The sequence below is a fragment of the Oceanisphaera litoralis genome, from assembly GCF_016907015.1.
Classification (GTDB): domain Bacteria; phylum Pseudomonadota; class Gammaproteobacteria; order Enterobacterales; family Aeromonadaceae; genus Oceanimonas; species Oceanimonas litoralis.
In genome coordinates this window covers 109,189-199,184 of sequence record NZ_JAFBBE010000003.1, presented here as the reverse complement: position 1 = coordinate 199,184, position 89,996 = coordinate 109,189, and the positions used below count along the sequence as shown (strand labels likewise).

At 58.5% G+C, this 89,996-nt stretch carries 71 protein-coding genes and 1 tRNA gene; 57 read left to right on the top strand and 15 right to left on the bottom strand.

The window, feature by feature from the left end:
- Window positions 1–279: 279 nt before the first annotated feature.
- A complete protein-coding gene (locus tag HNR62_RS03010; protein ID WP_204794605.1) occupies window positions 280–1,647 on the bottom strand; it encodes an SLC13 family permease in 1,368 nt (455 codons plus the stop codon).
- Between the two features lie 135 nt (window positions 1,648–1,782).
- Here HNR62_RS03010 and HNR62_RS03005 point away from each other — a divergent pair, with 135 nt between their 5' ends.
- The 19 genes from HNR62_RS03005 to HNR62_RS02915 all read left to right on the top strand — a co-directional run bounded on the left by HNR62_RS03005 (window position 1,783) and on the right by HNR62_RS02915 (window position 28,425).
- Window positions 1,783–4,539, top strand: a complete 2,757-nt coding sequence (locus HNR62_RS03005; RefSeq protein ID WP_204794604.1) for a response regulator — start codon at window positions 1,783–1,785, stop codon at window positions 4,537–4,539.
- Window positions 4,540–4,769: 230 nt separating this feature from the next.
- Complete coding sequence (locus tag HNR62_RS03000) at window positions 4,770–6,023, top strand: D-amino acid dehydrogenase (RefSeq protein WP_204794603.1); 1,254 nt, start codon at window positions 4,770–4,772, stop codon at window positions 6,021–6,023.
- 603 nt (window positions 6,024–6,626) lie between these two features.
- The gene (locus HNR62_RS02995) at window positions 6,627–7,493 is read left to right on the top strand and encodes an MSHA biogenesis protein MshI (RefSeq protein WP_239552544.1); all 867 of its coding nucleotides are present in this window, start codon (window positions 6,627–6,629) and stop codon (window positions 7,491–7,493) included.
- Window positions 7,490–8,098, top strand: a complete 609-nt coding sequence (locus tag HNR62_RS02990; RefSeq protein ID WP_204794602.1) for a fimbrial assembly protein — start codon at window positions 7,490–7,492, stop codon at window positions 8,096–8,098. Before HNR62_RS02995 ends, HNR62_RS02990 begins: the two co-directional genes overlap by 4 nt.
- Entirely contained in the window at window positions 8,095–8,745 is a 651-nt protein-coding gene (locus HNR62_RS02985) for an MSHA biogenesis protein MshJ (protein WP_204794601.1), read from the top strand. Before HNR62_RS02990 ends, HNR62_RS02985 begins: the two co-directional genes overlap by 4 nt.
- The gene (locus tag HNR62_RS02980; protein ID WP_204794600.1) at window positions 8,738–9,058 is read left to right on the top strand and encodes a hypothetical protein; all 321 of its coding nucleotides are present in this window, start codon (window positions 8,738–8,740) and stop codon (window positions 9,056–9,058) included. Before HNR62_RS02985 ends, HNR62_RS02980 begins: the two co-directional genes overlap by 8 nt.
- On the top strand, window positions 9,055–10,674 hold the full coding sequence (gene mshL, locus HNR62_RS02975) for a pilus (MSHA type) biogenesis protein MshL (RefSeq protein ID WP_204794599.1): 1,620 nt from the start codon (window positions 9,055–9,057) through the stop codon (window positions 10,672–10,674). Before HNR62_RS02980 ends, mshL begins: the two co-directional genes overlap by 4 nt.
- A 26-nt stretch (window positions 10,675–10,700) precedes the next feature.
- Window positions 10,701–11,423, top strand: a complete 723-nt coding sequence (locus HNR62_RS02970) for a tetratricopeptide repeat protein (RefSeq protein ID WP_204794598.1) — start codon at window positions 10,701–10,703, stop codon at window positions 11,421–11,423.
- Window positions 11,401–13,098 carry a GspE/PulE family protein gene (locus tag HNR62_RS02965; protein WP_204794597.1) on the top strand — a complete coding sequence of 566 codons (1,698 nt, stop codon included), beginning with the start codon at window positions 11,401–11,403 and terminating at the stop codon, window positions 13,096–13,098. The genes HNR62_RS02970 and HNR62_RS02965 overlap by 23 nt, the downstream gene beginning before the upstream one ends.
- Entirely contained in the window at window positions 13,098–14,318 is a 1,221-nt protein-coding gene (locus HNR62_RS02960) for a type II secretion system F family protein (RefSeq protein WP_204794596.1), read from the top strand. Before HNR62_RS02965 ends, HNR62_RS02960 begins: the two co-directional genes overlap by 1 nt.
- Window positions 14,319–14,492: 174 nt before the next feature.
- Window positions 14,493–15,029: a type II secretion system protein gene (locus HNR62_RS16280; RefSeq protein ID WP_204794595.1), complete on the top strand. Its 537-nt coding sequence runs from the start codon at window positions 14,493–14,495 to the stop codon at window positions 15,027–15,029.
- 45 nt (window positions 15,030–15,074) lie between these two features.
- A complete protein-coding gene (locus HNR62_RS02950; protein WP_204794594.1) occupies window positions 15,075–15,614 on the top strand; it encodes a prepilin-type N-terminal cleavage/methylation domain-containing protein in 540 nt (179 codons plus the stop codon).
- Complete coding sequence (locus tag HNR62_RS02945) at window positions 15,604–16,140, top strand: type IV pilus modification PilV family protein (protein WP_239552543.1); 537 nt, start codon at window positions 15,604–15,606, stop codon at window positions 16,138–16,140. Before HNR62_RS02950 ends, HNR62_RS02945 begins: the two co-directional genes overlap by 11 nt.
- The gene (locus HNR62_RS02940) at window positions 16,137–16,931 is read left to right on the top strand and encodes a PilW family protein (RefSeq protein ID WP_204794593.1); all 795 of its coding nucleotides are present in this window, start codon (window positions 16,137–16,139) and stop codon (window positions 16,929–16,931) included. Before HNR62_RS02945 ends, HNR62_RS02940 begins: the two co-directional genes overlap by 4 nt.
- Complete coding sequence (locus HNR62_RS02935; protein ID WP_239552542.1) at window positions 16,921–17,325, top strand: hypothetical protein; 405 nt, start codon at window positions 16,921–16,923, stop codon at window positions 17,323–17,325. Before HNR62_RS02940 ends, HNR62_RS02935 begins: the two co-directional genes overlap by 11 nt.
- Entirely contained in the window at window positions 17,322–19,463 is a 2,142-nt protein-coding gene (locus HNR62_RS02930; protein ID WP_204794592.1) for a hypothetical protein, read from the top strand. The genes HNR62_RS02935 and HNR62_RS02930 overlap by 4 nt, the downstream gene beginning before the upstream one ends.
- Window positions 19,464–19,710: 247 nt before the next feature.
- A complete protein-coding gene (locus HNR62_RS02925; protein ID WP_204794591.1) occupies window positions 19,711–23,895 on the top strand; it encodes a CHASE domain-containing protein in 4,185 nt (1,394 codons plus the stop codon).
- Window positions 23,896–23,953: 58 nt separating this feature from the next.
- The gene (locus HNR62_RS02920; RefSeq protein WP_204794590.1) at window positions 23,954–25,162 is read left to right on the top strand and encodes an EAL domain-containing response regulator; all 1,209 of its coding nucleotides are present in this window, start codon (window positions 23,954–23,956) and stop codon (window positions 25,160–25,162) included.
- 98 nt (window positions 25,163–25,260) lie between these two features.
- Window positions 25,261–28,425: an ATP-binding protein gene (locus tag HNR62_RS02915; protein WP_204794589.1), complete on the top strand. Its 3,165-nt coding sequence runs from the start codon at window positions 25,261–25,263 to the stop codon at window positions 28,423–28,425.
- A gap of 6 nt (window positions 28,426–28,431) precedes the next feature.
- Here HNR62_RS02915 and glpD read toward each other — a convergent pair whose 3' ends face one another.
- From glpD to mepA, 3 genes are all read right to left on the bottom strand, one after another.
- Entirely contained in the window at window positions 28,432–29,925 is a 1,494-nt protein-coding gene (gene glpD / locus HNR62_RS02910) for a glycerol-3-phosphate dehydrogenase (protein ID WP_204794588.1), read from the bottom strand.
- A 188-nt stretch (window positions 29,926–30,113) separates the two neighbouring features.
- Window positions 30,114–31,661 (bottom strand): glycerol kinase GlpK, encoded by a 1,548-nt coding sequence (gene glpK, locus HNR62_RS02905; protein ID WP_204794587.1) that lies wholly within the window; start codon window positions 31,659–31,661, stop codon window positions 30,114–30,116.
- 53 nt (window positions 31,662–31,714) lie between these two features.
- Window positions 31,715–32,485, bottom strand: coding sequence for a penicillin-insensitive murein endopeptidase (gene mepA, locus HNR62_RS02900; RefSeq protein ID WP_204794586.1), 771 nt, complete (start codon window positions 32,483–32,485; stop codon window positions 31,715–31,717).
- A gap of 95 nt (window positions 32,486–32,580) precedes the next feature.
- Here mepA and HNR62_RS02895 point away from each other — a divergent pair, with 95 nt between their 5' ends.
- Window positions 32,581–33,186 carry a hypothetical protein gene (locus HNR62_RS02895; RefSeq protein ID WP_204794585.1) on the top strand — a complete coding sequence of 202 codons (606 nt, stop codon included), beginning with the start codon at window positions 32,581–32,583 and terminating at the stop codon, window positions 33,184–33,186.
- Between the two features lie 233 nt (window positions 33,187–33,419).
- On the opposite strand, the gene HNR62_RS02890 is transcribed toward HNR62_RS02895, so the two are convergent.
- From HNR62_RS02890 to HNR62_RS02875, 4 genes are all read right to left on the bottom strand, one after another.
- Window positions 33,420–34,052 (bottom strand): MBL fold metallo-hydrolase, encoded by a 633-nt coding sequence (locus HNR62_RS02890; RefSeq protein WP_275587995.1) that lies wholly within the window; start codon window positions 34,050–34,052, stop codon window positions 33,420–33,422.
- A 27-nt stretch (window positions 34,053–34,079) separates the two neighbouring features.
- Window positions 34,080–35,189: a tRNA 2-selenouridine(34) synthase MnmH gene (gene mnmH / locus HNR62_RS02885; protein ID WP_420827135.1), complete on the bottom strand. Its 1,110-nt coding sequence runs from the start codon at window positions 35,187–35,189 to the stop codon at window positions 34,080–34,082.
- Entirely contained in the window at window positions 35,182–36,219 is a 1,038-nt protein-coding gene (gene selD / locus HNR62_RS02880) for a selenide, water dikinase SelD (RefSeq protein WP_204794584.1), read from the bottom strand. The genes mnmH and selD overlap by 8 nt, the downstream gene beginning before the upstream one ends.
- A gap of 282 nt (window positions 36,220–36,501) precedes the next feature.
- Window positions 36,502–37,695 (bottom strand): class I SAM-dependent methyltransferase, encoded by a 1,194-nt coding sequence (locus tag HNR62_RS02875; protein WP_204794583.1) that lies wholly within the window; start codon window positions 37,693–37,695, stop codon window positions 36,502–36,504.
- Between the two features lie 76 nt (window positions 37,696–37,771).
- Here HNR62_RS02875 and yccX point away from each other — a divergent pair, with 76 nt between their 5' ends.
- A complete protein-coding gene (gene yccX, locus HNR62_RS02870) occupies window positions 37,772–38,044 on the top strand; it encodes an acylphosphatase (RefSeq protein ID WP_204794582.1) in 273 nt (90 codons plus the stop codon).
- 411 nt (window positions 38,045–38,455) lie between these two features.
- Here the strand turns inward: yccX and HNR62_RS02865 are convergent, their stop codons facing one another.
- Window positions 38,456–39,976 (bottom strand): fumarate hydratase, encoded by a 1,521-nt coding sequence (locus tag HNR62_RS02865; RefSeq protein WP_204794581.1) that lies wholly within the window; start codon window positions 39,974–39,976, stop codon window positions 38,456–38,458.
- 127 nt (window positions 39,977–40,103) lie between these two features.
- Between HNR62_RS02865 and pabB the strand changes: the two genes are divergently transcribed.
- The 3 genes from pabB to HNR62_RS02850 all read left to right on the top strand — a co-directional run bounded on the left by pabB (window position 40,104) and on the right by HNR62_RS02850 (window position 43,668).
- Window positions 40,104–41,480: an aminodeoxychorismate synthase component I gene (gene pabB, locus HNR62_RS02860; RefSeq protein ID WP_204794580.1), complete on the top strand. Its 1,377-nt coding sequence runs from the start codon at window positions 40,104–40,106 to the stop codon at window positions 41,478–41,480.
- Window positions 41,477–42,040 (top strand): CoA pyrophosphatase, encoded by a 564-nt coding sequence (locus HNR62_RS02855; protein WP_204794579.1) that lies wholly within the window; start codon window positions 41,477–41,479, stop codon window positions 42,038–42,040. The genes pabB and HNR62_RS02855 overlap by 4 nt, the downstream gene beginning before the upstream one ends.
- Before the next feature lie 245 nt (window positions 42,041–42,285).
- Window positions 42,286–43,668 (top strand): L-serine ammonia-lyase, encoded by a 1,383-nt coding sequence (locus tag HNR62_RS02850; RefSeq protein WP_204794578.1) that lies wholly within the window; start codon window positions 42,286–42,288, stop codon window positions 43,666–43,668.
- A gap of 326 nt (window positions 43,669–43,994) precedes the next feature.
- On the opposite strand, the gene metG is transcribed toward HNR62_RS02850, so the two are convergent.
- The gene (metG, locus tag HNR62_RS02845) at window positions 43,995–46,031 is read right to left on the bottom strand and encodes a methionine--tRNA ligase (protein WP_204794577.1); all 2,037 of its coding nucleotides are present in this window, start codon (window positions 46,029–46,031) and stop codon (window positions 43,995–43,997) included.
- A 251-nt stretch (window positions 46,032–46,282) separates the two neighbouring features.
- Here metG and apbC point away from each other — a divergent pair, with 251 nt between their 5' ends.
- From apbC to HNR62_RS02810, 7 genes are all read left to right on the top strand, one after another.
- Window positions 46,283–47,356 (top strand): iron-sulfur cluster carrier protein ApbC, encoded by a 1,074-nt coding sequence (gene apbC / locus HNR62_RS02840; RefSeq protein ID WP_204794576.1) that lies wholly within the window; start codon window positions 46,283–46,285, stop codon window positions 47,354–47,356.
- Window positions 47,357–47,451: 95 nt separating this feature from the next.
- Complete coding sequence (gene dcd / locus HNR62_RS02835) at window positions 47,452–48,033, top strand: dCTP deaminase (RefSeq protein WP_204794575.1); 582 nt, start codon at window positions 47,452–47,454, stop codon at window positions 48,031–48,033.
- Window positions 48,034–48,186: 153 nt separating this feature from the next.
- The gene (locus HNR62_RS02830; protein ID WP_204794574.1) at window positions 48,187–50,133 is read left to right on the top strand and encodes an AsmA family protein; all 1,947 of its coding nucleotides are present in this window, start codon (window positions 48,187–48,189) and stop codon (window positions 50,131–50,133) included.
- 168 nt (window positions 50,134–50,301) lie between these two features.
- Complete coding sequence (locus HNR62_RS02825; protein WP_204794573.1) at window positions 50,302–51,186, top strand: LysR family transcriptional regulator; 885 nt, start codon at window positions 50,302–50,304, stop codon at window positions 51,184–51,186.
- Between the two features lie 377 nt (window positions 51,187–51,563).
- On the top strand, window positions 51,564–52,544 hold the full coding sequence (locus HNR62_RS02820) for a DUF1852 domain-containing protein (protein ID WP_204794572.1): 981 nt from the start codon (window positions 51,564–51,566) through the stop codon (window positions 52,542–52,544).
- Window positions 52,545–52,594: 50 nt separating this feature from the next.
- Entirely contained in the window at window positions 52,595–53,668 is a 1,074-nt protein-coding gene (locus HNR62_RS02815; RefSeq protein WP_204794571.1) for a methionine synthase, read from the top strand.
- A 154-nt stretch (window positions 53,669–53,822) separates the two neighbouring features.
- Window positions 53,823–54,311, top strand: coding sequence for a low molecular weight protein-tyrosine-phosphatase (locus HNR62_RS02810; RefSeq protein ID WP_204794570.1), 489 nt, complete (start codon window positions 53,823–53,825; stop codon window positions 54,309–54,311).
- Between the two features lie 271 nt (window positions 54,312–54,582).
- On the opposite strand, the gene rne is transcribed toward HNR62_RS02810, so the two are convergent.
- Entirely contained in the window at window positions 54,583–57,549 is a 2,967-nt protein-coding gene (rne, locus tag HNR62_RS02805; RefSeq protein ID WP_204794569.1) for a ribonuclease E, read from the bottom strand.
- Window positions 57,550–57,880: 331 nt separating this feature from the next.
- On the opposite strand from rne, the gene rluC reads away from it, so the two are divergent.
- Window positions 57,881–58,831, top strand: a complete 951-nt coding sequence (rluC, locus tag HNR62_RS02800; protein ID WP_204794568.1) for a 23S rRNA pseudouridine(955/2504/2580) synthase RluC — start codon at window positions 57,881–57,883, stop codon at window positions 58,829–58,831.
- Complete coding sequence (locus tag HNR62_RS02795; RefSeq protein ID WP_204794567.1) at window positions 58,828–59,469, top strand: HAD family hydrolase; 642 nt, start codon at window positions 58,828–58,830, stop codon at window positions 59,467–59,469. The genes rluC and HNR62_RS02795 overlap by 4 nt, the downstream gene beginning before the upstream one ends.
- A gap of 84 nt (window positions 59,470–59,553) precedes the next feature.
- On the opposite strand, the gene HNR62_RS02790 is transcribed toward HNR62_RS02795, so the two are convergent.
- Complete coding sequence (locus tag HNR62_RS02790) at window positions 59,554–60,132, bottom strand: Maf family protein (protein WP_204794566.1); 579 nt, start codon at window positions 60,130–60,132, stop codon at window positions 59,554–59,556.
- A 163-nt stretch (window positions 60,133–60,295) separates the two neighbouring features.
- On the opposite strand from HNR62_RS02790, the gene yceD reads away from it, so the two are divergent.
- The 15 genes from yceD to HNR62_RS02715 all read left to right on the top strand — a co-directional run bounded on the left by yceD (window position 60,296) and on the right by HNR62_RS02715 (window position 72,688).
- A complete protein-coding gene (gene yceD, locus HNR62_RS02785; protein WP_204794565.1) occupies window positions 60,296–60,817 on the top strand; it encodes a 23S rRNA accumulation protein YceD in 522 nt (173 codons plus the stop codon).
- Between the two features lie 21 nt (window positions 60,818–60,838).
- Window positions 60,839–61,009, top strand: a complete 171-nt coding sequence (gene rpmF / locus HNR62_RS02780) for a 50S ribosomal protein L32 (protein ID WP_204794564.1) — start codon at window positions 60,839–60,841, stop codon at window positions 61,007–61,009.
- A gap of 10 nt (window positions 61,010–61,019) precedes the next feature.
- Window positions 61,020–62,039 (top strand): phosphate acyltransferase PlsX, encoded by a 1,020-nt coding sequence (plsX, locus tag HNR62_RS02775; RefSeq protein ID WP_204794563.1) that lies wholly within the window; start codon window positions 61,020–61,022, stop codon window positions 62,037–62,039.
- A gap of 5 nt (window positions 62,040–62,044) precedes the next feature.
- Window positions 62,045–63,004, top strand: coding sequence for a beta-ketoacyl-ACP synthase III (locus HNR62_RS02770; RefSeq protein ID WP_204794562.1), 960 nt, complete (start codon window positions 62,045–62,047; stop codon window positions 63,002–63,004).
- A 50-nt stretch (window positions 63,005–63,054) separates the two neighbouring features.
- The gene (fabD, locus tag HNR62_RS02765) at window positions 63,055–63,990 is read left to right on the top strand and encodes an ACP S-malonyltransferase (protein ID WP_204794561.1); all 936 of its coding nucleotides are present in this window, start codon (window positions 63,055–63,057) and stop codon (window positions 63,988–63,990) included.
- 201 nt (window positions 63,991–64,191) lie between these two features.
- Window positions 64,192–64,926: a 3-oxoacyl-ACP reductase FabG gene (fabG, locus tag HNR62_RS02760; protein WP_204794560.1), complete on the top strand. Its 735-nt coding sequence runs from the start codon at window positions 64,192–64,194 to the stop codon at window positions 64,924–64,926.
- A 158-nt stretch (window positions 64,927–65,084) separates the two neighbouring features.
- On the top strand, window positions 65,085–65,321 hold the full coding sequence (acpP, locus tag HNR62_RS02755) for an acyl carrier protein (RefSeq protein ID WP_086963052.1): 237 nt from the start codon (window positions 65,085–65,087) through the stop codon (window positions 65,319–65,321).
- 72 nt (window positions 65,322–65,393) lie between these two features.
- Window positions 65,394–66,635: a beta-ketoacyl-ACP synthase II gene (gene fabF, locus HNR62_RS02750; protein WP_204794559.1), complete on the top strand. Its 1,242-nt coding sequence runs from the start codon at window positions 65,394–65,396 to the stop codon at window positions 66,633–66,635.
- A gap of 109 nt (window positions 66,636–66,744) precedes the next feature.
- Window positions 66,745–67,530: an aminodeoxychorismate lyase gene (gene pabC / locus HNR62_RS02745; RefSeq protein ID WP_239552541.1), complete on the top strand. Its 786-nt coding sequence runs from the start codon at window positions 66,745–66,747 to the stop codon at window positions 67,528–67,530.
- Complete coding sequence (mltG, locus tag HNR62_RS02740) at window positions 67,514–68,524, top strand: endolytic transglycosylase MltG (protein ID WP_204794558.1); 1,011 nt, start codon at window positions 67,514–67,516, stop codon at window positions 68,522–68,524. The genes pabC and mltG overlap by 17 nt, the downstream gene beginning before the upstream one ends.
- A 3-nt stretch (window positions 68,525–68,527) precedes the next feature.
- The gene (gene tmk / locus HNR62_RS02735; RefSeq protein WP_204794557.1) at window positions 68,528–69,151 is read left to right on the top strand and encodes a dTMP kinase; all 624 of its coding nucleotides are present in this window, start codon (window positions 68,528–68,530) and stop codon (window positions 69,149–69,151) included.
- Window positions 69,136–70,146 carry a DNA polymerase III subunit delta' gene (gene holB / locus HNR62_RS02730; protein WP_204794556.1) on the top strand — a complete coding sequence of 337 codons (1,011 nt, stop codon included), beginning with the start codon at window positions 69,136–69,138 and terminating at the stop codon, window positions 70,144–70,146. Before tmk ends, holB begins: the two co-directional genes overlap by 16 nt.
- A 67-nt stretch (window positions 70,147–70,213) precedes the next feature.
- Complete coding sequence (locus HNR62_RS02725; RefSeq protein WP_204794555.1) at window positions 70,214–71,002, top strand: TatD family hydrolase; 789 nt, start codon at window positions 70,214–70,216, stop codon at window positions 71,000–71,002.
- Between the two features lie 305 nt (window positions 71,003–71,307).
- On the top strand, window positions 71,308–71,721 hold the full coding sequence (locus HNR62_RS02720; RefSeq protein ID WP_204794554.1) for an NfeD family protein: 414 nt from the start codon (window positions 71,308–71,310) through the stop codon (window positions 71,719–71,721).
- Between the two features lie 13 nt (window positions 71,722–71,734).
- Window positions 71,735–72,688, top strand: a complete 954-nt coding sequence (locus tag HNR62_RS02715) for an SPFH domain-containing protein (protein WP_204794553.1) — start codon at window positions 71,735–71,737, stop codon at window positions 72,686–72,688.
- Window positions 72,689–72,808: 120 nt separating this feature from the next.
- Here HNR62_RS02715 and HNR62_RS02710 read toward each other — a convergent pair whose 3' ends face one another.
- Complete coding sequence (locus HNR62_RS02710; protein ID WP_204794552.1) at window positions 72,809–73,987, bottom strand: Bcr/CflA family multidrug efflux MFS transporter; 1,179 nt, start codon at window positions 73,985–73,987, stop codon at window positions 72,809–72,811.
- Between the two features lie 614 nt (window positions 73,988–74,601).
- Between HNR62_RS02710 and HNR62_RS02705 the strand changes: the two genes are divergently transcribed.
- Complete coding sequence (locus HNR62_RS02705; protein WP_204794551.1) at window positions 74,602–74,949, top strand: YebG family protein; 348 nt, start codon at window positions 74,602–74,604, stop codon at window positions 74,947–74,949.
- A 50-nt stretch (window positions 74,950–74,999) separates the two neighbouring features.
- Here the strand turns inward: HNR62_RS02705 and HNR62_RS02700 are convergent, their stop codons facing one another.
- Window positions 75,000–76,787 carry an ABC transporter ATP-binding protein gene (locus HNR62_RS02700; RefSeq protein ID WP_204794550.1) on the bottom strand — a complete coding sequence of 596 codons (1,788 nt, stop codon included), beginning with the start codon at window positions 76,785–76,787 and terminating at the stop codon, window positions 75,000–75,002.
- A 75-nt stretch (window positions 76,788–76,862) separates the two neighbouring features.
- Between HNR62_RS02700 and HNR62_RS02695 the strand changes: the two genes are divergently transcribed.
- From HNR62_RS02695 to HNR62_RS02660, 8 genes are all read left to right on the top strand, one after another.
- Complete coding sequence (locus HNR62_RS02695) at window positions 76,863–77,321, top strand: GAF domain-containing protein (protein ID WP_204794549.1); 459 nt, start codon at window positions 76,863–76,865, stop codon at window positions 77,319–77,321.
- A gap of 87 nt (window positions 77,322–77,408) precedes the next feature.
- Window positions 77,409–77,954 carry an RNA chaperone ProQ gene (proQ, locus tag HNR62_RS02690; protein ID WP_204794548.1) on the top strand — a complete coding sequence of 182 codons (546 nt, stop codon included), beginning with the start codon at window positions 77,409–77,411 and terminating at the stop codon, window positions 77,952–77,954.
- A gap of 10 nt (window positions 77,955–77,964) precedes the next feature.
- Window positions 77,965–79,971 (top strand): carboxy terminal-processing peptidase, encoded by a 2,007-nt coding sequence (prc, locus tag HNR62_RS02685; protein ID WP_204794547.1) that lies wholly within the window; start codon window positions 77,965–77,967, stop codon window positions 79,969–79,971.
- A gap of 81 nt (window positions 79,972–80,052) precedes the next feature.
- Window positions 80,053–82,659, top strand: coding sequence for an aminopeptidase N (gene pepN, locus HNR62_RS02680; protein ID WP_204794546.1), 2,607 nt, complete (start codon window positions 80,053–80,055; stop codon window positions 82,657–82,659).
- Complete coding sequence (locus tag HNR62_RS02675; protein ID WP_204794545.1) at window positions 82,659–82,880, top strand: DUF2835 family protein; 222 nt, start codon at window positions 82,659–82,661, stop codon at window positions 82,878–82,880. Before pepN ends, HNR62_RS02675 begins: the two co-directional genes overlap by 1 nt.
- A gap of 317 nt (window positions 82,881–83,197) precedes the next feature.
- Window positions 83,198–88,033 (top strand): NAD-glutamate dehydrogenase, encoded by a 4,836-nt coding sequence (locus tag HNR62_RS02670; RefSeq protein WP_204794544.1) that lies wholly within the window; start codon window positions 83,198–83,200, stop codon window positions 88,031–88,033.
- Between the two features lie 64 nt (window positions 88,034–88,097).
- Window positions 88,098–89,105, top strand: coding sequence for a quinone-dependent dihydroorotate dehydrogenase (gene pyrD / locus HNR62_RS02665; protein WP_204794543.1), 1,008 nt, complete (start codon window positions 88,098–88,100; stop codon window positions 89,103–89,105).
- Window positions 89,106–89,209: 104 nt separating this feature from the next.
- Entirely contained in the window at window positions 89,210–89,746 is a 537-nt protein-coding gene (locus HNR62_RS02660; RefSeq protein ID WP_204794542.1) for a cell division protein ZapC domain-containing protein, read from the top strand.
- Window positions 89,747–89,905: 159 nt separating this feature from the next.
- Here the strand turns inward: HNR62_RS02660 and HNR62_RS02655 are convergent.
- Window positions 89,906–89,982, bottom strand: a tRNA-Met gene (locus tag HNR62_RS02655).
- Between the last annotated feature and the right edge of the window lie 14 nt (window positions 89,983–89,996).

Sequence of the window (89,996 nt, the reverse complement as noted above, 5' to 3'; positions counted from 1 at the left end):
GCAACAACAAACGCCCCATTAACCACGGAACGGCTACGCCGTTCACACCTTATATCCCCGCCATGAATGACGGGGCTTTACGGTGTTTATGGTAAGGATAGATAAGCGGGGCGCAGAGTAGGGAGAGAGGGCAATAAAAGTCGTCGAGAGCTCCCTTTGGGTGCTGCCGGCAGCCATAAACAGGCAAGGAGGCGCCCGAAAAAAAAGCCGCTGACGTTCAGCGGCTTTTTGTATTTACGGTTTTTATATTTACGGTTTTTGTATTTACAACAATAAGGCTCAGGCGAAGACGAAGAAATACACCGCCAGCATGCCGATACAGACCAGATTGAGCACAAAGCCCGCCTTCATCATGTCTTTCTGGCGAATGTAACCGGAGCCGAACACGATGGCGTTGGGCGGGGTAGCCACCGGCAGCATAAAGGCGCAAGAGGCAGAGACCGCAATCACGGACGCCACCATCACCGGGGTCAGCCCCAGGCCTTCGGCTACCGCCACAAACACCGGGATCAACAGCGCCGCACTGGCGGTATTGGACGCCAGCTCGGTCAGAAATACCACGAAGGCGGTAATGACCAGCAGGATCACGAAGGGGTTGGCGTTACCCAGCATGTCGGCCAGATGGTGGGCGAGAAACTCGCTGGTGCCGGTGGCTTTGAGTACATGACTCAGGGTCAGACCCCCACCAAACAACAGCAATACCCCCCAGTCGGTATGCTTTTCAATGTGCTTCCATTCCGCTACCCGGGTAATGCCGATCAGGGCAATGGCCAGTAGCGCGACTATGGTATCGAAGGATGCCAGGCCGCCGAGCGCCCTGGACACGGGGCCGGAGAACACCCACAGAAACACGGTCAGGGCAAAGATGGCCAGGGTGGTCTTACGCTTGCCGGTCCAGCTGATATGCTCTTCGGCCAGTTCGATGCGCTCGCCCAGTTTGGGGCGAAACAACAGATAGAGCACCAGTATGGCCATCGGCAGCAGCAGCAGGGTAATGGGCAGACCCAGGGCCATCCATTCGCTGAAGCTCAGGCCCACTTCGGCGGCGGCAATGGCATTGGGCGGGCTGCCGACCAGGGTGGCGATGCCGCCGATACTGGCGCTGTAGGCCACGCCAAGCAGTACGAAGAGATAAGTACTGCGATGACGCTCGCCATCCAGACAGCTCAGCAGGCCCAGCGCCAGCGGCAACATCATGACGGTGGTGGCGGTGTTACTGATCCACATCGACAGAAAGGCGGCGGTCGCAAACAGCAGGAATACGGCGGCACCAAGCCGGCCCTTGGCCAACTGCAGGATGCGGCCGGCAATCAGCCGATCCAGCTGCTGGCTGTGCATGGCGGCGGCCAGTGCAAAGCCACCCAGAAACAGGAAAATGATGGAATTCGAGAAATTGCTCAGGGCCGCAGTGGTATTCAGCACGCCGAGCAGGGTCGCCAGCAGCGGCACCAGCAGCGCCGTGATGGTAATATGGACTGCTTCGGTCAGCCAGAGTACGGCAATAAAGACCAGCAGGCTCAGCCCCTTGGTGACGCCGGGGTCAAAAGGCAGTGTATTGAGCAAAAGCAGGAACAGGATCAGGTTGGCGCCGAGAATGCCCCATTTGGCCCTGGTGTTTACACTTTGTTGCGGAGTATCGCCAGTCATGTGTTTCTCTCGTTATTTTATTGTTTTTTTTGCGGTTGCCAGTATATCACCAGACGGTGGGCATAAAAGATGATGTCGATTGCAAAACGGCGCCTTGCCCAGGTTCCGCGCTGGGCAATACTGGTATACGGGCTCATGATGTTCTTGCTGCTGCTGGGCTATGGCGGTAACCGGTATCATCAGTATCGCTATTATCAGGCGCTGCAGCAGCAGGCCGCGCCGGTACTGAAGGCCCTGCACCAGCAGCAACACAGGCTGATGACCCATGCAGGCAGCGGCCCGGTACTGAGCGAGCAGGTCACCTCGCTGACGCTGGCGGTGTCCCGCTTTGTGCGGTTTATCAAACAACGCCCGGCTCCACTGGAGGGCGTCGACGAGGTGCTTGCCGAGCTGAACCGCTACCAGGAAACCCTGCAGGCCCTGCAGGATGCGGACAGGCGCGGGCGTTATGCGCTGAAGACTTTCGCCGAAGCCCTTCAGTTACTGCCGGCCCGGCCAGGGTACCAACAGTTATTGCAGTACAGCCGGCTCTATCTGACCGCCTCTAACCAGATGTTTCTGCATGCGCTTGACGACGAAGCCGAGCGTTTACAGCAAACGGCAACCGCCGAGTGGCAGGATGCCCTCTATTACCACCGGCTATACCGACACAGTCTGGGAGAGATGATACGGCTGCGCGAGGCGATTGCCGCGGATGATCTTTCTGCGCTGTTCGGGCAGATCACCGACTGGCGGCGCCAGGCCGGAGCCAGCCGGGAAAGTATGCAGGCGGTCGTGGCATTGCTGTTGCTGCTGTGTTTCAGTATTGGTCTGCTGTTGCTGGCGGTACGCAACCGGCAGTTGCGCGAGACGAGCCAGGCCTCGTTTGCGCTGGCCCGGGCCAAAACCGATTTTCTGGCCAACATGAGCCACGAAATTCGCACCCCCATGAACGCCATCATCGGATTTTCTTCCCTGTTGCAGCAGACACCACTGACGGGGCAACAGGCCGAATACCTGAAAAAAATCAGAAACTCGTCCGAAAATCTCTTGCTGTTGATCAACGACATTCTGGATTTGACCAAGGTAGAGGCGGGCAAGCTGGAGCTGGAAGATATCGAATTCGATCTCAACGAACTGCTTGAACGACTCTCCGGGCTCTTTGCCGACATGTCCGAGCAGAAGCAGCTGGAGGTCATCATCAATAAGGTCGCCGCGGTGCCCGACGGTTTGCATGGCGACCCATTGCGCCTGGGACAGGTGCTGGTCAACCTGGTCAATAATGCCGTCAAGTTTACCGAACGCGGCGAAGTGGTGCTGACGGTGTCGGTGTGCAACGAGTCAGAGCCCCGGCTGTGTTTCGAGGTCAGCGATACGGGCATCGGTATCATGCCCGATCAGCTCGACCGGCTGTTTCTGTCTTTTACCCAGGTCGATGCCAGCACCACCCGCAAGTACGGCGGCAGCGGTCTGGGTCTGAACATCAGCCGCCATCTGGTGCAGCAGATGGGCGGGACCATAGCGGTGACGAGTCAGCCGGGGCGGGGCTCCACCTTTACCGTCAAGCTGCCGTTGCGGCCGGCCACCCTGGCCCGGGCCGAGCCGGCGCCGACACACCTGGCGGGGCAAAAGGTACTGCTGGTTGACGATAACGTCCTGGTGCTGGAGCTGATGAGTCGGTTACTCGATGGGCTCGGTATGGTGGTGTACAGCGCCCAGGATGCGGGCACGGCCAGGGAACTGCTCCACAAGCGGGGCGCCGAGCTGAATCTGGCGTTCATCGATTGCTGCCTGGGGCAGGATAACGGCCTGGAGTTGGCCCGTTATCTGGTGCAGCAGCCCCATTTTGGTCATATCGGGGTGGTGATCATGAGCGCCTTCGGTCGGGAGCGGCCAGAAGCCCGGATGCAGACGCTGGGCATTCATCACTATCTGTCCAAGCCGATTACCGTCCATAGCCTGCGCCAGTGTCTGAAGCAGGTACTGGGTGATGATGACGATAGCGCCGGCCGAGCCAGGGTGGCAGGCTTGCAGGATCTGGCGTTTTATCGGGCTCGGCTGGCAGGCAAACAGATATTGCTGGCCGAAGACAACCGCATGAACCAGCAGCTGATGGTGGAGTTTCTGAAACAGGTCGAGGTGCCGGTGACCCTGGCCGACAACGGTCGCCAGGCCGTTGAGCTGATGGCCGGGCGCCGCTTTGACGCCATTCTGATGGACTTGCAGATGCCGATACTGGATGGGGTAGAGGCGACGCGCCAGATCCGCAAGCTCAGGGTGCATCACGATATTCCCATCGTCGCGCTCACCGCCAGCGCCATGCGCGGCGACCGGGAAGCCAGCCTGAAGGCGGGCATGAATGGCTATGTCACCAAGCCGGTCAACCGGCTCGATCTCTATCAGGCGCTGACGCAGGTATTGGAACATTCACCGGCGGCAGGTGCCGACGTTGAACACCCGGACGCCGTGGTCACGCAACCGATCACGACAGCCGCCTTGAGTGACGACGCCAGGCCCGCCATCGGTACCATCATCAATACCACCATCGATACCACCACCGATACCGCCATCGGTACCGTCATCGATACCGCCACCGAGACAGCCAGCGATACCGCCAGCGAGCACCTTGACCGGCAAAGAGCGGATTTCAGCGAGCAGCATCAGGATGATGTCTGGCTGTTGCAGGCCGCCCTGGCCGGCGAAGACTGGACAGAGGCGCTGGCGGTGGTCACGGATCTGGCTGAACAGGCCAGGGGCTGTGGGCTGGCACCCTTGGCGGAGCAGGCACTGACATTGCGGTTGCCGTTGCAACAGCGGCGACGACCGGAGCCGGCGCAGCTGGCGGCCCTGACCGACGCGATCGCCCGGTTGGCCAATGGCCAGGCGGGATCCGGAGAACGGGACTTTATCTAATTGAGATGTTTGTCACATTTCGCTATTTAGTAGTTAATTAATCTGGTTTTGTATTGTTAATTGAACTTATATGCTGGTGATGAAAGCGGGCTCAGATAAAGATCGAGCCCGTGCATTTACTGGCGGTAATCCGCTCAATCCCGCCGGATATGGCCCTGTGTTTTGCTCTGGATTTTATTATTTTTTTAGACGATATTGCCGCTACGCAAGCATCTTGGTAGGGGAGTGTCATGAAAGTATTAGTATTGGGTAGTGGTGTCGTCGGTGTGACCAGCGCCTGGTATCTGTCGCAACAGGGCCACGAGGTGGTGGTGGTCGAACGGCAGCCCGATGCGGCCGAAGAAACCAGCTTCGCCAATGCCGGCCAGCTTTCTTTCGGCATGAGCTCCCCCTGGGCCGCCCCCGGTATTCCCCAGAAAGCCGTCAAGTGGATGTTTCAGACCCATGCGCCGCTCAAGCTGCGCCCCAGTCTCAACCCGGCGCAGTGGCAGTTTATGCTGTCGATGCTGGCCAACTGCAATGAAAAATCCTACGGGGTCAACAAGTCGCGCATGGTACGGGTGTCCGAATACAGCCGTCAGTGCATCAACGCGCTGCAGGAGGAACTGAAGCTGCCATTCGAAGGCCGCAAGCAGGGTCTGCTGCAGGTGTTCCGCACCCAGAAGCAGATTGATGATGCCGGCAAGGACATCAAGGTGTTGCAGGAGTTCAAGGTGCCTCATGCCATGCTGAACGTGGACGAATGCATTGCCCGCGAGCCGGCCCTGGCGCGGGTGAAGCACAAACTGGTGGGCGGTCTGCACTTTCCCGACGATCAAACCGGTGACTGCAATCTCTTTACCAAATTGCTGGTGAAAAAGTGTCAGGAAAACGGCGTCGTGTTCAAATTCAATACCGAGATCAAGGCGTTGGTCAGTGAAGGCGACCAGATTCGCGGCGCGCAAACCTCTCACGGTCTGGAAACCGCCGATCAGGTGCTGGTGTGCATGGGCAGTTATTCTCCCTTCCTGCTCAATCCGCTGGGTATTCGTCTGCCGGTCTACCCGATCAAGGGCTATTCACTGACCCTGGACGTCAAGAACGACGCCGATGCACCCCAGTCGACCGTGATGGATGAAACCTACAAGGTGGCCATCACCCGTTTCGAACATCGTATTCGGGCCGCCGGCACCGCCGAACTGGCCGACTTCAATGCGGACCTGCCCGCGGCTCGTCGTGCCACCATCGCCGAGTCGGTGAAAAGCCTGTTCCCCGAAGGCGGCAAGGTAGAGGAAGCCGAGTTTTGGACCGGCTTCCGCCCCATGACCCCGGACGGCACCCCCATTATCGGCGGCACCCGTTACCAGAACCTGTGGCTGAATACCGGCCATGGCACCCTGGGCTGGACCATGGGCGCCGGCTCCGGCAAGCTGATTGCCGATCTCATCAGCGGCAGGCAGCCGGAAATCGACGACAGCGGCCTGGCCTTCAGCCGCTACGGCTAAGGCGCTTTATCGCCACACCGCCGCCGGGTTCGGCGGTCGGGCAACATCATAGCAAGGCGCCATACCGGCGCCTTTTGCGTCTTTATCCATGTTTTCTACCCTACTGCCAGCCCGATAACATGGCCAGCCTAGTCCTGCTTGGTAATGCCTTGGTAATGCTTTGGTAATGCTTTGGTAATACTTTGATAATACCTTGTCGGTACCGACGATTCCGCTGGTTAAGCAACACCCTATAACTGATATGGATTCTGGCGCTGGTTTGCCTTTATCGTCACCCTCGCGAAGGCGGGGGGCCAGTGCCTTTGCAGGCAACCAGCAGCCTGACCGTTCTGCGCCACACGTCCTGGATTCCCGCCTTCGCGGGAATGACGACAGAGCCACAGCTGTTATGCAGCATTACTTATCTACCTGACCCTGACGTTTCTCTGATTTTTCATGTCGGGTTTATTGCTGTTTAATTGTTGATTTCAATCCAGATAAATTTTTAAAGGGGGGCTATTAGAGCCCCTTTTCTGACGGTCTGGTCATTGCCTGATAGTGGCTTGTTTATAAATAATTTTTATCTGTTTATACTGGCGTTTTCATTCTTTTTGTATGGTAAAAATGGGCCTTATTTCCCGCTGGTTCAAACCCGCCAGAGCATCGTCGTCGGTGGGCGTTTATCTTACGCCTCACTGCCTGGTTGCCATTGATGAACGGCAGCCGCAACAGCCGGTACGGCGTGAAGTCGGTAATGGCGAGCCATTGATACAGGCGCTGCGTGCGCTGCTGAACGAGCAGCAATGGCAGGGGCGACGGCTGCATCTGGTGTTGAGCCGGTACTGGTACCAGCAGAGTCAGCTGGATAAACCTGCCATGCCCGACAACGAGCTGGCGCAGGCGCTGCCCTGGTGCATGAGAGAATTGGTGGATCAACCGGTAGACTCGCTGCTGTTTGATTATATCGCGCTGCCGCCGAGCCCGACGGGTCAGGCACGCATAGCGGTATACAGCAGCGAGCGGGAGCGGTTGGCCGAGCTGGTGCAGGCGGTGACGCCACAATGTGACATCGCCACCATAGGGGTGGATGAGCTGGCCATGGCCAACCTGCTGGAGCCCGGGGTGCGCGGCCTCTTGCTGCACAAGATGCCGGGACAGGAGTTGATCCTGACCTTCATTCATCAGCGGCAATGGCATTTTTCCCGTACCATTCGCGGCTTTCAGGCGCTGGATGATGAACAGATGCCGGTCGATCAGTTTGTATTCGACAACCTTCTGCTGGAGCTGCAGCGCAGCATCGACTATGCGGTCGGCCAGCTCAAACTGAACACGCCCAATCGCTGGTACCTGGCATTGCCTCAGCGCGTAACACCGGCCATTCAGGAAGCCATCAGTCAGGTATTCAATATTCAGTCCGAATCCTTAACCAGCAATACCCTGAGCCCCATCAGCCTGCCGGCGCTGGGAATATTGCGGGAGGAGCAAGGGTGAAACGGCGCATCGAGTTTTATCAGGCCGCCCTCAAGCCCTCGTCAGACCCGGCCTCCATCGGTTTGCTGTGGCGGATCGGTCTGGTCATTGTCTTGCTGTGGGGCATCATCTTCGCCTATGCGGGCGTCAGCCAGTATCGGTTGCAGCAACAGAACAATGCCCTGCAGGCGGCGGTATTGGCGGGTGACGCTGATCTGAACCAGCTGCGCCAGGGGCTGGCCGCACTCAACCGCCGGCAGGACGATGGCCGGCAGGAGCGGATCGAGCAGAACATTAATGCGCGGCAGCGGTTGCTGGGCGTCTTGCAGCAGGAAAACTTTGTGTCTTATGCCAGTACCCTGAACGACCTGGCGCGCATTCCCTGGCAGGGGCTGGCCTTGCAGGGCCTGACCCTGCAAGGCCAGCGCATGGTGCTGCGCGGCGAGGCCGCCAGTGCCAGTGCGGTGCCGGCCTGGATCCTGGGCTTTGAGCAGCGCGACAGCCTGCGCGGGCACGGCTTTGGCCAGCTCGAAATCAGTCGGCGGCCCGATGGCGGCCTGGGTTTCAGCCTCTATAGCGCTGAGGTAACGAGCGCCGAGATGACGAGCGCCGAGGTGACCCCATGAGCCGGTTGACCCAACAGCTGCAAGGCTGGCAGAAACGCTTTGCTGCCCTGTCCGTAAGGGAGCGCTGGCTGGTGCTGGGTGCCGGCTGGGCGCTGCTGGCCTGGCTGGGATTACTGCTTTATGAATCCACACTGCAGGCTGGCGTGATCCGTCTGCAACAGGAACAGCAAGGGCTGCACCGTCAGCTGGCCGAGCAGCAGCAACTGCGAGATGAGCTGACCCAGGGCATAGCCCGGCTGTCGAATAATGATCGTGAGCAACAGCTGGCACGGCTGAACCGCCGCCTGAGCCGACTCAACGAGAACCTCGAGCAGCGGATGTGTACCCTGGTGAGTCCGGAGCAGATGTCCGCTCTGCTGCTGACCATACTCGAGCAAAGCCAGGGGCTGGAATTAAGAGAACTGAGCAACCGGCCGCCTCAACGGCTGACTGGCCCAGACCATGGCGAGTCCTTGTATCGCCACGATCTGAGCCTGCATTTAACCGGCAGCTATATGGCGTTGCTCGATTATGTACAGCGGCTGGAGCAGCTATCCGGACGCATCTTCTGGCGAGGCCTGGAATTCGAGCTGGAGCACTATCCCGAGGCCAGCATACGGCTCGATTTCTTTACCATCAGCCAGGACAGGGAGCTGTTGCGTGGTTAACTCTTTTTTATTGTTGCTGCTGAGTGCCGCCGCCGGCCTGCAGGATCCGACCCGGCCGTTAACGCCGATGACGGTTGAAACGGCCAGGCCCCGGGCGCAACACCCGCAGCAGGCCCGGTTTCGGTTGCAGGCCATTTTTACCGGCGGCGGACGGCCCAGCGCCATTATCGACGGCCGCCGTTACCAGACCGGCGATGCGGTAGCCAACTATCGGCTGGTGCGCATCCAACCGGATCATATTCTGCTGGAAGGCCAGGGCGAGGCCCTGACCCTGACGCTGTTTCCTTCATTATCGACCCCGAGTAACCAATGAACTTCACGACACGACCTTTAGCGGTGACCTTGCTGGCTGCCTCCCTGGCCGCCTGCGTGCATGCACCGGACGGCTCCTTGCCCAAGGCCGCGCTGGATGAAGCCCTGACCATGCGCCCGGATGCGGTGCCGCTGGAAGTAGAGCAGGAACTGCTGAGCGGCCGGGCCACCGCCGTGGCCAGGACCGCGACGCCACGGCTGCGTCGTTTCAACATTGCCGCCAGTGAAGTAGAGGCCACCGATTTTTTCAATGCCCTGGCCAGCCAGCACGGCATCAGCATGGCGGTGCATCCCGAGGTGCGCGGCACCATCAGCCTGAATCTGCGTCAGGTCACCCTGGCCGATACCCTGACCGCCATTTCCCGACTGTACGGTTACGGCATAGAACAACAGGGCGGCGTCTATCAGGTGTATCCCAACGGGATACGCACCCGTACCTTCAGCGTCAACTACCTGATGTTGTCGCGCAATGGCCGGTCGCAAACCGCCATCAGCGGCAGCAGCCTCTCGAGCGACGAAAACGGGGGCAACGGCGCCGGTAACAGTTCCACCCGCATCAATACCGAGTCCAGCAACGATTTTTGGGCCGATCTGGAGTCGGCGCTGGACCGGCTGATCGGTAACGAAGAAGGCCGGGTGGTGGTCACCAACCCCCAGGCCGGTCTGGTGAGTGTGCGGGCCGCCCCCGACGAGCTGGCGCTGGTGGAGGACTTCCTGAACCGGGCCGAACGCCAGCTAAAACGGCAGGTAATACTGGAGGCCCGCATCATAGAGGTAGAGCTGAACGACGGCTTTGAGCAGGGGATCGACTGGCAGCATCTGAGTCGCGGTGCGGATACGGGTACCGTTCCAGGAAATAGCGGTAGTTATCTGAATCCTATTGCGAACCTGGTGAGCGCAGGTGGCTCTTTTCAGTCGTATGTCGACAATGTATTCACCTTTAGCGACGGCGATTTTACCTCCGTTATCACACTGCTGAAAACCCAGGGCGAGGTCAATACGCTCTCGAACCCCAGGGTGACCACCAGCAATAATCAGAAGGCGGTGATCAAGGTCGGCACCGACGAATACTTCGTTACCGATTTTTCGCTGACCACGACGACCAATAGTGCCACCAGTGAAACCACGCCCGATATTGAGCTGACCCCCTTCTTTTCCGGCATATCCCTGGATGTCACGCCGCAGATAGCGGAAGACAACAAGGTGCTGCTGCATATTCATCCCTCGGTGAGTGAAGTATCGGATGTGACCAAGATCATTCAGTTTGGCGATAATCAGGCGGTGGCTTTGCCACTGGCAAGCAGTACCATCAGGGAATCGGATACCATCGTCGAGGCTCGCTCCGGCGAGATGATTATCATCGGCGGCCTGATGCAGGAAAAACAGTCCAGCAGTGAATCCGGTTTGCCCATTCTGAGTGACATTCCGGTGATAGGGCAGTTGTTCAAGCGTCAGAAAATAGGTAACCAGAAAAGCGAGCTGGTGATCATGCTGCGTCCCGTGGTGGTTAATGAAAACACCTGGCAGACAGAACTGCAGCGTTCGCGCAATCTGCTGGAAAAATGGTATCCGCCGCAGCCCGAACCATTCACTTCATTGCAGAGTGGTATTCGCTGATGAAAGGCGCCCGGTATTGGTCTCGAATGCTGCTGATGTTGCTGCCTTTATCGTCGGCGGCCCAGGCACAGGCTTCCGATGAAGAAGGGTGGGCACAGGCGGAATGGCCCGATCACACGGCGGCGCTGCCGGCGACGGAAAGCACACTCAGCATCAGCGAAGTGACCCTGAGCCGGGCCGACTGGCTGGCCGACATCGGCCGGCAGGTCGATGCGGCGCTGGACGCCGGCGACTGGGCCCGGGCCGAGTTTCGGCTGGCCCGGGCGCTGACGGAATACCCCGACGCGCATGGAGCCCGGTTGCGGCTGGCGTCACTGCAGTTTGGCCGTGGCGCCCTGGAGCAGGCCCGGGCCCAGTTACAGCAGGGGCTGGAGCTGGACCCGGACCAGGCCGACCTGCGCCTGGCGCTGGCCCGCCTGCTGGCCGAGCAGCAGCGTTACAATGCGGCCTTGCAGGTGCTGGATGACAGCCGGCCACCGCTGCCGTTACATCTCGACTATTACAGCCTCAAGGCCGACATGGCCCGGCGCAGCGGCCAGTGCGAACAGGCGGCAGCGACCTATCGGCTCTTGCTGGCCCAAAGCCGGGTCGGCGCCTGGTGGCTGGGGCTGGGGTTGTGCCAGCGTCAGCTGGGCGAAGATTTTACCTCGGCCTTTCAACGGGCGCGGGCCAGTACCGATCTGGGCATGGCCTCGCAGCGTTTCGTAGAACAGCAACTGGAGCAATATGGCACAGCGCAAACTCACTAAACGGCTCGGCGAGTTGCTGATTGAGCATGAGGTCATTACCGCCCAGCAACTGGAGTCGGTATTACAGCAACAGCAGCGCGAAGGCGGCCGCATCGGTCACTTGATGGTGCAGATGGATATTCTGACCGAGCTGGAGTTGCTTGGCTTTGTGGCCAGGCAACTGGACCTGCCCTTGCTCGATTTGAACAAGGTCGAGATAGACCGTCAGGCGGTCAAGCTGCTGTCCGAAGTGTATGCGCGTCGTCACCGGGCGCTGGTGATCAGCGCCGACGATAGCCAGGCCACGGTGGTGTTGTCGGATCCGGCGGATCTGGACACTCAGGATGCCATCGGCAACCTGCTGGCACCGCGCGAGGTCAAGCTGGCGGTGGCGCCGCAGGGGCAGTTGCTGGGGCTTTACGATCAGCTTTACCGGCGTACCGACGACATCGCCAATCTGGCCGAGCAGTTGCAGGGTGAAAATACCCCCAGCCGACCGGCGTTGGAAGCGGCGGGACTGGACAACAGCGACGCCACCGTGGCCAAACTGCTGTATTCACTGTTTGAAGATGCCTTGCAGGTCGGGGCTTCCGACATTCATATCGAGCCCGACAAAAATCTTATCCGGCTGCGGATGCGGGTCGACGGCCTGCTGCAGGAAACCGAGCTCAAGGAAGTGAACATAGCCCCGGCGCTGGTCTCCCGGCTCAAGCTGATGGCCGGGCTCGACATCGCCGAACGGCGACTGCCACAAGACGGCCGCTTCGCGCTGACCATCAAAGACAGCCCGGTGGATGTACGCATGGCCACCATGCCGGTGCAATTCGGCGAGGCGGTGGTGTTGCGACTGCTGGCTCAGTCAGGCGGCATTCGCAACCTGGCACAAGCCGGCATGCCCCCGGCACTGCTGGCCGCCTTTCGGCGCAAACTGGCCAGTCCCAACGGCATCATTCTGGTGACCGGCCCCACCGGCAGCGGTAAAACCACTACCCTGTATGGCGCCCTGAGCGAACTCAATACGCCGGATCGCAAGATCATCACCGCCGAAGATCCGGTCGAATACCAGCTACCGCGGGTCAATCAGGTGCAGGTGAACCTCAAGGCCGGCCTGACCTTTGCCCGCATCTTGCGCACCAGCCTGCGCCAGGATCCGGATATCTTGCTGATTGGTGAAATGCGCGATCAGGAAACCGCCGAAATTGCCATGCGCGGTGCACTCACCGGCCACCTGGTGCTCTCTACCCTGCACACCAACGACGCGCCCAGCTCGGCGGTGCGACTGATGGACATGGGCGTACCCGGTTATCTGGTGGCCAGCACCCTCAAGGGCATCCTGGCCCAGCGGCTGGTGCGCCGTCTGTGCGAACACTGCAAGGTGGCGCATGTACCCGAGCAGAGTGAACGGCAGTTCTTGCAGTATCTTGAGCCCGGCTTCAGCGGCGGTCGTTTTTACCGGGGCGAGGGCTGTGCCGGTTGCAACCACAGCGGCCACAAGGGGCGGGTCGGGGTCTATGAATGGCTGGACATTACTCAGGACATGGCCGATACCCTGCGCGAACAGAATATCGAACGTTTCAATGAACTGGTGGCGGCCGCGCCGGACTACATCACCCTGGCCCGCTCGGCCCTGCAGTTGGCGCGAGCCGGTGAGGTGGCGCTGAGCGAAGTGCTGCGCCTGGCCGAGTGGATGGAATAATGGCCTTCTATCAGTATCGGGCCCGAAACCGTCAGGGGCAGCTTAACGAAGGTCGGCTGGAGGCCGCCTCGCCTCAGGCCGCCGCCGAGAGCCTGCTGAATGCCGGGCTGATCCCGATCGATATCAGGGAAACCCGCGCCGGCACCAAGGGCTGGATACAACTGCAGCAATTTCTGAAAGGGGGCGTTAAACCGGAAGTGCTGTTGATCCTGAGCCGCCAGTTTGCCTCCCTGACCCGGGCCGGCATTCCCATACTGCGTATCGTTGAAGGGCTGCGCGACACCAGCGACAACAAGGTGATGAGCGGGGCGCTGAACGAGGTGGCCGAGGCACTGAATCAGGGCCAGACCCTGGCCAATGCCCTGGCGGCGCATCCGCATCTGTTCAACAGCCTCTTTGTGTCGCTGGTGGAAGTGGGCGAAAGCACCGGCCAGCTGGAACAGGCCTTCTTGCAGCTGGCCCATTATTTTCAGCTGGAGCTGGATACCCGGCGCCGGGTCAAGGCCGCCATTCGTTACCCCGTTTTTGTCAGCATCACCATGCTGGCCGCCATGGTAGTGATGAACCTCTATGTGATCCCGGCCTTCAGCGGTATTTTTGCCAGCCTGGGCGCCGACCTGCCCTGGACCACCCGTTTCTTGATGAGCACCTCCAGCTTCTTTACCCAGTACATCGGTCACCTGGTGGTGGTCTCGGTGGTTGGCAGCGGTGTGATCTGGCGCTATGTCAATACCCCGAGCGGGCGCCTGCGCTGGCACTACTGGCAGCTGCGCATTCCCATCGTCGGGCCCTTGATAAAACGTATTTTACTTGCGCGTTTTTGCCGCAGTTTTGCTATGATGCTGACCGCCGGCGTGCCCATAGTACGGGTGCTGACCCTGGCGGGTAATGCCACGGCCAATGCGTATCTGACCCGAGCCATTCTGGGCATGGGTGAGCAACTGTCGTCCGGCAGCAGCCTGTCGGTGGTGGCCGAGCAAAGCGGGGTCTTTACGCCGCTGATATTACAGATGTTCCGCGTGGGGGAAGAAACCGGCCGGGTCGACGAAATGGTGATGGAGGCGGGCCGCTTCTACGAAGAGGAAGTGGACTACGACATCAGCAACCTGACCTCCAAGATCGAGCCGATATTAATCGTGGTGATTTCTGTCATGGTGCTGATCCTGGCGCTGGGCATCTTTACCCCCATGTGGGACATGATGAATGTGGTCAAGGGGTAAAGGTATTGGCTTGTATTGCTTGTACGCATTACTTGTACCCATACCAATGTCCTTTATTGGTACAAAAAGCATTGAAGGGTTTCAATCAGGTCAGTATGATTTGATGATTAAATCAATAAGTTATCCATGAATTGTTTTGTTATTAATGTTAAATAAATCGAAATAGAGGAAAGCATGAGAAAAACAGCGGGTTTTACCCTGATCGAACTGGTTATCGTTATCGTCATTCTGGGCATCCTGGGTGCCGTGGCTGCGCCGCGTTTTATCAACATGCAGGGCGATGCTTATGAAGCCAATGTTCATGCTCTGAACGGTTCAATTCGGTCAGCCATGACACTGGCCAATACCAAAGCCATTCTGGATGGTTATGACAAGCTGGGTACAACAGCCGCTCCACAAAAGGGTCAAGACGAACTCTCAAATGTTGACTTTGTGCAGGGTTTCCCTGCCGCGTCAGAGGACGGTATCATTGCCATGCTGCAGGATGCCGATTCTTTTAATGCCGCTACAGAGGGCACCAGCTCTTATATTATTGAAAAAGATGATGAGACACTGACCATTGCCCCCCGTGCCCGAGGCCTTGATGGTAACTGTACTGTGGTTTATACCGAAGCTGAAGCCGCAGTCATTGCTTCTGGCTCAGGTGAAACCGCAGTTACAGCCACTCCGTATCAGCCGGCAAAAACCGTAGTTGATGTCTCTGGTTGTTAATCTGTTAATTAGTAAAAGGCGGCTTGGGCCGCCTTTTTTAATACCATGATCCGATTCCGTGGCTTTACCCTCATCGAATTGATACTGGTGCTGGTGCTGAGCGGCATACTGGCGGCGGTGGCGTTGCCACGCCTGCAGCTGGGCAGCCGGTTCGAACAACGGTTGCAGGCGGACAACCTGGTCGGCCTGTTACGGCTGGCGCAGTTGCGAGCCATGAATGACCCGGAGGCCGTGCAATCAGGTGCCGATTTACGGCGTTGTTCCAGGGTCGTTATCACCAATACCGCTTTTTCCCTTACCCAACACTGCGAGTCTACGGCAACGCCGCTTGCCGATGATGTTCTTGATAAAGGGACGCATCAGGGACTCTTTATGGGGAGTCGTGACCTGAATATACAGGCCAACCGGTCCTTGCCATTGGTGCTGCAATTTGGCAAAGCGTCAACCGATACACGCTTTTTAAGTGAAGATAGCCGCCTGGGTCGCCCCTTTATCAATGATATCCCGCTTGCCGAATCCCTTGAAATAACGATTGGCGGCAAAGCCGTTCATATTGAACCCGAGGGCTATATTCATGCGCCCTAGCTATTTCCTCTATCATATTCGTCGTGATAGCGGTGTCAGCCTGCTGGAATATGTGCTGGGACTGGCGATACTGGCCATTGTGCTGGTCGGGGTCGGGCTCTTCTTTGCAAGTCAGCCCCGCCAGCTGGATCCGGTATTTCAGTTTCGGGCCGTGTCACTGGCCGAAGCCCTGAGCGAACAGCTCATGGCGGTGAAATTTGATGCCAATAATAATCCAGCGGCCCGGGAGCGGTGTGGTATTAATGGGGTGACAGTGTGTGCCAATAGTTCCCAGGCAAGCACTGGCAACATTAACGACTTTAATGTGGTCGATGATTTTCAGCTTTGGTGTGGTATTAATGCCATTGACGGTGAAACCCTGGCCGGTCAATTGAACTTGCCGCAACCCCGGCTTTACCGCCATTTCAGGATAGAAAGCTGCGTTGAACCGGATGCAAGCGAGCCTTTCAAAAAAGTGACCATCAAGGTCGGCATCGAGCAGGGCTCCACTCTTTCCTTTATTCTGCACAGGTACAATATCCGATGAAGGCGCGCGGCTTTACCTTGATAGAGCTGGTGATCGTGCTGGCGCTGATTGGCATCAGCGCCATCTTCGGCACCCGCTTCATCGCCGACATGGCCACAGCGTATGTGGGTACTGCCGAGCGCGGTCAGGCCCTGGCCGGCGCCCGCTTCGCCATGGAACGCATCAAACGCGAACTCAGCCTGGCCTACAGCCCCAGCGTCTATGTGAGTGCCAATGAGGACGGCATCGATAACCGCTGTGTCTCTTTCGTGCCGGTGCTGGCCTCGGGCCGCTACAACGGCCGGGTAACAGACCTTAACCCTGATGCGACCTTTATTATTCCGCTGATACAGCAAGGTAACGCCATTGAAAAGGTCAATCTGACGGTGCGTGCCGACAGCGGTGAGGCAGTGTGGCAGGATTACCCGGGGACACGGCCGATGAACGTCGTCGAGTTTGGTTATAAGAAGCCGGAGGAGGAGGTGAAGCTACCCGCGAGCCTGCCTTTTGCCGATGCTTTTAGATTCTCCGCGGGGGAAGTTAGTTTTGGCAGGGAAGGCCTGGGCAAGCGCTATGTACTGTTGCAGCGGCGTCAGGTGCGTTTTTGCCTGCAGCATGGTGCCCTGTGGCGTTATGAGAATACGGGGTCAGGGTGGTCACCTGCCGTATTAATGTTGAACAATGTCGTGTCTAATCGCGTTTTTTCGGATTACAATGAGTCTCTTCAGCTGCTGGTCATGTCGCTGTCGCTGCAAACCCGGGACGGTGAGCTGGTGCTGCCCAGCCAGATCCAGGTGATTTATGAACCCTGATATCACTTCCGATATTAATCTCGGCGTTCGATCAACCCAGCGCGGCAGCATGCTGCTGAGCGTGCTGTTTATCATGCTGGTGCTGGCGGCGCTGATGGCGGGCCTGGCGACCCTGTCGAGCCAGAGCAGCCGACAACTGGTGTATGAAGTGCAGGCGTTCAAGGCCCGCCTGGCTGCCGAGTCGGTACTGGAGCAGAAAGTGTTTGAATTGTTGGGTGATAGTAACTCCAGCGCTGCCGTTACCACAGAGGTGGCGGGCTGTGCAGGAATCGCCAGAGTCCCCGAGAGCAGTACGGATGCCGGCGTAACCCAGGTAAATGTGATCGCCACCGGCACCTGTAACACCGGCCAACTGACGGTGATCCGCAACATAGAAGTCGAGGTGATTGAATGAAGTATTTAAAGATTTTGTTGTTATTCCCCCTATGCTGGAGTGCAGCCTCGCAGGCGCAGACCATTGAAGAAATTTTTCCCTATACCGTACAAAGTCATGATGAAAATGGCTCCATTCATGTGGGGCCTGGCGCCATTATTAGCGGCGAGAGTAAAGAGGGAAAGGTTCATTTTAAAGAAGTAAGCAACACCAGTCAGGGAAAAAACAAGCCATCTTGTTATGGCCATTCACCTTGTGTAAAAGTTGATGATTTTTCGGCGACGACATCTGTTGATAGTTTTGAGTATTATGAGAAAAAAGAAAAAGTTGAAATTCATAATGATGCATACACAGTGAAAAATAATAAAGACTTCGATGGAGGGAAAGTTTATATAATTAATGGGGATTTCACGGTGGATCCACAAGGGAAGGCTGGTGGGGAAGGCGATGGCGCTTTGGTTTTTGTTAAAGGTGATGCAGATATAAAGGGTAGTTTCCATGGTTATCTTTATGCTACAGGTGACGTTACCATTCAAACTTCAAACGCTTTTGTCTGTGGCCGCATAAGTTCGAAATCATTAACAGTATGGGCTCATGCCGCAGTTGATAGTAATGGGGCCTGTACATATGACTTTGGCTGGGTCGATGAAAAACCTGAAGTCACCGTGTCAGCCGTTAGCAATATTGGCTATGTAAATGGTGAAGGTGGGTATGCTGCAAAAATAACCATCAAAAATTCCGGCACCGCTATCGAGCAAGATTTTAAACTAAACTATGGTGATGGTGAGCTTTCCTATAAGAAAGTTGGTGAGGCTGGCACATATATCCCACTAGTCAATGGTAGTAACCACCAGCTGCCACTGAATACTGAACTTTATATAAAATATAACATTCCTGCCTCATTGAACTTGACCTTGGATCCTCAGATAGAAGGACAAGCCGCTCAGCATCTTACTCTGAAGTTTGTGCCCTATATGGTGGAAGTCCAGTCTCATAATGATTGCCCACCAGTGTCAAATTCATTTGTGTATGCTACCCATGCAGGCTGCCCCGTGCTGGCCAAGGCAGGTGAAGAAAAATCGGTGCCATTAGACTTTATTTTTTATAGTGTTGACGGTAGCAACAATGAAAAAGGTGCGGTCCTCTCGGATTATACCCTTGTTATTCCCGATAACAGCATGGTGAACGTTAACAATCATGCCTTGTTCAGTTTAGAGGATGAAGTTTCCTTTAATGACGTAGCTCTGGTGCAAGTTTCAATAGCGAATCATTGTGCCGCGTACGCGCCCGATTGTGGCGACAAGGAAACACAAGGTAGTAGTGCAATCATCGGCCGCACCGTGCCGGCCTCGCTTCGTGTTAAAGAAACCATAGCCGGTGATATCTCGGGGGATGTAATGTATGCCGCACAGCCGGCATCGGTTGAATTTAATGCAACGCCCGGCTTTATTGTGGAGGGCCTGGATACCAAAGGTAATCCGCTGCCCAGCTACAGTGGCGAGTTTGCCGGTGGCCTCAAGGCCAATAGCGAGATCATACTCGATACCCGATGGGCGGATGTCGAATTGACGGATACCGATTTGAGCTTGACTTACTCGGAATTGGAGGCTGGGCAGCATAGGGTCGCACTGAATCCTGCCAGTCTCACCTTCATTAAAAACAAGCCGTTTGCCGAAACCAGCCTGAACTTGCCATTAGAGCTGGCCATCAAAGAACACGATAAAACACTGGGCGTGGATGAAAAAACGACCTTGGCGGATAAGGAAGACACACTGCGTTTCGGCTTTCTAACCCTGGAAGATCTTGAATTACCGGTTGGCCAGGAAGGAACAATGCCGACCCATCTGAATTATTATTCGACTGATATCAATACCGTAGCGGAAGACAGCGGGTTTCCTTATGTCTTGCAATCTTCAACCCCACTTAATGTGACGACGATGCCGTCGCCGCCACTGCGGCTGGAGGTGACAGAGCAGGCGATAGACGTCGCAGCTTATGAGAAGCAGTGGAGCGGTAAGGTTGAGCTGGAAGTACCACTGTGGCTACAGCCTCACGACGGCAGCCGACTGGTGCAACCGACAGCACAGCTGCAGTTCACCGAGGAGCTGCGCAAGCGCGGCAACGACCGGGTGTTCAACCGGCGGGAGGTGATCCGCTGATGGCGCCGAGCCGTCAACGCACGGCAGCCAAAGATCTCCGGAGTTGAATATGTGTACTGGGTATGCCCCGACCCGGAGAATGCAGACCGTCGCCGCCTGAGGTGACTTGGGTCCTGGGCCTGTTAATCGGTAGTCGGATCCATTATTCTAGCGGCCGTTTTTAATCGGCCTATCTTTGCTGCTATCAGTTTGCAGTTTGCAGTTTGTTGCCGTTTCTTGCCATTTGTTGTCCCGGAGTTTCCTGTTCATGCGTTTTCCCTTTTTGGCCGCCGCGCCCTCGTACGCGGTTGCTGTTGATAGTGACTGCAAGGGATGCGGTGTATGGCAAGGGATATGGTTTCAGGCGCTGCTTTATTTCACCCTGGCCCGGCTGACGGTCTGGCTGGGCGACTCCCTGATGTTTTCATTGTGGTTCTCGCATCCCCTGTGGCCGGCGGCGGGGGCGATGCTGGTCGGGCTCATGCTGTGGGGGCAACGCAGCTGGCCGGGCATTGTGCTGGGTGCCGGCGCCTCTTTTATGGTTCAGACGATAAAAGGCGGCGTATTTGCCCCCGAACTGGTGGCTCAGTCGTTGACGGTGGGCCTGGGGGTGTCTCTGCAAGCCTGGATCGGCTACCGGCTGATCCGGCCCTATTTTGATGCGCGAGCCGGTGTTGAGCGGGCATCGGGCCTGTTTGTTCTGCTGCTGCTGGCAGGCCCCCTGGCATCCCTTATCTCGGCCACCATCGCCATGGCGGGCTTTTATTATCTACAGGGTGAAGCCCTGGCGGTACTGCTGCCCCGCTGGTTCAGCTGGTGGGCCGGCGACAGCCTGGGGGTGCTGCTGGTATTGTCCCTGTCGATGGGCTTTTTACCGGCAACCCGGCAGTGCTGGCGCGCTCATCGCTGGCAGATTGTGTTGCCCCTGCTGGTGGCCAGCCTGCTGATGGTGAGCGGCTATTCCTGGCTGGCCCGCAGCAACCAGCTGTTGGCGCAGCAGGAAAAACAGCAGGATAGTCTCCAAGTGAATGCGGCACTGGGTCAATGGCTGTTCACCCAGACGCGGACGGTAGAGGCGGTGGTCGGCCTGTTCAATGCCAGTGAACAGGTGAGCCGGGAAGAGTTTGCCCGCTTTACCCGTATGCTGGTGCGTGACGGCAATGATATCGGCGGTCTGGGCTGGGCCCCCCGGGTGTCGGGGGCCGAACGCGTCGAAATGGAAAGCGAGATCAGGGAGAGTGGCCTGCATGACTTTACCATCCGCCAGGTCGATCCTCAGGGGCGGCTGACGGCGGCGGCACCGGCTGTAAACCACTATCCCGTCTTGTATTCGGAATTGCGTTCGGGGAGCCCGACACCGGCTCTGGGGCTGGATCTGGGTCATGATCCGGACACCCTGGCCGTGCTCCGCCAGGCAAGAGACACAGGGTTGCCGGTACTGGAAATCCGGCAGGCTGTATTCGGTGCCGATCGTGCCCGTAACGATGATTACCGCTTGTTCTTTCCCGTCTATCAAACCGGGTTTGTGTCCGGATCGGCCACCTCCGCCGAGCGCCGCGCTGCCCTGCGGGGGTTTGTCGTGGGCCTCATCTATCTGGATGACATTTATCAGCCGTTGCAGCAACAGGCGGCGCAACGGGGAATAGGCGTAGGCCTCACTCACCCGGATGGCAAGTATCTGTCGCTGAGCAACACGATGCCGGAACAGCATCCATCCTATGCCCGGCTGGACAGCCATGTGGGATCTCTGGTCGGCAATGCCCTGCAACTGACCAGCTGGGATCTGCAGCCCTGGACGGTAGCAGACTCGGTCGCCATGCAGATTTATCTGGGCGGCAGCGTGATTATCTCACTGCTGTTGTCGGTTTATGTGCTGTCGGCGGCGGGGCAGAATGTGCGTATCGGCCGCAAGGTGGCGGCGCGCACCCTGGAAATTGCCCGGTCAGAAGCCCGGTTGCGCGGCATTATCGACGGTATGCCCGTGTTTGTGGGAGAAATGACCCCGGACGGCATCCTGATTGAGCTCAACCGTTCTGCACTGGAAAGATTTGGTTTGCGGCGTGAGCAGGTGCTTGACCGGCGCTTCGAACTCACTCCCTGGTTTGCCCATTCGACGGCGCTGCAGGCCCGGCTGCGTGAGGATATCCGGCGGGCAGCCGCCGGTGAGCCGGTGCGTCATGACCTTGAGCTGGTGGCGGCCGATGGCAATGTGATGACCATGGATTTCAGCCTGATGCCGGTGCGGAATGAGCAGGGCCAGGTGGTCAAGCTGATCCCCTCTGCGGTGGATATCAGCGCCCGTCGGCAGACCGAGCTGGCGTTACTTCGCAGTGAACAGGCGCTGGGCGAGAGTAACCAGCAGCTGGAGCTGAGGGTGGTGGAGCGTACCCGTCGGCTGCAGGAGAGCGAACAGTTTATCCGGGGCGTGCTCGACGCCTTGCCTTCCCATATTGCCGTACTCGACCAAAAGGGGATGATACTGCAAACCAACCTGGGCTGGCGTCGCTTTGCAAAAGCCAATGGCGGTGTGGTTGAGGCGGTAAGAGAAGGGCAGAATTATCTGGAACAGTGTGATGATGAGCAGGAAGACGGATTCAATGTCGCTTGCCTTATTCGTGAAATCATAGCCGGGCAGCGTACAATGGCGGGTTTCGAGTACGACTGTCATGGCCCGGAGCAGCGGCGATGGTTTCATTGCCGTATCACCCGGCTGGCCGAGGGTGACAACATCCGGGTGGTGGTCAGCCACCATGATATTACCACCAGTAAAGAGGCCGAATTGTCGATTGCGCAACAGGCAGAAGAACTGGAAAAACGGGTTGAAAAACGGACGGCCGAACTCCAGATAGCCCGCAGTGAAGCGGAGCGGGCCAACCGGGCCAAGTCGAATTTTCTGGCCACCATGAGCCATGAAATGCGCACTCCCATGAACGGCGTGCTGGGTATGCTTGAGGTGCTGGAGCGGCAGAACACGCAGCGCTGCAATGGGGAACCGCTTGCCATCATCAGGACCTCGGCTCACACCTTGCTGCGGCTGATCGACGATATTCTGGATTTCTCGAAAATCGAGGCAGGTCGGCTGGAACTGGAGCGGCTGCCGCTGGCGCTTGGTCAACTGGTGCAGGAGGTCTGCACGGTATTGCAGCCCATGGCCGACGACAAGGGGGTGACGCTCAGCTGTCATCTTGCCCCGGATGTTCCGCCACATATCTATGGCGATCCGGTTCGTCTGCGTCAGATCCTCTATAACCTGCTGGGCAATGCCATCAAGTTCAGTGGCGGTCGTCCGCAACAGCCGGGGCGGGCGGCGCTTAGGGTCGAGCGGCATAGCGGGGAGCCGGGGTGCCTGACGTGGTCGGTGATCGATAACGGCATCGGCATTGCCCCCGAACTGCAGGCCGAGATATTTGCCCCTTTCGTCCAGGCCGAAAACTCGATTACCCGCCGCTTCGGCGGCACCGGCCTGGGCCTGGCCATCTGCCGGCATCTGGTTGATATGATGCAGGGTGACATCGGCGTACAGAGTCAGCCCGGCAGGGGGACCACCTTTACCCTGATGCTGCCGGTACAGCCAGCGCCGTCGCCGGAATCCACTGCCGCCGTGCCGATGACGAATGGGGCTCTTCAATCAGGGGGCGCCTCAATTCGGGGCGGGCATGGGTTGGCGCCGTCGTCAACTGAGTCGTCGAATGAACGGCGGGAGCAGGTGATCCTGGTGGCGGAAGATGACCCGACCAACCGGAAAGTGATCCGCCAGCAGCTGGCTCTGCTGGGCTATGAGGCGGTCGTGGCAGAAAATGGTGATCAGGCACTGCAGCAGTGGCGCAGGGGCGGTTTTGCGCTGCTGCTGACCGATCTGCATATGCCGGGAATGGACGGGTATCAGTTGGCGGCGGCGATCCGCCGGGAAGAGCAGGGGCCGCCCATGCCGATTCTGGCCTTGACCGCCGACCTGTTAGGCGTCAGGATGCAGAAACATTCGGACCTGAATGATTACCTGACCAAACCCATCAGCCTCGATGTGCTCGGCGCCATGTTGCAGCACTGGTTATCGGCGTCCGAGCCACCGGCTTCTCGGGAGGAGCCTGCCACGCCTGATACGGTGGAGCCGGTGCTGGATACCTCTGTCCTGCATGATCTGGTCGGTACCGAGCCGGAGCTGGTCCGGGAGCTGCTGACCACCTATAGAGACGGGCTGCAGGAGGCGGGGCGCGCCCTTTACCCTGCCTATCTGGAGGGCGATCTTTCTCGGGTCGCCGCGCTGGCGCATAGATTAAAATCCTCTTCGCGCATGGTCGGTGCCCTTGCCCTGGCGGAACTGTGCACCGAGCTGGAGGTTGCGTGCCGGCATCAGACATCGGGTGGAGCGGAACCGCTGCTCCGGCGGTTTGAGGCGCAGCAAAAAGAGGTTGAGGCTTATCTTTCCGAGGTACTGGCAGGAGCGGGGGAGTGATTGAAAAACAAGAAAAACGAGAAAAACGAGAAAAACATGGTACGAGGCAGCACCTGATATGAAGATCCTGGTGATCGATGATGACCCCTTTATTCTCAAGGTATTGACACGCCAGCTGGCACAGGCCAGCAGAAAGGAAGTGATTGCCTGTTCCTCTGCCGAGCAGGCCTTGAGCCTGCTGGAGCGGGCGGGTGCCACTATCGCGCTGGTGATACTGGATCTGCAAATGCCGCAGATGGATGGCATTGAATGCGTGCGTCATCTGGCTCGTCTCGGCTATCAGGGGGGAGTACTGCTGCTCAGTGGCGAAGATGAACGTATTCTGTCCACCGCTCAGTCTCTGGCCAGGGCTCATGGCCTGAACGTGCTCGATGCGGTCAGGAAGCCGATTTCCTTGGCACGACTCTGCCAGGTGCTGGAACAGGGCCAGGCGGCCCCCTTGTTGCCGAAACGAGGCCCTCTGGACTTGTGCGACCCGGCCGATCTGGCCAGGGGCATCGCCTCCGGTGAACTGATCAACCATTATCAGCCCAAGGTGGTTCTCGCCAACGGGGCGGTGGACGGGGTCGAGGCGCTGGTGCGCTGGCAGCATCCCCGGCATGGCATTATCTACCCGGATCAGTTTATCTCGGTGGCCGAGCAGCACGGGATGATCGAAGAGCTGAGCCGCTGCGTCATGCGCCAGGCGCTGACCGATGCCCGCCTGTGGCGGCAGCACGGCCTCCGCCTCAATATCGCCATCAACGTCACCATGAACAACATCAGCTCCCTGTTGTTCCCCGAGTTTGTCACCCAGATGGCGATGGAAACCGGAATGCCGCTGGATCATCTGATCCTGGAGGTGACCGAAAGCCAGTTGATGGCCGAGCCGCTGAAGGCGCTCGATAGCGTGACCCGGCTGCGACTGAAGCGGATTGGCCTGTCTATCGATGACTTTGGCACCGGGTATTCTTCCCTGGCCCAGTTGAGAGACATCCCCTTCAGTGAGCTCAAGATAGACCGCAGTTTTGTGCACCAGGCCAGCCGGGATCCGACCCGCAGGGCCATTTTCGACTCTACCCTGGCCATGGCCGAGCAGTTGGGAATGAACACGGTGGCGGAGGGCGTCGAAGATGCCGAAGACTGGGACTATCTGCAAAAGACAGGCAGATGCCAGCTGGCGCAGGGGTATTTTATTGCCCGGCCCATGCCGGCCGAACAGATGAACGACTGGATGCAGCAGTGGAGCCATCGCCTTGAAGGGCTGATTGCCCTGCGGGAAAAATAACCCTGATGGCAGATGAACGACTATCTGAACCACTAGCTGAACCACTATCTGAACCACTAGCTGAACCGCTATCGGTGTCTTGTGATCCCAGGGGGCCGGTGGCGCGTCTCACGCCGTCGCTGGGTACCGCCTTGCGCGTCATGATAATCGTGTTTGGCTATGGGGCGCTGGCCGAACTGGGCATGTGGCTGGCCACCCCGCCTGTGTATGCGGCGCCGGTCTGGCCTGCCGCCGGTCTGGCTCTGTTTGGCCTGCTGATCTGGGGGCGACACTACTGGCCGGCAGTCTGGCTGGGCGGATTTGCCGCAGACCTGCTGCACAAGTCCTTGCTGGCCGGCGAGGAGCCGACCCTGTCACTGGTGCTGATGACCGGCCTTACGGCGGCGGCGGCCACCCTGGGTGCCGTTCTGGGGGCCCGCTGGCTGGCCCCCCTGGTCGATGAGCGCCATCTGGCCGAGCAGGAAGCAGAGGTAGTGTGGCGGCTGGCACTGGCCGCCCCCGTGGCCTGCACCCTGTCGGCCACGGTGGGCATCTGGTCCATGTATCTGCTGAACGGCGTCTCGGCCGAGCTGCTGATGGGTAACTGGCTGGCCTGGTGGTCGGCCGATGTCCTGGGGGTGCTGATGGTGGCCCCTTTCCTGCTGCCGCTGTTGTCCTGTCACTATCGGGACACCTCGGCCGCCGTGCGCAGGATGCTGCTGTTGCCGCTGCTGGTGATCATATTGGCGGTGATTGGCCTGAAGCTGCTCGGGCGCATGGAGAAAGCGGAGCGCAGGGAACACATCAAGGTCTCCGGTGAAGTACTGTATAAGCACCTGGAGAGCTATGTGTTGCGGCAGCAGGAGGCGGTATATGAAGTGGCCGATATGCTTGCCACCGACCACGAGCTGGATCAGCGCGAGTTTACCCTGTTTACCCGGCGGCTGATGGACGGCGGCGTGGTCAAGGGACTGGCCTGGCTACCCAGGGTGACGGAGACGGATCGTGAGGTCTTCGAGTCGGTGATCCGCCGACGTGGCTGGCCCGAGTTCCGGCTGCTGGAGCGCAATACCCGGGGGGATCTGATACCGGCCCTGTCCCGGCCCGACTATTTTCCGTTAACCTTCCTCGTTTCCACTCCTGATTATGACGCTGTGTCCGGCGTCGATCTGGGCGCCGGTGCGGCCGATAGGGCGCACCTGGAACAGGTGGCGGCCAGCGGCCAGCCGGTTCTGAAATACTGGAACAAGCCGTTGCATGGCGACACGCAGGACACCTGGCGGCTGTTTGTGCCCGTGTACCAGCCCGCTTTTGTTGCCGATCAAGCCTCGCCAGAGGCGCGACGGCAGGCCTTGAACGGTTTTTCGGTGGGACTCATTCAGATTCAGGATCTGGTGCAGGAGATAGCGGACCGATCTCTGCGGACAGGGCTGCTCAGCCGGCTCACCCTGATTGAGCGGGGAGCCGAGCCGCGGGTGCTGCTGGATCAGCGTGAAGCCATGCATGCCGGCCAGGAACCCGACTGGCAATGGCATCCCGAGATATTTGCCGATGCACACTTTGTGCTGGAAACCTGGGCGCCCTTGCCCTGGCAGCCGGGCCAGTCGTCGATGATGAAGGTGTTTATCCTGGCCGTGGTGATTCTGCTGCTGCTGGCGACCTCCTTTACCACCAACGTCACAGGGCAAAGCATACGTACCCGGCGTCTGGTGTTGTCCCGAACCCGCGAGCTGGATACGGCACGTCGTGAGGCGGAGCAGGCCAATCAGGCAAAATCCGATTTTCTGGCCACCATGAGTCATGAACTCCGTACCCCCATGAACGGTATTCTGGGCATGAGCGAGCTGCTGCAGCGCCCGCAGGCGGAAGGTGACCGGCAGGAGACGGTACACATCATCAGGGACTCGGCACAGATGCTGCTGCACCTGATTGACGACATACTGGATTTTTCGAAGATAGAGGCGGGTCAGCTGGAACTGGAGCGGGTGCGGGTGAATATCCGTAGCCTGGTGGACGGTGTCTGCCGCACCCTGCAGCCGATGGCCGTCGACAAACAGGTGGAGGTTCGTTGTGTGATTGACGAAGGGGTGCCTGCCGAGTGCTGGGGCGATCCCACCCGTTTACGTCAGCTTGCTTACAACCTGCTGGGCAATGCCATTAAATTCAGTGCCGGCCGCCCCGGAGTGCGCGGCCGGGTACTGATCCGGGTTGAGTGGATGCAGGAGGCGCCACCGCGGTTGTTGTGGCAGGTGTCCGACAATGGTATTGGCATAGCGCCGGAACAGAAGGCGGCATTGTTTGAGCCCTTTGTTCAGCTGGAAAGCTCGACCACCCGCCGATTTGGCGGTACCGGCCTGGGGCTGGCCATCTGCCGGCGCTTGGTCGATATGATGGAGGGCGATATTGGGGTCGTCAGCACACCCGGAAAGGGGGCCCGCTTTACGGTGACCCTGCCGCTGGCGGAGGCGTTGCCCGGGCGGGCACCTGCATTGACCGATGCCAGCCCCTGGCAAGGGGCGCCACCGCTCCCGGAGGCCGCTAACGGGCAGCGCATTCTGGTGGCGGAAGACGATGCGGTTAACCGCAAGGTGATCCAGCGTCAGTTGACGCTGCTGGGTTATCGCCCTGTGTTGGCCGAGAATGGCAGTGAGGCATTGCAGCGCTGGCAGCAGGATGCATTTTCACTTCTGCTCACCGATCTGCATATGCCGGAAATGGACGGGTTTCAGCTGGCGCGGGCCATCCGGGAACAAGAGCGGGGGCCACCGATGCCCATTATCTTGTTGAGCGCCGATCTGTTGCGGGTGGCATCGCGTCTGGAGCCGGGGGTGAATGATTATCTGGCCAAGCCGGTAGCGCTGGATGTGCTGGCCGCCATGTTGCGAAAATGGTTGCCTGCCTCACCCCAGGTGTCGATTGCCGACCCCGTGACCGAGGGGCAGAGCCAGCCTGTGCTGGATATTTCGATATTGCACGCCCTGGTGGGTGGGGATGATGCCGCGGTCGGTGAGCTGCTGGCCGAGTACCGGGCGTCGCTGCAGCAATCGGCGCTGGCCATGACGGCCGCCTATCAGGCCGGGGATATGGCTCAACTGGGGGCCATGGCACACCGCCTCAAGTCCTCTTCCCTTAGTGTCGGGGCCCTGTCGCTGGCCGAGCTGTGTGCCGGCCTGCAAAGTGCCGGCAAGGAAGGAACCACGGCAGCCCTGTCGGCCCTGATCCGTGAGTTCGAGGCCGGGTGTTTATTGGTCGAGGAGCAGCTTGGCCAGCACATGCCGGTATAACAGACCCTAGGAACCGCGTGCCTGCAGGTACTGCTGCAGGCGGTCCCGCTCGTCATCCTGCAGTTCCAGCCCCAGCTTGGTGCGGCGCCACAGAATATCCTCCACCGTGGTGGCCCATTCGTATTCCACCAGGTAATCCACTTCCTTTTGATACAGATGGCCGCCGAACGCCTCACCCAGGCAGTCCAGTCGCTCGCACCCCTGCAAAAACCGGTGGCACAGGGTGCCGTAGCTGCGTACGAAGCGCTGTAACAGGGCATCGGGCAGCCAGGGATAATGCCACCGTAGCGCCTCGGCCAGCCGGGCCGGGGTGCTGAAGTTGCCGCCGGGCAGCACGGCGGTGTGGGTCCAGGGCGGGCCGGCTTCGGGAAAGAAGCGGCACAGGGTGCCGGTAGCGGCCTCGGCCAGCAGGCGGTAGGTGGTGAGCTTGCCGCCGAATACCGACAGCAGCGGGGGCTCGTTCTCGGGGGCGTTCAGCTCGAAGCGGTAATCGCGGGAGGCCGCCTGTGCATCACCGCCGGCGTCGTCTATCAGGGGGCGAACCCCGGAATAGCGCCACACCAGATCCGCCGGGCTTGTCTGGCGTTTGAAATAGCCATTGACCAGATGACACAGATACTTCACTTCGTCATCGTCGATGGCCACCTCGGCCGGATCGCCTTCGTAGTCCACGTCCGTGGTGCCAATCAGCGAGAATCGGCCCTGATAGGGGAGCACGAACACAATGCGTTGGTCTTCGTTTTGCAGGATATAGGCCTCGGGGCCATCGTGCAGCCGTGGCACCAGAATATGGCTGCCCTTGACCAGGCGCAGTTGCCTGGGGGCTGGCATTGTCATGGTGTCGGCAAACAGCGAACTGGCCCAGGGGCCGGCGGCGTTGACCAGCGCACGGCTGCGGTACTGTTTCCGCTCGCCGGTAACGGTGTTTTGCAGCGTCAGCTGCCAGAGGCCCCCTTTACGCCGGGCCCTGATGCAACGGGTACGGGTCTTGATCTCGGCGCCGCGATCAAAGGCGGCCATGGCGCACAGCACCACCAGCCGGGCATCGTCCACCCAGCCGTCGGAATATTCGAAGCCCCTGGTAATCTGGGGCTGCAGCGGGCTGTTTGCACCGAAGCGAATGGCGCAGGAGCCGGGCAGATGTTTGCGCCGGGCGAGGTGATCGTAGAGGAAGAGGCCGGCGCGGATCATCCAGGCCGGCCGCAGATGCGGGCGATGAGGCAGACGAAAACGCAGCGGCCACATGATGTGCGGGGCGCTTTTCAGCAATAACTCGCGCTCGGCCAGCGCCTTTTTGACCAGCGCAAATTCATAATGCTCCAGATAGCGCAGACCACCATGAATGAGCTTGCTGCTGTTGGACGAGGTGGCCGAGGCCAGGTCGCTCATTTCGCACAGCATCACCCGCAGGCCGCGACCCGCCGCGTCCATGGCGATGCCGGTACCGTTGACACCACCGCCGATCACCAGCACATCAAAAAGAGGGGAGTCCGTTGTCATGCGGTTCCTTATCGGTTGTTATACCAATCGGACTAAAGATGTGATCAATATCCGATAACAATGCCGTGTTTTAAGCACTGTCATACCGGTACTGAATCAAGTTCAGCATGACGGACCCGGTATCTTTCTGCAGAGAGATCCTGACGTTCGTCAGGATGACGGTCTGAAGATGATTAATCCGATTGGTATTATTCATGTTCTTCCCAGTCTCGTGAACGCATCACCGCCTTTTGCCAGCCATGGTAAAGGCGGGTCCGGGTGTCCTTGTGCATCCGGGGCCTGAATGTCCTGTCCACCGCGAGGGTGGCGGCCAGCTGTTCGGTATTCTGCCACAGGCCCACCGCCAGCCCGGCGAGAAAGGCCGCCCCCATGGCGGTGGTTTCGGTTTGCTGCGGGCGCACCACCCGGGTGTTGATCATGTCCGCCTGAAACTGCATCAAAAAGTCGTTGGCGACGGCGCCACCGTCGACCTTGAGCGCGGCAAGCACCAGCCCGGCGTCTTCCTGCATGGCGTCCAGCACCTCGCGGCTCTGGTAGGCAATGGCCTCCAGCGCCGCGCGTATGATGTGATTGCGGTTGCTGCCCCGGGTCAGGCCCACCAGGGTGCCACGGGCATAGGGGTCCCAATAGGGGGCGCCCAGCCCCACGAAGGCCGGCACCAGATAAACGCCATTGCTGTCTGCCACTTGGTCGGCGAAGTAGCCGGAGTCCTGCGCCTCGCGGATCAGGCCCAGCTCGTCGCGCAGCCACTGAATAATGGCACCGGCCATGAATACCGAGCCTTCCAGCGCATAGTTCACTTCCCCCCGGGCACCAACCGCCAGGGTGGTGAGCAGGCCGTGGCGAGAGCTGACTCTTTGGCGGCCTGTGTTCATCAGCAGAAAGCAGCCGGTGCCGTAGGTGTTCTTGGCCATGCCCTTGTTGAAGCACAGCTGGCCGAACAGCGCGGCCTGCTGGTCGCCGGCAATACCGGCAATGGGGATCTCGCCTGTGGCACCCAGCCGGGCCTGGCCGTAGATTTCACAAGAGGACTTCACCTCGGGCAGCATGGCGGCGGGAATGTCCAGTGCGTCCAGCAGATGTGGATCCCATTGCAGGCGGTTGATGTTGAACAGCATGGTACGGGAGGCGTTGGTGTAGTCGGTCACGTGCACCCGACCTTCGGTCAGCTTCCAGATCAGCCAGGTGTCTATGGTGCCGAACAGCAGTTCTCCGTTGTTGGCCTGCTCGCGGGCACCCGCGACGTTATCCAGAATCCACTTGATCTTGGTACCGGAAAAATAGGCATCCAGCACCAGGCCGGTATTTTCCTGCACATAGTCGGCGAGGCCTCGGGCTTTCAGCTGCTCGCAGAGCGCGGCGGTACGGCGGCACTGCCAGACGATGGCGTTATACACCGGCTTGCCGGTGGTTTTGTTCCACACCACAGTCGTTTCGCGCTGGTTGGTGATGCCGATGGCGGCAATCTGCTCCGGCTCTATGCCGGTTTTGGCCAGCACCTCGGTCAGGGTGGCGCGCTGGGTGGCCCAGATTTCCATGGGGTCGTGCTCGACCCAGCCGGCTTCTGGATAAATCTGGGCAAATTCCCGCCGGGCCAGGCCCTGAATCTGCGCGGCGTCATCGAAGATAATGGCACGAGACGAGGTGGTACCCTGATCCAGGGCCACCACATAGCGCTTGGTGTGTGGTTGTTTGGTGTGTGGTCGTTGGGTATGTGGCTGCTTGGTGTGAGACATGAGGCGCTCTCCTTATCGAATCATCATGGCCGCATGAGCCGCGCGCGGCGCCGTTATCGTACCCGGCCGATGCATTGTTTGGGCAGCCGGGGGCGAAAGGGCGTGCGGGGTCCGGCGGAGATGGCGCCGGCTTTATCGTTCAGCCAGCTGGCAAGCTCGCGGCCGCAGCCGGTGCCGGCGGGCACCTGTGCCTGGGGCTCACACAGCGTATCGCCTTTTGGGCAGTGCAGCCGCACATGAAAATGGCTGGAATGGCCAAACCAGGGCCGCAGTTTTCCCAGCCAGGGGGCGTCGCCATAGGCCTTGCACATGGCGTTCTTGATCAGGGGGTGCACGAAAACACGGCTGACGCTTTCATCCTGTGCCGCCAGGGCGATCAGCTGGCGCTGTGGGTCACGAAAGTGAGCATTCAGAATATAGTAGCGATGATCCACCATATCGATCGCCCTGATGCGTTGCAGCCGAGAGGGGCTGGGATCGTCGGGGGGCGGGCGCAGCCAGATATCCGCATCCAGGCCGGTCTGGTGGCTGCGATGGCCAGAGGAAAAGGGGCCCCCTCGTTCCATGGCGATATCGGCGATCAGCATCGGTGGCAAGCCGGCCTGGCGGGCACCGCGACCCAGGCGCTGCAGATAATCAATCAGCGACGGCTGGCCATAGAAGCGTTCGCGGGCGCGTCTGATCACATAAAAACCGGGTCCGGAGGCGGGCAAGGCCCGGGCGTCAAGCTGGCAACCGGCCGCATAACCGCCGATGGCCTGGGCCCATACCAGGGAAGGCAGCCATAACCATAATCCGAAGCCCAACCCGAACCATCTGCTCATGTCAGTGCTCTCCCGCCTGGCCACATGACACCATTATTTATGGTTGCGGTTTTTTTTGCTAGGGTTGTGCCCCTTTTGACCGATGGAATACCAAAATGACAATGCAGCGCCTGCCCCTGCCGCAGCTACTTGAACAACCGCTGGAGTTTGTGCTGATCCCGCCGGCCGGGCGTTTTTACCTGACTCATGCACTGGTCTTGCTGGCCAGCCTCACGGCGGTGGGCCTGTCGTTGTGGGATGCACAAACCGGATTTGGCCTGATCCACTGGGTCGGCGTGATATTCGGCGGCACCGTCTTGTTGCTGAGCCTGTGGCCGGCCAGCTGGAGCCGGCAGCGGTTGATCAACCTGGCGTTCGACCGTGAGCATCTGTATCTGGTGAACGGCGTCGACAAGCAGGCGGTGGCCTTGCCGCGCGAGCGGGTGCGGGCGGTCAACCAGGGCAAGCTGCCCGGCCATGACGGCGCCATCATCGCCTTCACCCTGGATCTGGTGCTGAACGAGCAGGAGCTGGCACACATTCACGAAATTCTGGGCACCCAGGCCGAAGACAGGTTCAAGCTCGATGAAGACGGTTATCGCTTCGGCTTCGTCGGCAACTGGCAAAACCGGCGCCAATTGCTGGCGGCGATCTCGGTGCTGGCGCCGGCGGTCGTGGTGCCTGAGCCGGCGGAAGAGGACGACGATGACTGGGACGATTGAGATGATTGAGGCGTAGGTTGGCGATGAGCGAAGCGAATCCCAACACGAAAGTGACGCCGGCGGTCGTGGTGCCTGAGCTGGCGGAAGAGGACGACGATGACTGGGACGATTGAGATGATTGAGGCGTAGGTTGGCGATGAGCGAAGCGAATCCCAACACGAAAGTGGCGGTGAAATGTTGGGATTCGCGGTGCTCATCCCAACCTACCGCTCTACCGTCTGTCTGCGATTACCTCAGCGTAAATAGGGGTTGTGCAACCGCTCATGGCCGAAGGTGCTTTCCGGGCCGTGGCCGGGCACGAAGGTGATATCGTCGCCCAGTGGCAGCAGGGTGTTGAGAATGGCATCGATCAGGGTGGCATGGTCGCCACGCGGAAAATCGCTGCGGCCCACGCCGCCGTTGAACAGCACGTCACCCACAAAAGCCAGCCGCTGGGCCTCATGTACAAACACCACATGGCCCGGGGTGTGGCCGGGGCAGTGAACCACATCCAGTGTTTCGTTGCCTACCGTTACGCTGTCGCCCTGCTTCAGCCAGCGATCGGGGGTAAAGGCGGGGACGGGATCGAAGCCGAACATCTGCACCTGTTGTGCCAGTCCCTCTATCCAGAAGGCATCGTCTACCCCCGGGCCTATTACCGGCACGCCCGTCTGGGGGCTCAGCTCGCCGGTGGCGCCCACATGATCCAGGTGACCGTGGGTCAGCAGTATGGACGCCAGCGTCAGGCCGCGCTCGGCGATGGCCGCCAGCAGCCGTTCGGTTTCGCCGCCCGGATCGATCAGGGCGGCCTGCTTGGTGTCGCTGCACCACACCAGGCTGCAGTTCTGGGCGAAGGGGGTCACCGGCAGGGTCACTCGGTTCAGCATTTCTTTATTCTTCCTTTAACATAATATTCAGGCTTGCGTAGTCTGTGCCTCGGGCCGGTTGGCCAGCCACTCGGCCAGCTCATCGGCCTCGCCGCGCTTGATGATACGATCTTCCTTATCGACCTGATGCCTTTGATAGATGGGATCGTAATAGCGGCCGAGAAGCTCGGCGATCCACTCCTGGTGGCCGTCGCTGCCAAAGCCCTGTTGCTGTTGATGGATGGCATCGGTCATCTGCTGCGACAGTCGACGCCAGTCCCGGTCGCCCAGCCGTTTGTACAGCCGCTTGAGGCTGTCTTGCAGATAGGCCTGCAGCCGTGCCAGGTCACCGTTGAAGTGGCCTTGCATCACATCCACGTAATCGTGCTGGATCTGGCGCACCCGCTGCTCGAAGGGCACTTCCAGCAACAGAATGGGGGTGCGCTGCATGCGCTGGTACAGGCTCTTCGGCAGCGGGCAGCGGCCAATCATGGCGCTTTCGTCTTCTACCAGCCAGCTCTGGATTCCGGCCCGACGCTGCTTGAGGCGGGCGATGGCCAGCCGGTTCTCGAAGTCGATGGGCGTGGGCTGGGGTTCGCCCCAGTGACCGAAGCTGGAGCCGCGATGGTGGGCATAGCCTTCCAGATCCAGCGCCAGCGGGGTACGGGCCAGCCAGTCGGTTTTGCCGCTGCCGGTCAGCCCCGACAGCACGAAGCCCGGTTGCTCGAAGCCGGTTTCAATCTCTTGCAGCAGATGACGACGCAGCGCCTTGTAACCGCCTTCTACCCGGGTAACCGGACGACCGGCATCTTGCAGCCACTGCTGTACCGTCTGGCTGCGCAGGCCGCCGCGAAAACAGTAGATAACGCCGGTCGGATGCTGCTCCAGCCAGTCGAGCCAGCCTTGCAGCCGTTGCTCGCGCAGCTCATCTGCCACCAGTTGGTGACCCAGCTCGATAGCCGCCGCCTGACCCTGCTGCTTGTAGCAGGTGCCGACCCGGGCCCGTTCTTCATCGCTCATCAGCGGCAGGTTGCAGGCCTGGGGGAAGGCCCCTTCGATAAACTCCACCGGGGCGCGCAGATCCAGCAGTGGGATATCATCGCCGAGCAGCCGGTCGTAATCGGCGGTCAGCTCGGTCACCTGGTGTGACTCACTCACCCGTCACCTCGATGCGATGCTCGCCCGCGGCGGTCAGCTCGCCGATGGAGGAGAGGTGAAGGTCGTGTTTGGCGGCCAGGGTCAGGAAGGCATCGACCGCGTCGGGGCGCACCGCTACCAGCAGGCCGCCGCTGGTCTGGGGATCGCACAGAATATGCTGCTGGCGCTGGCTGAGCGGGGCCAGCTTGTGGCCATAGGCGTCCAGGTTGCGCAGGGTGCCGCCGGGCACGGCACCGGCCTGCAGATAGTGATCAACGGCGGGCAGCAGCGGTATGTCGGCCATCTTGAGGGTGGCACTGACATCGGCGCCTTCGCACACTTCCAGCAGGTGACCCATGAGGCCGAAGCCGGTGACGTCGGTCATGGCGCTCACGCCCTCCAGGGTCGCGAAGTCCTGGCCCGGCTTGTTGAGCTGGCACATGATGTCGGCGGCCAGGGTGGCGTGTTCGTCGAGCAGCACGCCTTTCTTCTGGGCGGTGGACAGAATGCCGATGCCGAGCGGCTTGGTCAGAAACAGCCGATCACCGGCGGCGGCGGTGTCGTTGCGCTTGACCCGATCGAGTGCAATCTGGCCGGTCACCGCCAGCCCGAAGATGGGCTCGGGCGCATCTATGCTGTGACCGCCGGCCAGTGAAATACCGGCATCAAAGCAGGCCTGGCGGCCGCCGTCGATCACCTGCTGGGCGATTTCCGGCGCCAGCAGATTGACCGGCCAGCCGAGAATGGCGATGGCGGTGATGGGGGTGCCACCCATGGCGTAGATGTCGCTGATGGCGTTGGTGGCGGCGATGCGGCCGAAGGTAAAGGGGTCGTCCACGATCGGCATGAAAAAGTCGGTGGTGGAGATAATGCCCATGCCGTTGCCAATGTCGACCACGGCGGCGTCGTCCCGGCTGTCGTTACCGACGACCAGACGCGGGTCGTTAAAACGGGGCAGTTGACTGTGCAGTATGGTGTCGAGGACCTTGGGTGAGATTTTGCAGCCGCAGCCGGCGCCGTGGCTGTATTGGGTCAGGCGAATAGGTTCCACTTGGGCTTCCTTTGAGTCACTAACGGAAAGGCCCTATGTTACTCCTAATTACTGCAAGGTGCATCTGGAGCAACAGAACGAGGTGGGGATCGGGGAGAAGGGATGGGAAAATCAACCCCGGCATACTGCCTTCTGTAGGGTCGAATTCATTCGACCGCTTTATCCTCTGTGCCACACTCATTGGTCGAATGAATTCGACCCTACGACAATCGAACAAACAGCGTCTTTATGCGTAGGGTCGGACAAGGTTACCAAAACACGATTAGGTGCAAGATGAACGTCTTACCAGGCGCGAACCACCAGCCCTTTCAGGTAGTGGCCTTCCGGGTAGGCGGTGCCGATGGGGTGATCGGCGGCCTGATTCAGTCGTTCCAGGATCTGGGCATCGCGGCCTGCGTCCAGCGCTGCGTCGGCGACGATTTTCTGGAACAGATCCTGGGTCATCAGGCCGGAGCAGGAGAAGGTCAGCAGCACGCCGCCGGCATTGAGTAGCTGAAAGGCCAGCATGTTGATGTCTTTATAACCGCGGCAGGCACCGTTGAGCTGGGCCTTGCTTTCCGCGAACTTGGGCGGGTCCAGCACGATGACGTCGAAGCGCTGGCCCTGATCCCGGTATTCGCGCAGCAGCTTGAACACATCGGCCTGTTCGAAGCGGGCCCGGCTCAGATCCAGCTGGTTCAGTTCGACATTCTGCTTCGCCAGCGCCAGCGCGGACTCGGACATGTCCACGTTCACCACTTCATTGGCGCCGCCCTTGAGCGCATAAACGCCGAAGGTGCCGGTGTAGCTGAAGCAGTTGAGCACCCGCTTGTGTTCGCAATAACGGGCGGCAATGCGGCGGTTGTCGCGCTGATCCAGATAGAAGCCGGTCTTGTGACCCTGCTCCACGTCGACCAGGATGCGCACGCCGTCGTTTTCTTCGATCACCACCGGTTGCGTTGGCAGGGTGCCGGCCAGCAGCCCTTTGCGCTCTTTCAGGCCTTCTTTCTTGCGTACCGCCACGTCGGAACGCTCATAGATACAGGTATCCGGATACAGGGTGGTCAGCGCCTTGACGATGGCGGAGCGCCAGCGCTCGGCACCGGTGCTCAACAGCTGACAGACCACCACATCGGCGTACACGTCGATGGTGACGCCGGGCAGACCGTCGGACTCGGCGGCACAGAGGCGGTAGCCGGTCAGGCCCTGTTCGGCAATCATCGGCTGGCGGCCGGCCCTAGCCCGCTCCAGGCGACGCAGAAAGAAGGCCTCGTCGACCGCTTCGTCTTGATCGAAGGTCCATACCCGGGCGCGGATCTGGGACTGGGGCGAATAGAAACCCCGACCGAGCCACTGGCCTTTCTGGCTCAGGATCTCGACGGTATCACCGGCATTGGGCTGGCCCTGTACCTTGTCGACGGCACGGGAAAACACCCAGGGGTGACGGCGAAGAAGGGACTTTTCACGTCCGGCGATAAGGGTAATGGAGCTGGTCATAGGCTGGGCTGCTAACTGGAAAAGGGGCATAATTCTAGGGGGGGACGGAATAAAACACAAACGGGGAGCGAGCAAGATGACTGAAATCGCAAAAATAATCCGGGTCAGCGGCACCGTGCAGGGGGTGAGCTTTCGCTTTTATACCCAGTGCGAGGCGGAAAAACTGGGCGTGCGCGGCTATGCCCGCAATTTGCCGGACGGGCGGGTGGAAGTGTTTGCCGAAGGCGAGGCCGCCCGGGTACGACAGCTGGTGAACTGGCTGCGGCGCGGGCCCGATACGGCGGTGGTAGACGGCATCAGCGAAGAAGACGTGGCCCCGGTCGGGCATCACGGCTTCGAGACCGGGTGACATCCCGGTGCTCGCCGGCGTAATCGATACCGTCATTTCCGCAGATCCTCTTTTGTCATTCCCGCGAAGGCGGGAATCCAGCGCCCTGTGCGATGGACCTCCGCCTTCGCGGAGATGACGTGTCGTAAAAACGGCTCCGGATCTGATAGCCCTGCGTGGTTTGATCCGCCAGCTGAAGCGGCGGCTACAACAACCGCAGGCTTGTCCGTCTCGTAGGGTCCAATTTATTGGACCAGCAGGCCCGGGAGTCAAACCTTTGGTCGAATAAATTCGACCCTACAAAACTTGCGTAGGGTCCATTTCAATGGACCAGTCGTACTCACCTAAAAATAAGTCGACCCAACAAAAAACGATACAAAAAAGCCCGGCGTGGCCGGGCTTGGTCGTTCATTATCGGGACACTATCGAGAGTCAGACTTTCATTCTGGCATCCAGTTCTTCGATTCTGGCTTTCCAGATGGCGGGACCGGCGACGTGGGCATTGTTGCCCTCGCTGTCGACCGCCACCGTGACCGGCATGTCTTCCACGTCGAATTCGTAGATGGCTTCCATGCCCAGATCTTCAAACGCCACGACCCGGGCCTTCTTCACCGCCTTGGCCACAAGGTAGGCGGCGCCACCCACGGCCATCAGGTAAACGGCCTTGTGCTTCTGGATGGAGTCGACGGTGGCCGGGCCACGCTCGGCCTTGCCGACCATGCCCATCAGACCGGCCTGCTCCAGCATCATGTCGGTGAACTTGTCCATGCGGGTAGAGGTAGTGGGGCCGGCGGGGCCGACCGCTTCGTTGCCGATGGCATCAACCGGACCCACGTAATAGATGAAACGATCCTTGAAATCGACCGGCAGAGCTTCGCCGTTGTTGAGCATTTCCTGAATGCGCTTGTGGGCGGCGTCGCGGCCGGTGAGCAGCTTGCCGGACAGCAGCACGGTTTCGCCCATCTTCCATTCGGCAATGTCGGTGCGGGTCACGGTATCCAGGTTGACCCGGCGCACGTTTTCGCCCACTTCCCAGGTCACTTCCGGCCAGTCTTCAAGCCGGGGCGGGGTCAGCTCGGCGGGACCGGAGCCGTCCAGATGAAAATGCACGTGACGGGTGGCGGCACAGTTGGGGATCATCACCACCGGCTTGGAGGCCGCGTGGGTGGGGGCGGACTTGATCTTGATGTCTACCACTGTAGTGAGGCCACCCAGACCCTGGGCGCCGATGCCCAGTTTGTTGGCTTTTTCGAAGATTTCCAGACGCAGTTTTTCTTCGGTGGTTTCGGCGCCACGTTCGATCAGATCATGAATGTCGACCGGATCCATCAGCGATTCCTTGGCCAGCACAGCGGCCTTTTCGGCGGTGCCGCCGATGCCGATACCGAGCATGCCGGGCGGGCACCAGCCGGCGCCCATGGTGGGCAGGGTTTTCAGCACCCATTCGACGATGTCGTCGGACGGGTTGAGCATCACCATCTTGGACTTGTTCTCGGAGCCGCCGCCCTTGGCGGCAATGGCCACTTCGACCTCGTTACCGGCCACCATGTCGATGTGCACCACGGCAGGAGCGTTGTCCTTGGTGTTGATGCGGCGACCGGCGGGGTCGGCCACTATGCTGGCACGCAGGGGGTTATCGGGATGGCCGTAGCCGCGACGTACCCCTTCATCCACCATTTCCTGCACCGTCATGTCGGTATCCCACTGCACCTGCATGCCGATTTTGACGAAACAGGTGACGATGCCGGTATCCTGGCAGATGGGTCTGTGACCTTCGGCAGACATGCGCGAGTTGATCAGGATCTGGGCGATAGCGTCCTTGGCGGCCTGGCTCTGCTCTTTGTTGTAGGCTTTTTCCAGTGCCTGAACGAAGTCCAGCGGATGGTAGTAGGAGATGTATTGCAGCGCATCGGCAACGGAGTCGATAAAATCCTGCTTCTTGATAATGCTCATGGCTTCCTCTGAGTTGGCGGGCATAGCTCTGTATTGTTATCAGTGGCCCTATGATACGCTTGGCGGCCCCCGGCTGGCCAGCCTGAGCGCCGGATGAGATGCCAAAACTGTCGAGTGGATTACATTAATGGGACTGCCTTTACACATTCACAGCCAGCCGTTTGCCGGCTCGGTGCATGATTTCTTTTCTTCGATTGCCGAATTGCCCTGGGCCATGCTGCTTGAGTCTGCCGCACCAGGCGGCAGCGATAGCCGTTTTCACATCATCAGCGCCCAGCCGCGGGCCACCCTGGTGACCCGCGGTGACGAAACGGTGATCGAGTATAAGGGCGCACGTCAAACCTCAACCGAGTCGCCTTTTGTATTATTAAAAACATGGCAAGATGAGCTGATTGGCTCGGTAACCTTGCCCGATGCATATCAACATCTGCCCTTTGCCGGCGGGGCCCTGGGCCTGTTCTGTTACGATTTGGGCCGCCGGCTGGAGCGACTGCCGACGCTGGCCATCAAGGAGCTGGCCACCCCGGACATGGCGGTGGGTATTTTCGACTGGGCCTGGGTGATAGATCGGGAACAGGGCCAGGCCCATCTGCTGGTGCTGGGTGACGAGGGGGCACTGGCGTCTCGTCTGGCCTGGTGGCAGGCGCAGCAGGCGCTAACACCGGAACCCTTTCACCTCACCGGTACCTGGCAGGCCAACAAGACGGCGGCCGAGTATGCAGAAAGCTTTAACCGGGTACAGCAGTATCTGCAGGCCGGCGACTGTTATCAGATAAACCTGACCCTGCGCTTCGAGACCCGCTTCAATGGTGACGCCTGGCAGGCCTATCGTCATCTCAGTGAGCACAACCGGGCGCCCTTTTCCGCCTTTCTGCACCTGCCCGACAGCCGGGTGCTGAGCCTGTCGCCCGAGCGTTTTATCGCCCTGGACGGGCGGCGGGTCGAAACCAAACCCATCAAGGGTACCCGGCCCAGGGGCAGTACCGCCGCCGAAGACCGTCGCCTCGCTCGGGAGCTGAGTGAGGCGCCCAAGGACAGGGCCGAAAACCTGATGATAGTGGACCTGCTGCGCAACGACATCGGCCGGGTCTGTGTGCCGGGCACGGTCAAGGTGCCCTCGCTGTTTGCCATCGAGTCGTTCCCGGCGGTGCATCATCTGGTGTCGACCATCACCGGCGAGCTGGCGCCCGGTCTGGATGGCTGCGAGCTGCTGGCGGCCACCTTTCCCGGCGGCTCCATCACCGGCGCCCCCAAGGTGCGGGCCATGGAGATCATCGAAGAGCTGGAGCCACATCGGCGCCACGGCTATTGCGGCAGTATCGGTTATATCAGCGCCCACGGCCGCATGGACACCAGCATTACCATCCGCACCCTGCTGGCCGAGCAGAACCGGCTTTATTGCTGGGCCGGCGGCGGCGTGGTGGCCGACTCCCAGGCCGCGGCGGAATATCAGGAGCTGTTCGACAAGCTGGGCAAGATACTGCCGGTGCTGGAAGCATTATGACGTTGGACGAGCTGAAAACCCGCATCAACCTCTTGCCGCCGCAGGCAGATCCGCACCTGCCGGATCACGCCTATCCGGCGGCGGTGCTGGTGCCTTTGCTGAAGGCGGAGCAGGGGCTGGAGCTGGTATTGACCCGTCGCAGCCGCCATTTGCGCCAGCATCCGGGCCAGGTCAGCTTTCCCGGGGGGCGGGCGGACAGCACCGACGCCAGCCTGTGGCACACGGCGCTGCGCGAAAGCTGGGAAGAAATAGGGCTGGCGCCCGAGTTGTGTCGCCCACTGGCGCGACTGCGGGCCCAGCACACCATATCGGGTTTCGCGCTGACCCCCTTCGTCGGGGTGATCGAAGGGCAGCCCGAGTTCATTCTTAATCCGGCGGAGGTAGAAGAGTTGTTTCGGGTGCCGTTGGACTATGTGCTGGACTTGCGTCATCACCATCTGTTTACCCTGCGCCGCCAGGGCCGCTGGCACCGGGTGGTGTTCATTCGCTGGCATGGGGTCTGGATCTGGGGTATCACCGCAGCCGTTATTCATCAATTCGCCCGACAGATTGCCCGCTGACGGGCGATCCCCATCGCCCACACGGCGTCGGCATCCCCGCTGTTGTTAAAAAAAGTTGCTGTTAAAAAAGTTATTGTTAAAAAAGTTGCTGTTAAAAAAGTTGTTGGGTTGTTACTAAAATAAACTTACAATCATTCAATAATAGTTGAGTGAGCCTGTTGGCTCGGCTTAAACTCTAGTCCTGTTACGCCGGTTGCCTGTGTAGCCGTTGTATTCTGTCACCATCAGTGTTTTGGAGTCTTGCCATGATCAGCGTGTTCGATATGTTCAGTATTGGTATCGGTCCGTCCTCTTCCCATACCGTGGGGCCGATGCGGGCGGCCCATGACTTTGTAAAAGCCATGGCACAGCAGGGCATTCTGACCCGAACCAGCCGGGTAGAGGTAGAATTGTTCGGCTCTCTGGGCCAGACCGGCATCGGCCACGGTACCGGCAAGGCGGTGATCCTGGGTCTGGGCGGCTTCGATCCTGAAACGGTGGACGTGGACATGATCCCGGGCTTTCTGGAACGGGTCGAGTCCAGCCAGGAAATACTGCTCAACCAGAGTCAGACGGCGGCCTTTCCCCGCAGCGGAGCCATCGTGTTCCATCGCCGCAAGACGCTGCCGCTGCACAGCAACGGCATGACCTGCCGCGCGTTCGAGGGCGAGCAGTTGCTGCATGAGCAGTCCTACTATTCCATCGGCGGCGGCTTTATCGTCAAGGCGGAGGAGTTTGCCGACACCAAGGCCAGTGCTGTCGCCGAGTCGAGCTCCAAACCGGTGCCGTTTCCTTTTAAAAGCGGTGATCAATTACTGCAGTTATGCCGTGAAAACGGCATGTCGATCAGCGGCTTGATGATGGCCAACGAAAAGGTCAACCGCAGTGAAGAAGAGATTATTGCCGGCTTGCGCAAGCTGTGGCAGGTGATGAAGGATTGTGTCGCTCGCGGCTGCAAGACCGAGGGCATTTTGTCAGGTGGCCTGAAATTAAGGCGTCGTGCTCCTTCCTTGCTGCGCAAATTAAACAGCGAGTCTTCCTATAACAAGGATCCGCTGAGTGTCATGGAGTGGGTCGACTTGTTTGCCATGGCGGTGAACGAAGAAAACGCCGCCGGTGGCCGGGTAGTGACGGCCCCGACCAACGGTGCTGCGGGCATACTTCCGGCGGTGCTGCATTATTACGACAAGTTCGTGCAGCCGGTGGATGACGATGTGCTGGTTCAGTACTTTCTGACTGCCGCGGCCATTGGCATCCTGTACAAGGAAAATGCCTCCATCTCCGGTGCCGAAGTGGGTTGCCAGGGCGAGGTCGGTGTGGCCTGCTCCATGGCGGCGGCGGCATTGACCGCCGTCGTCGGCGGCACCATAGAACATGTAGAGAATGCGGCCGAAATCGGTATGGAGCACAACTTAGGGTTAACCTGTGATCCGGTCGGTGGTCTGGTTCAGGTGCCTTGTATCGAACGCAACGCCATGGGCGCGGTCAAGGCGATTAATGCCAGCCGCCTGGCGTTACGCGGCGACGGCGAGCATAAAGTCTCGCTGGACAAGGTGATCAAGACCATGCGCGAAACCGGCATGGACATGAAAAGCAAGTACAAGGAAACCGCCCGCGGCGGTCTGGCAGTCAACATCATCGAATGTTGATGCCGACCCTTGCCGTAAGGGGTGAGGGGTAAGGAGTGAAATGAAAAAACCCGCTTCGGCGGGTTTTTTGCATTTGGGCCGCAGTAGGTTGGTGATGAGCGAAGCGAATCCCGACAAAAGTGGTGCCGGTAATGTTGGAATTGTTGGAATTCGCGGTGCTCATTCCAACCTACGGTGTTCGGTGCAGTAGGTTGTGATGAGCGAAGCGAATGCCAACAAAAGTGGTGCCGGTAATGCTGGCATTGTTGGAATTCGCGGTGCTCATTCCATCATGTATACGGTGCTCATGAACCCCCGCCTTCGCGGGGGCGACGGTTGGGCGGGGGTTATTTAATCCGCATGCCGGGCTGGGCGCCGTCCTGGGGCTCGAGGATCCACAAATCCTGGCCACCGGGGCCGGCGGCCAGCACCATGCCTTCGCTCAGGCCGAAGCGCATCTTGCGCGGGGCCAGGTTGGCCACCATGACGGTGAGCTTGCCTTCCAGATCTTCCGGGTTGTAGGCGGACTTGATGCCGGCAAACACCTGGCGGGTTTCGCCACCCAGATCCAGCTCCAGGCGCAGCAGCTTCTCGGCCTTGGGCACGGCTTCGGCCTTCTTGATCAGCGCCACGCGCAGATCGACCTTGGCGAAGTCGTCGAAGCTGATGGTCTCGCCGATGGGGTCATCGGCCAGGGGGCCGGTAACCGGTTTGACCTGGGCCTGCTCGGCGGCAAGATCTTCCTTCGAGGCCTCGACCATGGCGGCGACCTTGTCGGCGTCGATGCGGCTGAACAGGGCCTTGAACTTGTTGATGCCGTGGTCCAGCAGCGGTTCGCTGACGGCGTTCCAGCTCAGTTCGCAGTCGAGGAAGGCCTCGGCACGCTCGGTCAGTTCGGGCATGACCGGCTTGAGGTAGGTCATCAAGACCCGGAACAGGTTAAGGCCCATGGAGCACACGGCCTGCAGTTCGGCGTCTTTGCCTTCCTGTTTGGCCAGCACCCAGGGGGCCTTGTCGTCCACATAGCGGTTGGCCTTGTCGGCCAATGCCATGATGTCGCGAATGGCGCGGCCGAATTCGCGCTGCTCATAACACTGGCCGATGCGCTCGGCGGCGGCGGCAAACTCGGCGTACAGCTCGGGCTCGGCGCAGTCGGCGGCAAGCCGGCCGTCGAAGCGCTTGGCAATGAAGCCGGCGTTGCGCGAGGCGAGATTGACCAGCTTGTTGACCACGTCGCTGTTCACCCGGGCCACGAAATCATCCAGGTTCAAGTCCAGATCGTCGATGCGGCTGGACAGCTTGGCGGCGTAGTAATAACGCAGGCACTCGGGATCCAGGTGCTTGAGGTAGGTGTCGGCCTTGATGAAGGTACCCTTGGACTTGGACATCTTGGCACCGTTCACCGTGACGTAGCCGTGCACGAAGATGTTGCTGGGCTTGCGGTAATCGCTGCCTTCCAGCACGGCGGGCCAGAACAGGCTGTGGAAGTAGACAATGTCCTTGCCGATAAAGTGGTACAGCTCGGTGCTGCTGTTTTTGTTCCAGTATTCGTCGAAGCTGAGATCGCCGCGTCGGTCGCAGTAGTTCTTGAACGAGCCCATGTAGCCGATGGGCGCATCCAGCCATACATAGAAATACTTGCCCGGGGCATCGGGAATTTCGAAGCCGAAGTAGGGCGCATCGCGGGTGATGTCCCACTGCTGCAAGCCGGACTCGAACCATTCACTCATCTTGTTGGCCATTTCTTCCTGCAGGGCGCCGGAGCGGGTCCAGGCCTTGAGCATGCCCTCGAACTGGGGCAGGTCGAAGAAGAAGTGCTCTGTGTCTTTCATCACCGGGGTGGCGCCGGACACCGCCGAACGCGGGTCAATCAGCTCCGCCGGGCTGTAGGTGGCGCCGCACACTTCGCAGTTGTCGCCGTACTGATCTTCCGCCTTGCAGCTGGGACAGGTGCCCTTGACGAAACGGTCCGGCAGAAACATGTTCTGCTCCGGATCATAGAGCTGGGAAATGGTGCGGTTTTCGATAAAGCCGTTGCTCTTGAGGCGACCGTAGATCAGCTCGGCAAATTCGCGATTTTCTTTACTGTGGGTCGAGTGATAGTTGTCGAAGCCGATGTTGAAGCGGTCGAAGTCGGCTTTATGCTCCTGCTGTACGGCGGCAATCATCTGCTCGGGATCCACACCCAGTTGCTGGGCCTTGAGCATGATGGGGGTGCCGTGTGCATCGTCGGCGCAGATAAAATGAACCTGATGGCCACGCATTCGCTGATAACGAACCCAGATATCGGCCTGAATGTGCTCCAGCATATGGCCAAGGTGAATTGAACCGTTGGCATAGGGCAGGGCGCAGGTGACAAGTATCTTACGAGGTTCGGTAGCCATAATTTCCATTCTGTTGAGTCGATTACACGGGACAGAGCATGTTACCCGAGTTTTTTTCGGTTATACACACCTTGGCGGCTTTTTCCGGGCCAAAGAGCCCGGCCCGGTAGGGTGCCCCTGGCTCGTTCCGGCATGGAGCGGCACAGATACGACATAAACCCGGCAAAGCCGCATATCGCCTCGGCCCGACGTTTCGCCGCTGCGGGCTTTTTGATAGAGTGCAGAACAGAGTCATCACCAGGCGACACAGAATGAATAATGAACAGATTAGTGCCCGATTGACCCGGTTTAAGCCCGCGCACTGGGCCAGGGATCCGGTGACTGCCGGTTTTGTCCGCAGTGTGACGCTGGAACAAGAGATACTGGTGATCTCGCTGTTGCTGCCCTTCGTCGACTACCGGCTGGAAGCCGAGCTGCAGACCCTGGACGCGGACTTGTGTCGGCTGAGTGGCGCCCGTGCGGTGCGCTGGCAAGTGACGCATGAGGTGGCCTCACTGGCGCAAGCCAACGATGCCCAGGCCGTGCCCGGAGTACGTAATATTATCGCGGTGTCGTCCGGCAAGGGCGGGGTGGGCAAGTCCACCACGGCGGTGAATCTGGCGCTGGCGCTGAGTCGGCTCGGTGCCCGGGTGGGCATACTGGATGCGGATGTGTATGGGCCTTCCATTCCCATGATGCTGGGTGTGACCGGCGCCCGGCCCGAAAGCGACGATGGCAAGACCATGGCGCCGGTGACGGCGCACGGCATCAAGGCCAACAGCATCGGCTTTCTGGTGGGGGCGGATGATGCCACCGTGTGGCGTGGACCCATGGCCAGCAAGGCGCTGGCGCAGATATTGCGAGAAACCCGCTGGGGCGACCTCGATTATCTGGTGGTGGATCTGCCGCCGGGCACCGGCGACATTCAGATCACCATGGCCCAGCAGGTGCCGACCACCGGTGCTCTGGTGGTGAGCACGCCGCAGAACGTGGCGCTGGCCGATGCCGTCAAGGGCATCAGCATGTTCCGGAAGGTCAATATTCCGGTACTGGGGGTGGTGGAGAACATGAGCTATCACCGGTGCAGCCAGTGTGAGCACAAGGAGTTTCTGTTTGGCGAAGGCGGCGGTCAGCGGGTATCAAACGAGCATCAGGTGCCCTTGCTCGGTCAGCTGCCGCTGGATGTGCGCATTTGCCGGCATATGGACAAGGGCACGCCAACGCTGATCGCCGAGCCCGATGGCGTGCTGGCCCAGGGTTATCTGAACATCGCCGCCCGGGTGGCGGCGGGGCTTTATTTTAGTGGCAATACCATTCCCACCCGCCTTTATACCCGGCAGGTTTAATCGCATCACTGCCACGCAGGCACGCCGTTTTTGCGGCCAGACGGCAAGGGCCGTCGCTGCCGTGGCGGGATTCAACATTGAGTTAAGGAGTTTTCATGCGTCTTTGTGACCGGGATATCAAGCGTTATCTGGCCGAGGGTCTTATCCAGATCAGTCCGGCTCCGGATCCCGATCGGATCAGCGGCGTCAGTGTCGATGTGCTGCTCGGCAACGAATTCAGGGTGTTTCAGGACCATACCGCGCCCTATATCGAACTGAGCGGGCCCAGGGCTCAGGTGTCCGAAGCCATCAACCGGGTGATGAGTGACGAGATTGTCATCCCCGATGGCGAGGCCTTCTTCCTGCATCCGGGTGAGCTGGCGCTGGCGGTAACACTTGAATCTGTCACCCTGCCCGATAACATTGTCGGCTGGCTGGACGGGCGCTCTTCGCTGGCCCGGCTCGGCCTCATGGTGCACGTGACGGCCCACCGCATCGATCCGGGCTGGTCCGGGCGCATCGTGCTGGAATTCTACAACAGCGGCAAACTGCCGCTGGCACTGCGCCCGAAGATGGTCATTGGCGCGCTGAATTTCGAAACCATGTCCGGACCGGCCGAGCGGCCCTACATGACTCGGGCCAGTGCCAAGTACAAGTCACAGCAAGGCGCGGATGCGAGCCGCATCAATCAGGACTGATACCGGCCCCCTCGGGGAGCGGTAAGCTGTAAGTAGTAGGTTGGCGATGAGCGTAGCGAATCCCGACATGCACGCCGCCTGCCGAAAGATACCGTCACTCTGGTACCAAATATTGCGAAATGGATTTAATTAAACAAAAACGAGATAACAATAATGAAAAAACTACTCTACGGCGTGGCGGCATTGCTGCTGTTAGTGCTGCTGGCGCTGGTGATTCTGACCCAGGTGGTGGATACCGACAGGGTTAAACGGGTACTGATAGAGCAGACCCGGGAAAAAACCGGCCGTACCCTGGTGATCAAGGGTGATCTGAGCTGGCGTTTCTTTCCCTCCATCGGCTTTACCCTCAACGATACCGCCCTGCTCAATCCGCCCGGTTTTGCCGCGGGCAACACCCTGTCCGTCGGTGAAATCAGCCTGGACGTGGCGCTGAAGCCACTGTTCGATAACCGGCTCGAAATCGGTGAAGCTGTGCTGGACAATGCGCGCCTGCACCTGATCACCCGTGCCGATGGAGTGACCAATATCGACGATCTGCGCACCCTGTCTGCCGCCACCGGCCCGGACAAGAACACGGATGCCACCGACGAGTCTGCCAATGCCGACGAACCGCGTCAGCCGATGAGCATCAGCCTGGCCGGTGTGCGGGTGGTGGATGCCGAGGTCGTGGTGCAGAACGAAATCAGCAATACCCTGAGGCGCCTCAACCGGGTTAATTTCACACTCGACGAGTTTGCTCCCGGCAAGGCAGTCCCCCTGAGCCTGTCCGGCAATCTGTTCAGTGACGAGGTGCAGGCCAATATCGATGCCACCGGTCAGCTGTGGCTGGCGCCGGCGTTCGACCGCTTGCGGCTGGATGCGTTGAAGCTGGATGTCGACGCCACCGGACGCGCCATTCCCGGCACCAAGCAACTGCGGCTGCAGGGTAACCTGGCCTATGATGTCGACCGCCAACTGGCCGAGTTCGGCGACATCAGCCTGAAACTGGGTGCCCTGGAGGCGACCGGCGAGCTGTCGTTACATCATGCCGCCATCCCGGATGTGCGCTTCAACCTGAGTACGGCGCTGCTGGATGTGGATGCGCTGCAGGCCGAATGGCGTACCTCGCCCGAGACGCCTGCCGATGAGCAGGCGGCGGCCAGTGCGGCAGCCCCTGTCAAGGCCAGTCTGCCTGCTGCCAGTGCGGCCAGCGAGCCGGACCTGTCTGCACTCAAGGGCATCAAGCTGGAAGGCCGGCTGGCCGCCGACAAGGTGCGGGTGCAGGGGATCGAGCTGGAACAGCTTACTATCAGAGTCAACATCGATCAGGGCAAGGTGAAACTCGACCAGGTGCAGGCTCGGCTCTATGAAGGCAAGATTGACGCCAATGGTGAGCTGGACGTCAATGCTCACCCGGCGCGTTTTCGGGTACAGAAGACGCTGACCGGGGTGAATGCCCGTGATCTCCTGGCCGCAGCGGCCGGTATCGACTACCTGGAAGGGCGGGCGGATCTGTCTTTTGATCTGACGGGTACCGGCCTGACCGCCGATGCCATCAAGCGCAGCATAAAGGGCAGCAGCGAACTGAAGGTGGCCGATGGCGCCCTGAACGGGGTGAATATTGCGGCGCTGATCCGCCGGGCACATGCCAGGGTGAAGGGACTGCCGCTGCCGGCGGAAGACGCGGTCGAGAAAACCGACTTCAGTGCCCTGACCGCCGATTTGTCCATCGCCAAGGGCACGGTGAGCACCGATAACCTGCACATGGCGTCGCCCCTGTTGCGCATCGACGGCGAGGGAGAAACCAACCTGCTCGACGAATCGCTGGATCTGTTGTTCAACACCGCCATCGTCGGCAGCCTCAAGGGCCAGGACGGTGAAGAACTGAGCGAGCTCAAGAACATCATACTGCCGGTGCGCATTGGCGGCAGCTACCAGCAGCCCAAATACAGCCTGGATCTGCAGCAGATATTCGATCTCTATCTGCGAGAAAAAGCCGACAAGGAAGCCGAACGGGTCAAGCGCAAGCTCAACGAAAAGCTGGGTGAGAAACTGGGCGACCAGCTCGGCGACAAACTAGGCGACAAACTACCGGGCCTGCTCGATAAACTGGGTCTGTAACTTCGGCCGCAGACCACCGTCGCTTCGGCCTGCGCTCACGCCCGGTGAGCCGGCAGGCAATATCCTAAACCGGTGTGGATTCTGGAGCCGGTTTTTTTTATCGGCACCCTTGCGAAGGCGGGGGTGCCGTGCCTTTGCAGGTGAAATACTAAAGACAGGAGTCAAGTCATGCTGGAGCGGTTTCACCTTGAAGTACTGGCTGCAATAAAAGAGCAGGGCACCTTGACCCAGGCTGCCGAATCGTTAAATTTATCCCAGTCTGCACTGAGTCACAGCATCAAAAAACTGGAAGGCCAGATCAAGACGCCGGTTTGGCAAAAAGAAGGGAGAAGCTTGCGCCTGACCACTGCAGGTGAGCAAATGTTAACGCTGGCCAACCGGGTGTTGCCGCAGTTTAAACACACAGAACATCTGTTGCGTCAGATCGCCACAGGCGAAATGGGTTCACTGCGCATCGGCATGGAATGCCATCCTTGCTATCAATGGCTGTTAAAAGTGATTGAACCTTATCTTGAAAAGTGGCCAAACGTTGACATTGACGTCAAGCAGGAATTTCAGTTCGGTGGTCTGGGTGCCCTGCACAGCTACGAGATAGATATCCTGGTCACGCCCGATCCCCTGTATAAACCCAAGCTGACCTTTATACCGGTATTCGACTATGAACACAGACTCGTCGTGTCATCCTCTCACCCCCTTGCCACGCAAAGCTCGATCCTGCCCGAGCAGCTCGGTGAAGAAGTGTTATTCAGCTATCCGGTAGAGCCTGAACGGCTGGATATTTACAGCCAGTTCTTGAACCCCGCAAAATGCACGGTCAAAAAACACAAGACGATAGAAACCACGGAAATCATGTTGCAGATGGTGGCCGCAGGCAGGGGCGTCTGTGCATTACCTGGCTGGTTGGTGGATGAGTTCGCCAAGACCATGGCCATTAAAAGCCTTCGGTTCGGTCAAGATGGCATTAAAAAACAGATATTTCTGGGCGTGCGAAAAGGCGAAGAGCGGATTAACTACCTGAATGATTTCATTGTTCAGGCTCAGAATGTCAGGTAGTTATTCGCTCTTGCTTTAAATTCATACCGTTTTCAATCATCCCCTAATTTCCGGCATTGTCCGGCTGATATCTCTCCACGATCTGCACACCTTACGAACGGAGCACAACAGCAACCGGCTCAGCGCCATGGCTGTTCGCCGGTATGCTGGCGTATTTGCAAGTGCCTCCAACCTTTAACTTGGCATACCGGGTGCGAGGCATAGCCTTGCCTCATAACAAAGCATGAGCATGGCTCATCTATTGATGAAGTAAAATCATTTTTGTTCATGAAAATGCCCCTGTATAACATACCCATGCTTAGCTCTAGATGTCTGGACTTCCAGAAGGGGCAGGGAACAGATTCAGGCTTTATCTCAACAAATGGATGAACAACATTATGAGTAACGACTTCAAATTTTCTGTAAACAGCATTGCTTTCGATGAAAATTATCAACCCGCAGACAGCACCCGTGCCACGACCAACTTTGCCAACCTGGCCAGGGGAGAGAGCCGTCAGAAAAACCTGCGTAATACCTTGACGATGATTAACAATCGTTTCAATGCCCTGGTAAATTGGGATAACCCCAGAGCAGACCGTTACTCCGTTGAGCTGGAAATCATCTCTGTTGATATGGATATCGACAATGAAGGCAAGGCGCATACCTTTCCTACGATTGAAGTGCTGAAAACCATTATTGTTGATCACAAGACCAAGCAACGCACAGAAGGCATTGTAGGCAATAACTTCTCCTCTTATGTGCGGGACTATGATTTCAGCGTTTTGTTGCTGGAGCACAACAAGGGCAAACCCGGTTTCAGCATTCCGGAAAACTTTGGTGATCTGCATGGCAAGCTGTTCAAGCGTTTTGTGAACTCGAGCACCTATCAACAGAATTTTGCCAAGTTGCCGGTGATCTGCCTGAGTGTTTCCGATAACAAGACCTATCACCAGACTGAAAATCATCACCCCATATTGGGTGTTGAGTATCTGCCCAATGAGACCTCTTTAACGGAGCAATACTTCAAGAAGATGGGCCTGAAAGTTCGCTACTTTATGCCACCGCACAGCGTCGCACCTCTGGCTTTTTACTTCGTTGGCGATTTGCTGAATGATTACACGCATCTTGAGCTAATCAGCACCATCAGCACCATGGAATCGTTTCAAAAAATTTATCGGCCTGAAATATATAATGCTAATGCTGTGGCAGGAAAAGTATATAAACCTAATCTGAAGAACGCAGATCATTCATTAACTCAGATTGTTTATGATCGAGAAGAGCGCAGCCAGCTGGCCATCAAACAGGGAAAAATGGCTGAAGAGAACTTTATCAAGCCATACAAGGCGATTCTTGAGCAATGGTCTGCCAACTACGCCTGATAATAAAACAAGCGCCTGAACATTAACGAGAATATAAGACGGTATTTATTATGAAAAAATTATTACCTACTTCAACGGCAGGCAGTCTGCCTAAACCTTCCTGGCTTGCACAACCCGAGACACTTTGGTCACCCTGGAAATTGCAAGAAGAGGAATTAATTGAAGGTAAACAGGATGCGTTGCGTGTGTCGCTGCAAGAGCAGCAACATGCAGGTATTGATATTGTCAGTGATGGCGAGCAAACCCGTCAGCATTTTGTGACCACCTTTATCGAGCACCTCGGCGGTGTTGATTTTGAGAAGCGCAAGACCGTTAGAATACGTGATCGCTATGATGCGAGTGTGCCGACGGTCGTGGGTCCCGTTACTCGCCTGAAGCCGGTTTTTGTTGAAGATGCCAAATTCTTGCGTCGGCAAACCAGGCAACCCATTAAATGGGCCCTGCCGGGCCCCATGACCATGATAGATACGCTGTATGATGACCATTATAAAAGTCGCGAAAAGCTGGCCTGGGAATTCGCCAAAATCCTCAATCAGGAAGCCAAAGAATTGGAAGCGGCGGGGGTTGATATTATCCAATTTGATGAACCTGCCTTTAATGTGTTTTTTGACGAGGTCAATGATTGGGGAATTGCTACTTTAGAAAGAGCAATTGAAGGCCTTAAATGTGAGACAGCCGTACATATTTGCTATGGCTATGGCATCAAAGCCAATACGGACTGGAAGAAAACCCTGGGATCGGAGTGGAGACAATATGAAGAGGCTTTTCCCAAGCTACAAAAATCCAATATCGATATTATCTCATTAGAATGCCACAACTCTCATGTTCCAATGGAACTGCTTGAACTCATTCGAGGTAAAAAAGTCATGGTAGGGGCGATTGACGTTGCAACCGATACCATTGAGACACCCGAAGAAGTCGCCGATACCCTACGAAAAGCACTTACGTTTGTTGATGCCGACAAGCTCTACCCCTCTACCAACTGCGGCATGGCCCCCCTGGCTCGTGAAGTAGCAAGAGGCAAGTTGAATGCCCTGAGTGCCGGTGCAGAAATTATTCGCAAAGAGCTCTCGGCCGGGGGTGTTGTTTCTCAGGCTGACGGCGTGAATCTCAGCCGGGTCTGATCCCGGGATTCAGACAATATACAGAACAGGAGTCCGCCAAGGCGGGCTCCTGTTTTTTTGCGTCGGTGAAAAAACTCCTTCACAATAATATGCAAGTTGTTGAAATATAGAACATTATTATCATCCATAGCAACCGGTTACAGGCAGGATATTGATGACGGATAAACATCTGAAAAATCAAGAGAGTATCAGCGTGCTGATGATCTGCATGGGCAACATCTGCCGCTCGCCCACCGCCGAGGCGGTGTTGCGTCATCAGGCGGCGCGGGCCGGGGTGGAGATGATCATCGATTCTGCCGGAACCATTGGTTATCACAGTGGTGCCGAACCCGACAGGCGAGCCCGTGCGGCGGGTGAGCGCAGAGGCTATGACTTTGGTGGTATCAGTGCGCGGCAGGTTAAGTCCGATGATTTTATTCGTTTCGATCTGATTCTGGCAGCAGACCACAGTAACCTGGCCGATCTTCGGGCTCAGTGTCCGGCCGAACATCAGCACAAACTCACGTTGTTACCGAGTTATGCAGAGGGGTCGGAGCAGGAGGTGCCGGATCCCTATTACGGTGGCGATCAGGGCTTTGAACGAGTGTTGGATTTGATTGAGTCTGCCTGCAAGGGGCTGCTGACGCAGTTAACGACGTCTTGATAACAGAAAGTTGAGAACGGAAAGCTGATAAGTAATATCGCATAACAGAAGTGGTTCAGTCGTCATTCCCACGAAGGTGGGAATCCAGGGCCTGTAGCGTAGAATTTTCAGACTGGGGTTCACCAGTAAAGACACTGGACCTCCGCCTTCGCGAGGGTGACGATAAAGGCAAACCAACCCTTGCATCCACACCTGTTACGCAAGATTACTTAACAGAAAACAGCAGGTAAATAAAAAGGCTCCCGAAGGAGCCTTTTTTAGTGGAGTAATATTACTCCGGTTTGGTCATGGGTGCCGAGGCGGTGTTGCGGGCGGCGGCACTGCCGGCCTGGCGGCCGCTGGTGACAATGGCCTGACGTTGCAACGGCGGATATTCCGGCTTAACGTAATCCGGCTGTGCCACTACCGTCGGCTTGACCATGGGGGCAGAGGCCCGGCGGGCACGTTGGTACAGGCCTGAGGCCGGCTTCGCTTCGGCTTTAGGCTGGGGCGCTGCGGCGGCAGGCTTGGGCGCTTCGGCGGCAGGCTTGGGCGCTTCGGCTACAGGCTGGGGCGCTTCGGCTACAGGCTGGGGCGCTTCGGCTTCGGCTTCGGGCGCTGCGGCTACCGGTTTGGGCGCTTCTGCTTCGGCTTTGGGCGCTGCGGCTACCGGTTTGGGCGCTTCGGCTTCGGCTTTGGGCGCTGCGGCTACCGGTTTGGGCGCTTCGGCTGCAGGCTGAGGCGTTTCGGCTTCAGGCTGGGGCTCAGCGACAGGAGCCTTGGCGGCTTCCTGCTGTGGTGCCGCGGCGGGAGCCTGTTCGGCTACCACGGAACGGGCCTCACGGTCGGCCAGTGCGGTTTGTTTCGCCGGAGCGGCTTCAATGTCAGCCGTTTCCGACGCAACCCACTTTTCTTCACCCTGAGCGGCGATCAAGGCCGCTATGCTGTCCTGACGACGCTGACGGCGGCTGTCTTCATTGATACGCTTGCGCTTGGGCATGGCACCACCGCGCTGGTGATGAGACGCTTTCTTTTCGGCTCCTTCTGAGGCTTTTACTTCGGCGGTCGGAGCCTTGGGCTGGCGTTCTGCCTGCTCTGTGCTGGCATCCGTCGGGCGGGCTTCGCTACCGGTACGTACCTGTTTACGCATCTTGCGGCGTTGACGGCGCTCGGCGACGGCCTGCTCTTTTTGCTCGATTTCCTGCGCTGGTTTCTGTTGCTGCTGTTGCTGTGGCGCCGGGGTCTGCACCGGCTCGACGACAGCGGTCTCTTTTTGCTGCTGTTGTTGCTGTTGCTGTTGCTGCGGCTCACGGCGCGGTTTACGACGTTCACGACGTGGTCTGTCCGTCTTGGCTTCGCCCTGAGCTTGTGACTGGGTGTCGGCTGCGGGGGCGGCTTTGGTGCTGCGGTCTTCATCACGCGGTCGGCGGTTGCGCGTGTTGCGGCGATCACCACGTTCGCGGCGCTCGTTATTACGTGCCTGACGGGCCGGCTTTTCGACCGGTGTGGGCTCAGGTGCCTGCTGGGGCTCGGCTGATCCCTTGAACCAGCCAGCCAGGGCGCAGAACATGCGGCTCAAGAGGCCGGGCTCGGCGGCAACGGGAGCGGCGGCTTCGGTTTTGGCCGCAACCGGCGTCGCGGCGGGGGCCGGAGCGGGGACGGATGCCGGTGCCGTAAAGCCCTGCAGTGCCGGTTGTTCGCTCTTGGCTGCGGCCTGACCCTGACGGGGACGATAAGCCGGCTTTTCGACGGTGGTTTTCAGCGCAAAGCTGGAGACATTTTCTTCATCACCGCTGCGAACCCGGGCCACGTCGAAATGTGGCGTTTCCAGCTGTTCGTTGGGGATGATGTAAATCTCGACCTGGTAGCGATTTTCCAGCCCGGCGATGGATTTGCGTTTTTCGTTGAGCAGATAGGCGGCAACGTCGACCGGCACCTGGGCATGAATCTGCCCGGTGTTGTCTTTCAATGCTTCTTCTTCAATCAGCCGCAGTATGGCCAGCGCCAGCGATTCGTTGTCGCGGATGGTCCCCTGGCCCAGACAGCGCGGGCACACATGGGTGCTGGACTCGCCGAGGGAAGGACGCAGACGCTGACGGGACATTTCCAGCAGACCGAAGCGCGAAATTCGCCCCAGCTGGATGCGGGCTCTGTCCTGGCGCACTGCATCGCGCAGGCGGTTTTCCACCTCGCGCTGGTGGCGTACCGGCGTCATGTCGATAAAGTCGATCACCACCAGGCCACCCAGGTCACGCAGACGCAGCTGACGGGCGATTTCTTCCGCCGCTTCCAGGTTGGTCTGCAGTGCGGTTTCCTCGATATCGCCGCCTTTGGTGGCACGAGAGGAGTTGATGTCGATACTGGTCAGTGCTTCGGTCGGGTCGATAACGATGCTGCCGCCGGAGGGCAGACGTACTTCCCGCTGAAAGGCCGATTCAATCTGGCTTTCGATCTGATAGTGGCTGAACATGGGCACCTCGCCCTCGTACAGCTTGATCCGGTTGACAAAATCGGGGCGAACCAGCTCGATATGCTGCTTGGCGCGCTCGAAAATCACCGGGTTGTCGATCAGGATCTCACCGATATCACGACGCAGGTAGTCGCGGATGGCGCGTACGATGACGTTGCTTTCCTGATGGATCAGGAACGGGGCGCTACCGCCTTCGGCGGCTTCCTGAATGGCGGTCCAGTGAGTCTGCAGTACGTGCAGATCCCACTCCAGCTCTTCGCCGGACTTGCCGACACCGGCGGTACGGACGATCAGACCCATGCCATCGGGCAGTTTGAGGTGCGCCAGGGCTTCCTTGAGCTCGGTACGCTCGTCACCTTCGATACGGCGGGAGATACCACCGGCACGAGGGTTGTTGGGCATCAGTACCAGATAGGAGCCGGCCAGGCTGATAAAGGTGGTGAGGGCGGCACCCTTGTTGCCACGCTCTTCTTTATCGATCTGAACGATGACTTCCTGACCTTCCTTGACCACTTCCTTGATATTGGGGCGGCCCTGATAGCTGTAACCGGCGGGGAAGTAGTTGCGGGCGATTTCCTTGAGGGGGAGAAAACCGTGACGGTCGGCGCCGTAGTCGACGAAGGCGGCTTCCAGGCTGGGTTCTACCCGGGTGATCTTGCCTTTATAGATGTTGGCTTTCTTTTGCTCGTGGCCGGGACTTTCGATATCCAGGTCGTATAGTTTTTGCCCATCTACCAGGGCTACACGCAACTCTTCTTCCTGGGTTGCGTTGATTAGCATTCTTTTCATTGAAGACTCTTTTATAAAGTTTTTTACTGTTTCGACAGTGTTGGTATCCCCCGGTCCGCCGTGTTATTCCGACGGACACCGGCCTCGAGTCTGTGAGCGTAATGGTTACAGCCTCCCGGCTGGGTACGCATGAGGCGCATATTCAGGTGTCTTTCACGATAAGGGGGGAGCCCAGAGGTCGCGAATAAAACGGAAAACCAGGGGTATTCAGGGTGCGCCCTCCGATCCCGGAAAGCACGAAAAACGGCGTCATTATCACACTTTAACTACAACCTTAGCAAGATGCCTTTTTTGCAGCCAAAAGACACGGGCTGGTGTTAGAATGGCGGCCATGAAACAAGAACAACACAGCGTGCGGCTGCTCACCATAGAGGCTGAGCATGAAGGGCAGCGCATAGACAATTATTTACGGACTCAGCTTAAAGGCGTTCCCAAAAGCCTGATTTATCGAATTTTGCGCAAAGGCGAGGTAAGGGTTAACAAAAAGCGCATCAAACCGGAATACAAACTGCTGGCCGGTGACGTGATACGGGTGCCGCCGGTGCGAGTGGCAGAACGCGACAATACGCTGCCATCGGCCAAGCTGAACCAGGTGCAGTCGCTCGACACGGCCATCATCTATGAAGACGATGCCTTGATCGTACTGAACAAGCCCTCGGGCATAGCGGTACATGGCGGCAGCGGCCTGAGTTTCGGCGTGATTGAAGGCCTGCGGGCACTGCGGCCCGAGGCGCGCTTTCTGGAGCTGGTGCATCGGCTGGATCGGGATACCTCCGGCATTCTTCTGGTGGCCAAGAAGCGCAGCATGTTGCGCAGCCTGCACGAGCAGCTGCGTGAAAAAACCATGGACAAGCACTACCTGGCACTGGTGCGAGGCCAGTGGCAGCCGCACCAGAAGGTGGTGAAGGCGCCCTTGAAGAAGAACGAGCTGGCGTCGGGTGAGCGGGTGGTACGGGTAGATAAAGAAGGCAAGCCGTCGGAAACCCGCTTTCGCATCATCCAGAAGTTTAGCGGCGCCACCCTGGTGGAATGCAGCCCGGTTACCGGGCGCACTCATCAGATCCGTGTGCATACCCTGCATGCGGGTCATCCCATTGCCGGTGACAACAAGTACGGCGATCAGCTGTTCGACGAAAAAATGAACGGCATGGGGCTGAAACGGCTGTTTCTGCACGCCTGCCGGATACGTTTTTTCCATCCGGCACGAGAAGAGAGCATGGTGCTGGAAGCCCCCCTGGAGCCGGCATTGAAAAAGCTGCTGACCCGGATGGCACAGTCATGAAGTATCAATTGGTTATCTTCGACTGGGACGGCACCCTGATGGACTCGGTGGCACGTATCGTGTCCAGCATGCAGGCGGCGGCCCGGGATTGTGCCCTGGCGATCCCCACGGCGGCGGCGGTGCGCGATATTATCGGGCTCAGCCTGCACAAGGCCTTTCCGTTGTTGTTCGGCCCGCTGAAAACAGCAGACGAGGAGGCCATGTTTGCGGCGTACCGTCGTCATTATCTCGAGCTGAACGAGACGCCGTCGCCCTTGTTTGTCGGCGCGGCCGATACCATCAAGGGGCTGCATGGCAATGGCTACCGCCTGGCGGTCGCCACCGGCAAACAGCGGGTAGGGCTGGACCGGGTGCTGGCAGAAACCGAACTGGGAGGGTATTTTCACGCCCTGCGCGGGGCGGATCAGGCCCAGTCCAAACCCCATCCGCTGATGCTGGAGCAAATTCTGGACGAGCTGAAGCTCAACCCGGCCGAGGCGGTGATGGTGGGGGATTCGAGCTACGATCTGGCGATGGCCGAAGCCATTGGCATGGACAGGATCGGCGTGACCTATGGTGTGCATGGCAGTGAAATATTATGCCAACATACCCCGTTAGCCCTAATCGATGATATTCGCCAGCTGCCTCGCTGGCTTTAAATATTCAGTAAGGAGTGAGGCGTAAAACGTGAGGAGTAAAACCGGCCTGCAAATATGATGTTTTGCACCTCACACCTCACATCTTTATGGTACTTCCACCCCAAAACGACCCAGCAGCTCTACCAGCGCGATCAGCGGCAGTCCCACCAGGCTGTTGGGATCCCGCCCCTCCATGCGCTCGAACAGGCTGATACCGAGTCCTTCGCACTTGAAGGCGCCGGCACAGTCCAGGGCGGGCTCCCGGTCCAGGTAACGGTCAAGCTGCGCCTCGCTCAAGGGGCGGAATACCACCGAGAACGGCTCTACCATCGAATGCAGTCGATCGCTGGCGGCATCGAGTACCGCCAGACCGGTATAAAAGGTGATGCGTTGCCCACTGGCGGCCAGCAGCTGTGCCTTCGCCCGGGCCCGGGTGCCGGGTTTGCCCAGAATCTGCCCCCGATTGACACACACCTGATCCGAACCGATGATGAGCCCCTGAGGATACCGGCCAGCCACGGCACGGGCCTTTTGCTCGGCCAGCCGCTGCACCAGGGCGATGGCCGGTTCGCCGGGGCGGGGCCTTTCGTCTATGTCCGGGCTGCAGCTTTGAAAGTCCAGCCCGAGCTTGTGCAATAGCTGCTGGCGGTAGGGGGAAGAGGAGGCGAGTATGATTCTGGCCATTGGGCACCCGAGTCTGTGTGAAGCAATGGAAATAAGAGGTCTGCCATTGTAGTCGTCGTGGCCGGTGGCGTCACGAGCAGGACTCGAATGCTTGCCGGTTATTCGCGGCCAGCCTGCTTTTCTCTTTGACTCCGAAGGCCTGTCGCTATAATATGCGCGCCTTATGGAAAAGGTAAAGTTGCCCATTAAGGTTGATCCCGCTCGCTGCGCACAAAGTCGTCTTGAATATCAAGGCGTGTTTGGCGCGGTTCTGATGCCCAGACTGCAGGATTCAACCCAAGGTATCCATGGTGATATCGACGTGTCTCTGAGATTTGGTACAGATGCCCAGGGGCTGCGCGTGATGTCGGGCCAGGCCCGAACTCAGGTGTCGCTCCAGTGCCAAAGATGCAATGAGCTGTTTGATACCACTATAGAATCCGAATTTACATACACGCCGCTACGTGAAAACGCAGAGGCGCCGGAGTTGCCGGAAGACTACGACGCTGTTGAAGTGGATGAAGTTGGCGAAATCAATCTGGCTGAAATCATCGAGGATGAACTTATCCTCAGTTTGCCGCAGATACCGACTCATGAAAATGAGCAGTGTTCCGAGGGTAAATTTGATCAGAGTTTTGGTGATATCCCCACCGCCGAAGAGCGTCCGAATCCTTTCGCGGTTCTGGAAGAATTAAAACGTAAGTAACTGATTTAGGAGTGAGGTCAAATGGCCGTACAAAAAAGTAAAGTATCTCGTTCTCGTCGTGGTCAGCGTCGCTCACACGATGCTCTGAGCACTGCTTCACTGTCTGTGGATAAAACCACCGGTGAACTGCATCGCCGTCACCATGTGACTGCCGACGGTTTCTACCGTGGTAAAAAGGTTATCGCCAAGTAAGGCTTGCCTTTTGCCGCAGCTGACCGTTGCGTTAGATATGATGGGGGGCGATCATGGCCCTTCTGTTACAGTGCCTGCCGCCGCGCAGGCACTGTCGCTTCTGCCTGATCTCAATCTGGCTTTGTTTGGCCTTGAGGCCGAGCTTTCTCCCTGGTTAGGCCGCTTTCAACTGGACACTCACCCCCGGGTGGAAGTGCGGTTTTGCAGCCAGCAGGTAGAAAACGACCATAAAGCCGCTTACGCCCTGCGTCGTCTAACCGATTCATCCATGCGCAACGCGCTTGATGCCCTGGCTTCAAGGCGGGCGCACGCCTGCGTCAGCGCCGGTAATACCGGTGCCCTGATGGCCATGGCGATGAAAACGCTCAATACCTTGCCCGGAGTGGACAGGCCCGCCCTGATCACCCGGATGCCACAAGCCGGCGGTGGCTATGCGTTGTTGCTGGATGTGGGGGCCAACCTCTGTTGCGGAGCCGGACAGCTGGTGCAGTTTGCCCTCATGGGGGAGCAGGCGGCACGACATCTTCTGGGGATCAGCCATCCCCGCATCGGCCTGCTGAACGTCGGCGTTGAAGCCAACAAGGGCCATGAGTCGGTTCGCGAGGCGGCGCAGCGTTTGCAGCAGTTGCAACAGACTGACGGCGTGCACTATAGCGGTTATGTGGAAGGGGACGAGCTGTTTTCCGGTCGCGTCGATGTTATCGTATGTGATGGTTTTGTCGGCAATGTGGCCTTGAAAACCAGCGAAGGGGTAGCGCGGCTGTTGCTCGATCAGCAAAAAAAGCGCGGTTTTTTAAGCAAAATACTGACTCTTTGGTTAAAAAAGCGCCTTTCCCATCTGAACCCCGACCAGTATAACGGCGCAAGTCTGATAGGATTGCGCGCCAGTGTGGTCAAGAGCCACGGGAGTGCCGGCTCACCTGCCTTCTTAAATGCGATCTTGCAGGCCGTTTCCGAAGTTGAACATGACCTGCCCGCGAGCATCGCGCATCGTTTTGATACTGCCCCACGGGACAGTCACGCAAGATAACGCCTATGAACAGTAGAATATTGGGAACTGGCAGCTACCTGCCTGAAGCGGTACGTACCAATGCCGACCTGGAACAAATGGTAGAAACCAGCAATGACTGGATTGTCGAACGGACCGGGATCCGGGAACGTCGCATCGCCGGGGCGGAAGAAACCGTCGCCACCATGTCGTATGGTGCCGCCTTGCGCGCACTGGACGCCGCCGGCATTGAAGCGCAGCAGCTGGACATGATAGTGCTGGCCACCACCAGCGGCGATAACGCCTTTCCGGCCGCCGCCTGCGAAGTACAGGCCCTGCTGGAGGTGCCGGGCATACCGGCGTTCGATATCGCCGCCGCCTGCGCCGGGTTCAGCTACGCGCTGAGTGTGGCCGACCAGTTTATCCGCAACGGCCAGGCTCGCCATGTACTGGTGATCGGTGCCGATGCCCTGTCGCGCATGTGCGAGCCGGGCGACCGCTCCACCATTATCCTTTTCGGTGATGGTGCCGGTGCCGTGGTGCTGGGCGCGAGCGAAGAGCCGGGCATTCTGTCCACGCATCTGCATGCGGACGGCCGCTATGGTGAGCTGCTCAAACTGCCTCAGCGCAAGCGCGGCGTGAGCGGCAGCGAAATGGATGCCTACATGAGCATGAAGGGTAACGAAGTATTCAGGGTCGCGGTCTCGCGCCTGAGTGAAATCGTGACTCAGACGCTGGCAGCCAACGGCATCGACAAGTCCGAGCTGGACTGGCTGGTACCGCATCAGGCAAATTATCGTATTATCAATGCCACCGCGCGCAAGCTGAATATGCCGCTGGAGCGGGTGATCCTCACCCTGGACAAGCACGGTAATACCTCTGCGGCCAGTGTGCCCATCGCCCTCGATGAGGGCGTACGGGATGGCCGTATTCAGCGGGGCCATCTGGTGCTGCTGGAAGCCTTCGGCGGCGGTTTCGCCTGGGGTTCGGCCTTGGTCCGTTTCTAAAAGACAGCTTCGTTTCTGAATACAGATACGTTTTTAAACAAGGACAGACAATGACATTTGCCATTACCTTTCCCGGACAGGGATCTCAGGCGGTGGGCATGCTTGCCGGCGTGCTGGCCGAGCATGATATCGTGCAACAGACCTTTTCCGAGGCATCCGATGCCCTGGGTTACGATGTGGCCGAGCTGGTGCTGAATGGCCCGGCTGAAGAGCTGAACAAGACCTGGCGGACCCAGCCTGCCTTGCTGACCGCCTCGGTGGCCCTGTGGCGTCTGTGGCAGCAGCAGGGCGGTGCCCTGCCTGCCGTCATGGCCGGACACAGCCTGGGCGAGTACTCGGCGCTGGTTTGTGCCGGCGTGCTGAGCCTGACCGACGGCGTCAAGCTGGTCGAATTGCGTGGCCGCCTGATGCAGGAAGCCGTGCCCGAAGGCACCGGTGCCATGTCTGCCATCATAGGTCTGGACAACGACACCATTATTGCCAATTGCGCCAGGGCGGAAGAGGGCGAAGTGGTGTCGGCGGTGAACTTCAATTCACCCGGCCAGGTCGTGATCGCCGGTAACAAGGCCGCAGTAGAGCGGGCCAATGTGCTGATGAAAGAAAGCGGCGCCAAACGCGCCTTGCCGCTGCCGGTCAGTGTGCCTTCTCACTGTGCCTTGATGCGAACTGCTGCCGAGCAGCTGGAGCAGACCCTGGCCGGCATGACGTTCAATGAGCCGACGGTTCCGGTGATCAACAACGTGGACGTCAAGATGGAAACCTCGGCGGCCGCCATCAAGGACGCCCTGGTGCGTCAGCTGTACAGCCCGGTACGCTGGACCGAAACCGTGGAAACCATGGTAGCACAGGGCGTGACCCTGGCGCTGGAAGTGGGCCCGGGCAAGGTGTTGTCCGGTCTGGCCAAGCGTATCGACAAGCGGGTTGAAGGTCTGGCGGTCAACGACGACGCCGGCCTGCAGCAGGCACTGGCGGCCGTACAGGCTTAATATACAACGCAGAATTGATAAGGGATGACAGAGTGACAGCTAAGCCGACCGTGACATGCCAGCGCCAACAAAAGCTCCTGCAATGTTGGCATTTCCGCCATCCGTGGCGGTCAGATGGCATGTCCGAGCCCCCAGGGATGGGTTTATGGCGTGTCGGCGTGCTGCACTCTGCCAGCCCTTTGCACAATCGAAGGAGTCACTATGAGTTTTTCCGGTAAAGTGGTACTGGTCACCGGCGCAAGCCGGGGTATCGGTCGGGCAACCGCCGAGCTGTTCGCCAGCCGTGGGGCGACCGTTGTTGGTACCGCCACCAGCGAGAAGGGTGCCGAGGCGATCAGTGCCTATCTGGGCGAAAACGGTGCCGGTCTGGTGCTGAACGTGACCAGTGTCGAGTCTCTGAATCAGCTGTTGGAGACCATCAAACAGCGTTATGGCGATATCGATGTACTGGTCAACAACGCCGGCATCACCCGCGATAATCTGATGATGCGCATGAAAGACGACGAGTGGCAGGATATAATCGATACCAACCTGACCTCGGTGTTCCGTTTGTCCAAGGCGGTGCTGCGCGCCATGATGAAGAAACGCCATGGTCGTATCGTTACCATCGGTTCCGTCGTGGGCACCATGGGTAACGCCGGTCAGGCCAACTATGCGGCCGCCAAGGCCGGACTCATCGGCTTCAGCAAGTCACTGGGCCGTGAAGTGGCCTCTCGTGGCATTACGGTCAATGTGGTGGCGCCCGGTTTTATCGAAACCGACATGACGCGCACATTGAATGAAGAGCAAAGGGCCGCTATCTTGTCACAAGTTCCGACACAACGGTTGGGCGACCCGAAAGAAATTGCCTCGGCCGTGGCCTTTTTGGCTTCGGATGAGGCCGGTTATATCACAGGTGAAACGCTGCACGTAAATGGCGGCATGTACATGGTGTGATGAAAATCTCCGCAGTTAGCGGCTGTTTGGCGGAAATTGCGACATATTAAGCAGTTTTTCTGGTTTGACCAGACTCAAATAGTCTTGCAAACTACGGTTAATTTAATACACTACCGCAACGACACGCACTTGCGTATTTCTAAAGGATAATACTGGTCATGAGCAACATCGAAGAACGCGTAAAGAAAATCATCATCGAGCAACTGGGTGTTAAAGAAGAAGAAGTTAAATCTGAAGCCTCTTTCGTTGATGATCTGGGCGCCGATTCCCTGGATACCGTTGAGCTGGTAATGGCTCTGGAAGAAGAATTCGACACCGAAATTCCTGACGAAGAAGCTGAAAAAATCACTACCGTTAAAGCGGCAGTTGATTACATCAACGCTAATCAGGAATAATAAACCTGTACCGAAGTGGCCATCGCCACTTCGGTTCTTTCCCCGTTTTAACCCCCATTCGGAGACGCTCCTGTGTCCAAACGCAGAGTCGTGGTGACTGGCCTCGGTATGCTCTCTCCTGTCGGTAACTCGGTCGATGCCAGCTGGCAGGCCCTGTTGGCAGGCCAAAGCGGCATCAGTAACATTGAGCACTTTGATACTACCGATTACAGCACCAAATTCGCAGGCCTGGTCAAGGACTTCGATCCCGAAGCTCATGGTATCGCCAAGAAAGAAGCCCGCAAGATGGACTTGTTCATCCAGTACGGGGTGGCGGCCGGCTTGCAGGCCATGGCCGATTCCGGTCTTGATATCACCGAAGATAACGCCGATCGCGTTGGTGTATCCATTGGCTCCGGAATCGGTGGTCTGGGTCTGATCGAACAGAACCATACCAACCTGATAGCCAGTGGCCCTCGCAAGCTCAGTCCGTTTTTTGTACCGTCCACCATCATCAACATGGTGTCCGGTCATTTGTCGATCCTGAAAGGCCTGCGTGGCCCCAATATTGCGGCAACCACCGCTTGTACCACTGGTACGCACAGCATAGGTCTGGCTGCACGCATGATTGCCTACGGTGACGCCGACGCCATGCTGGCGGGCGGCACCGAAAAAGCCTCCACCACCATGGGCATGGGTGGCTTTGCCGCCGCCCGGGCGCTTTCTACCCGCAATGACGAGCCGCAAAAGGCGAGTCGCCCCTGGGACAAAGAGCGTGATGGTTTTGTGCTGGGTGATGGCGCCGGTGTCATGATGCTGGAAGAGTATGAGCACGCCAAGGCGCGTGGCGCCACCATCTATGCCGAGCTGGTTGGTTTCGGCATGAGTGGCGACGCCCACCACATGACGGCACCGCCCGCCGACGGCAGCGGTGCTGCCAAGGCGATGGCCAATGCCATCAAGGATGCGGACATAGATCCCGCCCTTATCGGTTATGTCAACGCGCACGGTACTTCCACCCCACTGGGTGATGTCGCCGAGCTGCGTGGCATGAAAATGGTCTTTGGCGACCATGCCCATCAGCTGATGATCAGCTCCACCAAATCGATGACCGGTCATCTGCTGGGTGCCGCCGGGGCGGTGGAAGCCATTTTCAGCGTGCTGGCGTTGCGCGATCAGATTGCGCCCCCCACCATCAATCTGGATAACCCGGATGATGAATGCGATCTGGATCTGGTGCCACACCAGGCCAGGAAAGGTCAATTCGAGTATGCCCTGTCCAATTCCTTCGGTTTTGGCGGCACCAATGGCTCATTGATTTTCAAACGCATATAATGGCCTTTTGGCCAATCCCGAGCCCGGCCTTAGCGCCGGGCTTTTTTATTGGGTGATCATGCAGACTATTTTCACAGACGCCACGCTTGTCAATGCCATGGTAAATACGATGGCAAACCGGGATCCGCTGCAGGCTCTGAGCCGTGCCTGGCAGCTGGGCGATGCCCACTTCAGTACCCTGCACGCCAGGGCAGGTAAATTACGCCACTGGCCCTACCATCAGGCCCGATTAATGGATGCCTGTACCCGGCTACGGATGCCGATGCCGGACTGGAATGCGCTTCATGCGACGGCACTGGCGGCGTTGAACGGCGGTGATCAGGTGTTGCGCATCACCCTGGCTCGTGGCCCCGGTGCCCGTGGCTACGGTATCGCCGGTTGCGGCGAGACGATTGTGGTGTTGAACAGCTCGCCTTTTCCCGCGCATTATTATCAATGGCGGCAGCAGGGTATCGCCATCGGTGTCTGTGCCGGCCGTCTGGGGCAAAGTCCCTTGCTGGCGGGCCTGAAAACCGTGAATCGGCTGGAACAGGTGATGCTCAAGGCCGAGCTGGAGCAGAACGGCTGGCCGGAGGCGGTGGTGCTCGATGCCGAGGGTTGGGTGATGGAGGCGGTGACCGCCAATCTGTTCTGGCGCCAGGGTGAGCGGATTTATACGCCGGATTTGTCGACGGGCGGTGTTTGCGGTACCTTGCGCGCCTGGTGTGTTGATCACCTGGGTGAACGACTGACGGCGACCCATGCCGGCTTGTCCCGGCTGCTGGCGGCCGACGAAGTCTGGCTGACCAATGCCCTGATGGGCGTGGTGCCGGTCACGGCGATTGGCGAACGCGTTGTTAACTCCGATTTCATGATGACGAGAGAATTACAGCAGGCTTATGAAGAGACTGAGTAAATGGCTGAAGCACGTATTGCTGCTGGCGATACTGGCGCTGGGCGGGGTGATCGCATATGGCTATCAGCAATGGCAACAACTGGAGCAGAAGACAGTGGCGACGGTGGCAGACAAGCCGCTGTTTGTAGTGGCACGGGGGGAAACCACGTTCCATTTGATCAATCGCCTGAGCGTCGAACCGGTGCCCGCCTTGCATCGTAAGCTGTGGTTGCGCTTTCATCCCGAGCTGGCGGCGGTACGCCAGGGTACCTATAAATTCGAGCCGGGCACCCGACTGCGCGATGCGCTGATGACCATCGTCAACGGCGATGTGTACCGGTTACAGGTCACCCTGGTGGAAGGGCTGCGCCTGAGCGACTGGCTGCAGCGCCTGGCGGGAGCCGAGTATCTGGACGTAAAACTGGCCGATGTCGACGAAGGTGAACTCGCTGAACAACTGGGGGCGGAGCAGAGCAAGCTGGAGGGTCTGTTCTTGCCCGAAACCTACAGCTACACCCCGGGTGATACCGATATTTCCATTCTAAGCCGTGCCCATGACGAGATGGAACGCTTTCTGGCAGACGCCTGGGCATCGCGGAAACCCGGCCTGCCCATCGAAACGCCCTACGAGGCGCTGATCCTCGCTTCCATTATCGAAAAGGAAACCGGTATCGCGGAAGAGCGGCCGCTGATTGCCTCCGTCTTTATCAATCGCCTGCGCCGGGGTATGCGGCTGCAGACCGATCCTACCGTCATCTATGGCATGGGGGAGGACTATGACGGCAATATTCGCAAGCGTGATCTGCAGACCCATACCCCTTATAACACCTACATGATCGACGGCCTGCCGCCCACGCCCATTGCCATGCCGAGCAAGGAGGCCGTCCTGGCGACCCTGCAGCCGGTGGACAGCAAATTCTATTATTTCGTGGCCATGGGCGAGGGCCGTCATTATTTTTCCAAGACGCTGCGCGAACACAATAACGCCGTTCGTCGTTATATTCTGAAAAGGTAATACATGAGTCAGTTTATCGTGATTGAAGGACTCGAAGGCGCCGGAAAAAGTACGGTGCAGCGCCATGTGGCAGCCTGGCTAGAAGCCCGTGGACTGTCGGTGATGAGTACCCGCGAGCCGGGCGGCACGCCATTGGCCGAAAAAATGCGTACCCTGGTGAAAGAGGTGCACGAAGAGCCGCTGACCATGGAGGCCGAGTTGTTGCTGATGTATGCGGCCCGGGTACAGCTGGTAAAAAACCGCATTCAGCCGGCATTGGCGGCTGGCACCTGGGTGGTAGGGGACCGGCACGACTGGTCTTCTCAGGCCTATCAGGGCGGTGGTCGGGGCATCGATGCCCGGCTGATCACCCAGATAAAGCAGGCGGTATTGGGCGACTTTGCACCCGATCTGATCCTGTATCTGGACATAGATCCGGCCCGGGGACTGGAGCGGGCGCGGGTGAGGGGCGAGCTGGATCGCATCGAGCAGGAACAGCTGGGCTTTTTTGAACGTACCCGGGCCCGTTACCTGGAGCTGGCACAGGATAACCCCGACTGTGAGCTGATTGATGCCGGCCGGAATGAAACCGAGGTAAAAGCCGCGGTATTGGCCTGTCTGGAGCGCCGTCTGTGTATCCCTGGCTAAGAGAATCCGAACGGCAACTGACGGCACTGATAGGCGATAAACAGCTGGGCCATGCGCTACTGCTGAAAGGGGTGGAGGGCATCGGCAAGCGTGAATTGGCGGCAGTATTGGCACGCGCCTTGTTATGCCAACATACAAATTTGACAGACCATGTGACAAACCATGTAACAGATAATGCGACAGATAACGAAAAGGGTGCCCCCTGCGGACACTGCCACTCCTGTCAGCTAATCAAAGCCGGCCATCATTCGGATTTACATCTTATCGACGGGCAACAGCGCAGCATAGGGGTGGATGCCATCCGTCAGCTGACCCAGGTGCTGAGTGAAAGTGCTCGTCTGGGCCACGGCAAGGTGGCGGTGATCGAGCAGGCGGACAAAATGACCGACGCCGCCGCCAATGCCTTGCTGAAAACCCTGGAAGAGCCGGCGGGGGAGGCAACGCTCTTGCTGACCAGCGCACATCCCGAACGGTTGCCGCCGACCATTCGCAGTCGCTGCCAGCAGTGGCTGTTACCGGTACCCGAATCCGGCCTGGTGTTACGCTGGCTGGCCGAGCAGGGGCTGGAGCCCAGTCTGGCGGCCCTGAATGTCAATCAGGGCTCACCGCTTGTTACCCGGGATTATCTGGCCGCCGGTACCGACCAGCGCCGCCGGGAACTGTTGCAGCAGTTTGGCCAGCTGGCCCAACAACCCCAGACCCTGGCCTCGGTGCAGAGTGGCCTGCTGGAGCAACCGGTGCACCTGCTCTGGCTGCAGCTGTTGCTGCAGGATGCGCTACAACTGGCGCTGGGATTATCCCCGACCGGATTGCGCCTGGCCGACAGCGAGACCCTGTGCCGAGCCTTGAGCCGGCGTGGTCCCGAGCGGCTCGGGCAGGCGCTGGCTGCGTTGCTGCAATTGCGCCGGACCCTGCAGCCCGGTGCCGGCAGGCCGGTGAATGCCGCTCTGCAACTGGGCCAGTGGCTCAACGACTGGCTGATTAATATAAAGTGAGGGGAAAGGCCTCACCCCTCACCCCTCACATATCTTTCCCCTCACCATCTATTTAAAGGAGACGGTTTTGCTGGTTGACTCCCATTGCCATCTGGACAAGCTCGAATACGGAAAAAAACACCGCGACATGGCCGAGGCCGTGCGCAAGGCCGCCAACCGCGGCGTGGATCACATGCTGTGCATCAGCGTCGGGCTGTCATCCTTTCCCGGCATGCTGGAGGCGATAACGCCTTTTCCCCAGGTGTTTGCCTCCTGTGGCGTGCATCCCCTGCATCATGACGATGAGCCCAATGATCCCGAGCTGTTGCTGCAGCTGGCGGCGCATCCCAGGGTCGTCGCCATCGGCGAGACCGGCCTCGATTATTTCTATGCGCCGGAGTCCGCCGAGTTGCAGCGCCGTTCGTTCGAACAGCATGTGGCCATCGCCGTGGAATTGAACAAGCCCTTGGTCATTCATACCCGCAGTGCTCAAGAAGATACCCTGGATATTCTGCGCCGGGGCGGGGCCGACAAGGTGGGCGGCGTGCTGCATTGCTTTACCGAATCGCTGGAGATGGCCGAAGCCGCCATCGAGCTGGGCTTTTATATCTCTATTTCCGGTATCGTCACCTTCCGCAGCGCCGAGGCATTGCGTGAGGTGGTCAAGGCGCTGCCGCTGGAGCGACTGCTGGTGGAAACCGACTCGCCCTGGCTGGCCCCGGTGCCGTTTCGCGGTGAAGAAAACGAACCCGCCTATACCCGTACCGTGGCGGAATTTATCGCCGAACTGAAAGGCGTGTCGGTGGAAGAGGTCGCCAGACAGACCACTGCCAATTTCTTCGAGCTGTTCAAGCTGGCCAAACCGGTCGGCAGTTGAACGTAAGGGGAGAGGAGTGAGGGGTGAGAAGGTAAGCGCCGAGCTCCAGGCGCCAGGCCAAAATAAACACCCAAGGCCAATAATCGTCATACCGGGCTTGCCCCGGTATCTCTTTGTAAATAGCGGCCAAACCGAAACAAGATCCTGACGTTCGTCAGGATGACGGATTTTGTTGAGCTCGGTGCTGTTTTTCACCCCTCACCCTTCACTCCTCACCCTTCACATCTTTTATCCGTTTCCTTTCTATCTGCCTGTCCTCTATAGTAACTCTAGTTTCAATTGTGTCTTATTCGGGAGGTGATGCCTTGCTTGCCTGGCATTGGTGGTTGATTGCCGCCTTGTTGTTGTTGCTACTGGAATTACTGGGCACCGGTTTTTTCGCCTTTGCCTTCGGTTTGGCGGCACTGGCTGCCATGGTGGTCGCCTGGCTGGATGTCGGGGTTACCTGGCAGTGGTTTACCTTTGCCCTGGCGGCGGCGCTGTTGGCGCCGCTGCTCAAGTGGTTGTTTCGGCGCTTCGCACCGTCGCAGCGAACCAGTTTTCTGGCCGGTGAAAGTCGTCGGCAACAGGGGGAGATAGTGCAGCTGGCGTCCGGCGAGTTGCGCCTCAAGCTGGAGGGGGATTTGTTTCCGGTTCGCAGTGCCTCGGACGCCTCGTTAACGGTGGGTGCTCGGGTTCAGGTCCGCCGCTTCGATGGCATTACCGCCATCATAGACTAAAGAGGGAACGTAAATGGATGCGATGTTAATAATTGCGCTGGTGTTTACCGTATTGATCCTGGTGCTGATCATCAAGGGCCTGATGATCATACAGCAGTCGGAAGCCGTGGTGATCGAGCGCCTCGGCAGTTATCAGAAAACCCTGAGTCCGGGGGTAAACTGGATTATTCCTCTGGTGGACAAGCCCCGTTCTATCAAGGTGCGGCGCTATCAGGCCATCGGCGGGGAAAGCGTCGCGGTCGTGCAGGAAGAAACCCGCATCGACCGGCGCGAGACGGTGCTCGACTTTCCCGGTCAGTCGGTGATCACCGCCGACAACGTCAGCGTCACCGTGAACGGCGCCCTGTATTTTCAGGTCATCGATCCGGAGCGGGCCGTCTATCAGACCGAGAACCTGATTCAGGCCATCGAAATACTGGCCAAGACCTCCTTGCGTTCGGAAATGGGCAAGATGGAGCTCGATAAACTGTTCGAGTCGCGTCAGGAAATCAACGACAAGTTGCAGCTGGTGATGGACGAGGCGGGCAACAAGTGGGGCGTCAAGGTCACCCGGGTGGAGATACAGGACATTCTCATTCCGACCGAAGTCGAAGACGCCATGCGCAAGCAGATGGCGGCCGAGCGGGAACGCCGGGCGCTGGTATTGCGCGCCAGTGGCGAACGGGAAGCGGCTATCGCCAAGGCAGAAGGCGAGAAGCGATCCAGCATTCTGGTGGCCGAGGGGAAGAAAGAGGCCGCGATCCTGATGGCCGACGGTCAGCGTCAGGCCATCGATCAGGTGCTGGCCGCCGGTAACGAGAAACTGGATCCGCAACTGGTGGTCGGTTATCTGCTGGGGCTGGAATACCTGAAGACGCTGCCGGACATCGGCAAGGAAGGAGATCGCATCTTCCTGCCTTATGAAGCCAGCAGCGTATTGGGCGCGGTCGGCAGCATCGAAGCCCTGCTCAAGGGGCCGTCAAAATAAACCAGGATTAATGAACCTGGGTGAATAAACCGGAGTGAACGGGAAGCGCAGGCTTCCCGTTTTATTTCTGCCACCATTAAACATAATCATGATGGTGACGCAGTTTAAATGGAGCAGGCATCACTCCCGTTCGCACAGCAGTCGATAGGCCAGCATCGAGAGCAGGGCACAGCCGCTCATGGTCAGCAGCATATACAGGGGGGAACTGTCCGGCAGGGCGGCAACCAGGGCGCCGATCAGGGCGGCGATGCCAAAGCGCAGGGTGCCGGCCAGTGACGAGGCGGTGCCCGCCAGATTGGGCAGGCTGGCGAGCAGGCTGGCCATGGTGTTGCTGCCGATGGTGGAAATGACGCCGACATAGAGCATGATGGGCACCACCACCGACCAGAGTCCCCAGCCCAGCAAGGGCCCGATTGGCATCAGGATGCCGGCCAGTAGTTGCAGCCCCAGCGCCAGCCGCAGCATGGTCCGTGAGCCCAGGCGGCGTACCCATTTGCCGTTGAGGGTGGTGAACAGCATCAGGCTCAGCACATTGAGCCCGAACAGATAGCCGACATGCTGGGAAGGGATATCATAGAGTTCGATATAGATAAAAGCGGCGCCGGTAAGAAAGGCAAACATGCCGGCAAAGGAAAAGGCACCACAGAGCATGAAGCCGAGCGCCTGACGCGTGCTAAGCAGACGCAGGTAGCTGCGCAGAATCGACATCAGGTGCAATGGCTGCCGGCGTTCCGGTGCCAGGGTTTCCGGCAGCCGCAGACTGCATAGCAGGGCTATCAGGGCGGTCACGCCGGCCAGCACCCAGAAAATGGAACGCCAGCCAAACCAGTGTGCCAGATGACCGCCTAGCATGGGGGCTATCAGGGGGGCCAGGGTCATCACCAGGGTGATATAGGCCATGGTGCGGGCAAAGTCTTCCCGGTCGAACAAATCGCGCACCAGCGCCTGGACCACCACCGCAGAGGCGGCGCCGGCAAACCCCTGGGCCGCTCTTAGCCAGGTCAGGCTGTCGACGTTGGTGGCCAGGGCACAGAGCAGGGCGGCCAGCATGAAGATCAGCATACCGCCAAGCAGCACAGGACGACGCCCGCGTGCGTCGGAAAGCGGACCAAACAGCAACTGGCCGAGGGCAAAGCCGCCGGTGTAGGCGGCGAGGGTGGCCTGTACGCGATGGGAGTTACTGGATAGGGCATCGGCGATGGCGGGCATGGCCGGCAGGTACATATCGATAGCCAATGGGGTAAGGGCAGAGACGGCGCCCAGCAGGATAATCAGCGGTAAGGTGGCACTGGATGACATAATGTAGCGGGTTCCTCCGAGGCAACAACCCGGCTCCCAGCCTGCTGTTGTGATAAGAATGAGATAAGAAAATGATGGTTATTATCGGTACCAAGCGACCAAAAATAACAGGCAAAAAAAGCCAGGTACGAAATCCATGTACCTGGCCTAGGGGAATGGCTCATATGATGAGCCGTGCGCTAGTGTGAAGGCACCAAAAGAAGGCGCACTTCGATTAAACTATCGGCCAGAATACGCCAGCTCGCCAGCCACGGGCCCAAAAAGTTGCCCATTCCCATTAAAACGACCCTATTCAGCCATCATAACGCGTATAGCGTCGTTGTATAGAGCAGGTTGAGAGCAGGGTGCATAAGTAATACCGCATAACAGGAGTGGTTCAGTCGTCATTCCCACGAAGGTGGGAATCCAGGGCCTGTAGCGCAGAATTTTCAGACTGCGGTTCACCTGTAAAGACACTGGACCCCCGCCTTCGCGAGGGTGACGATAAAGGCAAACCAACCCTTGCATCCACACTTGTTACGCAAGATTACTTAGATCAGGGGGCGGTCACGATTACGGCTTGCAACCGGGCTGGCATAACATTACTGTATATACATACAGAATAGGAGTCAGTTATGGCAGTGACGATACAGTACCTGGTGGTAAGAAACGGAATCGATAAAATGACGTTTACCAATAAAAAAGACGCAGATGCCTACGACAGGCTGCTCGACCTGGCCGAGCACCTCGATGATCTGCTGGCCGATGCCCCGGTCAGTCTGAATGAAACCGATCGCGAAGCCTTGGCCCTGTACCTGGCTCAGCATCAGGATCAGTTGAGCGGACCTAAAAAGAAACCGGTAAAAAAGGCCGACAAGCAGGGGGCGGAGCCGTCCGACAATGCCGAATCTACCGACAATGCCGAATCTACCGACAATGCCGAATCTACCGAAAAGGGCGAGGATATTCAGTCGGTGGCCTGAGCAGACCCCCTCACATCTAACCCCTAACCCCTAACCCCTTACCCCTCACATTAGTAATACAGGGTACGGTATAAACCGGGCTGCTCCAGCAGCTCGTGATGGGTGCCGGACTGGCTGATTTTGCCGTCTTCAAATACCAGCACCCTGTCCGCCTGGCGCACCGAACTTAAACGGTGCGCCACTATCAGGGTGGTTCTGCCCCGCAAAAAGCCGGCCAGCGCCTGATGCAGCTTCTGTTCGGTTTCGGTATCCAGTGCCGAGGTGGCTTCATCCAGGATCACGATGGCCGGATTTTTAAGCACCATGCGGGCAATGGCGAGCCGTTGCTGCTGTCCCCCCGACAGCTTGACGCCGCGCCGGCCCACCTGGGTATCCAGCCCCTGGTCCATGTCCGCTATCACCCCGTCCATTTGCGCTACCCGCAATGCCTGCCACAGCGTCTCGTCGTCGTGCATATCGCCCAGGCTCAGGTTGGATCGTACCGTATCGTTGAACAGTATCGGTTGCTGCAATACGGTGGCCACATGTTCACGAATGGTCGGAAAGCCGATGTCCTGGCTGTTGACACCGCCAAAGCAGATATCTCCGGCATCGGCCGGATACAGGCCCAGCAGCAACTGGATAAAGGTGGACTTGCCGCCGCCGCTGGCGCCGACCAGGGCGACTTTTTCACCGGCCCGGATCTGCAGGCTGACATCATCCAGCACCTTGCGCTCGCCGTTATAGGAAAAACTGAGCCCCGTTACCGAAATCGGCAGGGTTGTGACCCCCTCGAAGGGATCGACGCGGCCCGGACGCTCGGGCTCTCCCCCCAGGGCCAGCATGCGATTGATGCGCTTGAGCGCGGCGGTGGCGGCATAAAAGGAGTACTGCATGTTGAGCAGGTCCTGCACCGGCCCCATCATGAACCACAGGTAGCTGAACACCGCGAAGATCTGGCCGACGGTCAGGTCGGTATACAGCACCATGATCATGCCGGTGGCTCTGAACAGCTCCACCCCGGACAAAAACAGCAGAAAGCTGGCGCGTCCGGCGGCTTCACTCTTCCAGGCGTAATCGATGGCGGTATCGCGCACCCCGCGGGCCCGGTCGATCACCCGCAGCATATAGTGACGTTCCCGGTTGGCGGCCCGAATTTCGTGAATGCCGTCCAGGGTTTCCACCAGCGCTTGCTGGAACACCTCGAAGGCGCTGTTCTCGTCGCGTTTCAGATGCTTGACCCTGGCCCCCAGACGGCTGGAAAAATACACCACCACCGGGTTCAGCAGCAGAATAAAGAGCCCAAGCTGCCAGTTGAGCAGCAGCAACACCACGGCCGTGCCCACCACGCTCAGTATGCTGATCAACAAGCGGCTCAGGGTTTCACCCAGAAATTTATCCAGGGTTTCCACATCGGTGACAAAATGCGAACTGACGCTGCCGGCCCCGATAGACTCGAAGGCGCGCAGGGGGGTTCGGGTCAACTGGCGCGCCAGTCGTCGACGGATCTGAAAGGTCAGGTGCTTGGCCACCCGGGCAAACTGGCGTCCCTGAATGATGTTGAACACCAGCGACAGGCTGCGCAGCAGCAGGGTGATGACCAGCACCGCGAGAATATAGCCGACACCGGTCTGCCAGGCCACGGGCAGCAGCCCGTCCAGTCCGCTCAGCAGACGACCGGGGCTGTCCAGCAGCACTTCATCGACCAGCAAGGGCATCAGCAGGGGGACCGGCACCGCCAGCAGGGTGCCGCACAGGGCAAACAGATGGGCATAAATCAGCAGGGAGCGATGGCGCTGCATCATCCGCATGATGTTCGGCCACTGCAAAAGCGGAGCATTCAGCGTTTTTTTATCCATCAATCACCATCATCGGGTTTTCATTTGGGAGCAGGGCAGGTAAGTTAAGCGAAAATTAACGGCGCTCTGTATTTTATGTCTGAAAAGTCTGCATTTTACCAAAGCCTCACCGCTCAGGCACTTGCCCTGTGCGACGGTGAGCCCAATCGTATTGCCAAGCTCGCCAATCTGTCCGCCCTGCTTAATCTGGCACTGGAAGACATCAATTGGGTGGGTTTTTATCTGCGCGAAGAGGACACCCTGGTGTTGGGCCCCTTCCAGGGCAAACCGGCTTGCATCCGGATTCCGGTCGGCAAGGGAGTCTGTGGTACCGCCGCGGCGACCGGCCAGGTACAGCGGATTGCCAATGTACATGAATTTTCCGGCCATATCGCCTGTGACGGGGCCAGCAACGCCGAAATCGTGCTACCGCTGGGTCAGGGCGATGCGGTATGGGGCGTGCTGGACATCGACAGCCCCTCGTTCGGGCGTTTTGATGAAGAAGACGAAGCCGGATTGCGGCACTGGGTTGCCGCCGTGTTACCTCGGTTGTAACGCCGGGGTCGCTTTTGTCAGTGCGCGCTTTATAATATGCATGTTTCAATGGGCGCTGCGCCCTCAGGTCTTACACCAAGGTATTTCATGGAAAACTCGGAAAAGTTGAAAAACAGTAAAGAAGTCATCGCCTATCTGGCCGAATGCTTCCCCCAGTGCTTCGTAGCGACCGGCGAAGCCAAGCCGCTGAAAATTGGTATTTTTCAGGATCTGGCCGCCCGTCTGGCGGAGGATCCCAAGGTATCCAAGACCCTGCTGCGCACGGCGTTGCGTCAGTACACCTCCAGCTGGCGTTACCTGCACGGCCTCAAGGCCGGCCAGATCCGGGTAGACCTGGACGGTGAGCCTTGTGGCGAGCTGACCCAGGAACATGTGGATCATGCCAAGGGTGCGCTCAAGGAAAGCAAAGAGAAGGTGTTTGGTCCGCGCAAGGACAAGCCTGCCGCCAAAAAGCCCAAGCCCAAGCCCCGCAAGGTGGATCCGGCGGCCCTGACCGTAGAGCAGAATGTCAAAGTATTGCTGGGCAAGTCACCGGTTCCCGCTACCATTAAAGAAGTGACTCGCGATGATGTTCAGGTGGAACTTAAAACCGGCATGTCCATGCGCGTCAAGTTTGAGCATCTTATTCTTTAAGGAGTAGGGTTTGATCAGTCCCGGAATTCGTTTGTCTCTGGTAGCCGCCGGTATCATGGCGGCGGGAATCGCCTGGGCGGTACCGCCGGCCATCGATGCCTCCGCCATTCCTGTCTTGGCACCGGAAAGTCAGCATGCGGCTGCCAGCAAGCGGGTTACCGCGCTGTTCACCCGTTCTCATTATCGTCAGTTCCAGCTTGATAATGCCTTCTCGGAAGCGATCTTCGATCGCTTCATCGAAAGTCTGGATTACAGCAAAAACATTTTTACTCAGGCCGATATCGCCCGCTTCGAGCACTATCGTGACGGATTCGATGATGCGCTGAGAGCTGGCCGGCTCGACATTGCCTTCAATATGTATAACGACAGTCTGCAGCAGCGTTATCAGCGTCTGGTGTATGCCCTGTCGTTACTCGATACCCCCATGACCTTCGACGGTCAGGAGCAGTATCAGTTCGATCGTCGCAAGGCCGACTGGCCCAATGACGGGCAGGAGCTGGACCGGCTCTGGTATCAGCGGGTCAAATACGACGCCCTGAGTCTGGCGCTGGCCGATAAAGAGTGGGACGAGATCCGCGATACCCTGGGCAAGCGTTACAACAACGCCATCAAGCGTCTGGCCCAGAGTGAAAGTGAAGATGCCTTCCAGAGCTTTGCCAATGCCTTTGCCCGGGCCATAGAGCCGCACACCAGTTATCTCAGCCCCCGCAATGCCGAACGTTTCGAGACCGAAATGAACTTGTCGCTCGAAGGCATCGGCGCCGTATTGCAGGCCGAAGACGACTATACGGTGATCCGCTCCCTGGTGCCGGGCGGTCCTGCCGCCAAGTCCGGTGAGCTGCAGCCCGAAGACCGGATTATCGGGGTGGGGCAGAGTGCGGACAAGGTCATCGACGTGATCGGCTGGCGGCTGGATGAAGTGGTTGACCTGATCAAGGGGCGTAAAGGCACCCGGGTCTGGTTACAGATTCAGCGTGGCAAGGCGGTAACGGCAACGCCAAAAGTGATCGAGCTGACCCGTGACACGGTTCGACTGGAAGACAGAGCCGCCAGCGGCAAGGTATTGCAGATCGACGGTGAAAACATCGGTGTTATCGAAATTCCGAGCTTCTACGTCAATCTCAGCACCGATGTGGCGGAAGAAATCAACAAGTTGAAAACCCAGGGTATTCAGGGGCTGGTCATCGACCTGCGCGGCAATGGGGGTGGCGCCCTGACCGAGGCCTCGGCCCTGACCGGTCTCTTTATCGACAGCGGCCCCGTGGTGCAGATCCGCGATGGCCTGGGCCGTATTTCGGTCAATGGCGACGAGGACGACATGCTGGCCTACGAGGGGCCGATGACGGTGCTGGTGGATCGATATTCTGCTTCGGCTTCCGAGATTTTTGCCGCCGCCATGAAAGACTATGGTCGGGCGGTGATCCTGGGTGAAAACACCTTTGGCAAGGGCACGGTGCAGCAGCATCGCAGCCTGTCGCGCATTTACGATCTTTACGAAAATCCCATGGGTTTTGTGCAGTTCACCATCGCCAAGTTTTATCGTATCAACGGTGGCAGCACCCAGAACAAGGGGGTGCGACCGGATATCCCGTTCCCGACCCCCATAATGGCGGAGGAAACCGGTGAAAGCCTGGAGAAGAACGCACTGCCCTGGGATCAGATTGCCAGCCTCGACTTCAAGCGTATTCGGGATCTGACGCCGCTGCTGGGTCAGCTTCGTCAGCGCCATCAGGCGCGAATCGAACAGGATCCCGAATTTGTTTATGTCTTTGAAGACATCAAGGAATACAAGAAGCTGAAAGACAAGGACTCGGTTTCACTCAATCTTGTTGAGCGCAAAACCGAGATGGAAGAGCAGGACGCCAAGTCTCTGGCCCGTCTTAACGACCGCTTACGCCGGGCCGGACTGGATCCGGTCGATTCCCTCGATAATATCCCCGGCGATTTCGAGCCGGATGACGGCTATCTGAAAGAAGCGGCACGCATTACCGCCGATTTGGCCCGACTGCTTGGCTGAAACCCCCGCCCGGATCCGGCTTGACCGGATCCGGGCTTTCTCATTAAAGCCCCCTCCGACGACCTTAACGAGATCTCCGCTATGACCCAAACAAAACCGCAAGTGCAATATCGCGAAGATTATCAGCCACCTCATTACTGGATTGATACCCTGGATCTGGACATTCAGCTGCATGACAGCGCCACCGAGGTGGTGGCCATCAGCCGGGTGCGCAGTAATGGCGAGCACGACGAACCGCTGGTACTGGACGGCGAGCAGCTCGAATTGCTGCAGGTGGCCGTCAACGGAGTGGACATCGAGCAATACCAGCAGACCGAGAACGGACTTGTCCTGTCTCAACTGCCGGAAGCATTCGTGCTGACCATCAAGACCCGAGTCAACCCGGCCGCCAACACGGCGCTGGAAGGGCTCTACAAGTCCGGCTCGGCCTTCTGTACCCAGTGTGAAGCCCAGGGGTTCAGACGCATTACCTATTATCTGGACAGACCCGACGTGCTGGCGCGGTTCAGCACCCGGATCACCGCCGATGCCGCCGCCTATCCCTATCTGCTGTCGAACGGCAACCGTGTCAGTCAGGGCAGCCTCGATGACGGCCGCCACTGGGTGCAATGGCAGGATCCCTTCCCCAAACCGGCTTATCTCTTTGCCCTGGTGGCGGGCGACTTCGATGTATTGCGCGACCGCTACACCACCATGAGCGGACGGGACGTGGCACTGGAGATCTTCGTCGACAAGGGCAATCTGCACCGGGCCGGGCACGCCATGGACAGCCTCAAGGCCTCCATGGCCTGGGACGAGCAGCGCTGTCATCTGGAGTATGATCTCGATATCTACATGATAGTGGCGGTAGACTTCTTCAATATGGGCGCCATGGAAAACAAGGGCCTCAATGTCTTCAACGCCAAGTTTGTGCTGGCGGATGCCACTACCGCCACCGACAGCGATTACCTGGATGTGGAACGGGTGATCGGTCATGAATATTTTCATAACTGGACCGGCAACCGGGTGACCTGCCGCGACTGGTTTCAGTTGTCGCTGAAAGAAGGGTTGACCGTGTTCCGGGATCAGGAGTTTTCGTCCGATCTGGGTTCGCGTACCGTGAACCGCATTCAGAACGTACGCATCATGCGCGGTCCCCAGTTTGCGGAAGACGCCGGACCCATGGCGCACCCCATCCGCCCGGATGCGGTGATAGAGATGAACAACTTCTATACCCTGACCGTGTACGAGAAGGGCTCGGAAGTGATTCGCATGCTGCATACCCTGCTCGGCGAGCAGGCGTTTCAGCAGGGGCTGGCGCTGTATCTGCAACGCCATGACGGCCAGGCCGCCACCTGTGATGATTTTGTGGCGGCGATGAGCGAGGCCAGTGGCCGGGATCTGACCCGTTTCCAGCGCTGGTACAGCCAGGCCGGCACCCCGGTGCTGACCGTGACCGACGACTTTGATGCCGAGCAGCAGCGCTACACCCTGACCGTGCGTCAGCATACCCCGGCCACCAGGGAGCAGGCCGGCAAGTTGCCGCTGCATATTCCGCTCAGCCTGGCGCTTTACACCGAGCAGGGCGAGCCGTTGTCGCTGCGGGTCAAGGGCGAGCCCGTCGGTCCGGTGCTGGATGTGCTGGAAGACGAGCAGCAGTTTGTATTCGAACAGATTCCGTCCCGGCCGGTTCCTGCGCTGTTGCAGGGGTTTTCCGCCCCGGTCAAGCTGAACTATCCCTATAGCGATGAACAGCTGACCTTGCTGGCCAAGAGCAGCATCGACGAATTTGTGCGCTGGGATGCGGTGCAGATGCTGATCAACAAGGCGGTGGTGGACAAGCTGTCTCGTCTGCAGCGCGGTGACGTCGCGCTGTTGCCGCGTACCCTGATCGATGTGTTCCGTACCACACTGGAAGATGCCGCCCTGGATCGGGCCCTGCAGGCACAGATGTTGACGCTGCCGGATCTGGGCAGTTTGCTGGAGCTGTTCGAACAGGTCGATATCGGCTTGCTGGGGCAGGTGCACCAGCAGTTGCAGGCGGAGCTTGCCGAGGCCCTGCGACCCCTGTGGCAGCAGGCCTATGAGCAGAATCTGACCCCGGAATATCGCATCGATCATCAGGATATGGCACGGCGGGCGATGAAAAACGTGGCACTCGGCTACCTGGCCCTGGCCGGCGATACGGCGAAGGTGCAACAACAGTACCGGCATGCCGACAACATGACCGACACCCTGGCGGCCATGAAGGCGGCGGTACGGGCCGAGGCGGATGAGGCCGAGGCCATGCTGGCCGACTTTGAAGCCCAATGGCGTCAGGATGGTCTGGTGCTCGACAACTGGTTCCGGCTGCAGGCGACGGCACCGGGCGAGGGCACGCTGGCGCGGGTACGGCAGCTGATGGCGCATCCGACCTTCAGCCTGAACAACCCCAACCGGGTGCGGGCCTTGATCGGTGCCTTTATATCGGCCAACCCGCTGCAGTTCCATCGTCTCGATGGTGCCGGTTATGATCTGCTGGTGTCGGTGCTGGAGCAACTCAATGACAGCAACCCGCAGGTGGCATCACGGCTGGTGACGCCGCTTATCCAGTTTTCCCGGCTGGATGATGCCCGCCAGACCTTGATCAAGGCACGGCTGCAGCAGCTGATGGCATTGCCCGCGCTGTCGCGGGATCTGTATGAGAAAATAAGCAAGGCGCTGGCCTGATGCAGCGGCTGCGTTTTCGGCTGGCCATCGGCAGAGCGCAGCTGCTGCAGTATTATCAGGGTCATACTGCCGCCCTGTCGGTCATTACCGAGCAGGGATTGCGGCTGCAGGTGGCCCTGCATCATTTTCGCGGTTTTGTTGGTCACGACGGCCTGAACGGCCGCTTTGAAATCGAGTTGACCGAGCAGCATCAGCTGCATCGACTCCAACGCCTGTCCTGATCCTGAATACAAGGCAGGCCGGCAAACGGGCCTGTCTGCCTTTATTTGGTTTGTCTTTATCGTCACCCTCGCGAATGCGGGGGCCATGCTAATTATTCAAAATAATACTAAAACAATTCATTTATGTTTAGATGATTGTTTTGCAAATGTTTTTCTACACTTTGTATATGTTCTGCACACTCGTGATCGAGTCGATACTTTGACACCTTTTTCCGTGGCGTTGCTCGCATTCGAAATAGTGCGGGCTTACACTGTTTTTGTCCCGTCGGGGCTCCACTTCCCCATGGTCATTGCCTGTATCCGAGGAACACGACGCCATGATATTTAAAGAAGCTGCAACGTCCGTTTTACTTGAAAATGTGAATCAATTGGTAGACGACAAGTTTTCCGATAATACCGCGCCCCTGGTAAATACTTTCGTCAGCAAGCTTTACAGCGGTATGACCCATGACGATCTGCATCATCGTAACGATAGCGATCTGTATGGTGCTGCGGTCAGTCTGTGGGGTTCTTTTGAAACCCGAGTCGAACAAACGCCCTATGTGCGCGTCTATAATCCCGAGTTGTCCCGCCACGGTTGGCAGTCCCCTCATACCATCGTCGAACTGATCATCAAGGACGCGCCTTTTCTGGTGGACTCCATCCGCATGGTATTGACCCGGCAGGGCATTACTTCACACCTGATGCTGCACCAGCCGATGCATCTGGTGCGCGACGAGCAGGGCAAGCTGCAACAGATACTGTCGAGCAGTGACCAGAAAAAGCAGAATCGGGTAGAAACCGCCTTTCTGATCGAGATCGACCGGCAGCCCCAGGAGAAAACCCGGGATCAACTGCGTGACGAGTTACTGTCGGTGGTAGAAGAAGTGTCGCTGATGGTCGGTGACTGGCAGCCGATGGTAGAGCGCTTCGGTGACATCATCAAGGATCTGCCCAGGCAGGCCAAGAGCGCCAAACCGGAACACCTGAAGGAAACCCTGTCTTTTCTGAGCTGGGTGGCAGATCACAATTTTACCCTGATGGGCTACCGCCGTTATCATATTTCCGCCATCGAAGGTGACTACGAACTGGTACCTGAACAGGACACCAGCCTGGGCCTGATGCGTCATGTACAGAAGGGCGACAACCTCAAGTTCAGCAGCCTGACCGCGACCGCACGCGAAGCGGCGTTGAGCAAGGATATCCTGGTACTGACCAAGACCAACCATAAATCCCGGGTACACAGACCGGCCTATATCGATTACATCGGTATCAAGCGTTTCGACGACAAGGGCAATGTGGTGGGGGAAGATCGCTTTATCGGCCTCTATGCCTCCAGCATCTACAACACCAGCGCCATGCAGATCCCGCTGATCGGCGCCAAGCTCAGACGCATCATCGACGACTCCGGCCTGGAGCACGGCTCTCATGCCTACAAGGCGCTGCTCAATATTCTGGAAACCTATCCGCGTGATGAACTGATACAGGCGACCGAAAAGGAACTGCTGGATATCGGCATGGGCGTACTGGCCATGCAGGAGCGGGACATGACCCGGCTTTTTGTACGCCGGGATCTGTTCGGCCGCTTCTTCTCCTGCATGGTGTATGTCACCAAGGAGCGCTACAACACGGCATTGCGTGAAAAGACCCAGCGCATATTGCAGCGTTATTTTGGCTCGGAAGAAGAAGTGGAATTCACCACCTATTTCTCGGAAGGCGTACTCGCCCGTACCCACTATCTGATCCGGGTGCCGAACAATTCGATGGATATCAACGTGAACGAAATTCAGGCCAATCTGATCGAAGCCGCTCGGAGCTGGGAAGACAAGCTGGAGCAGGCCCTGTCTGTCAGCTTCGGTGAAGCCGAAAGCAATCGACTGAAAGAAAAATATCGCAATGCCTTTCCGCGTGCCTATACCGAGCATGTCATGCCCGGCTCGGCGGTAGGCGATATCGAAAAACTGGAAGCGCTGAACGATAACAACCCGCTGGGCATGCTGTTCTACCGGGCGCAGGAAGAAGAGCGGGACTCCAATCGGGTACGCCTCAAGCTGTATCACAGAGCCGAGCCCATTCATCTGTCCGACGTCTTGCCGATGCTGGAAAACATGGGCCTGCGGGTGATCGGTGAAACGCCGCATGAAATCGAGTGTACCGATGAAACCTTCTGGATCCTCGACTTCTCCATGTATTACACCGGTGCACCGCTCGATCTGGACAGCAGCCAGGAGCGGTTTCAGAAAGCCTTTGCCCAGGTGTGGAACAACGAGCTGGAAAGCGACGGTTTCAACCGGCTGGTACTGGCGGCGGGACTGAGCGGTCGGGAAGTGACCATATTGCGTGCCTACGCCAAGTACATGCGCCAGACCGGTGTGACCTTCAGCCAGAGTTATATCGAAGAAACCCTGTCCCGTTATCCGGAACTGGCCGCCCTGCTGTTCAGCCTGTTTCAGCGTCGGTTTTCGCCCAAACTCAAGCAGGATCCCAGGCAGGAACAGAAACTGCATCAGCAGTTGATCGAAGAGCTGGACAAGGTCGCCAACCTGGATGATGACCGTATCATCCGCCGCTACATGGAGATGATAGAAGCGACCCTGAGAACCAACTTCTATCAACCCGCCGCTGACGGCCGCGACAAGGCCTATATCTCGTTCAAGATGGCACCCGAAACCATCAGCGACATGCCGTTGCCCTTGCCCAAGTTCGAGATCTTCGTCTACTCGCCGCGAGTGGAAGGGGTGCACCTGCGTTGGGGCAAGGTGGCGCGGGGCGGCTTGCGCTGGTCCGATCGCCGGGAAGATTTCCGTACCGAAGTGCTCGGCCTGGTCAAGGCGCAGCAGGTGAAGAACACCGTCATAGTGCCGGTCGGCGCCAAGGGCGGTTTTGTCTGCAAGCAGTTGCCGGTCGGTGACAGGGCCGCTTTCCTCAAGGAAGGCCAGAACTGCTACCGTCTCTTTATTCGTGCCCTGCTGGACGTAACCGACAACATCATTCAGGGGGAAGTGATCCCGCCCAAGAATGTGGTGCACCATGACGAAGACGACTATTACCTGGTGGTGGCGGCCGACAAGGGAACGGCAACCTTCTCCGACATTGCCAACGAAATCAGCGCCGAGTATGGCCACTGGCTGGGCGATGCCTTCGCCTCCGGCGGCTCTGTTGGTTACGATCACAAGAAAATGGGCATTACCGCCCGCGGTGCCTGGGAATCGGTGAAGCGCCATTTCCGGGAAATCGGCATCGATTGTCAGCAGACCGACTTTACCGCCGTCGGTATCGGTGACATGGCCGGCGATGTGTTCGGTAACGGCATGCTGCTGTCCGAACATACCCGTCTGGTGGGGGCCTTCAACCACCTGCACATTTTTATCGACCCGGATCCGGATGCCGCCAGCACCTACCAGGAGCGGGAGCGTCTGTTCAATACACCGGGCTCCAGCTGGGACGATTATGATCGCAGCCTGATTTCCGAAGGTGGCGGCATCTTCCTGCGCTCGGCCAAGTCGATCAGGCTCAGCCCGCAAATGAAGAAACTGCTGGGTACCCAGAAAGCCACCCTGACCCCGACCGAGGTGATCCGTCATCTGCTGCTGGCCGACATCGATCTGTTGTGGAATGGCGGTATCGGCACCTACGTCAAATCACGGCGGGAAAGCGATGCCGAAGTGGGCGACCGCGCCAATGATGCGGTACGGGTAAACGGCGAAGATCTTCGCACCCGTATCGTGGGCGAGGGCGGTAACCTGGGCTGTACCCAGCTGGGCCGGATTGAATATGCCGCCAACGGCGGGCGCATCAATACCGACTTTACCGACAACGTCGGTGGTGTGGATTGCTCGGATAACGAGGTCAACATCAAGATACTGCTCAACGCCCTGGTCGACAAGGGTGAACTGACCAGGAAACACCGGGATCAGCTGTTGTACGACATGACGCAGGATGTGGCCGACATAGTGCTGACCAACGCCTACCGTCAGTCTCAGACCATCTCCATTACCGAGCATCGTGGCGCCAGCCCGCTCAAGGAGCATCAGCACTTCATGCACTGGCTGGAGCGGGAAGGGAAACTCGACCGCAACCTGGAATATCTGCCGAACGACGAAGAGCTGGCCGAGCGCATGGCGGCCGGTCGTGGTCTGACGCGACCCGAGCTGGCCATCTTGGTGGCTTACGGCAAAATGGTGCTGAAAGACCTGCTCAATGTGCCCGAACTGACCGATAACGACTACATCGCCCGATTGCTGCCAGCCAGCATGCCGGCCAAGCTGGTGGACAGGTTTGGTGAGGCGCTGATGGAGCATCCGCTGCGCAGTGAAATTATCGCGACCCGTCTGGCCAATATCATGGTCAACGACATGGGCTTCAACTTCGCCAACCGGCTGCAGGATGAAACCGGTGCCAGCATGTGCGACATCGCCGTCAGCTTCATGATTGCCCGTGAAGTCTTCGGCATGAACCAGCTGCTGCGTGATATCGAAGCGCTGGACAACAAGGTGGCGGCCGCTACCCAGCTGGAGATGTTCTATCAGGTGCGTCGCATGATTCGCCGGGCGACCCGCTGGTTCCTGCGTTCGCGTAACCGTAACCAGAGCATCGAGCAAAGCATTGCCCAGTTCAAACCGGCCTACGCCTCGCTGACCGAACACCTCTATCAGGTGATGGTGGAGTCCGAGGTCAAGGAGCACAAGAACGAGGTTATCAAGCTTGAGAAACAGGAGGTGCCGACCTCCATTGCCGAGCGAGTGGCGCAGATGAGCAGCCTGTTCTCCGCGCTGGATCTGACCCAGGTTGCGGCCGAGCATGACAGAGATATTCGACTGGTGGCCGAGCTGTACTTCCATCTGGGTGCCGAGCTGGAGCTGCACTGGTTTCTGGAACAGATCAACAAGCAGGCGGTGGGCAACCACTGGCAGGCACTGGCCCGGGCTGCCTTCCGGGAAGATCTGGATTATCAGCAGCGCAGCCTGACGTCCGTGGTATTGAAACGCTGTAAAGCCAAGGTTGAATGCGCTAACATGCTCGATCAGTGGCTTGATGAGCATGAGCATTTACTGAATCGCTGGCGCCATCTGCTGGCCGATTTCAAGGCGTCCGGCAGTCATGAATTCGCCCAGTTCTCGGTCGCCATGCGCGAGCTGAACCTGCTCCATCTCAATTGTATGAACGCCGTCTAAATTTCACGGTGTCAAACACAAGAGCCCCGGCCATGACCGGGGCTTTTTTTATGAGGAAAAATACGTGTATTCACTGGTTAAACCCCTGCTTTTTCAATGTGACCCCGAACATGTCCACGAACTGACCATCAAGGGGCTGGCCAAAACCCAGCACGGCCCGCTGGCGGCCTTGTATCGTCGTCCCAACATCCATAATCCGGTGCAGTTGATGGGACTGACCTTCGATAACCCGGTCGGGCTGGCCGCCGGACTCGACAAAAACGGGGACTGCATTGATGCCTTCGCCGCCATGGGATTCGGTTTTATCGAAATAGGAACCGTCACGCCGCGGGCCCAGCAAGGCAATGACAAGCCGCGGCTGTTCCGCATCAAGGAAGCCGACGCCATCATCAACCGCATGGGATTCAATAATAAGGGTATCGATTATTTAATCGAGAATGTCAGGCAGTCGCGTTACAAAGGCGTGCTGGGTATTAATATCGGCAAGAATAAAGATACCCCCATCGAACACGGCAAAGACGATTATCTGATTTGCATGGAAAAAGCCTATGCCCATGCCGGTTATATTACCGTGAATATTTCTTCGCCCAATACCCCGGGCCTGCGTTCGCTGCAATACGGCGAGGCGCTCGACGACCTGCTGTCTTCACTCAAGCAGAAACAAGGAGAACTGGCCGCGCAGCATAACAAACAGGTACCGCTGTTGGTCAAGATAGCGCCGGACTTGTCGATGGAAGAAATCGAGCAGGTGGCCGACAGCCTGGTGCGCTTCGAGCTCGACGGTGTCATCGCCACCAATACCACCCTGGATCGGGAACTGGTATTCGACTTGCCCCATGCTCATGAAGCAGGGGGCCTGAGTGGTCGGCCGGTACAGAATAAAAGTACCCTGGTGATCAAGGAATTATCGCGCCGACTGGATGGCCGACTGCCGATTATCGGCGTCGGGGGGATCGATTCACTGACTGCCGGCAGAGAAAAAATGGCGGCCGGTGCCAGCCTGGTACAGGTGTATTCCGGCTTTATCTATCAGGGACCGGCACTGGTTCAACGTCTGGCCCGTCACCTGTAACGGATATTATTGGTCTGACAGTTTGCTCCCCACGCTCAAATACAATATAAATGAAGGTATCGGGGAGCAAAACGACAATTTTATTATCACAAGGTGTGGCTGGGATGTTATTACAACCAAATGATGGCTGGCGCTGGTTTATGGGCGAGGATCGACACCTGATGCTGGATTTGGGGGTGGAAATGCAGTTCAGCACCCCCTATATCAAGAAACAGCTGGTGTGCTCCGATAATATGGAACAGTGTTTTTCGGTAGAAGATACCGGCCTCTATTACCGTTTTCTCGATCAATTGTCCTCGATTCGCGCCCCCGCGCAACGGGTGCAGGCTGCGCTGAACGGCATTGCCATCGCCCGCTTTTACAAACCCCTGATGCCACAGAGCTGGTTTTTCGAGCCCCAGGCCGATTATCATCAACCGGATCTGGGTGAGTTGATAGCACTCGACATTCAGACCGAGCAGCTGACCATGATGGTGGTGGAAACCTCGCCGTCGGCGACGGTCTGCATGTCCTTGTCGGCGGGGCAGTTGCTGGCGGAGACCAAACAATTACCGACCTTTGGTGCCATCAAGGTGATGAACGACAGGATCATCAGTCTGGAAGTATCATACCGGGAAGAAGAAATCAGGAAAGTGGGATAAGCAAAGCGAAAAGACAGCCGTAAGCGGTAAGCGATAAGAAAAGTAATGATTGGATTGAAACGTATGGATTATAAACTGAATAAACTGAGCTGATAGCTGGTTATGGATAATGAATAGAAAATAGGGATATTACAGGGGAGGGGATTCGTTGCTACAAGTTGGTTGCGGGAGCCGGATTCGAACCGACGACCTTCGGGTTATGAGCCCGACGAGCTACCAGACTGCTCCATCCCGCGCCATTGACTTGCGC

What these genes read in the sequence shown, in the direction of transcription:
- HNR62_RS03010 (WP_204794605.1), bottom strand. Translation starts at nt 1,647, where the DNA reads ATGACTGGCGATACTCCGCAACAAAGTGTAAACACCAGGGCCAAATGG.
- HNR62_RS03005 (WP_204794604.1), top strand. Translation starts at nt 1,783, where the DNA reads ATGATGTTCTTGCTGCTGCTGGGCTATGGCGGTAACCGGTATCATCAG.
- HNR62_RS03000 (WP_204794603.1), top strand. Translation starts at nt 4,770, where the DNA reads ATGAAAGTATTAGTATTGGGTAGTGGTGTCGTCGGTGTGACCAGCGCC.
- HNR62_RS02995 (WP_239552544.1), top strand. Translation starts at nt 6,627, where the DNA reads ATGGGCCTTATTTCCCGCTGGTTCAAACCCGCCAGAGCATCGTCGTCG.
- HNR62_RS02985 (WP_204794601.1), top strand. Translation starts at nt 8,095, where the DNA reads ATGAGCCGGTTGACCCAACAGCTGCAAGGCTGGCAGAAACGCTTTGCT.
- mshL (WP_204794599.1), top strand. Translation starts at nt 9,055, where the DNA reads ATGAACTTCACGACACGACCTTTAGCGGTGACCTTGCTGGCTGCCTCC.
- HNR62_RS02970 (WP_204794598.1), top strand. Translation starts at nt 10,701, where the DNA reads ATGCTGCTGATGTTGCTGCCTTTATCGTCGGCGGCCCAGGCACAGGCT.
- HNR62_RS02965 (WP_204794597.1), top strand. Translation starts at nt 11,401, where the DNA reads ATGGCACAGCGCAAACTCACTAAACGGCTCGGCGAGTTGCTGATTGAG.
- HNR62_RS02960 (WP_204794596.1), top strand. Translation starts at nt 13,098, where the DNA reads ATGGCCTTCTATCAGTATCGGGCCCGAAACCGTCAGGGGCAGCTTAAC.
- HNR62_RS16280 (WP_204794595.1), top strand. Translation starts at nt 14,493, where the DNA reads ATGAGAAAAACAGCGGGTTTTACCCTGATCGAACTGGTTATCGTTATC.
- HNR62_RS02950 (WP_204794594.1), top strand. Translation starts at nt 15,075, where the DNA reads ATGATCCGATTCCGTGGCTTTACCCTCATCGAATTGATACTGGTGCTG.
- HNR62_RS02945 (WP_239552543.1), top strand. Translation starts at nt 15,604, where the DNA reads ATGCGCCCTAGCTATTTCCTCTATCATATTCGTCGTGATAGCGGTGTC.
- HNR62_RS02940 (WP_204794593.1), top strand. Translation starts at nt 16,137, where the DNA reads ATGAAGGCGCGCGGCTTTACCTTGATAGAGCTGGTGATCGTGCTGGCG.
- HNR62_RS02935 (WP_239552542.1), top strand. Translation starts at nt 16,921, where the DNA reads ATGAACCCTGATATCACTTCCGATATTAATCTCGGCGTTCGATCAACC.
- HNR62_RS02930 (WP_204794592.1), top strand. Translation starts at nt 17,322, where the DNA reads ATGAAGTATTTAAAGATTTTGTTGTTATTCCCCCTATGCTGGAGTGCA.
- HNR62_RS02925 (WP_204794591.1), top strand. Translation starts at nt 19,711, where the DNA reads ATGCGTTTTCCCTTTTTGGCCGCCGCGCCCTCGTACGCGGTTGCTGTT.
- HNR62_RS02920 (WP_204794590.1), top strand. Translation starts at nt 23,954, where the DNA reads ATGAAGATCCTGGTGATCGATGATGACCCCTTTATTCTCAAGGTATTG.
- glpD (WP_204794588.1), bottom strand. Translation starts at nt 29,925, where the DNA reads ATGACAACGGACTCCCCTCTTTTTGATGTGCTGGTGATCGGCGGTGGT.
- glpK (WP_204794587.1), bottom strand. Translation starts at nt 31,661, where the DNA reads ATGTCTCACACCAAGCAGCCACATACCCAACGACCACACACCAAACAA.
- mepA (WP_204794586.1), bottom strand. Translation starts at nt 32,485, where the DNA reads ATGAGCAGATGGTTCGGGTTGGGCTTCGGATTATGGTTATGGCTGCCT.
- HNR62_RS02895 (WP_204794585.1), top strand. Translation starts at nt 32,581, where the DNA reads ATGACAATGCAGCGCCTGCCCCTGCCGCAGCTACTTGAACAACCGCTG.
- HNR62_RS02890 (WP_275587995.1), bottom strand. Translation starts at nt 34,052, where the DNA reads ATGCTGAACCGAGTGACCCTGCCGGTGACCCCCTTCGCCCAGAACTGC.
- HNR62_RS02875 (WP_204794583.1), bottom strand. Translation starts at nt 37,695, where the DNA reads ATGACCAGCTCCATTACCCTTATCGCCGGACGTGAAAAGTCCCTTCTT.
- yccX (WP_204794582.1), top strand. Translation starts at nt 37,772, where the DNA reads ATGACTGAAATCGCAAAAATAATCCGGGTCAGCGGCACCGTGCAGGGG.
- HNR62_RS02865 (WP_204794581.1), bottom strand. Translation starts at nt 39,976, where the DNA reads ATGAGCATTATCAAGAAGCAGGATTTTATCGACTCCGTTGCCGATGCG.
- pabB (WP_204794580.1), top strand. Translation starts at nt 40,104, where the DNA reads ATGGGACTGCCTTTACACATTCACAGCCAGCCGTTTGCCGGCTCGGTG.
- HNR62_RS02855 (WP_204794579.1), top strand. Translation starts at nt 41,477, where the DNA reads ATGACGTTGGACGAGCTGAAAACCCGCATCAACCTCTTGCCGCCGCAG.
- HNR62_RS02850 (WP_204794578.1), top strand. Translation starts at nt 42,286, where the DNA reads ATGATCAGCGTGTTCGATATGTTCAGTATTGGTATCGGTCCGTCCTCT.
- metG (WP_204794577.1), bottom strand. Translation starts at nt 46,031, where the DNA reads ATGGCTACCGAACCTCGTAAGATACTTGTCACCTGCGCCCTGCCCTAT.
- apbC (WP_204794576.1), top strand. Translation starts at nt 46,283, where the DNA reads ATGAATAATGAACAGATTAGTGCCCGATTGACCCGGTTTAAGCCCGCG.
- dcd (WP_204794575.1), top strand. Translation starts at nt 47,452, where the DNA reads ATGCGTCTTTGTGACCGGGATATCAAGCGTTATCTGGCCGAGGGTCTT.
- HNR62_RS02830 (WP_204794574.1), top strand. Translation starts at nt 48,187, where the DNA reads ATGAAAAAACTACTCTACGGCGTGGCGGCATTGCTGCTGTTAGTGCTG.
- HNR62_RS02825 (WP_204794573.1), top strand. Translation starts at nt 50,302, where the DNA reads ATGCTGGAGCGGTTTCACCTTGAAGTACTGGCTGCAATAAAAGAGCAG.
- HNR62_RS02820 (WP_204794572.1), top strand. Translation starts at nt 51,564, where the DNA reads ATGAGTAACGACTTCAAATTTTCTGTAAACAGCATTGCTTTCGATGAA.
- HNR62_RS02815 (WP_204794571.1), top strand. Translation starts at nt 52,595, where the DNA reads ATGAAAAAATTATTACCTACTTCAACGGCAGGCAGTCTGCCTAAACCT.
- HNR62_RS02810 (WP_204794570.1), top strand. Translation starts at nt 53,823, where the DNA reads ATGACGGATAAACATCTGAAAAATCAAGAGAGTATCAGCGTGCTGATG.
- rne (WP_204794569.1), bottom strand. Translation starts at nt 57,549, where the DNA reads ATGAAAAGAATGCTAATCAACGCAACCCAGGAAGAAGAGTTGCGTGTA.
- rluC (WP_204794568.1), top strand. Translation starts at nt 57,881, where the DNA reads ATGAAACAAGAACAACACAGCGTGCGGCTGCTCACCATAGAGGCTGAG.
- HNR62_RS02795 (WP_204794567.1), top strand. Translation starts at nt 58,828, where the DNA reads ATGAAGTATCAATTGGTTATCTTCGACTGGGACGGCACCCTGATGGAC.
- HNR62_RS02790 (WP_204794566.1), bottom strand. Translation starts at nt 60,132, where the DNA reads ATGGCCAGAATCATACTCGCCTCCTCTTCCCCCTACCGCCAGCAGCTA.
- yceD (WP_204794565.1), top strand. Translation starts at nt 60,296, where the DNA reads ATGGAAAAGGTAAAGTTGCCCATTAAGGTTGATCCCGCTCGCTGCGCA.
- rpmF (WP_204794564.1), top strand. Translation starts at nt 60,839, where the DNA reads ATGGCCGTACAAAAAAGTAAAGTATCTCGTTCTCGTCGTGGTCAGCGT.
- HNR62_RS02770 (WP_204794562.1), top strand. Translation starts at nt 62,045, where the DNA reads ATGAACAGTAGAATATTGGGAACTGGCAGCTACCTGCCTGAAGCGGTA.
- fabD (WP_204794561.1), top strand. Translation starts at nt 63,055, where the DNA reads ATGACATTTGCCATTACCTTTCCCGGACAGGGATCTCAGGCGGTGGGC.
- fabG (WP_204794560.1), top strand. Translation starts at nt 64,192, where the DNA reads ATGAGTTTTTCCGGTAAAGTGGTACTGGTCACCGGCGCAAGCCGGGGT.
- acpP (WP_086963052.1), top strand. Translation starts at nt 65,085, where the DNA reads ATGAGCAACATCGAAGAACGCGTAAAGAAAATCATCATCGAGCAACTG.
- pabC (WP_239552541.1), top strand. Translation starts at nt 66,745, where the DNA reads ATGGCAAACCGGGATCCGCTGCAGGCTCTGAGCCGTGCCTGGCAGCTG.
- mltG (WP_204794558.1), top strand. Translation starts at nt 67,514, where the DNA reads ATGAAGAGACTGAGTAAATGGCTGAAGCACGTATTGCTGCTGGCGATA.
- tmk (WP_204794557.1), top strand. Translation starts at nt 68,528, where the DNA reads ATGAGTCAGTTTATCGTGATTGAAGGACTCGAAGGCGCCGGAAAAAGT.
- HNR62_RS02715 (WP_204794553.1), top strand. Translation starts at nt 71,735, where the DNA reads ATGGATGCGATGTTAATAATTGCGCTGGTGTTTACCGTATTGATCCTG.
- HNR62_RS02710 (WP_204794552.1), bottom strand. Translation starts at nt 73,987, where the DNA reads ATGTCATCCAGTGCCACCTTACCGCTGATTATCCTGCTGGGCGCCGTC.
- HNR62_RS02705 (WP_204794551.1), top strand. Translation starts at nt 74,602, where the DNA reads ATGGCAGTGACGATACAGTACCTGGTGGTAAGAAACGGAATCGATAAA.
- HNR62_RS02700 (WP_204794550.1), bottom strand. Translation starts at nt 76,787, where the DNA reads ATGGATAAAAAAACGCTGAATGCTCCGCTTTTGCAGTGGCCGAACATC.
- HNR62_RS02695 (WP_204794549.1), top strand. Translation starts at nt 76,863, where the DNA reads ATGTCTGAAAAGTCTGCATTTTACCAAAGCCTCACCGCTCAGGCACTT.
- proQ (WP_204794548.1), top strand. Translation starts at nt 77,409, where the DNA reads ATGGAAAACTCGGAAAAGTTGAAAAACAGTAAAGAAGTCATCGCCTAT.
- pepN (WP_204794546.1), top strand. Translation starts at nt 80,053, where the DNA reads ATGACCCAAACAAAACCGCAAGTGCAATATCGCGAAGATTATCAGCCA.
- HNR62_RS02675 (WP_204794545.1), top strand. Translation starts at nt 82,659, where the DNA reads ATGCAGCGGCTGCGTTTTCGGCTGGCCATCGGCAGAGCGCAGCTGCTG.
- HNR62_RS02670 (WP_204794544.1), top strand. Translation starts at nt 83,198, where the DNA reads ATGATATTTAAAGAAGCTGCAACGTCCGTTTTACTTGAAAATGTGAAT.
- HNR62_RS02660 (WP_204794542.1), top strand. Translation starts at nt 89,210, where the DNA reads ATGTTATTACAACCAAATGATGGCTGGCGCTGGTTTATGGGCGAGGAT.